Annotated in this window: 113 protein-coding genes, 1 pseudogene and 2 riboswitches (2 of these 116 cut by a window edge); of the genes and pseudogenes, 38 read left to right on the top strand and 76 right to left on the bottom strand. The window is 49.9% G+C overall.

From position 1 onward, the window contains the following. The 11 genes from ACEN86_RS15860 to ACEN86_RS15910 all read right to left on the bottom strand — a co-directional run. Window positions 1-191, bottom strand: the 5' portion of a protein-coding gene (locus ACEN86_RS15860; protein ID WP_495631539.1) for a hypothetical protein. 169 nt of this gene lie to the left of the window's left edge; only the first 191 of its 360 coding nucleotides appear in the window; the start codon lies at window positions 189-191; its stop codon lies beyond the left edge, outside the window. Beyond that, entirely contained in the window at window positions 188-538 is a 351-nt protein-coding gene (locus ACEN86_RS15865; RefSeq protein WP_495631540.1) for an alpha-helical endospore appendage domain-containing protein, read from the bottom strand. Before ACEN86_RS15865 ends, ACEN86_RS15860 begins: the two co-directional genes overlap by 4 nt. Before the next feature lie 24 nt (window positions 539-562). Beyond that, window positions 563-850 (bottom strand): nucleoside-diphosphate sugar epimerase, encoded by a 288-nt coding sequence (locus ACEN86_RS15870; RefSeq protein ID WP_495631541.1) that lies wholly within the window; start codon window positions 848-850, stop codon window positions 563-565. A gap of 100 nt (window positions 851-950) precedes the next feature. After that, window positions 951-2,339, bottom strand: a complete 1,389-nt coding sequence (locus ACEN86_RS15875) for a glycosyltransferase family 2 protein (RefSeq protein WP_495631542.1) — start codon at window positions 2,337-2,339, stop codon at window positions 951-953. 17 nt (window positions 2,340-2,356) lie between these two features. Further along, window positions 2,357-3,523: a GT-D fold domain-containing protein gene (locus ACEN86_RS15880; protein ID WP_495631543.1), complete on the bottom strand. Its 1,167-nt coding sequence runs from the start codon at window positions 3,521-3,523 to the stop codon at window positions 2,357-2,359. Next, the gene (gene rfbB / locus ACEN86_RS15885) at window positions 3,507-4,499 is read right to left on the bottom strand and encodes a dTDP-glucose 4,6-dehydratase (RefSeq protein WP_495631544.1); all 993 of its coding nucleotides are present in this window, start codon (window positions 4,497-4,499) and stop codon (window positions 3,507-3,509) included. The genes ACEN86_RS15880 and rfbB overlap by 17 nt, the downstream gene beginning before the upstream one ends. Then, window positions 4,496-5,227, bottom strand: a complete 732-nt coding sequence (locus ACEN86_RS15890; protein ID WP_495631545.1) for a sugar phosphate nucleotidyltransferase — start codon at window positions 5,225-5,227, stop codon at window positions 4,496-4,498. Before ACEN86_RS15890 ends, rfbB begins: the two co-directional genes overlap by 4 nt. Beyond that, window positions 5,224-5,997 carry a glycosyltransferase family 2 protein gene (locus tag ACEN86_RS15895; RefSeq protein ID WP_495631546.1) on the bottom strand — a complete coding sequence of 258 codons (774 nt, stop codon included), beginning with the start codon at window positions 5,995-5,997 and terminating at the stop codon, window positions 5,224-5,226. The genes ACEN86_RS15890 and ACEN86_RS15895 overlap by 4 nt, the downstream gene beginning before the upstream one ends. Beyond that, complete coding sequence (locus ACEN86_RS15900) at window positions 5,994-7,133, bottom strand: glycosyltransferase family 2 protein (RefSeq protein ID WP_495631547.1); 1,140 nt, start codon at window positions 7,131-7,133, stop codon at window positions 5,994-5,996. The genes ACEN86_RS15895 and ACEN86_RS15900 overlap by 4 nt, the downstream gene beginning before the upstream one ends. After that, on the bottom strand, window positions 7,130-7,957 hold the full coding sequence (locus ACEN86_RS15905) for a glycosyltransferase family 2 protein (RefSeq protein ID WP_495631548.1): 828 nt from the start codon (window positions 7,955-7,957) through the stop codon (window positions 7,130-7,132). The genes ACEN86_RS15900 and ACEN86_RS15905 overlap by 4 nt, the downstream gene beginning before the upstream one ends. A 273-nt stretch (window positions 7,958-8,230) precedes the next feature. Further along, window positions 8,231-9,409, bottom strand: coding sequence for a glycosyltransferase family 4 protein (locus ACEN86_RS15910; RefSeq protein WP_495631549.1), 1,179 nt, complete (start codon window positions 9,407-9,409; stop codon window positions 8,231-8,233). A 190-nt stretch (window positions 9,410-9,599) separates the two neighbouring features. Between ACEN86_RS15910 and ACEN86_RS15915 the strand changes: the two genes are divergently transcribed. Together ACEN86_RS15915 and ACEN86_RS15920 are read left to right on the top strand one after the other, a co-directional pair. Next, window positions 9,600-10,688, top strand: a complete 1,089-nt coding sequence (locus tag ACEN86_RS15915; protein ID WP_495631550.1) for a YheC/YheD family endospore coat-associated protein — start codon at window positions 9,600-9,602, stop codon at window positions 10,686-10,688. Between the two features lie 16 nt (window positions 10,689-10,704). Continuing rightward, on the top strand, window positions 10,705-11,415 hold the full coding sequence (locus tag ACEN86_RS15920; RefSeq protein WP_495631551.1) for a glycosyltransferase: 711 nt from the start codon (window positions 10,705-10,707) through the stop codon (window positions 11,413-11,415). A gap of 127 nt (window positions 11,416-11,542) precedes the next feature. Here the strand turns inward: ACEN86_RS15920 and ACEN86_RS15925 are convergent, their stop codons facing one another. From ACEN86_RS15925 to ACEN86_RS15950, 6 genes are all read right to left on the bottom strand, one after another. Beyond that, the gene (locus ACEN86_RS15925) at window positions 11,543-12,607 is read right to left on the bottom strand and encodes a glycosyltransferase family 4 protein (RefSeq protein ID WP_495631552.1); all 1,065 of its coding nucleotides are present in this window, start codon (window positions 12,605-12,607) and stop codon (window positions 11,543-11,545) included. Window positions 12,608-12,662: 55 nt separating this feature from the next. Beyond that, window positions 12,663-13,571 carry an NAD-dependent epimerase/dehydratase family protein gene (locus ACEN86_RS15930; protein ID WP_495631553.1) on the bottom strand — a complete coding sequence of 303 codons (909 nt, stop codon included), beginning with the start codon at window positions 13,569-13,571 and terminating at the stop codon, window positions 12,663-12,665. 182 nt (window positions 13,572-13,753) lie between these two features. Beyond that, window positions 13,754-14,092, bottom strand: a complete 339-nt coding sequence (locus tag ACEN86_RS15935; protein WP_495631554.1) for a hypothetical protein — start codon at window positions 14,090-14,092, stop codon at window positions 13,754-13,756. Between the two features lie 35 nt (window positions 14,093-14,127). Next, window positions 14,128-14,292, bottom strand: coding sequence for a hypothetical protein (locus ACEN86_RS15940; protein WP_495631555.1), 165 nt, complete (start codon window positions 14,290-14,292; stop codon window positions 14,128-14,130). 15 nt (window positions 14,293-14,307) lie between these two features. Then, on the bottom strand, window positions 14,308-15,525 hold the full coding sequence (locus ACEN86_RS15945; protein WP_495631556.1) for a glycosyltransferase family 4 protein: 1,218 nt from the start codon (window positions 15,523-15,525) through the stop codon (window positions 14,308-14,310). A gap of 16 nt (window positions 15,526-15,541) precedes the next feature. After that, window positions 15,542-16,261, bottom strand: coding sequence for a glycosyltransferase (locus tag ACEN86_RS15950; protein WP_495631557.1), 720 nt, complete (start codon window positions 16,259-16,261; stop codon window positions 15,542-15,544). A gap of 286 nt (window positions 16,262-16,547) precedes the next feature. Between ACEN86_RS15950 and ACEN86_RS15955 the strand changes: the two genes are divergently transcribed. The 3 genes from ACEN86_RS15955 to asd all read left to right on the top strand — a co-directional run bounded on the left by ACEN86_RS15955 (window position 16,548) and on the right by asd (window position 18,897). After that, entirely contained in the window at window positions 16,548-17,270 is a 723-nt protein-coding gene (locus ACEN86_RS15955) for a glycosyltransferase family 2 protein (protein ID WP_495631558.1), read from the top strand. Window positions 17,271-17,540: 270 nt separating this feature from the next. Then, a riboswitch (cyclic di-GMP riboswitch) is annotated at window positions 17,541-17,619 on the top strand. A 36-nt stretch (window positions 17,620-17,655) separates the two neighbouring features. Further along, window positions 17,656-17,820 carry a sporulation histidine kinase inhibitor Sda gene (gene sda / locus ACEN86_RS15960; protein WP_495631559.1) on the top strand — a complete coding sequence of 55 codons (165 nt, stop codon included), beginning with the start codon at window positions 17,656-17,658 and terminating at the stop codon, window positions 17,818-17,820. A 288-nt stretch (window positions 17,821-18,108) separates the two neighbouring features. Then, the gene (gene asd / locus ACEN86_RS15965; RefSeq protein ID WP_495631560.1) at window positions 18,109-18,897 is read left to right on the top strand and encodes an archaetidylserine decarboxylase; all 789 of its coding nucleotides are present in this window, start codon (window positions 18,109-18,111) and stop codon (window positions 18,895-18,897) included. Window positions 18,898-18,996: 99 nt separating this feature from the next. Here asd and abnB read toward each other — a convergent pair whose 3' ends face one another. From abnB to pdxR, 3 genes are all read right to left on the bottom strand, one after another. Continuing rightward, complete coding sequence (gene abnB, locus ACEN86_RS15970) at window positions 18,997-21,438, bottom strand: arabinan endo-1,5-alpha-L-arabinosidase AbnB (RefSeq protein ID WP_495634325.1); 2,442 nt, start codon at window positions 21,436-21,438, stop codon at window positions 18,997-18,999. A gap of 538 nt (window positions 21,439-21,976) precedes the next feature. Then, complete coding sequence (locus ACEN86_RS15975; RefSeq protein WP_495631561.1) at window positions 21,977-22,762, bottom strand: helix-turn-helix domain-containing protein; 786 nt, start codon at window positions 22,760-22,762, stop codon at window positions 21,977-21,979. A 139-nt stretch (window positions 22,763-22,901) separates the two neighbouring features. Then, window positions 22,902-24,437, bottom strand: a complete 1,536-nt coding sequence (gene pdxR / locus ACEN86_RS15980; RefSeq protein ID WP_495631562.1) for a MocR-like pyridoxine biosynthesis transcription factor PdxR — start codon at window positions 24,435-24,437, stop codon at window positions 22,902-22,904. 160 nt (window positions 24,438-24,597) lie between these two features. Here pdxR and ACEN86_RS15985 point away from each other — a divergent pair, with 160 nt between their 5' ends. From ACEN86_RS15985 to ACEN86_RS15995, 3 genes are all read left to right on the top strand, one after another. Beyond that, window positions 24,598-25,215, top strand: coding sequence for a pyridoxamine 5'-phosphate oxidase family protein (locus ACEN86_RS15985; RefSeq protein ID WP_495631563.1), 618 nt, complete (start codon window positions 24,598-24,600; stop codon window positions 25,213-25,215). A 103-nt stretch (window positions 25,216-25,318) separates the two neighbouring features. Continuing rightward, complete coding sequence (locus ACEN86_RS15990; protein ID WP_495634326.1) at window positions 25,319-26,611, top strand: aminotransferase class I/II-fold pyridoxal phosphate-dependent enzyme; 1,293 nt, start codon at window positions 25,319-25,321, stop codon at window positions 26,609-26,611. Window positions 26,612-26,708: 97 nt separating this feature from the next. Continuing rightward, window positions 26,709-26,831: a YjcZ family sporulation protein gene (locus tag ACEN86_RS15995; protein WP_495631564.1), complete on the top strand. Its 123-nt coding sequence runs from the start codon at window positions 26,709-26,711 to the stop codon at window positions 26,829-26,831. A gap of 71 nt (window positions 26,832-26,902) precedes the next feature. Here the strand turns inward: ACEN86_RS15995 and ACEN86_RS16000 are convergent, their stop codons facing one another. The 6 genes from ACEN86_RS16000 to ACEN86_RS16025 all read right to left on the bottom strand — a co-directional run bounded on the left by ACEN86_RS16000 (window position 26,903) and on the right by ACEN86_RS16025 (window position 34,230). Continuing rightward, complete coding sequence (locus ACEN86_RS16000; RefSeq protein WP_495631565.1) at window positions 26,903-28,120, bottom strand: ABC transporter permease; 1,218 nt, start codon at window positions 28,118-28,120, stop codon at window positions 26,903-26,905. Between the two features lie 4 nt (window positions 28,121-28,124). Then, entirely contained in the window at window positions 28,125-28,871 is a 747-nt protein-coding gene (locus tag ACEN86_RS16005; RefSeq protein ID WP_495631566.1) for an ABC transporter ATP-binding protein, read from the bottom strand. Between the two features lie 49 nt (window positions 28,872-28,920). Then, window positions 28,921-30,297 (bottom strand): DEAD/DEAH box helicase, encoded by a 1,377-nt coding sequence (locus ACEN86_RS16010; RefSeq protein ID WP_495631567.1) that lies wholly within the window; start codon window positions 30,295-30,297, stop codon window positions 28,921-28,923. A 157-nt stretch (window positions 30,298-30,454) separates the two neighbouring features. Further along, window positions 30,455-32,668 carry a methyl-accepting chemotaxis protein gene (locus ACEN86_RS16015; RefSeq protein WP_495631568.1) on the bottom strand — a complete coding sequence of 738 codons (2,214 nt, stop codon included), beginning with the start codon at window positions 32,666-32,668 and terminating at the stop codon, window positions 30,455-30,457. 247 nt (window positions 32,669-32,915) lie between these two features. After that, window positions 32,916-33,689 carry an SDR family NAD(P)-dependent oxidoreductase gene (locus tag ACEN86_RS16020; protein ID WP_495631569.1) on the bottom strand — a complete coding sequence of 258 codons (774 nt, stop codon included), beginning with the start codon at window positions 33,687-33,689 and terminating at the stop codon, window positions 32,916-32,918. Between the two features lie 82 nt (window positions 33,690-33,771). Continuing rightward, a complete protein-coding gene (locus ACEN86_RS16025) occupies window positions 33,772-34,230 on the bottom strand; it encodes a chemotaxis protein CheX (protein WP_495631570.1) in 459 nt (152 codons plus the stop codon). Window positions 34,231-34,496: 266 nt separating this feature from the next. Between ACEN86_RS16025 and ACEN86_RS16030 the strand changes: the two genes are divergently transcribed. Together ACEN86_RS16030 and ACEN86_RS16035 are read left to right on the top strand one after the other, a co-directional pair. Beyond that, entirely contained in the window at window positions 34,497-35,399 is a 903-nt protein-coding gene (locus ACEN86_RS16030; RefSeq protein ID WP_495631571.1) for a LysR family transcriptional regulator, read from the top strand. A gap of 38 nt (window positions 35,400-35,437) precedes the next feature. Beyond that, window positions 35,438-36,247: a histidinol-phosphatase gene (locus ACEN86_RS16035; RefSeq protein WP_495631572.1), complete on the top strand. Its 810-nt coding sequence runs from the start codon at window positions 35,438-35,440 to the stop codon at window positions 36,245-36,247. A gap of 221 nt (window positions 36,248-36,468) precedes the next feature. Here the strand turns inward: ACEN86_RS16035 and ACEN86_RS16040 are convergent, their stop codons facing one another. The 5 genes from ACEN86_RS16040 to ACEN86_RS16060 form a co-directional block, all read right to left on the bottom strand. Continuing rightward, on the bottom strand, window positions 36,469-37,014 hold the full coding sequence (locus ACEN86_RS16040) for a GNAT family N-acetyltransferase (protein WP_495631573.1): 546 nt from the start codon (window positions 37,012-37,014) through the stop codon (window positions 36,469-36,471). A gap of 20 nt (window positions 37,015-37,034) precedes the next feature. Next, window positions 37,035-37,730 carry a potassium channel family protein gene (locus ACEN86_RS16045; protein WP_495631574.1) on the bottom strand — a complete coding sequence of 232 codons (696 nt, stop codon included), beginning with the start codon at window positions 37,728-37,730 and terminating at the stop codon, window positions 37,035-37,037. 189 nt (window positions 37,731-37,919) lie between these two features. Further along, window positions 37,920-38,684 (bottom strand): succinate dehydrogenase iron-sulfur subunit, encoded by a 765-nt coding sequence (gene sdhB, locus ACEN86_RS16050; RefSeq protein ID WP_495631575.1) that lies wholly within the window; start codon window positions 38,682-38,684, stop codon window positions 37,920-37,922. Window positions 38,685-38,702: 18 nt separating this feature from the next. Further along, the gene (gene sdhA / locus ACEN86_RS16055; RefSeq protein WP_495631576.1) at window positions 38,703-40,445 is read right to left on the bottom strand and encodes a succinate dehydrogenase flavoprotein subunit; all 1,743 of its coding nucleotides are present in this window, start codon (window positions 40,443-40,445) and stop codon (window positions 38,703-38,705) included. Between the two features lie 20 nt (window positions 40,446-40,465). Beyond that, window positions 40,466-41,137 (bottom strand): succinate dehydrogenase cytochrome b558 subunit, encoded by a 672-nt coding sequence (locus ACEN86_RS16060; protein WP_495631577.1) that lies wholly within the window; start codon window positions 41,135-41,137, stop codon window positions 40,466-40,468. A gap of 235 nt (window positions 41,138-41,372) precedes the next feature. On the opposite strand from ACEN86_RS16060, the gene ACEN86_RS16065 reads away from it, so the two are divergent. Beyond that, complete coding sequence (locus tag ACEN86_RS16065) at window positions 41,373-42,275, top strand: LysR family transcriptional regulator (RefSeq protein ID WP_495631578.1); 903 nt, start codon at window positions 41,373-41,375, stop codon at window positions 42,273-42,275. 31 nt (window positions 42,276-42,306) lie between these two features. Here ACEN86_RS16065 and ACEN86_RS16070 read toward each other — a convergent pair whose 3' ends face one another. After that, window positions 42,307-42,975, bottom strand: coding sequence for a potassium channel family protein (locus tag ACEN86_RS16070; protein ID WP_495634327.1), 669 nt, complete (start codon window positions 42,973-42,975; stop codon window positions 42,307-42,309). 17 nt (window positions 42,976-42,992) lie between these two features. Further along, window positions 42,993-44,336, bottom strand: a complete 1,344-nt coding sequence (locus ACEN86_RS16075; protein ID WP_495631579.1) for a TrkH family potassium uptake protein — start codon at window positions 44,334-44,336, stop codon at window positions 42,993-42,995. 103 nt (window positions 44,337-44,439) lie between these two features. Between ACEN86_RS16075 and ACEN86_RS16080 the strand changes: the two genes are divergently transcribed. Next, window positions 44,440-46,131, top strand: a complete 1,692-nt coding sequence (locus ACEN86_RS16080) for a CPBP family intramembrane glutamic endopeptidase (RefSeq protein WP_495631580.1) — start codon at window positions 44,440-44,442, stop codon at window positions 46,129-46,131. A gap of 418 nt (window positions 46,132-46,549) precedes the next feature. Here ACEN86_RS16080 and uvrC read toward each other — a convergent pair whose 3' ends face one another. Together uvrC and trxA are read right to left on the bottom strand one after the other, a co-directional pair. Further along, on the bottom strand, window positions 46,550-48,655 hold the full coding sequence (gene uvrC / locus ACEN86_RS16085; RefSeq protein ID WP_495631581.1) for an excinuclease ABC subunit UvrC: 2,106 nt from the start codon (window positions 48,653-48,655) through the stop codon (window positions 46,550-46,552). A 114-nt stretch (window positions 48,656-48,769) separates the two neighbouring features. Continuing rightward, window positions 48,770-49,081, bottom strand: a complete 312-nt coding sequence (gene trxA / locus ACEN86_RS16090) for a thioredoxin (protein ID WP_495631582.1) — start codon at window positions 49,079-49,081, stop codon at window positions 48,770-48,772. 263 nt (window positions 49,082-49,344) lie between these two features. Here trxA and ACEN86_RS16095 point away from each other — a divergent pair, with 263 nt between their 5' ends. Further along, a complete protein-coding gene (locus tag ACEN86_RS16095; RefSeq protein ID WP_127200150.1) occupies window positions 49,345-49,500 on the top strand; it encodes a YqzM family protein in 156 nt (51 codons plus the stop codon). Window positions 49,501-49,627: 127 nt separating this feature from the next. Here ACEN86_RS16095 and ACEN86_RS16100 read toward each other — a convergent pair whose 3' ends face one another. The 4 genes from ACEN86_RS16100 to ACEN86_RS16115 form a co-directional block, all read right to left on the bottom strand. Next, complete coding sequence (locus ACEN86_RS16100; RefSeq protein WP_495631583.1) at window positions 49,628-51,025, bottom strand: WD40/YVTN/BNR-like repeat-containing protein; 1,398 nt, start codon at window positions 51,023-51,025, stop codon at window positions 49,628-49,630. A 204-nt stretch (window positions 51,026-51,229) separates the two neighbouring features. After that, a complete protein-coding gene (gene dnaI, locus ACEN86_RS16105) occupies window positions 51,230-52,189 on the bottom strand; it encodes a primosomal protein DnaI (RefSeq protein ID WP_495631584.1) in 960 nt (319 codons plus the stop codon). A gap of 22 nt (window positions 52,190-52,211) precedes the next feature. Beyond that, the gene (locus ACEN86_RS16110) at window positions 52,212-53,735 is read right to left on the bottom strand and encodes a replication initiation and membrane attachment family protein (protein ID WP_495631585.1); all 1,524 of its coding nucleotides are present in this window, start codon (window positions 53,733-53,735) and stop codon (window positions 52,212-52,214) included. A 145-nt stretch (window positions 53,736-53,880) separates the two neighbouring features. Continuing rightward, a complete protein-coding gene (locus tag ACEN86_RS16115; RefSeq protein ID WP_495631586.1) occupies window positions 53,881-55,083 on the bottom strand; it encodes a helix-turn-helix domain-containing protein in 1,203 nt (400 codons plus the stop codon). 174 nt (window positions 55,084-55,257) lie between these two features. Between ACEN86_RS16115 and ACEN86_RS16120 the strand changes: the two genes are divergently transcribed. Next, a complete protein-coding gene (locus tag ACEN86_RS16120) occupies window positions 55,258-56,583 on the top strand; it encodes an MFS transporter (protein WP_495631587.1) in 1,326 nt (441 codons plus the stop codon). Between the two features lie 265 nt (window positions 56,584-56,848). On the opposite strand, the gene ACEN86_RS16125 is transcribed toward ACEN86_RS16120, so the two are convergent. After that, complete coding sequence (locus tag ACEN86_RS16125; protein WP_495631588.1) at window positions 56,849-57,595, bottom strand: SDR family NAD(P)-dependent oxidoreductase; 747 nt, start codon at window positions 57,593-57,595, stop codon at window positions 56,849-56,851. Between the two features lie 181 nt (window positions 57,596-57,776). On the opposite strand from ACEN86_RS16125, the gene ACEN86_RS16130 reads away from it, so the two are divergent. After that, window positions 57,777-58,127: a winged helix-turn-helix transcriptional regulator gene (locus ACEN86_RS16130; protein ID WP_495631589.1), complete on the top strand. Its 351-nt coding sequence runs from the start codon at window positions 57,777-57,779 to the stop codon at window positions 58,125-58,127. A gap of 30 nt (window positions 58,128-58,157) precedes the next feature. On the opposite strand, the pseudogene ACEN86_RS16135 reads toward ACEN86_RS16130, so the two are convergent. The 4 genes and pseudogenes from ACEN86_RS16135 to ACEN86_RS16150 form a co-directional block, all read right to left on the bottom strand. Continuing rightward, a pseudogene (locus ACEN86_RS16135) lies at window positions 58,158-58,352 on the bottom strand (transposase); the annotation flags it as partial. Between the two features lie 266 nt (window positions 58,353-58,618). Beyond that, window positions 58,619-59,263, bottom strand: a complete 645-nt coding sequence (locus tag ACEN86_RS16140; RefSeq protein ID WP_495631590.1) for a TetR/AcrR family transcriptional regulator — start codon at window positions 59,261-59,263, stop codon at window positions 58,619-58,621. Window positions 59,264-59,360: 97 nt separating this feature from the next. Next, window positions 59,361-60,593: an FAD-dependent oxidoreductase gene (locus ACEN86_RS16145; RefSeq protein WP_495631591.1), complete on the bottom strand. Its 1,233-nt coding sequence runs from the start codon at window positions 60,591-60,593 to the stop codon at window positions 59,361-59,363. A gap of 314 nt (window positions 60,594-60,907) precedes the next feature. Further along, window positions 60,908-61,207 (bottom strand): YuiB family protein, encoded by a 300-nt coding sequence (locus ACEN86_RS16150; RefSeq protein ID WP_495631592.1) that lies wholly within the window; start codon window positions 61,205-61,207, stop codon window positions 60,908-60,910. 157 nt (window positions 61,208-61,364) lie between these two features. Here ACEN86_RS16150 and hemQ point away from each other — a divergent pair, with 157 nt between their 5' ends. Beyond that, complete coding sequence (hemQ, locus tag ACEN86_RS16155) at window positions 61,365-62,111, top strand: hydrogen peroxide-dependent heme synthase (protein WP_495631593.1); 747 nt, start codon at window positions 61,365-61,367, stop codon at window positions 62,109-62,111. A 117-nt stretch (window positions 62,112-62,228) separates the two neighbouring features. On the opposite strand, the gene ACEN86_RS16160 is transcribed toward hemQ, so the two are convergent. Beyond that, entirely contained in the window at window positions 62,229-62,486 is a 258-nt protein-coding gene (locus ACEN86_RS16160) for a hypothetical protein (RefSeq protein ID WP_495631594.1), read from the bottom strand. Between the two features lies 1 nt (window position 62,487). Continuing rightward, complete coding sequence (locus ACEN86_RS16165; RefSeq protein ID WP_495631595.1) at window positions 62,488-63,681, bottom strand: NAD(P)/FAD-dependent oxidoreductase; 1,194 nt, start codon at window positions 63,679-63,681, stop codon at window positions 62,488-62,490. 401 nt (window positions 63,682-64,082) lie between these two features. Between ACEN86_RS16165 and ACEN86_RS16170 the strand changes: the two genes are divergently transcribed. Next, window positions 64,083-65,084 (top strand): NAD(P)/FAD-dependent oxidoreductase, encoded by a 1,002-nt coding sequence (locus ACEN86_RS16170; RefSeq protein WP_495631596.1) that lies wholly within the window; start codon window positions 64,083-64,085, stop codon window positions 65,082-65,084. Between the two features lie 322 nt (window positions 65,085-65,406). Here the strand turns inward: ACEN86_RS16170 and ACEN86_RS16175 are convergent, their stop codons facing one another. Both ACEN86_RS16175 and ACEN86_RS16180 read right to left on the bottom strand, forming a co-directional pair. After that, window positions 65,407-65,550 carry a sporulation histidine kinase inhibitor Sda gene (locus ACEN86_RS16175; RefSeq protein ID WP_495631597.1) on the bottom strand — a complete coding sequence of 48 codons (144 nt, stop codon included), beginning with the start codon at window positions 65,548-65,550 and terminating at the stop codon, window positions 65,407-65,409. A gap of 301 nt (window positions 65,551-65,851) precedes the next feature. Next, on the bottom strand, window positions 65,852-66,514 hold the full coding sequence (locus ACEN86_RS16180) for a YheC/YheD family protein (RefSeq protein WP_495631598.1): 663 nt from the start codon (window positions 66,512-66,514) through the stop codon (window positions 65,852-65,854). 228 nt (window positions 66,515-66,742) lie between these two features. Here ACEN86_RS16180 and ACEN86_RS16185 point away from each other — a divergent pair, with 228 nt between their 5' ends. After that, window positions 66,743-66,943, top strand: coding sequence for a hypothetical protein (locus ACEN86_RS16185; RefSeq protein ID WP_495631599.1), 201 nt, complete (start codon window positions 66,743-66,745; stop codon window positions 66,941-66,943). Window positions 66,944-66,983: 40 nt separating this feature from the next. Further along, window positions 66,984-67,202, top strand: coding sequence for a hypothetical protein (locus tag ACEN86_RS16190; protein ID WP_495631600.1), 219 nt, complete (start codon window positions 66,984-66,986; stop codon window positions 67,200-67,202). A 277-nt stretch (window positions 67,203-67,479) separates the two neighbouring features. Here ACEN86_RS16190 and ACEN86_RS16195 read toward each other — a convergent pair whose 3' ends face one another. Continuing rightward, window positions 67,480-67,683: a hypothetical protein gene (locus ACEN86_RS16195; RefSeq protein WP_495631601.1), complete on the bottom strand. Its 204-nt coding sequence runs from the start codon at window positions 67,681-67,683 to the stop codon at window positions 67,480-67,482. 437 nt (window positions 67,684-68,120) lie between these two features. Then, on the bottom strand, window positions 68,121-68,480 hold the full coding sequence (locus ACEN86_RS16200) for a HesB/IscA family protein (RefSeq protein WP_495631602.1): 360 nt from the start codon (window positions 68,478-68,480) through the stop codon (window positions 68,121-68,123). A 321-nt stretch (window positions 68,481-68,801) separates the two neighbouring features. On the opposite strand from ACEN86_RS16200, the gene mqnE reads away from it, so the two are divergent. Both mqnE and ACEN86_RS16210 read left to right on the top strand, forming a co-directional pair. Further along, window positions 68,802-69,908: an aminofutalosine synthase MqnE gene (gene mqnE, locus ACEN86_RS16205; protein ID WP_495631603.1), complete on the top strand. Its 1,107-nt coding sequence runs from the start codon at window positions 68,802-68,804 to the stop codon at window positions 69,906-69,908. Window positions 69,909-69,957: 49 nt separating this feature from the next. Beyond that, window positions 69,958-71,019 (top strand): NAD(P)/FAD-dependent oxidoreductase, encoded by a 1,062-nt coding sequence (locus tag ACEN86_RS16210; RefSeq protein ID WP_495631604.1) that lies wholly within the window; start codon window positions 69,958-69,960, stop codon window positions 71,017-71,019. 129 nt (window positions 71,020-71,148) lie between these two features. On the opposite strand, the gene ACEN86_RS16215 is transcribed toward ACEN86_RS16210, so the two are convergent. After that, a complete protein-coding gene (locus ACEN86_RS16215; RefSeq protein WP_495631605.1) occupies window positions 71,149-72,033 on the bottom strand; it encodes a helix-turn-helix domain-containing protein in 885 nt (294 codons plus the stop codon). 245 nt (window positions 72,034-72,278) lie between these two features. Between ACEN86_RS16215 and ACEN86_RS16220 the strand changes: the two genes are divergently transcribed. Beyond that, on the top strand, window positions 72,279-74,267 hold the full coding sequence (locus ACEN86_RS16220; RefSeq protein WP_495631606.1) for a glycoside hydrolase family 127 protein: 1,989 nt from the start codon (window positions 72,279-72,281) through the stop codon (window positions 74,265-74,267). A gap of 102 nt (window positions 74,268-74,369) precedes the next feature. Here ACEN86_RS16220 and ACEN86_RS16225 read toward each other — a convergent pair whose 3' ends face one another. Next, the gene (locus tag ACEN86_RS16225; protein WP_495631607.1) at window positions 74,370-74,624 is read right to left on the bottom strand and encodes a YuzB family protein; all 255 of its coding nucleotides are present in this window, start codon (window positions 74,622-74,624) and stop codon (window positions 74,370-74,372) included. A gap of 79 nt (window positions 74,625-74,703) precedes the next feature. Here ACEN86_RS16225 and ACEN86_RS16230 point away from each other — a divergent pair, with 79 nt between their 5' ends. Then, window positions 74,704-74,949 (top strand): NifU family protein, encoded by a 246-nt coding sequence (locus tag ACEN86_RS16230; protein WP_068620113.1) that lies wholly within the window; start codon window positions 74,704-74,706, stop codon window positions 74,947-74,949. A gap of 129 nt (window positions 74,950-75,078) precedes the next feature. Here the strand turns inward: ACEN86_RS16230 and ACEN86_RS16235 are convergent, their stop codons facing one another. The 8 genes from ACEN86_RS16235 to ACEN86_RS16270 form a co-directional block, all read right to left on the bottom strand. Next, on the bottom strand, window positions 75,079-75,855 hold the full coding sequence (locus ACEN86_RS16235; RefSeq protein ID WP_495631608.1) for an SDR family oxidoreductase: 777 nt from the start codon (window positions 75,853-75,855) through the stop codon (window positions 75,079-75,081). 280 nt (window positions 75,856-76,135) lie between these two features. Then, window positions 76,136-76,996: a MetQ/NlpA family ABC transporter substrate-binding protein gene (locus ACEN86_RS16240; RefSeq protein ID WP_495631609.1), complete on the bottom strand. Its 861-nt coding sequence runs from the start codon at window positions 76,994-76,996 to the stop codon at window positions 76,136-76,138. A gap of 59 nt (window positions 76,997-77,055) precedes the next feature. Further along, window positions 77,056-77,724, bottom strand: a complete 669-nt coding sequence (locus tag ACEN86_RS16245; protein ID WP_495631610.1) for a methionine ABC transporter permease — start codon at window positions 77,722-77,724, stop codon at window positions 77,056-77,058. Next, entirely contained in the window at window positions 77,724-78,740 is a 1,017-nt protein-coding gene (locus ACEN86_RS16250) for a methionine ABC transporter ATP-binding protein (RefSeq protein ID WP_495631611.1), read from the bottom strand. The genes ACEN86_RS16245 and ACEN86_RS16250 overlap by 1 nt, the downstream gene beginning before the upstream one ends. Window positions 78,741-78,818: 78 nt before the next feature. After that, window positions 78,819-78,978: riboswitch (SAM riboswitch) on the bottom strand. Between the two features lie 90 nt (window positions 78,979-79,068). Then, window positions 79,069-79,800, bottom strand: a complete 732-nt coding sequence (locus ACEN86_RS16255; RefSeq protein ID WP_495631612.1) for a Cthe_2314 family HEPN domain-containing protein — start codon at window positions 79,798-79,800, stop codon at window positions 79,069-79,071. A 27-nt stretch (window positions 79,801-79,827) separates the two neighbouring features. Next, window positions 79,828-81,594: a UbiD family decarboxylase gene (locus tag ACEN86_RS16260; protein ID WP_495631613.1), complete on the bottom strand. Its 1,767-nt coding sequence runs from the start codon at window positions 81,592-81,594 to the stop codon at window positions 79,828-79,830. Between the two features lie 150 nt (window positions 81,595-81,744). Then, on the bottom strand, window positions 81,745-82,674 hold the full coding sequence (locus ACEN86_RS16265) for a COX15/CtaA family protein (protein WP_495631614.1): 930 nt from the start codon (window positions 82,672-82,674) through the stop codon (window positions 81,745-81,747). A gap of 167 nt (window positions 82,675-82,841) precedes the next feature. Further along, window positions 82,842-83,207 (bottom strand): thioredoxin family protein, encoded by a 366-nt coding sequence (locus tag ACEN86_RS16270; RefSeq protein WP_495631615.1) that lies wholly within the window; start codon window positions 83,205-83,207, stop codon window positions 82,842-82,844. Window positions 83,208-83,323: 116 nt separating this feature from the next. Here ACEN86_RS16270 and ACEN86_RS16275 point away from each other — a divergent pair, with 116 nt between their 5' ends. Next, a complete protein-coding gene (locus tag ACEN86_RS16275) occupies window positions 83,324-84,700 on the top strand; it encodes a DUF2515 family protein (RefSeq protein WP_495631616.1) in 1,377 nt (458 codons plus the stop codon). Here the strand turns inward: ACEN86_RS16275 and ACEN86_RS16280 are convergent. The 7 genes from ACEN86_RS16280 to ACEN86_RS16310 form a co-directional block, all read right to left on the bottom strand. Next, a complete protein-coding gene (locus ACEN86_RS16280; protein ID WP_495631617.1) occupies window positions 84,697-86,328 on the bottom strand; it encodes a putative polysaccharide biosynthesis protein in 1,632 nt (543 codons plus the stop codon). The two genes, ACEN86_RS16275 and ACEN86_RS16280, sit on opposite strands and share 4 nt — an antisense overlap. Window positions 86,329-86,375: 47 nt before the next feature. Continuing rightward, window positions 86,376-86,855 (bottom strand): DUF456 domain-containing protein, encoded by a 480-nt coding sequence (locus ACEN86_RS16285; RefSeq protein ID WP_495631618.1) that lies wholly within the window; start codon window positions 86,853-86,855, stop codon window positions 86,376-86,378. Window positions 86,856-86,862: 7 nt separating this feature from the next. Beyond that, on the bottom strand, window positions 86,863-87,606 hold the full coding sequence (locus ACEN86_RS16290; protein ID WP_495631619.1) for a Cof-type HAD-IIB family hydrolase: 744 nt from the start codon (window positions 87,604-87,606) through the stop codon (window positions 86,863-86,865). A gap of 709 nt (window positions 87,607-88,315) precedes the next feature. Continuing rightward, window positions 88,316-90,397, bottom strand: a complete 2,082-nt coding sequence (locus ACEN86_RS16295) for a peptidoglycan D,D-transpeptidase FtsI family protein (protein WP_495631620.1) — start codon at window positions 90,395-90,397, stop codon at window positions 88,316-88,318. A gap of 140 nt (window positions 90,398-90,537) precedes the next feature. Further along, entirely contained in the window at window positions 90,538-92,625 is a 2,088-nt protein-coding gene (locus ACEN86_RS16300) for a peptidoglycan D,D-transpeptidase FtsI family protein (RefSeq protein ID WP_495631621.1), read from the bottom strand. A gap of 90 nt (window positions 92,626-92,715) precedes the next feature. Beyond that, window positions 92,716-93,804 (bottom strand): transglutaminase domain-containing protein, encoded by a 1,089-nt coding sequence (locus ACEN86_RS16305; RefSeq protein ID WP_495634328.1) that lies wholly within the window; start codon window positions 93,802-93,804, stop codon window positions 92,716-92,718. A gap of 110 nt (window positions 93,805-93,914) precedes the next feature. Further along, complete coding sequence (locus ACEN86_RS16310; protein WP_495631622.1) at window positions 93,915-94,355, bottom strand: hypothetical protein; 441 nt, start codon at window positions 94,353-94,355, stop codon at window positions 93,915-93,917. Between the two features lie 410 nt (window positions 94,356-94,765). Here ACEN86_RS16310 and ACEN86_RS16315 point away from each other — a divergent pair, with 410 nt between their 5' ends. The 3 genes from ACEN86_RS16315 to ACEN86_RS16325 all read left to right on the top strand — a co-directional run bounded on the left by ACEN86_RS16315 (window position 94,766) and on the right by ACEN86_RS16325 (window position 96,630). Beyond that, entirely contained in the window at window positions 94,766-95,935 is a 1,170-nt protein-coding gene (locus ACEN86_RS16315) for an MFS transporter (RefSeq protein ID WP_495631623.1), read from the top strand. Between the two features lie 105 nt (window positions 95,936-96,040). Then, on the top strand, window positions 96,041-96,166 hold the full coding sequence (locus tag ACEN86_RS16320) for a sporulation protein YjcZ (RefSeq protein WP_495631624.1): 126 nt from the start codon (window positions 96,041-96,043) through the stop codon (window positions 96,164-96,166). Window positions 96,167-96,285: 119 nt separating this feature from the next. Beyond that, complete coding sequence (locus ACEN86_RS16325; protein WP_495634329.1) at window positions 96,286-96,630, top strand: toprim domain-containing protein; 345 nt, start codon at window positions 96,286-96,288, stop codon at window positions 96,628-96,630. 30 nt (window positions 96,631-96,660) lie between these two features. Here the strand turns inward: ACEN86_RS16325 and ACEN86_RS16330 are convergent, their stop codons facing one another. The 3 genes from ACEN86_RS16330 to trpS all read right to left on the bottom strand — a co-directional run bounded on the left by ACEN86_RS16330 (window position 96,661) and on the right by trpS (window position 99,513). Continuing rightward, window positions 96,661-97,254 carry an SCO family protein gene (locus ACEN86_RS16330; protein ID WP_495631625.1) on the bottom strand — a complete coding sequence of 198 codons (594 nt, stop codon included), beginning with the start codon at window positions 97,252-97,254 and terminating at the stop codon, window positions 96,661-96,663. An 87-nt stretch (window positions 97,255-97,341) separates the two neighbouring features. Further along, window positions 97,342-98,232 (bottom strand): heme o synthase, encoded by an 891-nt coding sequence (gene cyoE, locus ACEN86_RS16335; protein WP_495634330.1) that lies wholly within the window; start codon window positions 98,230-98,232, stop codon window positions 97,342-97,344. Window positions 98,233-98,520: 288 nt separating this feature from the next. Beyond that, window positions 98,521-99,513 carry a tryptophan--tRNA ligase gene (trpS, locus tag ACEN86_RS16340; RefSeq protein ID WP_495631626.1) on the bottom strand — a complete coding sequence of 331 codons (993 nt, stop codon included), beginning with the start codon at window positions 99,511-99,513 and terminating at the stop codon, window positions 98,521-98,523. Between the two features lie 429 nt (window positions 99,514-99,942). On the opposite strand from trpS, the gene ACEN86_RS16345 reads away from it, so the two are divergent. From ACEN86_RS16345 to ACEN86_RS16360, 4 genes are all read left to right on the top strand, one after another. Then, a complete protein-coding gene (locus tag ACEN86_RS16345; protein ID WP_495631627.1) occupies window positions 99,943-100,911 on the top strand; it encodes an aldose 1-epimerase in 969 nt (322 codons plus the stop codon). Window positions 100,912-101,086: 175 nt separating this feature from the next. Continuing rightward, window positions 101,087-101,326, top strand: coding sequence for an alpha/beta-type small acid-soluble spore protein (locus tag ACEN86_RS16350; RefSeq protein ID WP_495631628.1), 240 nt, complete (start codon window positions 101,087-101,089; stop codon window positions 101,324-101,326). A 119-nt stretch (window positions 101,327-101,445) separates the two neighbouring features. Beyond that, entirely contained in the window at window positions 101,446-101,739 is a 294-nt protein-coding gene (locus tag ACEN86_RS16355) for an ArsR/SmtB family transcription factor (protein ID WP_495631629.1), read from the top strand. Window positions 101,740-101,864: 125 nt separating this feature from the next. Next, a complete protein-coding gene (locus ACEN86_RS16360) occupies window positions 101,865-103,007 on the top strand; it encodes an MFS transporter (RefSeq protein WP_495634331.1) in 1,143 nt (380 codons plus the stop codon). Between the two features lie 108 nt (window positions 103,008-103,115). Here ACEN86_RS16360 and ACEN86_RS16365 read toward each other — a convergent pair whose 3' ends face one another. Continuing rightward, window positions 103,116-103,523, bottom strand: coding sequence for an O-methyltransferase (locus ACEN86_RS16365; protein WP_495634332.1), 408 nt, complete (start codon window positions 103,521-103,523; stop codon window positions 103,116-103,118). Between the two features lie 243 nt (window positions 103,524-103,766). Continuing rightward, the gene (locus tag ACEN86_RS16370) at window positions 103,767-105,569 is read right to left on the bottom strand and encodes a M3 family oligoendopeptidase (RefSeq protein WP_495631630.1); all 1,803 of its coding nucleotides are present in this window, start codon (window positions 105,567-105,569) and stop codon (window positions 103,767-103,769) included. A 90-nt stretch (window positions 105,570-105,659) separates the two neighbouring features. Here ACEN86_RS16370 and ACEN86_RS16375 point away from each other — a divergent pair, with 90 nt between their 5' ends. Both ACEN86_RS16375 and ACEN86_RS16380 read left to right on the top strand, forming a co-directional pair. Next, complete coding sequence (locus ACEN86_RS16375) at window positions 105,660-105,821, top strand: YycC family protein (RefSeq protein ID WP_495631631.1); 162 nt, start codon at window positions 105,660-105,662, stop codon at window positions 105,819-105,821. Beyond that, window positions 105,818-106,051: a hypothetical protein gene (locus ACEN86_RS16380; RefSeq protein ID WP_495631632.1), complete on the top strand. Its 234-nt coding sequence runs from the start codon at window positions 105,818-105,820 to the stop codon at window positions 106,049-106,051. Before ACEN86_RS16375 ends, ACEN86_RS16380 begins: the two co-directional genes overlap by 4 nt. A gap of 81 nt (window positions 106,052-106,132) precedes the next feature. Here ACEN86_RS16380 and ACEN86_RS16385 read toward each other — a convergent pair whose 3' ends face one another. After that, window positions 106,133-106,831: a DUF2225 domain-containing protein gene (locus ACEN86_RS16385; RefSeq protein WP_495631633.1), complete on the bottom strand. Its 699-nt coding sequence runs from the start codon at window positions 106,829-106,831 to the stop codon at window positions 106,133-106,135. A 29-nt stretch (window positions 106,832-106,860) separates the two neighbouring features. Then, on the bottom strand, window positions 106,861-107,247 hold the full coding sequence (locus ACEN86_RS16390; protein ID WP_495631634.1) for a globin domain-containing protein: 387 nt from the start codon (window positions 107,245-107,247) through the stop codon (window positions 106,861-106,863). Window positions 107,248-107,716: 469 nt separating this feature from the next. Between ACEN86_RS16390 and ylbJ the strand changes: the two genes are divergently transcribed. The 4 genes from ylbJ to ACEN86_RS16410 all read left to right on the top strand — a co-directional run bounded on the left by ylbJ (window position 107,717) and on the right by ACEN86_RS16410 (window position 112,770). Next, window positions 107,717-108,946: a sporulation integral membrane protein YlbJ gene (gene ylbJ, locus ACEN86_RS16395; protein ID WP_495631635.1), complete on the top strand. Its 1,230-nt coding sequence runs from the start codon at window positions 107,717-107,719 to the stop codon at window positions 108,944-108,946. Between the two features lie 66 nt (window positions 108,947-109,012). Then, window positions 109,013-109,816 carry an NAD kinase gene (locus tag ACEN86_RS16400; RefSeq protein ID WP_495631636.1) on the top strand — a complete coding sequence of 268 codons (804 nt, stop codon included), beginning with the start codon at window positions 109,013-109,015 and terminating at the stop codon, window positions 109,814-109,816. A gap of 291 nt (window positions 109,817-110,107) precedes the next feature. Beyond that, on the top strand, window positions 110,108-111,280 hold the full coding sequence (locus ACEN86_RS16405; RefSeq protein WP_495631637.1) for a stalk domain-containing protein: 1,173 nt from the start codon (window positions 110,108-110,110) through the stop codon (window positions 111,278-111,280). A gap of 23 nt (window positions 111,281-111,303) precedes the next feature. After that, window positions 111,304-112,770 carry a S41 family peptidase gene (locus ACEN86_RS16410; protein ID WP_495631638.1) on the top strand — a complete coding sequence of 489 codons (1,467 nt, stop codon included), beginning with the start codon at window positions 111,304-111,306 and terminating at the stop codon, window positions 112,768-112,770. A 25-nt stretch (window positions 112,771-112,795) separates the two neighbouring features. Here the strand turns inward: ACEN86_RS16410 and ACEN86_RS16415 are convergent, their stop codons facing one another. Further along, window positions 112,796-113,329, bottom strand: coding sequence for a YutD family protein (locus ACEN86_RS16415; RefSeq protein ID WP_495631639.1), 534 nt, complete (start codon window positions 113,327-113,329; stop codon window positions 112,796-112,798). 32 nt (window positions 113,330-113,361) lie between these two features. After that, complete coding sequence (gene lipA / locus ACEN86_RS16420) at window positions 113,362-114,255, bottom strand: lipoyl synthase (RefSeq protein ID WP_495631640.1); 894 nt, start codon at window positions 114,253-114,255, stop codon at window positions 113,362-113,364. A 173-nt stretch (window positions 114,256-114,428) separates the two neighbouring features. Between lipA and ACEN86_RS16425 the strand changes: the two genes are divergently transcribed. Continuing rightward, a protein-coding gene (locus ACEN86_RS16425; RefSeq protein ID WP_495631641.1) for a M23 family metallopeptidase crosses the window boundary here: on the top strand, window positions 114,429-115,343 show its 5' portion. It continues 135 nt past the right edge of the window; only the first 915 of its 1,050 coding nucleotides appear in the window; its start codon is at window positions 114,429-114,431; its stop codon lies off the right edge, out of view.

Below are 115,343 nucleotides of genomic sequence, written 5' to 3' on the forward strand. Positions count from 1 at the left end.
ATTTGGGCAATTGAAATTTGATAGCTGGTCAACACCTTCACATTATCCCTGAGCAGCTTGGACGCGTCCTCCGAGGTTTCTGTAATGTCTGCAATACTGTCCAGAATCCGGGCCAGAGCCTCCTGGCTCTTCGCAATGGACTGTACCAGGCTCAGCTTGACTTCCTGCTCAGACAGCGAAGAAGCAATCATTTACCCGGACCCCCGAAGCCCATACCGTCCTCGCCAAAGAACCCGCCCATTCCGCCGGAATCCTCCGAGCTGCTCTCCTCCTGGGGCAGCACTACCTTCAGATTGCTGCATAGACTCGTCTGAAGCTTGGTGATTCCCTCAATCACTTCTATAATCTGTCCATGCACTTTGAGCGGGCCTGACAGCTGCTTCTCGTGATCGTCATAACACCGCGGATGCAGGTGATTCAGTGTCCAATTCCGCACCTTCTCGGCTTCCACCGCTTTGGCTTCGAGCATCATGGCTACATTCCACTGGATTTTGGATGCCGCATTCAAAATCCCCATATAGGCCTCTTCTCTGCTCATGTTCTCCACCCCGATCCGGTCATCCTATTCATCCTCTTCGCTTCTCATTTCCTTAATTACAAGACCCAGGTTCTCGGCCATGGCCTCCTGCAGATCTGCCAAGGCATTCAAGTACGAGACCAGGTTCTGATTGATATTTCCTGCACTCTCCATAAGCCCTTCCGTTCCATCAAATTCCGGATCCTGATCCGGAAGGTCGTGAATAATTTGCGCCATCTTCACCGCAACATGCCGTTCGGCGTCGACGACCCGCGCCATCTGCTGATGGGAGTGGGACAAATGAAGAATAAACTCTGTAATTTTCTGCTCCACTCTATCCCTCCTGCCTCTCATTTACCAAAAAAACTTAGTCAATGCCTCTATCCCAGCATATGCGGATGCTGACAGGTCCGTTCCTAAGCCCACCTGTGACTTATAACTCTGCTGAGAGAAGAAGCGGGGGCGGGATAATCGGCAATCCCTCGGGCAGGCGGTTCAGTTCCTCGGGGAGAGGCTTCACCGTTAATCCGGCCAGCCCCCAGCACTCTGCTGCATAAGGGGTGAGGATCTCCCTCCGCATTCCATGCTCTATCCGGAATCGGCGGGCATCCCCCCCTTCGAACAAGGCTCCCGTGAACTCTTCAGCGTCAGCCCCCTGATTCACCAGCAGTCCTTGAAGCTCCTCCTTGTCTATCGATCTGCCCGTTCTATACTTCCTAAGCTCCAGCATGGACAATCTGATCCTATGAGGCAGCTGCTCCAAGGTCATGCCCGGTTCAGGAATGGGGTGCTTGACGCCTTGCTCGAGCCAGTATATCCGGTTCTTCAAATCATGCACAAGCACCCGGGAAGGATAGAGATCGACTGACTTGAGTAAATGAGGCTCCGGATTGGGACCCTCAGAGTGACGCAGTTCCCTACGGTCTCCCCATTTGGTTAGGAAGAACTGCTCATTGCGGCCATTCACTTGAAGGTAGCCTTCTCTGCCAAGCGTTCGCATGGTCGCACTGCCGGTATGATGCACAAAGGTATTCTCGGCAATGACAAGCGGAATCCCGAGCATCCGCAGGCGGATCATGAAATCATCATCCTCAAAATTCCCAATCTGATAGCCTTCATCGAAGAATCCGGTTCGTTCCAGAACCTCCCTTGCGAACATAAGACAGAAGCCGGCCAGCCGGTCGGTAGATCTCCATCTGCCCCCATGGCTCCTGTTGTACGCTGAGGCAAAGTCCCACATCTCCGTTACATCCTGATAGGGAACGTCGATCTGCTGCTCCCCCCCGATATAATTCGTGACCGGACCTATTACGGCATGCCCCTGCTGGCTGCTGAGACAGGCCTGCAAATTGCCCAGCCATCCCTCCGGCATAAGGGTATCATTATTAAGGATCACAATCGTGGTCCCTTTGCACATCATTAACCCGATGTTCACCGCCTGGGCAAATCCCTTGTTCTCGCCGAGCTCCCTGAGCCGGATTCCCGGTCCGCGCCTGCGCAGCGCCTCAACGGTCCCATCTGTAGAGCCGTTATCTACCACAATAATCTCGTAAGGAAGAGACGTATGCGTCTGGATGCTGTCCAGACAAGGAAGCAGCAGTCCCAAACCATTATAGGTAGGTATAATAATGCTGGTCCCTTCGAAAGGTCTTGCGTAATCCTGCCGGCCGTACTGAACGCCTTGAGCATATCCAGTCTTATAACCTCTGTCATACTTCAAGGTATTACTGGCTGAGGAGCTGGACTTTGACTTATGAAATCCTGCCCTTGTTCCTTGTCTTCGTCTGGCTCTCCTGCGTTGCCAGCTGCTTGCACCCCTCATAATTCACCTCCCTAGAGTCAGATTAACTCAGCTTCTCCTCGTCCTAACCGATCTGCCAAATGGCCGATATCCAGGGCGGTGACCTGATACTCGGAGGCAATCCGCGGACACAGGATGACGGCAGCTATGCCTGCGGCGACCAGCACGATATCAAAGGGGGCGGTCATCGTGCGGATCTGCTCAAGTACGCGCGGGATATCCCCGGTCCCGTTCACTTCCGTAACCATGGCAGACACTTGAAGCCCGCTCTTCTCCAGCGCCCTCCCCAGTTCAGCAGACCTGTTGCCAACCAGCAGAATCCGCCGTTCCCTAAGCAGGCCGGATAGTAACCCTTGTTCATTCAGAGCATAATTGATGGTGGATGAGGTCAGCCAAAGCTTGCGGTAATCGAGATGATAGTACTTGAACACCGGAAGCAGCAGTCCCTGGAAATTGTCATGCCGAGATTCCGGAATTCCAATTATATCTGCAAGTTCAATAGAAGCGGCCAGTTGATCCCGAACTTCCGGGCAGGGAAGCTGAACCCCCGAATAGGGCAGGAACGCTCCGCGGCTTTGCACCTCAAGTGTCGTCAGCACCGTATCATGTGCCAGGGTCAGCAGCTCCCCATCCCCGAGACGAACGAGGGAGCATGCGGCCCCTTGTTGTGATTTGGCCATAATCTGCTCACGAACTTCCCATGGGGTCCTCAGTGGCAGCAGCAAGGAGTCCGAATGCCTGAGGCCTTCCTGGATCAGATCCTCCACGTTCCGTTCAGGCAGAATGCAGTAAGGCGGGAGCATCCGGCTGACCCTGGCTTCTCCACCTTCGAAATATCCATCCCTGAACCCCTGTTGATAAGCGGCTTCGGCCGCGAGCCTGGTGTCCGGTCTATGAACTGATGCTGGTTCTATAGCGGATGGTTCTGCTTCAAGTTCTACTGCTTCAGTTACAGAACTCGATGCTGGTACAGCATCGGATCCAAGTTCAGCTACAGAATGCTCCCTCTGCTCAGCCCCCGCAGTCGCCTTCTTCCCTTTGGAAGGCTGCCTGCTCTTATGCTTCCGGCTGGGGAGGCGGGATCTACGGGTACGCCCGGCCCATCCATGCCTGTGCCTGCGTCTGCGCGAATGCGCTTTGCTCTTCTTTGACGCGGAACGCCTCATCCTGGCTCGGGTCTTGATCCCTTTACGACGGAAGGACACGATATTCACCGCTTGCAATCCGGCGGAGCCATTCCCCCGCCTGAATATACCAGGCTGCGGTACTTGCTAGGCCGCTCTCCAGATCGATCAGGGGCTTCCACTGAAGCTCGGCAGCTATTTTGGCAGGATCAATTGCGTAGCGCTGGTCATGCCCCGGGCGGTCCGGAACGAATTCCAGAAGAGAATGCGGCTTATTCAAAATGTCCAAGAGAAGCTTCGCCAGATCGAGATTGCTCATCTCGTGATGACCGCCAATGTTATAGACCTCCCCTGTTCTTCCCTGATGAAGAACAAGATCGATCGCCCGGCAGTGATCCGTCACGTGAAGCCAGTCGCGAACATTCAGTCCTGTTCCATAGATAGGAATCCTCTGATTCATCAGAGCTCTTGATATAATAGTCGGGATCAGCTTCTCCGGGAACTGCCGGGGACCGTAATTATTGGAGCACCGGGTGATTATTGCCGGGAAGCCGTAAGTATGATAATAAGAACGAACAAGCAGATCCGAGCCTGCCTTGCTGGCGGAATAAGGACTATTGGGCGCTAGAGGGCTATTTTCCGTAAAATATCCTCTCTCACCCAGGCTTCCATATACCTCGTCCGTAGACACGTGGATGAACCTCTTCACTTTGGCTTCGCGCGCCTTCTCCAGAAGAATATGGGTTCCGAGCACATTGGTCCTTACGAACTGCTCCGGGGAGATAATACTCCGGTCCACATGGGATTCGGCTGCGAAATGAACGACAGCTTCAACCTCATCTGTGAAGGCGGCGCTGACATGCTCCTGATTCATAATGTCTCCATGAAGCCAGCTGTAGCGCGGATTATCCTTGAAGGACTGCGTATTGTCCATATTTCCGGCATAGGTTGCTGCATCGAGATTGGTGATCCTAAGGTCCGGATACTGGTTCAGCATATATTCAATGAAATGGCTTCCTATAAAACCAAGCCCTCCAGTAACAAGCAGTCGTGTCACGGCAGTACCCCTTTCATTCTTAGTCCAGCCTCCGCCAGGGAATCGAACGTTCCCGCGTCACCCCACCACTCTCGAAGCACGTCATATTCCAGCTTGCGCTGCCCCGCGTAGTGATTGTTCACATCTGTGATTTCAAGCTCACCCCGGGCTGACGGGACAATACTGCGGATGATCTCAAATACTGCCTCATCATACATGTAGATGCCTGTGACACAATAATCGGATTTGGGTTCTTCCGGCTTCTCTTCAATGTAGGAGATCAGCCCCGGATCTTGGCTCTCAAACACAGGAACGCCGTATCTCCGGGGATCCTTAACCTGCTTGAGCAGAACCCTGGCACTTCCCGCGGGTTGACTGCGGAATTTCTCTACGAAAGGCTGCAGGCTGTCGAGGAACAGATTGTCCCCCAGCAGGACTACAAATTTCTCACTGGTTCCGATGAAGCCACGGGCGAGGTTCAGGGCATCTGCAATGCCGCCCGCCTCTTCCTGAATCCGGTAAGTGAGGTGAACGCCATACTGCTGACCGCTGCCAAAAAAATCAGTATATAAGCCTGCGGACTGTCTTCCCATTATGATAAGCACTTCTGTAATACCCGCCTGCCGCAGACGCTCTATGCCGTAGCTGACCATCGGGTGTCTGCCTACAGGCAGCAAATGTTTGTTAATGAGCCTGGTAAGCGGAGCAAGCCGGGTTCCCGTGCCTCCCGCCAAAATTACTCCCTTCATGGATGACCCTCCCCCTCTGTGAATGCCCCACCTGATATGAACTGGTGCGGATCGATTCCCCACTTCTCATGGAAGAGCCTTCTCCCCCGTTCGACGAGATGGAGCCAGCCGTCAGGGTACGCCGTCTTAAAGCTTGAGCTCCCTTCATGATGAATGAAGGCATCCGCACACATGAGCAGCCTAAGCCCGTGCGCCCTGATTCTATAGCAATAATCATCGTCCTCGAAATGTCCCGGACTAAAGCGTTCATCCAAATACCCAACTGCTTTAAAGGTACTTCTTTTGAACAGCAGACAGAGTCCGACCAGCCGCTTAACTTCAGTCCAGCGGCCCGGATCGGAGAGATTGTTCGCCGCCGCATAAAGATAATATTCCTCGCGTCCCTTATAATCGGCGTGGACCTGCTGCGCTCCGCTCGCATAATTCGTTACGGGCCCGACCATACCGATATCCTGCGCACTGTATAACGCGGCGAGCAGATTAGACAGCCATCCAGGTCCAGCGAGACAGTCATTATTCAGCAGCATCAGCTGCTCACCGCCAGCAACCGCCAGACCTTTATTGCAGGCAGCCGGGAATCCCTCGTTCCGCGGCAGAGAGACAAGAATAATTTTCTCATCTATACAATACTCTGCTGTACCATCGGTTGAACCATTATCAACCACGATAATCTCGTAGGGCTCATGCGTATGAAGCCGGATCGATTCAATACAGGGCTTCAGCAAATGCAGTCCGTTATAAGAGGGAATGATTATACTTGTTCCATTCATAAGGAATTCCTCACTTTGGCTATGTCCGCCCTGCTCCGGGTCGTCATCCTGAGTCTTGTACCGCTGCGGCCCATCGCTTCCCCCAAAGCCTCCAGATGATCGCCTATAATCATCCGGGCTACGGAGTTCCCCCTCCCGTTATTATCCGGTCTGCTGCGGTTCTTCTGGATGACATTCACGGATACGGGAGCAGTTACAGACAGTCCGAGCAGGAGCGCGAGTGCCTGGGCTTGGGGCGGAACCGCCAAGGCTGCTGCTCCGATCATTTGAACGGCACTTCGGGATAAAGCGTGCGGAACCGCGGTCATCGAGTTTGCTTTCAGATCCGGCCTGCCCAGAACCAAATTCAGAAATGTTTTGCAGCGGGTGACATCATCTTGATGGGCAAAGGCAGGGATCCAGGGAGAAAGGTCATTCAGGGCCACATTGGATCCCCGGTCGACCGCATACAGGAACCTTGCAAGCTCCTCGGCGGGAACAACCATGTCTCCGTCGACAAACAGCAGAATATCAGCACCTGCCGCCGATGCGCCCAGTGCACGTCCCACATCATGGCCCAGCCGCTCGGGATAATGGACCAGTGTAATATGGGAATGCCTCCGTACGGCTTCGAAGCTTCTATCCGTACAGCCATTAAGAACAACAATGATTTCGGAAAGTGGAAGCCGCTCAAGCTCCGCAAGCACGGCCGACACCGTATCCTCTTCATTGCTCACCGTTACGATGGCTGAAGCCGAGCCGGTTAGCGGCAGAAGGACCTCATTCCTCTGTCCGCCGCCAGCCCCCGCAGCGTACCCCTTCCGGAATTCCTTACCGGTGGACAGAAGCAGACGGAAGGAGGCGTCCACTGCCCCGGCCTGCCGGGTCCAATTCCTGAACGCCTCACGCATATGGTCCGCCGTTCGCTCATTGGGCTCAAGTCCTGCTGCTGAGGCGAGACCGGCCTGGTAAGCGGAGGTATGGAACCTTGCGTAGGCGGAAGTTGTCTTTGTTGGGGCCTTGGGTTTCCGTGGATTTCGGCCCCTGTACGCAGATTGGCGCAGTCCCCTGCCGCTTCTTCTATTCGTTGGTTTTCTATGACGATTGCGGCGATAGCGATACCGATCATGTTGGCGATGAGATTTCCTATATCTCATATATGCTGCACCCTCTCACGCTGACGGCCCAGATCCGTGAAGCCTGCCCGCGGCCCTTTTTCATCAAGAAGCCACTGTACTGCCTCCAAGTGGTCCCCTGTCACCAGGGATCCCAGCGGATCGAGGCCCTTGAACTTCGGCCGCCGCGTATTCATTCTTCCTACCGGAACATGATGCACGGCACGCACCTCAAGTCCAGAGGTCACTGCCTTGGCCAAGGCAAGCGGCGGCACCTCCAATACATCGCAGCCCATCTGCTCTATGGCTCTGCGGCTCAGAGCATGGGGAACCGCAGTAAGAGACGCGCCCCCAAGATCCGGGCGGGACAGCATCGCATTAAGCGTATGTTTGGCCACCACGACAGGATGTGCCTCCCTGCCTGCGACTGGGCCCGCATACTGATTCAGTGCCACATCCGTCCCTTGAAGAATAGACTTCACAAAAGGAATCAGATCTGCCGCTTTAATCGGGATGTCAGCATCTATGAACAGGAGTACCCCTCCCTTGGCTGCTTCTGCCCCTATCCGCCGTCCTACGTCATGCCCTAGCGGCTCCTCGAAAAGGATCACTTTTCCGCCGTATCGGGACGCTACCTTGGCGGTATTATCGGTTGAACCGTTAACCACAACTATAATCTCGCTTCGGGGGTGCACCTTGGCTGCTTCTCTAAGCACCCGGGCGATCCTCCTGCCCTCGTTCATGGCAGGGATAATAATAGACACAAGCGGATCAGCATGATTAATCCATCCCGCTGTCTTCAATCCGGAGCTTCTCTTTCTCCTCCGCCGCCGCATCCTGATGCCTGCTCTGCTCCTGGTTATCAAGAGATTTACCTCCCTCTGCTGCTATTTATCCCAGGTGGTATATCATAGTCTATGCCTGCGTACGAACAGCGTAACGGCAAACGTACAGTCCTTGATAATCAGAGCAGGGCTGCATAAGGCGGGACCCTGCCTGAGGAAATCATGCGCTCTCCCGTCATCAGCATGTGACCGGCGGACGAGCGTAGGCTTCCGCAGCAGCCAAAAAAAGACTGCCCCGCAGCTAAAGCTGCCTGAACAGTCTTCCCTGAGTTTGCCTCTGCAAGGGCCCCTCGCCTAACCGCTGAAGCTTCGGGCCAATTCGGGCACATCCGCTTTCATGATCTCGGCCCACCTTGCCGCCGTATGCTCCCATCGGAATTGAGTGCGGGCCCGTTCCCTGCCCGCCATGCCCAGCTTCTTACGGAGCTTTCTGTCCGCCAGCAGCCTTACGATGCTCTGCTCCCAATCCTGGCCCGAGCTTCCCTTCGGAAGCAGAATGCCCGATGTGCCGTGCTGCACAATCTCCGGTATCCCGCCTACTTCAGAGGCAGCTACCGGCACGGCTGAGGCCATCGCCTCAAGATTAACCAAGCCAAAGGCCTCCTCTTCCATGGAAGGGACCACAACCAGATCAGCCAGATTATACAGATCTGCAACCTGAGGGTAGGGAATATAAGGCAGGAAGGCTGTATGGTTACTGTAAGGCTCAGCCAATTTACGCAGATATTTAACATACTGGGTCTCCGTGTTGACTCCATAGAAGGCACTGCCGACAATCACCAGCAATGCTTCTTTCTCCTGTTCAATAATGCCCGGGAGCGCCTCAAGAATCCGGTGGATGCCCTTCCCCGGAATCAGACGTCCAATATACAGGATGATCTTCCGCGTCTTCCACCCGTAATCCTCAAGTCTTCCTCTTCGAAGCGCTTCTGCCGCAGGGCTCCAGCGCGGGTTGAAGTCCTCAAGACTTACCCCCAGCGGATTCACCATCATCTTCCCGCCCAGCCCGGGGAACCGCCGCTCCACTTCGCGGTGCAGATGGCTGCTGTTCACAATAATTCCGTCCATGTACTCCAGCATGCGCTGAGCCTTTGTCCCAGGCAGACATGATTCGCTGATGAAAGTGGTAGAGTGAAGCGTCAGATACACCTTCGTGCCCGGAAGATGCCGCTTCAGCCGGTAAGCCAGAGCCGGGCGGTTATGCACATCCACTTTGTCCGGCATCCACTTTTTGAAGTGGCGCATAAGATTGGACAAATACATGGAGCCGCCCTGAAGCCGGAAGCAGGGCACGGATCCCAGCATGCCTACTGCCGGCAGGCTTCCCCCTGATCTTCCGAACACCCGTATCTCCAAATCGCTGGAGACCAAAGGCATGGTTTTCTCGACTACCCGCTCCACGGAGCTGCTCCTGCCTGAAGGAATTACAAATACTCCGGGGGTAATGACCGCCACTTTACTATGGACCGACAATGAAAGTCCCTCCCTACTTGCGCTATTCTTCAAATATACGAAATGACCATGAAGAATGTGACTGTACGCCGCAATGAATCAAACAGGCTGCTGTCCCAAGAACAGTCGTCCACGCCTTTTGCCGGAGGGTACATAGCATAAAGGTAAGGCATTCTTACCCTGCTGGCCGAACAAGAAAGGAGGGACAGACATGGGAAATCATCACGTCGGCATTCTGCTGAATGCGGGCATGCACCGGGGAATACCAAGAGGAAAGACCGCACAGGAGTCGATATCCAATTATGAAGAAGCTGCGGCCATGTTCGGGCTTGTTCCTGTATTTATAAAGCTTGGAGATATAGATTTGGCTTCAGGGCGAACAGCAGCCTACATCTATCGCAAACATCAATATGAACGAGTCATAATTCCTATCCCCCCCATTATCCATAACCGCGCCATCTATAGCGAGGCCGCTGCGAACCGGAGGATCAAGGCCCTAATCTCCAGAGACATCACCTTGTTCAATACGAACAACCGTTATGGAAAAGATGTCATTCATCGGCTGCTGGAAGCTCATCCCTTCATTAAAAGCTATCTCCCCGACACGGCACCCGCTTCTCCCGCGGCAATCCGGATGTTCATGGAGAAATATCAAGATCTGATCCTGAAGCCCTGCCGGGGCAGTGTCGGAAGGGGCATCATGCGCCTTCAGCTGAAGCCCCGCGGCTGGTCTATAACCTTTAACTTACCGTCCCGCCAAAGGACCTCGGTAACCCAGGAGCTGCCCGGGACAGAGCTGCCTGCCTATATAAAGAGACGCCTTGAGCGCACACCCTACTTAATTCAGGAGCGTATCCCCCTGGCCGAACACGAAGGATGTGCGTTTGATCTCAGAGTGACAGTTCAGCGTGGGATTTCAGGAGAATGGGGCGTTACAGGCTTATTTACCAAAAGCTCGCAAAGGGGACAGTTCGTCTCCAACATCGCCGCAGGCGGCCGTGCGGGTCCTGCTTACGATCTGTTATCCAAGGCTGTCTCGCCACTCGAAGCCTCACGTATCATGGCCCGAATCGAACAGCTGGTTCTGTCCATTGCGGAGTATCTATCTGCCCGGCTGCCTCTTCTGGCGGACCTCGGGATGGATATCGGGGTAACCCATGAGGGAGAAATCTACTTTATTGAATGCAACGGGCGCGACCAGCGTTACGGATTCAAGAAGGCAGGGATGCTGGGGACCTGGAAAGCCAGCTACCGGGAACCGATGGCCTTTGCCCGCTATTTATATAATCAACGATCCTAGAAAGGAGGGGATTCCTTTGCTGCCGAGAGTCTCTATAATTATCCCCTTTTACAATTGTCCTTATATCGCCCAATCGATCGAAAGCCTGCTCGCCCAGTCCTATCCGAATCTGGAGATTATCGTGGTGGATGACGGCTCCACCCAATTTGCAAGTTTGGTCCAGCCCTATCTGCACCGGATTGTCTATCTTGGAAAAGAAAACGGCGGAACCGCAGATGCGCTGAATTACGGGATTCAAATGGCCAGCGGTGAATATGTCGGGTGGCTGGGCTCAGATGATCGCTCCTATCCGGATAAGGTGCTGAAGCAGATGACGTATATGCTGACCCACAAGCTTGAGATCAGCTTCACCAATGGGGACTTGATCGATGCTGACGGTGCACTGCTTCGGTCATCTGCGTGGCCCCGAATACACGCTCAGTCAGAATTGTGCAGTCTTCTTCTGTCCATGAATCCGGTTAACGGCTGCACGGTCATGATGAAGAAGGAGGTTCTCAGCCGAATCGGGCTGCTGAATCCGAATTTCCGTTATGCCCATGATATGGACTTGTGGATTCGCGCGCTGCTCACAGGTTATGAAATGGGGTATCTGGATGAGCCATTCATCCAGTACCGTTACCATATCGGATCGCTTGCCGTGCAAAAGCACGATGCCATTCAGGCAGAGGTCCAGCTTCTGCTTCAGCAGTCTAATCAGGCCTTGACCCACTTTATCCAGACCATGTAACTCCCATCAGCAAGCATAAACGGCAAGCCTCCCGCATTCGGAGGCTTGCCGTTTCATTGTATCTTCTGCTGTCATCATCCGGGACCGGTACTGCGGAGGAAGTCCTCCATGAGAACGTCCCCTTCTTCTACGGTAAGCTGTGTATCATATTCATAAAATTGCCGGCGTAAGCCTGCAGTGAGAAGTTCTGAGCCACATGCCGCTGGGCATTCGCAAGGATATACTGCCTCATGGCGGAATTCCGGATAAGATCAAGGGCTTCATTCACCGCCGCGGTGACCTGTCCAAGCGGGTACATTTTGCCGGTTTGTCCATAAATAATAGACTGATATATTCCGTCCTTCTCCGAGGAGAGCACCGGGCACCGGCAGTTCATGGCTTCAATGAAGGAGTAAGGCGCCCCTTCTTCCTTCGAAGTGGAGATCATCAGGCCTCCCGAGTCGCCGATCATGGAATAATGTGCCCTCATTTCGCTGTGCGGTACATTCTGATAGAAGGTGATATGCTCGAACAGTCCCAGCTGGTAGATCGTCTCATGGAAATCCGCCCGCTCCGCCGGTGATGTGAACGTAGGATCTTCGTAGATCCATATTTGCAAATTCGGAATCTGCCGCAGCAAGTAATAACAGATGACCAGGAACTCACGCCAATTCTTGTTATCTTCCACCCGGCCAACCCACGCGACTATCGGCGTCATGGGAGCCGGAATCTGGATATAGGCGAAGCTGCCTGTGTCAAATGGATTATTGAAGTAGAATTTCGGAATATGGGGGAAAAGCTCTTCATACAGCTCCGAAATATGGCGGGTATGCGGATTGAGCAGACCAGAGGCATAGGCGTTCACGTAGGGAACAGCCTCGGTGAGTCCTTTTCTGGCCTGACTTTTCGGACCATAACCTTGTATTTCAAGCACCATCTTGCCGGTATATCCCAGCTGCCTGAATCTCTCAAAAGCTCGATGCTCGGTTGTAACCACAATGGCATCATACTGATGCGCAAGCAGGATCTGCCTGATCTCCTCATCACTGTCGGTGACAAATCGAACTTCATCCTTATAATTCTGCATGCCGGGACCCGGTCTGAAATACAGACAGTGGCCTTCATGACCGATCTGCTTCAAGGCTTGGCACCGGTAACGGTTCAAGGCATCCACGCCGCCGCCTGAAATATAGAACACAAACAGGAATCTCATTGCGCAGCCCTCCTTTCTGTACCTGCTCCCTGTTAGAGAACCGAAGTGAGCCTCCTTACAGGGAAGCAATCGTAGCCTGAAGTCCGTCCATAATATCGGTCCGAGAGGTCCAGCGCAGCTGCTGATCCGCCCGCTGAACGTCCAGACAGCTGTGACGAATATCTCCGCTCCGTGAAGGCGTATGCGTGATGTTCAGCTCCGTGCCATGCAGCTTGGAGACATAGGCGACTAATTGATTAACCGAAGTCCTTCTGGAGGTTCCGATATTACAGGTCAACTCCTGGCCCTTGTACTGCGCAGCAGCCAGATTGGCCCGTACGACATCCTTGACGTAAATGAAATCACGGGTCTGCTCCCCGTCGCCGTGAATGTGGAAGGTCTCCCCTGATCGTGCCTTGCGGGCAAGCAGGGCAACTACACTGCCTTCCCCCTTGATCATCTGTCGTGGACCATATACATTGGCGTATCTCAGAATAGTGTAAGGCAGGCCATGAAGCTCATGGAACAGCCGGATATAAGCTTCGCCTGCGGCCTTAGAGAGGCCGTAATAAGAAGCAGGCAGGACCTCATCCTCTTCCTTGATCCGGTCTTTCTGCAGATTGCCATAGACGGCGGAGGTCGAGGAGAAGATTATTTTGTTCACCGAAGCCAACTTGCAGGCATCCAGCAAATTCACCGTTCCCGAGACATTGATATCCGCATCCTTCTTGGGATGCTGTATGGAATACTGGACATCGGCTTGAGCTGCAAGATGGAATACCACATCCGGCTTGACCCGCACAATAACCTGCCGGGCTTCCTCCGAATGAATGTCGACTTCATGCAGGGCAGCGCCTGCCGGGATATTGCTGCGAAGGCCGGTGGATAAATTGTCTAGGATATGAACCTCGGCATGCCCGATAAGCAGTTCCTCTACCAAATGGGAGCCAATAAATCCGGCTCCGCCCGTTACTACCGCTTTCATCCATCAGTCCTCCTTTTTAAGCTAGTGTACGCAAGCGGAAAGGGGCCTGACTGGCCGTTTGCAGGAGGGTTACCCGCCCCTTTACCAAGAAGCGGATGGACTAAAGAGGTGCCCGCATGGAGGGTAACGTTACCGGCCAGCGGGCAAGGATATCATCTTTCAATCCACCCATAGCAGCAGCTTCAGTTCGCCCTTATGGCATCTTCCTGTGTATATACAGCGGCAAGAGCCCCATTATTCCACGCCCTCATCGTGATGCCTGTTCCGGAGAAGCTGTTAATATTGGTAATGACATGAACTTCGAACGATCGGTAGTTCGTCACAATGGGAGGTATCCCTACAGCCGTTCCCGGATCGGCATGATACAGCCCGCGGTATACCAGCCCTTCGGGTGCATACCCAAGAATCAGCATGTCGAACATGGGGGAAGACAGATTCACGATTTCCAGGTCTATTTGCTGAATATACCGGGAATCCATCGGACCATGCTCAGCGGACACAAATTGAAATATCGACATCATCCACCTCCTCCTGGCAGGGTTAACCGGTTAGGATTCTATCTTAAATTTAGAACCGGGTAGTCTGGAAGCTGATAGCCTGGCGGGAGGCTCTCAAAGATCTTGTTCCAGATGACATAATCCACAAGCAGTTCCGGATGCGAGGTCTGAACCGTAAAGATCCGGTTATACAGATCCGAGATAACCATGTAGCGATCACTCAATGCAGTCTCACTCCTTTACTTGGTTAAAGCAGAATGATAAATACCGAGCACCCGCTCGATCATTAAATCGAGGGACCAGTGAGCAGCAGCGAAGGCCTTGGCATGGTGCCCTATTTCAAGCCTTAGGCTCTCGTTGTCCAGCAGCAGCTTCAGCTGTTCGGACAGCGCGAAGGAATCCCGTACCGGCGAGACCAGGCCGGTCACCCCGTGCTCTACCATCTCCGGCAGCCCTCCCGCTTCCGATACACATACAGGAAGTCCTGCCATCTGGGCCTCCATCACGGAGAAAGGCTGATTATCCTGGATACAGGAATGGACGAAGATATCCGACAGGGTAAGCAGGGCCGGAACATCGTGGCGCTCGCCCAGGAACATAACGTCATTCTGCAGCCCAAGATTTGCAGCCTGCTGCTCCAGTTCCCCCCGCTTCTCCCCTTCTCCAACAATCCAGCAGACCCAGTCCTGACGGGACTGCTTCAGGAGGCCGAGTGCCTCGATCAAGACATCAATTCCTTTTACAAAAGTAAGACGGGCCGGGCAAATAATCACCTTCTTGCCACCCGGCTTCTGAAGGTCCGTACCGGAGTTGGCATTCTGCCGGAATGCCTCCGTATCAAGGCCGTACTGAAATACGCTGACCTGAGGTTCAGGCACACCCAGCCCGTGAACAAGCAGACTCTTTTGCCATTGATTGGCGGTGATCGTCAGGGTGCTGGAGACTGCCCCGTAGTATTCAATAGACTCGAAATATCTCCAGGCCGGCGAATAAGGATAGATCCCAAGCTCCGGATGCAGCAGGAAGTGGTTCTTCATTTCTTCCGATACGGAGCCGTGAAGATGGGCAATCAGAGGCACATGCGGAGGCTTAACTCTGCTGAGTGCTCTGGCCGAGAACACATCCTGGGTATGGATAATATCATAACGGTCCAATCCGAAATAAAGAGCTGACAGCTCCATGGTATAGCGGTCAAGCTCATAGCTGTGAATCAGAGGATCTGCATGCATGGATGGGGTATGAGCCGCATCAAGCTTAGACAGAAGCATCGGGCGAACCGCTTCCTTGGACAGCTCCCAACCACGATTGGGCATATGGAACTTGGCATAATCCGGACTGTTCCCCATCACATCCACTTCATGACCCATCGCTTCCAGCCGCTCCTTAAGCTGGCTCATGAATTTCCATACTCCCCCCACATGCGGAACCAGCCAAAAGGTGGCCAATAAAATTCTCATTCTCTCTCCCTCCAGACTATCCTCGTTCCAATCGGGATATCATCTCCATAAGCGGCACGCGTACCCGCTCCTGGGTATGGGCGTACTCCTGCTGGATGACCTCATTCAGAAGAATTGTGCCCATGGCCATATGGCGCCGGTAGGCGGTTAGACATTCATTCAGAAACGGAAAACGGAAGCCGCACAGAATGACCCGGTGCCAGAATTCAAGGTCATGCGTATAAGGAAAGGCTTCATTAAAAAGACCAACCGCATAGAATAAATCTCTGCGGATCATGACTGTGCAGCCATTTACCGGATTCCCGTTAAGAAAGCCCCGCCGGAATTCGAGGTCACTTCCGTATACATGGGCTCCGCCAATCCCAGTGATCTGTCCCGAGCTATCGATATAATTGAAATTGGTATAGGAGATGGGGGCATTCTGATCGAGCATGAAGTGAAGCTGGGTATCAATTTTGTCCCTGTAGAACATATCGTCCGAGCTTAACCATGCAATGTACTGGCCGGAAGCATGACGTATCCCGTGGTTAAGCGCCGACGCGGTTCCGCCGTTCGACTTGCCCAGATAGTGAATATAGGGAAGATAAGGGGTAAGAAGATCAGCATGTACGGTAGAGCCATCGTCTACGACAATAATCTCAGTAGGCTCATAAGACTGCTCCAGTACACTCTGAATGGCCTGGCTGATATAGGGATCGTTATAGAAAGGTATCACTACAGTAACTGTAGGTTTCATGCCTGTGCTCCTTTTCTCTTGACATCAGGAGGCCTGCTGTCTCATTCGCCCCCACTCTACATATATATGCATGGGTACGGCAGGGTCATAGACATACTCCTATCAGAGCAAAAATAGGCAGTATCTTATATGATTCTCACGTTCATTTAAGAGGGAACCTTCCTGTCTGCCGTGTCTCTCTGATTACAGATTCATATATTTATATATATGGAATGAACTAGTCTTTAGTTCGATCCATATGGATAACAAATATATAGAAGATTCACGAGAGGAGGAGGCTGAACCCATGCACATGGATAACAGCCCAGGGCAACCCTTAATATCTGTTGTCATTCCCTGTTATAATTACGGGCAATTTATTGAGGAGACCGTAGATACGGTGCTTCAATCCACTCTGCAGGATTTCGAGATCATCATCGTCAACGATGGGTCGGATGATCCGGCCACCCTTCAGGTGCTTCAGCATTTGGGCGGAAAGGGAATCCGGATTATTCACCAGCCTAATCAAGGCATTCCGCGGGCGCTTAATCACGGAATTAGCGAAGCGAGAGGAAAGTACATTTATCGGCTGGATGCCGACGACCGAATCCATCCCACACTGCTTGAGAAGGAAGCTGCCGTGCTCGAGGCTGAGCCCGGGATTGGCTTCGTAACCTGTTATCTGCAGTGCTTCGGGACCGAGGATTGGTCATGGACCCCGCCGCCATTCTCGAAGAAGCTGCTCCTGGAGAATAACATTGTGATTGGTAACTCGATGTTCCGGAAGGCCGCCTTTGAACAAGCGAATGGATTTGATGAGGAGCTGAGCGGCTATGAGGATTGGGAGTTCTGGATTCATCTGGCTTCGCTCGGATGGGAGGGCTTCTTGATCCCCGAGTTTCTGTTCTTCTACCGCAGACACGGCGCTAACACGTCGCTTGAATTCGGCATGTGGGATGAGCAGCTGCGCCGCGATATTCGCGCTAAGCATCAGGCGCTCTATAAAGCCTTCGATGAAGGACTTCTCTAAGATATGAGAACACTCTACAATATACTGGTCCCTACCTTCCATTCTCATATGCTGTTATTTCTCTATCAAAAAATGCAAAAATAAAATTGCGAACAAATAAACCAGCCTCTCCTTTAGGGATCAGGCTGGTTTTGTAATTTTTTACTCAAAGGAATATTGCTTTAGGCCCTATAGTCATACTTGATCCTGATCTTCAGGGCATAGTTCCAGGTTCTCAATATTTTGCTGCGAACATCCGATAAAATAAATAAGTACCAACTATACGACGACTGTTCGAAAACGCAAACTTACCGAGAGGTAAGGACGCAAAGCCACAGGCCAGATCTAACATGGCGGCTGGGTTACCGAAAACAGCAATTATCTTAATGATAGGAGAATTTGCTGTATGATCAATGAACTGGGTCTATCAGAAATGAGTTATGCAACCTTGGTAAAGGCCTATGAAAATGCGCTTAAGCTGGGACTTAATCAAGAGTTCCTTCAACTGCTTGAAGAGGAGCTGGAACGCAGAAAATCGGGCGAAAACAGCGATCCATCTCCATCACTGTAATTGTAAGTGCGGACACCGGTCCCTGAGTTCTTTCAGAAAAGCTTCTTGATGAAGGGGAGAAATCTGGGTAGTGAACATAGTACGTTGATATCCACATCCCCCCTTCTTATCCTCCTTATCTTCCTAATCCCACCAGCTTGCAGCCGCAATACAGCTGTCTCCAACATACACTATTTTCCATATGCCAATCAACGCTCCCTGAATCAAAATACGGGCTAAAGGTTGATTTCAAGCAGGTTCTATGTCAATATAAGCTTTGTCTTATCTGTTTGTAAGGAGGATGCCCCAATGGCAAAAAAAGTGATGAGGCTGATGACCGAGCTTTCCTCCCGGAAATGGATCTCTCAAATTATGGGCCACTTTTCCCATTCCGGATTCAGCCGTCACATCATTCCCACATTTGCGAGAACCTATAATATTCCGCTGCACGAAGCGGAGAAAGATATTAGTGAATACCGTTCCCTGAACGAATTCTTCTCCCGCCGCCTGAAAGCGGGGATGCGTCCGATACCTGACGCACCTGATGCCCTGATCAGCCCCGTCGACGGACTGATTACCGGTATGGGACCCGTGAGCGCAGGCTTAATCCCGGGTGTTAAAGGCCAGGACTATTCCCTGGCAGAGCTTCTGGGCCATTCTCCACATATGGAGACCTATAAGAATGGATACTTCTTCGTACTCTATCTGAGTCCGACTAACTATCATCGTATTCATGCCCCGGTAACGGGTCAGAAGGTAGAAAGCGAGCACCTGAAAGGCCGGGTGTATCCGGTCAATGATTTTGGACTAACTCATATGAAGGGTGTTCTAAGCCGGAACGAACGGCTGATTACCTACATCTCCCATGAACTGGGTGAGGTGGCCGTCGTGAAGGTGGGAGCCATGAATGTTAGCAGTATCAAATATACGGATGATCACGCAACTTCGTGGAATCGCGGAGATGACATGGCTTATTTTGAATTCGGCTCTACGGTTGTCCTGTTGACGGAGAACGGGACCTTTGAACCTTTGCCGGATCTGGCCATCGGCACACCGGTGAAGCTTGGCACATTGCTGGGAAGATTCTACCGGAACTAGCTGGAACACAGCTAGGGCGAGCAGTGAGCAGCTAACCGAAAATCAAGTGAAACCTATACAAAGCAAGGAGCAGCCTCTATAGAGACTGCTCCTTGCTGTTTAGTATCCGGACAATTTACCGATCTCCTGCTCGTTCAGGGCTTTGTTGTAGAACTGAATATCGTCCATGCGTCCCCCGAAATAAGCATCTGCTGCAAATCGGCTTTTGCCGAGATAGGCTTCCACTGCCTTTAGCTCCTTCGGATTAAAGCTCATATTCGTATTCGTGGCCGCAAGCTTGCCATTAACATACAGCTTGCCTGTACTGCCCTCCAAGGTTACCGCAACATGGCTCCATTCATTCTTTGGCAGCGGGGCGGATGACAGTAGACTTTGATCCGTGCCCTGCTCATGGATGGTGAATTGGAGAGCGCCGCTGTATTGCGACGGAGTAAGGAACATGAAGGCGTTCATCCCATTTCCGATATCGAAAATACGCTGCCAGTCTCCTCCCCCCGCCCAATTCACCCACGCGGCAAAGGTAAAGTCCTCCGCATCGGCAAGCGCACCTGTCAGCTGTACATAACCATCCTTACCGTTAAAGTTAAGGGAACCGCTCTTCGCATCATTCAAGTTACTCGCATCGTTCGCTTCCCAGCTTACTCCTCCCGTCAGCTTACCGTGATAACCATTTGCGGAGCTGTCCTGAATGAGACTTCCCTTATCTTCGTCCATCGAATAGCTCGCAACCAGCGGACCTTCACTCTGCTGAAGCACAACTACCTGCAGATCCTTTACGGCTTTGGCTTTGCCTTTGGTAATAACAGCCGTCAAGTTGACTGCGGCATTTCCAGCTCCGGCCGCCGGACGATTCACAGTGCCGCTGGCCGATACAATACCTGGTGCCGAGGAGGTCCAGGATATCACCGAACCTTCTGAACCTGAAGCTGGTAGAGCAAGATCATGATAGACTCCGCTGGTATCACCCAGGCTGAGGTCCTTTTGTACATCTTCAACAATTTGTTTGTCGCTCCGGTTCACGATCCGGCTGCCCCAGATCGCTTCTCCCTTGCTTGATAAGGCACTCAAGGTGAGCACACTCTTCTGGTCATCCGGACTCCATTGATAGGTAAATACACCGCTGTATCGGACTCCATCTATCGTAATCTCGGCTTTATTGCCCCCGGTAATCTTCCATTCGCCGCGCACATCACCGGTTATTGCGCCTTTCTTATCCAGGGTAATAGAGACCGATTCCTTAATCGCCGAGGTGATCTCCTTTCCGTGGTTGATAAACTTGTATTCCCCTGCAATATCATTCTTGTTGATTGGCCTCACGGTGAGCTTATCGCTCGCCTCTCCAGCGTAACGGTATGGAGCGACTACCGGCCAGCCTTGGGTATTCATATACATTTCATGGACACGGATCTCGTGCTCTTCTCCTCGCTGCGGGAACCGGGAGTGGAAGATCAGAAAGTATTTCCCTGTCTTGCTGTCAAAGTAGGCTGAATTGTGCCCTGGTGAGACATAACCGGTGCCCGCTCCCTGTCCCGGATCACCGATGTCCCGCTTGAACAGGTAATTCCCCATCAGCTTGACCCCATATGGCTCAACTGACTTGTCATCAAAGAGCGGTAGATTCGGATTCGCCTTCGCCAGAAGCATGTCATTACCGTCTGCATCCAGGAATGGACCATCCGGTGTCTTCGAGCGGGCTACGCGCATATTGTACCCGCCATTTGCATCCAAGCCGCCAAACGACAGGAATAAGTAGTAATAATCCGTCTTGGGACTATAGAGCATATAAGGTCCTTCAATCCGGCTGTGATTGCCGCCGGTCAGCTTCTTGCCATAACCCTGATCCGGCAATGGCTTGCCGGTCTTGGGATCCATTTTAAGAATGAAGATACCGCCTGAGTAGGAACCGTATACCATCCACAGCTTCCCGTCTTTGTCGAAGAATACGTCGGGATCAACGACGTTCGGATGCTTGGTTGCATCATAGATCGTTCCATCCGCCCCTGCCTCTCCCCACATGCCAGATTTCAGAATAATCCCGAGGTCCTTATAGGGTCCCTCCACGTTATCCGCCACCGCCACACCCAGGGCTGAGCGGGGAGAGTCTCCCTTGCAGGCGTTGTAGTACATATAGAATTTCCCATCCGCAAGCTGAATTACATCTGGAGCCCACAGCGTATCCGATTGAGCCCAGGAAAGAGTCTCCTTAAGCTCCTGCGTCACGTTCGGGATGAGCTTATTGCCATCCTTCACTCCGGAAGCGATCATGTCCCACTTCATAAAGTCCTTGGTTTTGGCTGCGGCCAAGTGAGATCCGAATACGTAAAAGGTGTCTCCCACCTTGATTACGGAAGGATCATGTACAGAGGCCTCTTGAAAAAATGGGGCTTGTGCCTGCTTCTTCACTGTGACCGGTTCTGCCGCCTCGGCTGCTACAGCCTGTGTCGTGCTCTTCATGCCCGGATCCGGTACAAGGACCGCCGCAACTAATAGGGCGGCCATCCCCGCGGTTATGGTGACCTTACGCACTTTCAGATTCTTCATCATGTTCTCCTTTCGAATGGACAGTGTTTTTTGTAAACCCTTACATTTGTTGATACAAAAAAACCTGGATCTCTTGCCCTTTTCAAGGTACGTCATCAAACAAAGTGCTCACTTATTTAGTTTAGATAGAACTAAATAAGTTTATATTTAAACACAGATAGTATCTATCCTCGTCAAAATATTGTCAATACATCAAATTTATTTTAAATTTATATAAAATTAAAACAGAGATAAGAAGGGTTAACAGCAAAAAAAGACCGCCGGGTCTCCCCAGGCAGTCTCTTGACAGCACCATAGTGCCGAATATGTGATTGACTTACTCATACTTAAGTATTAGAACCAGAATTCTTCACGTTCAGCAGCAGGCCGAACCCGGCGCATACGATTCCGAAAAATGCTGCAGCCTTGAGAGAAGCTTCCTCTACTGCGCATCCGCCGTCTTCTGCTCATAAGTGACACCTCCTCCCTCTACTTAAAAGTAACATAAATACCCATTACCCAGCCACTTTCCTTTTGAAACAGGTATTTCAAAAAAAATTTACCGGATCTCCGAGGGGCTCTTGCCCGTATACTGCTTGAACTGACGGCTGAAGAAGAAGATATCCCGGTAACCCAGCGCATCCGCCACTTCCGTCACATTCATCCCTGCATGCAGCAGCAGGTGCTGGGCACGGTCAATCCTGCACTTGATAATGTAAGATTGAACGGAGGCTCCCGTCAGTTCCTTGAATTTGATCGAGAAGTATCGGGCTGAGAGGCCGGCTCTGGCAGCCAGGTCTTCAACGCGATGAGGAAGCCCAGGGTGCTGAAGCACATAATTAGCCACCTCATGGATGACTTCGGTCAGCTGATTGCTGACTTTTCTCTCCACTGGCTTCTCTCGTTCCTCCCGGAGCAGATAGATCATCAGCTGCTTGAGAATCAGGCGCGCTTCCTCCTCGGCCGCGTAGGCCTTGATCAGGAAGAGACGCACATAACGGGACAGCATATATTCGAAATCGAGCGTATCCTCAAGCACCCGGTAAGCTCCAGGCACCTCGGATACAGGCTCGTCAACATCAAAATGAATGTAAGTCAGCACCAATGGCTTCTGCGGATTATGCGTTGCACTCGTATGGTCCCCCGGACGGAACAAGAAGCAGCTTCCCCGGCTGACCTGAATCGGGCGATCATTCAGAACCACAGTTCCCTCGCCGCTCCATACGTAGAACAAATCGTAATTCTCCAGCGGTTTCTCCCGCTTCTGCCATTTCCAGCCGGGTTCACAGACGATTTTGGCAAAGGCAGGCTTCAGCACAAATGAAGATGTAGAAGCGTGAAGCATGACATTCCCCCTCTGAATAATGACATTCTCTTGCTTACAGCTTTGCTGTATTAGATTCAGTTAAAAATTCCGGCGTGTCGGTACGGTCGTAACTACGGGAAAAACTTGGACTTTCGGCCGCTGTTCTCTCCAGATTTCCTCATGTTATAGATTGATTATACCTTGTATTGAGCTTTTCTTGTACAAGCCTCCAGGATTTCATCAGCCGCCGTATCCCTTCAGACAGTTCATCTATCTGTAAATGGCCAAAGGAGAAGCAGGCAGCAGGCAGAGACGGAGTTAGCCCATAAGTCCGGGCATCCCTGAATTCTATACCATTCTGTACCGAAAGCTCGCACAGCAGCTGAAATTCCTCCTCAGAACGGAGCCACCGTGCGTAAATGTGCAGCCCAGCATCCGCGGGCAGCACCTGGAACAGCCCCCGCATCTCATCCTCGGACAGGAGCCTGCACAGCGCATCATACCGGGTATGGTAGATTCTCCGCATCCGGCGAAGATGCCGGTCATACTCGCCCCGGGCCATGAACCGGGCGAGCGCCCGCTGCTCCATCGCGGCCGGTGGAGTCGGCTCATACAGCGCCTTGGCACAGCGCATCGGCAGGGTCAAGCCTCGCGGCAGCACGGCATAGCCGATTCGCAGCGAAGCGAACATCGTGTTCGTGAACGAGCCGACGTACACGACACGCTCGTCCCGGTCGAGCGCCTTGAGCGGCTCAAGCGGCCGCCCGCCCCAGCGGAACTCGCTGTCATAATCATCTTCGATGATGACAGCCTCCTTCCGGCGGGCCCAGGCCAGCAGCTCCTGCCGCCGGGCCGAAGACAGCACAGCGCCGGTCGGGAACTGCCGGCCCGGCGTAACGAAGAGCAGCCGCGCCTGCCAGTCCTGCGGCACAATCCCGCTGCCGTCTAGGGCAGCCGGCAGCGGACTGCCGCCGCAGGCGCGAACGGCCTTGACGATCCCGTGATACCCGGGATCTTCCACCACGGCCGGCTCACCTTCCCCCAGCAGCAGCTGGGTCAGGAGAGCAATGGCCTGCATGGAGCCGCTGAAGAGGCAGATTTGCGCCGGCTCCGCGGTGATGCCGCGGCTCCGGCGCAAATGGGCAGCAATCGCGGCCCGCAGGCTTTCATCCCCGAACGGATCCTCGGGGATGTGAGCCGCCCCGCCAGCCGCAGCCTCCCTGCCGGCAAAGGCAAGCGCCCTTCTCCACTCGGCATGCGGGAAATGCCGTATATCTCCCCCGCCTCCCGAGAAGGAGAGATGGCTGTTCGGGCTCGGCGTCTTCCCGCGTCTGCCCGGTTCCTGGGTGGCTGCATCCCGCTTACTCCAGCCCCCCGAACTGCCCTCCGCCATTCGCTGACCCCAAGCGGATAACGGCAGTTCAGCCTCAGCGGCAGATCTCTCCGTCACTTCTGTCATCAAAGACGCCACGTAAGTACCCCGGCCTACCTCTGACAGCACATATCCTTCGGCAAGCAGCATATCGTAGGCCTGGGCTACACTGCCTCTGGATATCCCATACAGCTGCGCGAGCTCCCGGCTCGAAGGCAGTCTCGTACCGCCAGCCAGAGTTCCCTCATGAATAGCGGATCGCAGGGCATGGTAGAGCGCCAAATATTTATAGCGATACTGCTGCAGGCAGGCTTCCCAGGGAAGAACCAATTCCAAGCTCATCAGCCTCTCTCTACATTAGAGTGAAATTAACTTCTAAAAGTGGACCAATAATTTTAATGTAAATTGGTTCTTTTTATATGTCAATTCGAGTCTTATGCTGAGTATCAATATGGAACTGCGCCAGCAATGTATATTCATTTATCTTAAGGGGGACTTCAAAATGAGACGCAAAGAATTTACCGTAACCAAAGAGCAGGAAATTGAACAATTCCTGTTCTCGCAGAGCTTTGGTTTTCTGGGGACCACGGACGACGACGGATGGAGCCGGGTTACCCCACTTAATTTTGCTTACGGACAAGGGGTGTTCTATTTCCACGGCAGCCTGGCTGGCGAGAAGATGAAGCATCTCAAAGCCGATAACCGGGTTAGCTTCACTGTGGCAGAGGAATATGCACGGATTCCCTCCTATTACACCGATCCGGTCAAGGCCTGTCCGGCAACCGCATTTTTCAAAAGTGTCATGGTTAAGGGCAGAGCCGAGAAGATCAAAGACCTGGCCGAGAAGGCTGAGGCCCTGACGTTATTTATGAAGAAGCTGCAGCCTGAAGGAGGATATACACCAATTGATGCGGCAGACCCGGCGTATGCCGGAGAGCTTAAGGCAGTGTCTGTTGTACGGATCATTCCTGAGCAGATGTCCGCTAAATTCAAATTCGGGCAAAATATGACTGAAGACAAGCGCAATCAGATTGCACAAGGACTCACGGAACGCAATCAGGGCAAAGATATGGAGACGGTACGCATGATGACACAATTTTGTCCTTTTCATACGGAATAAGCGCCTTTTTAGTCCGTGACGGTTCCGTAGATAGGATGTTATAATGTTAGGCAGTAAAAACCGGAACTATGGAATCCAAACAGACTGGAAGGATGAACACGCGATGAATCCACTTGCCGAACAGCTAAACGAGAATATTAAAGCTGGTAATGCCAATGTGTACGAGGTGCTCTCGACACTTGGAAGAGAAATCTACTTCCCTAAGGAAGGAATTCTGAGCCAATCAGCTGAAGCCACAGCGAATGCCAAGAAGTATAATGCGACCATCGGAATCGCAACCGAGAACGGCGGTCCGATGCACCTCGAGGTATTTCAGAAGTCGCTCTCTGAATTCAATCCGAAGGACCTGTATCCTTATGCTCCTCCGGCTGGTAAGCCCGAGCTTCGCACGGTATGGCGCAGTAAGATGCTTCAGGAGAACCCTTCACTAGAAGGTAAGTCCTTCGGCAATCCTGTTGTAACGAACGCACTTACGCACGGACTCAGCATAGTCGCGGACCTGTTCGTGGGAGAAGGAGACGCTGTAATTTACCCCGACAAGAACTGGGAGAACTACGAGTTGACTTTCGGGATCCGCCGCCACGGCCGTATTGTGAACTACCCGCTCTTTACCGAGCAAATGACCTTTAACAGTGCCGGTCTCCGTGAAGCCCTGCTGGCACAGAAGGACAAAGGCAAGGCTGTTGTTATTCTGAACTTCCCTAACAACCCGACCGGTTATACTCCAGGGGAAGCCGAGGGCAAGGAAATTGTAGATGCTTTGTATGAAGCGGCAGAAGCGGGCATCAATGTGGTTGTCGTGACCGACGATGCTTACTTTGGACTGTTCTTTGAAGACTCCATGCATGAATCCTTGTTCGGCAAGCTGGCAGGTCTTCATCCGCGCATCCTTCCTGTCAAAATTGACGGAGCGACCAAAGAAGAATACGTATGGGGCTTCCGCGTTGGCTTCATTACCTTTGCCAGTGACAATCAAGAGGTACTCTCCGCACTGGAGCAGAAGACTCTGGGTATCATCCGGGCAACCATTTCAAGCGGGGCTCATCCTTCCCAGACTTTTGTTCTTGAAGCGCTCAAGTCTCCAGGGTTCGGATCGCAGAAGGAAGAGAAATTCGCTGTAATGAAGGGACGTGCCAACAAAGTCAAATCCCTGCTGGACAGCGGCAAATATGGGGACGTCTGGGACTACTATCCGTTCAACTCCGGTTACTTCATGTGTCTCAAGCTGAAGGATGTCTCCGCCGAGAGCGTTCGTCAGCATTTGATTCACAAGTATGGTGTCGGCACCATTGCTCTGGGTGACCATGATCTGCGTGTCGCTTTCTCCTGTATCGCTGAAGAGAATTTGGAGGAACTATTCGACCTTATCTATCAGGCTGTTCAAGACCTGAAGTAATCATAAGCCTACCAGGCACCGGCCCAAGCACAGAACCCATTCCCCTCATACTATACCGTGTACCTATACACTAGCGCAGGGAAAGGGGATTACTTTCATGGGTGAAGTTAAAGAGACAAGAGGCGGTTACGGCGGAGTTGGCGGTGGATTCACAAGCACAGGAGCCATCTTGGTTCTGTTCATTCTGCTTGTTATTATCAGCCGTACCATTCTGCTCTAAATAGGCTTGAGGCATCAATAAAGGCTGCTCCCCCAGTATAATACTGGGGGAGCAGCCTTTTAGTTAGTTGTTCATTCATCTTCTTCTTCCTTCTTCCAGCTGGTCGCGAATCGGCTTCTTAACAGAATCACCAAGATCATTCCTGCAGCCAGGCTGAACAGGAGCATCATCGGCTCTGTGTAACCCAGCCCAAGCATGGGCAGCCACATGATTACAGCAAGACCCAACAGGATCCGGAACATCAGCCGAAGGGCTGCCTCAATATGCGCGCCCTCCGGTACAGGATAGAACGAGACTGCCGGTGAGTCCCGGTGATACTGCCGCAATGTGCTTAACTGCATTCCGGCCGCGAACAGGAAGAACAGATAGATGATGGGTCCCCAGATGGAGTTCCCGGTCCACCATACCAGCAGCATGGACAGCAGGGTCAGCCTGGTGATAATGCCCAGCAGTTCGCTGCGCACAAAGGTCTTGATGAGCAGATAACGGAAGGCCGCTGCCTGGCCCCAAGGTACCTTATTCCCCGCTCCGGACAACCAGCGGCGTGGATATACCTTCTGTCCTTCTGCCGGTACATCCACGAACCAGCCTAGCAAGAGCATCACCCGTGAAGCCTGTGACTTCTCCGTGGCAATAAGGGTCTCCCAAGGAACGAGATGCTTGACAGCCAATCGAAGGGATAGAACATAATTGATCCCTACCAGAATAGTGAAGAATGCACTTCTCAGAGGTGACTGCCATATCCAGGCCGCCAGCATGAGAATGACAAGACACCAGCGCAGAAGACGGTAACCGCTCCGGGCTCTTGCTGAGCTCATTCGCAGTTCCTGCCATCCGCCGTAAGCACTGATGATCTTAAGTACAACAAGCACAAGAAACATCAGCCAGAGCGGCTTAGGATCCGGGCTGCTGCGGACATACAGCGGCCACACGGCGATAAGTAGAATGAAGAGCCCGATCAGCTTATAAATAACCCCGCTGCGATAAGCCGGGATGAAATAAGGCTTCATCCGATATTCCTGAGGCAGCAGGAAAGTAAGATCCGCCGGCTGCAAATACGTCCTAAAGCTTGCATATACCGTAAGCGGAGCAAGCAGGATTAACATAATCCAGCGAATTGGAAGCTCAGGAGGTATATGCTTCAGGAAGGAAGTGTACCAGGCAGCAAAAGCAATGAACAGGATAAAGGTGAGCATAGCCACACCGCTCTGTACGACATAAGGGAAGTACGGGACGATCTTCCCCCAGAAGGCCGCTTTCCGGCGGCTGCGGAGTGTTCTTACATCCATGGCTCTACTCGCCGCCCTTCACAAGCGCATAGAAGATATTCTCGAGCGACGCCCCTGGTGCGTTCGCCTGCTCTGCAATCTCGTCCAGCGTCCCCTGTGCAATTACAGCTCCCCGGTGAAGAACTATGAATCTGTCGCAGTAATTCTCAATCGTTGACAGAATATGCGAGCTGAGCAGAATCGACGCCCCGCTCTGCTTCATTTCCAGCATGAAATCCAGCAGGGAACGAATCCCCAGCGGATCAAGTCCGAGAAAAGGCTCATCAATGATATAAAGCGGCGGACGTGCCACGAACGCACTCATGATCATCACCTTCTGCTTCATCCCCTTGGATAAATGCATGGACAGGCTGTCCGCTTTCTCCCTCATATGGAACAGGTCCAGCAGCCTCTCCGAACGCTCACGGTATGCCTCCGGCTCCACCCCGTAAGCTCTGGCCGTGAACTCCAAGTGCTCGCGCACCGTTAATTCTTCGTACAGAAGCGGTGATTCAGGTACGAAAGCGAGCGAAGACTGATAACTTTGCGGCGCTTCATCCCTTGTCTTGCCCTGCACCAGCACAACACCTTTATGAGGTGTCATCAGGCCCAGAATATGCTTCATGGTCGTGCTCTTCCCCGCTCCGTTCAGACCAATCAGACCGACCATTTCACCCGGCTTTACATCCAGGTTGATATTATGCAGTACGGGCTTGCCAAGACTGTAACCTCCGCTGAGCTCTTCAATCTGCAGTACAGGCGTTTGTTCCAAAATGAGTTCCCCCTTTACCAGTCAATTCAATTACAAAACAAGCCGGCCCCTAAGAGCGAGGGGGCTGTTTATCTTTAAGCCACTTTGGCGCACCTTTATTCTTGCGGTCCCGGTGCCGGTCCAGCTTCCGTTCGCTGACCTTCGATTCACTGCGGCTGGTTCTTGCAGCTTCATGGGTATCGCGGCTGATTGCGCTGTTCTTATTCTTGCTGTCAGGGCTCCCCACAGGTCTGCCGCCGCGTTCTGTCCGGGGTCTACCGGCAGAGCTAGTTCTTGCTGTTCCCGCTTCGCGAGGCTCAACAATGCGTCCACCAAAAAGAGCGCGCTGCATGAATTCTATGCCAAGCTCCTTCGCGAACTTGCGAATGATGAATTCCTCACGCGCTGTCACGAGTGAGACCGCTAATCCCTTGCGTCCCATTCTGCCTGTCCGTCCGGACCGGTGCACATAGTGCTCCGAGTCGATCGGCGGATCGTAGTTGATGATGAGGCCCAAATCCTCAATATCCAGTCCTCTGGCAGCGACATCACTGGCAATGAGCAGCTGGATGCTGCCTTCACGGAACCGACGGAGCACCAGGCTCCTGGTCGTCTTGTCCGCATCGCCGTACAAGGCTTGTGCATGAAGACCTACGAAGTTCATCTTCGCCTCTACTTCGCCGATATCCTGTGTGTTGTTAACAAACACGATAGCTTTAGGGGCATTGTAGGTGCGGACAATACGCCGCAGGGTATCGATCTTCTCCCGTTCCTCAGTGACAAAATACACATGTTCCAGGGTCTTGGACGTCCGCTGCTCGGGCTCGATTCCAATCTCTGCGGGATTCTTCATCTCCCTGTATGCCAAGCTTCTGATCTCTGAACTTACCGTTGCCGACAGGAAAAGAAGCTGCCGATCCCGCAGGGCTGCGCGGATAATATGTTCTACATCTCCGGAGCCGCCCAGCTGGAACACCTGGTCTACCTCATCCACAACCAGAGTTTTGACCTCATGCATCTTCAGCTTCTTCACGGCCAGCAATTCCTTGATCCGTCCCGGTGTTCCTACAACAAGCTGGGGATGGAGCTTCAGCTTCTCGATCTGCCGTCCAATTGCCGCTCCGCCAATCAGAGCTTGAGTCTGAATACCCAGCGTTTCGCCATAGCGCTGGCTTTCCCGTAGGATCTGCATAGCCAGCTCCTGAGTTGGTGCGAGAATCAAGACCTGCGGCGACTTGATGGCAGGATCAATTCGCTGAAGAATAGGCAGCAGGTAGGCCAAAGTCTTCCCGGTCCCTGTCTGCGATTGGGCGAGTACGTCCCTGCCCTCCAGAATGGCCGGAATCGTCTCGGCTTGTACCGGAGACGGCTCTGTAATCCCGTATTCAGCCAAGCTCGAGGTTAACATCTCATTTACGCCGATCGAAGGAAATGTATTTATTGTCATGTAAGTATCATCCTTTATGATTAAAGTCATCTAAGCATATGCAGCTACCGAAATGCGCGATATTTCCATTATATGCGAAACCCTCAATACCAACAAATCAAGATACAAAAAAAAAACCGACTTCGCAAAGGAAATCGGTCTTCTATGAAGCAATTTATTAACCCGCCTTGTTCTCTCTGAGCTGGAATTGATTCACCAGCTGCAGCAGCGAGCTTGTAATGGATTCCACATGTCCAGTTGTGCTTCTTACCTGCTGCATGTCCCTGCTTAAGAGCTGGACGGTATCCTCCACTTCCGTAGAGATCTTACGGTTCTCCATGCTGACTGCGGCAATCTGCTCCATCAAGCTGACCATTTCATCGACCACCTGAGTCTTCAAGGAGTCGGACGCTCCTGCTTGCTGAAGGATCTGGGCTGCTGTAGCGACAAGCTGTGTCCCTTCTTCAACAACCTTGGAGCCCTCCTCCATCGTCTGGAAAGACTCTTCCGCTTTCTCATCAATCCGCTTCAGTGTGTCGCTTATGCTTGCCGTGGAACGGCTTGTCAGCTCAGCAAGCTTGCGGATCTCCCCAGCCACTACAGCAAAGCCTCGTCCGTGTTCCCCGACTCTCGCCGCCTCAATCGACGCATTGAGCGAGAGCAGATTGGTCTGGGCTGAAATTTCCTCAATCACCTTCAGCATGCTTGCAATTTCCTGGGTCGTCTCGGCAAAATCCCGCAAAGTGCGGTTCGTCTCTTCCACCTTGTGATGAATGTGCTGCATCTTGTCTCCAATGCGGACCACTTCGTTCTGGGCGACAGCGATTTGTTCCGAAGCCTGCTGCTCCAGTTCCTTCAGAGTTCCGCTCATATGCAGGGATACATCCTTGGCCATATCGATGTCAGCGAGCTGACGACGGATTCCTCTGAGCATATCGTCAACCTTATTCCCGGCTACATCTGTCGACTCTTCTGTAGAGGCTGCAGAAGCATGCAGCAGGCTCTGACTCAGCCGTACATCATCTGCAGCACGTCTGATATGAAGCATAATGCCCTCCAGGCTATCGATCATGTTATTGATCCATTTAGCCATTTCTCCCGTCTCGTCCTGTGGAAAGCTATCGATATCCAGGCGTTTCGTCAGATCCCCCTTGCCTTCTGCATTAATTCGGATGAACCGATTTAATCTTCTAAGATGCTTAGCTGCCTGTAAGGTTTGTCTACGCTCGATCAGGTATACTCCTGCCGCGCCATACAGCACATTCATGACGAAGAAGGCAGCTGCCGAGATCAAAGGCTTAGTCCCATTACCAAGCAGGAAAGCCATTAGAACATTCATAAGTACAAAGCCAGCGACCAGCCATAGATGCATCACTTTAACCTTCCAATGCAGACTGCGGACCCTATACACCTCCTCAAGATCACCTTCGCACATCATTCCCCACAAATCTAGACAATGGGGAAGCTTGAAGGTAATCCCCTTTCCGATAACAGGAATATGCCTGTAATCCGAGTAGCCTGGAAACTCCACGAATAAATTACTGCCATTGGTGATCGTTCCCGCAACCCCCGGGTGAAGCTGCCCCGTCGCCGGATCTACAAAGACGAGTTCCAACTCGGTATGATTCTGTACCTGGACCACCCCGAACTCGGTCTTAACGCCCTCCTTTAAATTATCCCCGTGAGTAAAGGTCAAGTCTTCAAATCTACTGCGGGAAAGAGCGGTACCTGGTTTGATATCTCTGCGAAGCTCAGGCTTCGCCATAAATAAATAATTATCCCCTGAATCGGGATAGACATGTCCGGATTCACGCTGGATCAAATCCCCTAATACATCATTCGGCACACGTCCGCACAATACACCAAGCAGGACTTTTCCTTCCATCACCGGATGCAGGAACATCAGCGTCATCTCATCATGGAACCTGGAGGTACTTGGACCTATTTCCTCAGTAAGCGGGTCAGCATAGGGGCCGACCAGGCATTTCTCACCATGACGAACCCGTTCCATAGCTTCTGACAATACGCCGTGGGCCAACAGGTTCTTACCCAAGTTACTACGGTATGTAGAGACATTTACTGCTCCGCTTGGATCAATGAGAGCAATCTCCGAGAAATCTTCAGCGCGATCGCGGCATGATGTGAACAACTCTTCATAGCAAGATGCCCCATCTGCTCCTTCTGACGCTTTCTCCGGGTAACCTTTCGATCTAATCTCACCTTCCAGCCGTTCCAAATGCCCCCAGTAATCATGAGCCCAAGCTTCAAGAAGATCTCTTCGTGTAGAGGCTATTCCCTCAAAAATTTCTTCGACGTCTTCCTTCATCCCCCGATTAATTTGATACGATAACCAAAGCGGCAATCCTTTTCTGAATCCGAGCCAATCAAACATGTTAGCTTCCCTCCCGTAACATAACACATTATGTAATATAATATGACAAGGTTATTTTTGATTCATTTTACCCTAAGAGTTGGAAATGCACAATGGATTTATAGGTATTTTCACCTAAAAAAATACACAGAATAAAATCTCCACGAGTCTGTTGTGATTAGAGAGATTCTGCGTATTACATTTTCCATAGACAAAAAAAGCCTTCCTCTCCCTGCTTGGGAGTAAGAAGACCTTGAATCCTTATTTATTATTTCTTATTTAGCAGCTGATAGCTGAGCTTGTCTGCCAAGCGGGGGAACAATTGATACAGCTTAGTTCCAGAGCCGGCGAACCATGGCAGATCGATTTCCGCTTTCCTCTTCTCAATGACCGAGACGATAGCTGAGGCCACCTTCTCCGGCTTCAACATGAACCACTTCACATTCTTCACGTAGCCGCCGCTTGGATCTGCAATATCAAAGAATGGCGTATCGATCGGTCCCGGATTAACCGTAGACACCGTTATTCCATACTCCTTCACTTCTTGTCTCAGCGCATTGCTGAAGCCAAGGACCGCATGCTTAGTCGCTGTATAGGCTGTAGACTTCGAAGTACCTATCTTGCCTGCCATAGAGGCAATGTTCACAATTTGGCCAGCCCCTGCTGACTTCATAATAGGCAGCACGGCTTTGGTGCAGCGAACAATCCCCATATAATTCACATTCATCATATCCGCAAATTCCTGAACAGGCATGTCATCACAGTACTCAAATTTGCCGTAACCAGCGTTATTCAAGAGTACATCTATCCGTCCATAGGAATCGATAATCTGCTTAAATACTCTTGCCACCTCATCATCACTGCCGACATCCAGGGGAATGATCTCATGTCGCCCCTGAAGTGAAGCGCTAACAGCCTGAAGCTTGTCTAATGAACGAGCAGTAAGAATCACAGTGGCCCCGTGTTCCGACAACATTCTTGATGTCAAGGCTCCGATTCCACTAGAAGCCCCTGTTACAACAATCACTTTATCTCTAAGCATGATCTTCCGCATCCTTTCCCCGTCGGCGGTCTCTGCCCGTAACTGGAACCCCCGTTCCATTGCCGCCGTAACTGGTTCTATTCTACGAGATCATGACTTGAATATCCACTTCGCCTACACCACTTATGGTAAGTGGAATATACAGCGCTTTGGAAGTTGCACTGTCAACAACACTTTGTGATTTGATGACTTTCGGCGGAGTAATATCTACAGTGAAACCTTGATTTGACAGTATGGTACTCGCGTTACCACTGATCATGTTGCCTAGTTCTGAAATGGCGCTGGTTCCCATTTCGTCCATCTCTGTGATCACAAATCCACCCATCATGAGAGAAACGATTCTTAAAGCGACATCCTCCTGCAATCCGAAGACCACATTGCCGCTAAGTTGTCCCGTCATGCCTACCTGAATCCATATGTGGTTATCAATATGAACAACATCCTTAATTCCAAGACTTCCAGCGGAAGGTGAAATTTGGATCACTTGTTCAATTACAAGCTTCGCGGATTCTAAAAAAGGATTGATCACTTCTGCCTTCACATAAATGCGCCCCTTTGCTCTGGGAAGTCCTGCTTTCGCAACAATAGTCCCATCTTTTGGTTGATTCTTATTATACTTTATTCCTAGAAATAAATCATTAAAAATTCATAAATACAAACGCAGGGATTGGAGGAGATTAAATCATGAGCTCCCTGGCCTTGTGATACATTGCCCTGATGAAGTGAATAGCCTATAATTATAGGAAAAGATTGCATTTTTCTGATACGGATCAAGCAATTGTGCTGAAGCAACAAGGAGGAGTCAGGGTGAACATAAGTCAATTGGAGACGCTCATCACGATCTCCAAAACGAAGAGTTTTCGCAAGGCGGGGGAGCTTCTGAATCTAACCCAGCCAGCCGTATCTGCTCAGATCAAGAGTCTTGAGGACGAATTCAAAACGGTTCTCGTCGATAGGAACCAGCCTGTCACTTTAACTGACCGGGGCCAGGTTTTTCTGCAGCATTCTGAACGGATTGTAGATATTGTCGAAGAATTGAAGCAAAAGCTATCCGACATGGAGCAAATTCCGCAGGGCCATATTGTTCTCGGTACCACCACATCGATTGCGATTCAGATCCTGCCCCGTATCCTTTCTTATTTTCAGGATCAATTCCCGTTAATCAAGACAAGCATACAATCCATGCCCTCTTCCCAAATTTATCAGAACGTGGAGAACGGGCTTGTCGATGTAGGTATTGGTTATTTAATCGAACGCAATCCGCAGATTCATGCTTCAGCCCTGTATTATGATACTTTTGAGCTTGTGGTCTCCCCGCTTCATCCTTTGGCTAAGGCAAGGAACCCCGTCTTAAAAGACCTGCAAGGTGTGCCACTCATTCTTCTCTCACCGGATACAGTGGGTCGCAGATTTGTGGAGGATGTATTTAAGCAGCACAACATTGAGCCTAATGTCGTTATGGAGCTTTCCAGCAGTGAGGAAGTCAAGCGGATGGTGGAGATCAACCTGGGTGCCGCGATTATCTCCAAGCAGTCCATTTCCCGCGAGCTCCGGCTTGGCACACTGCGCATAGTTCCTATTATTGAACTTGAAGTAACCCACCCGGTTGGCGTCATCTACAAATCCAGCCGCTACATCAATTCCGCCATGCAGCAATTTCTGAACGATCTAAAGGGAATGCCTGAGACTCATTTCATCAGTTCTGAGTAGATTACCACTTTTCGGCCCATTGAAAGGAGTATACCCCTATGAAATTCGATCTGCACACTCATCATTTTCGGTGCGGCCATGCCGACGGGAATATCCGGGACTACATCGAGGCCGGGATTGCCGCAGGCCTTCAGGTCATTGGCATTAGCGATCACACGCCTTATTTCGGGAGTCCGGAGGAGCAGCCTTTTCCCCGCATTGCCATGGCCAAACAGGAATTTGTTAACTATGTGAATGAAGTGCTTGCGCTAAAGACGGAGTATGAGGGGAAGATCGACGTTCTGCTGGGGATCGAATCTGACTTTTTCCCTGAACATGCGGAAGCTTATCGCTCTATGCTTAATTCCTATCCGTTTGATTATATTATCGGTTCAGTTCACAGCACATTTAATAGCAGCATCTTCAACAAGACCCGCTGGAAGGGTCTTAGCGACCAAGAGAAGGTGGAGCATAAGGAAGAATATTATAATCTGATCCGGCAGTCCGCACGCAGCGGAATGTTCCAGATTCTCGGTCATATTGATGCCATGAAAGGCAACTACCCTGCTTTCTCCGATATTCCGGCGGAGGCTGCAATTGAGGATACCCTGAAGACGATTGCGGAATGCAAGGTCGCCATCGAGATTAACACCTCCGGCAAGACCAAGCTCAGCGGCGGCTGGTATCCTTCCGATGCGATTCTGGAGCGTGCCTTGTTCCATGGTGTTCAGGTCACCTTCGGCTCGGATGCGCATAAGCCTTTCCGGGTAGGGGATGAGTGGGACGAGGTCGCCAAGCGGCTTAAGGAGATCGGGTTCAAGGAATGGGTCTATTTCAAAAACAAACAGCAAATTTCTGTGCCTCTCTAAACTCTACAGCACGCTCATGTAATTCATGTCAGCCCCCTCCATGCCGGAGAGGGGCTTAATTGTTATGACCGCAAAAAAAAGAGAACCCGAGAGGTTCGCCTCATCAGGTTCCAAAACCATTCAATATATTCAAAAGGGGGTCATGTTCTTATCTTACCCGCTTTCTGTTAGGGTTTAATAACAGCAATATTTCATTTGTGTAACAAAGCGTAAGAGGAGTGTTAAACCTCCAGTACAAAAGAAATCAGGCCAGGATATCCCGGGATTTCCATACCGCCCTCAGGGTCATCCTCCCTAATCATCCCGCAGTTCTGCATAACCTGCCGAGATGCCTTGTTCTCCTCCTCGCATCTTCCCCTGATCTTCTTAAGTCCCAGCTCGTGAATCCCAAAATCGATTACCGCCCGGACCGCCTCGGTCGCTATTCCCCTGTTCCAATAGGCTGGAGAAATGCAATAACCAAGAATAGCCGTCCCCTGCTTGTCATCCCATTTCTGAAGAGATACCAGGCCAATCAGATTCAAATCCTCGGGCAAGCAGACAGCAAAATGCAGCGTGGCCAGCGTCTGGTTGGACTCCTCAAAGTAGCGGTATAGCCGTGTGGGGAACAAGGCCGAAAAGGAGTGAAGGCCCAGGTTCGGATATACGGAAGGGTCTGCGATGCAGTTATACAGATTCATTTCGTCTTCCTGTGTGATTTTCCTAAGTACAAGCCGGTCTGTTCGAATTAAAGGGTAGCTATTCCGGATTGCAGCTCTATTCAGCATACATAATACCTTGATCGCTATTAAATCTCTTCGATTCCCTCATCGGACTCCTCGCCTTCATCACTTTTCACTGGATCATTACGCGGGCCCCCAAGAGGTCCGCCTAGAGGTTCTTCCTTAAAGATCTGACGGAACACCCCGATCATGGATAAAGCATAAGCCACCGTTACAAAGCTGAACAGCACCTCCATAATGACCACCAGTCGGCTGGTATCATCCACCGGTCTGATATCCCCATACCCTACGGTAGCGAAGGTAGCCACACTGAAGTACAGAAATGAAATCAGCTGGGAAAGTAGGTTCTTACCGATATTATCTCCCATAAATGCACTTTCGCCAAATGTTTTGTAGATTGACGTATACACCACCATGAAGAACAAAATGCACACGACGGTGGCGCTGAATATACGGATCACCGTTGACTTAAGCTGGACTTCTTTGTTCACGGAGAGCGCAATTCTGTGAAAGATGAAGATAATATAGAAGATCACCGAGAAAAGGACAAAGAGCAGGATAAAGGCTCTCATCAGGGCGGGCGAGATAAGTACGGCTGCGAAGTCAATGACCCCGAGCAAATCTTCCAGGCAGAGAGCAATATAAATGATTAGAGGAGCGAGCAGAACAACTCTTCCCGTAATCCGTTTATCCACCCGGTAAAAGAAAACAGCCAACACAATCAGACCAACTACATCAAGCCCAAGTACCGCCGTCTGCATAGAACAACCTACCTCCCCATTCAGAATCCTGATACGTGAATCATTACCCTCAAACCTGCTTCTCTATACCACTTATTTAATTGCCGAGCTGTTTAAGCAGAGTACAAAGGGATTTTCCAGAGGTGAAAAAATAAAGAAACAGAACAAAAAAGCTGCTCCTTACCATCAGGAGCAGCTCTTAAGTAACTTCTATACGCTAAGCCAGCGTTTGAACATATGCTTGGTTGTCTGCTTATTCATCTCGGCAATCGATGTGGTAAGCGGAATACCTTTCGGGCAGGAACGCACACAGTTCTGCGAGTTACCGCAGCCCTCGATGCCCCCGTCCTCCATTAACGCTTCCAGACGTTCTTCCTTGTTCATTTCACCCGTTGGGTGTGAATTGAACAGTCGCACCTGCGAAATGGCAGCCGGACCGATGAAGTTCGTCTTCTCGTTGACGTTCGGACAAGCCTCCAGGCAGACCCCGCAGGTCATACACTTGGACAGCTCATACGCCCATTGACGCTTCTTCTCGGGCATCCGAGGCCCCGGACCGAGGTCATAGGTTCCGTCAATGGGAATCCACGCTTTTACCCGCTTGAGTGCGTTGAACATCCGGCTGCGGTCAATGACCAGGTCGCGAACGACCGGGAAGGTCTTCATCGGTTCAACCCGGATCGGCTGTTCCAGCTTATCAATCAGGGCTGCGCAAGCCTGGCGTGGCTTGCCGTTGATAACCATTGAGCACGCTCCGCATACCTCTTCCAGACAGTTGGATTCCCAACATACCGGAGTCGTCTGCTTGCCGTCATGGTTGACCGGGTTACGCTGTATTTCCATCAGCGCACTAATCACGTTCATGCCTGGACGGTATGATAACTCGAACTCCTCTGTATAGGGTGCCGAATCCGGCTGATCTTGGCGTGTGATCAAGAATTTCACTTTTTTAGCAGCTGTTGTTGTCTGCGCCATAGCCTGTTCCCCCTTCTATTAATCCTTCGAATAGTCACGAACGCGCGGCGGGATCAAGGAGACATCCACGTCCTCGTAAGAGATCTGAGGACCTTCCGGCGTCCATGTAGCTTTGGTAGTCTTCAAGAATTCCTCATCATTACGATTCGGGAAGTCCGGTTTGTAGTGGGCACCGCGGCTTTCATTACGCAGTAGGGCTCCTAGCGTCATCGCTTCGGACAGCTCAAGCATGTTCCACAGCTGACGGGTAAATGCCGCACCGCTGTTATTCCAGTTCGAGACATCATTGATGTTGATGTTCTTGTAACGGGCCTTCAGTTCCTTAATCTTGTTGATCGTGGCTTCCAGCTTGCTGTTGTAGCGAACAACCGTCATATTGTCTGTCATCCACTCGCCAAGCTCCCTATGAATGACATAGGCATTCTCGGTACCATTCATGGCGAGAATATTCGTGTACTTCTCTTCCTGCTGCTTCTTCGCACTGCTGTATACGCCAGGCTGAACATCTTCGGCCGATTTCTTAAGCCCGCGGATGTATTCAACCGCCTTCGGTCCTGCCTGCATGCCGCCAAAGATCGCGGATACAAGCGAATTCGCGCCAAGCCGGTTGGCTCCGTGATATTGATATTCACATTCCCCGGCTGCGAACAAGCCCGGAATGTTCGTCATTTGGTTGTAGTCCACCCACATGCCGCCCATGGAATAATGGACTGCCGGGAAGATCTTCATTGGAATCTTGCGAGGGTCGTCGCCCATGAACTTCTCGTAGATCTCGATAATACCGCCAAGCTTGACATCAAGCTCTTTAGGATCCTTATGGGACAGATCGAGATATACCATGTTCTCGCCGTTGATGCCGAGCTTCTCATCGACACATACATGGAAAATCTCTCGCGTCGCGATATCACGCGGCACAAGATTACCGTAAGCCGGGTATTTCTCTTCAAGGAAGTACCATGGCTTACCGTCTTTATAAGTCCAGATACGTCCGCCCTCACCGCGTGCGGATTCAGACATCAGACGCAGCTTGTCATCCCCTGGGATGGCAGTCGGGTGAATCTGAATGAATTCTCCATTCGCATAATTAACACCTTGCTGATACACAGCGCTTGCCGCTGTACCTGTGTTGATGACGGAGTTCGTGGTTTTACCGAAAATAATACCAGGGCCCCCGGTCGCCAGAATTACGGCATCCGACATAAATGTCTTAATCTCCATCGAACGCAGATCCTGTGCACAAATTCCGCGGCATACGCCTTCATCGTCCAGAACGGCTGAGAGGAACTCCCAATGCTCATGCTTGGTGACAAGACCTGCTGCTTCATAACGTCGAACCTGCTCATCAAGAGCGTACAAGAGCTGCTGCCCCGTAGTGGCCCCTGCGAATGCGGTACGGTGGCGCTTCGTGCCTCCGAACCGGCGGAAGTCCAGCAGACCCTCCGGAGTCCGGTTGAACATAACGCCCATCCGGTCCATCAGATGGATAATTCCCGGCGCTGCTTCACACATCGCCTTAACCGGCGGCTGGTTCGCCAGGAAGTCCCCGCCGTATACCGTGTCATCGAAATGCTCCCAAGGAGAGTCGCCCTCACCCTTCGTGTTAACTGCTCCGTTAATTCCACCCTGTGCGCAGACGGAGTGTGACCGTTTGACCGGCACGAGGGAGAACAGCGTTACATGCACTCCCGCTTCCGCAGCTTTGATGGTGGCCATCAAGCCGGCTAGACCGCCGCCGACAATGACAATACTTTGTTTAGCCATGATCTATCGTCACTCCCTTTTTATCCGATGAATGTTCTAAGGGTCTGAAGCAGCGCTTCGCCGCCCGCCTGGAATTCCGCATTACGGAATGCAAACAGCGACCATACGAACATGATTGATACGATTACAAACAGACCCATGCAGATGTTAGAAGATACGCGCTGGGCACGAGGACCCACGGTTACCCCCCAGCTGACCAGGAACGACCAGAGACCGTTCGCAAAGTGGAACGAAGCTGACAATACCCCAATCACGTAGAAAATAAAGTACACCGGATTGGTTACAATGTCATGCATAACGCGGCCAAGATCCGCATGCAATACATGCCCAAGTGCTACCTGAACCCGAGTCTCATACAAGTGCCAGATTACAAAGACAAGAACAATAACCCCCGTTACCCGCTGGAGCAGATAACGCAGGTTCCGCTCGTTGTTGAACCTGCCGTTGTTCGGCTTAGCCTGAAACGCAATGTAGAGTCCGTAGATCGCGTGATACATCAAAGGCAGGAAAATACCAAAAATTTCAAGAATCAGTACCAACGGCAGTCCGTTCAGGAAAGCAACACTATCCTTGAACCCCTGCGGCCCGCCCTCTACGGCAGAAAAATTTGTAATCATGTGTTCCAGAATGAAGAAACCTAGCGGTATAACACCCAAGAGCGAGTGCAGTTTTCTGGAATAAAACCCTTTCATAATTGCGCGTACCCCTTTCCGGTATCCATCGTTGTCCGTTCATGGCGCATGAATTGTCATGCCCTCTGGCCGGTTGTAAATGATACATTCCACACTCGTAAGCGGCAGTACCTGAGACTGACCGATACCATGTGAACAACTTGTGTCAGTTTTTATGTTACTCCTTTTGAACTTATAATGGAATTGCAATATAATTATTAAATGTTATGTCATTTATGCATAAGGGGGCTAGGCCATGTTTGAGGATCTACTTGTCTATATTACTGTGGTAGAACAATCCAGTCTCAACAAAGCTTCAAAGCTGCTTAATCTGTCCCAGCCAGCACTTTCCCGCAAGATTGCCAAGCTTGAGGATGAACTCGGAGTCATGCTCTTCAACCGTAACGGCAAGCGCCTGGAGCTCACGCGTACAGGCCAGCTTGTCTATACTTATGCGGTCGAGCAGAGACAGCGGCATGTCCAGTTCCTAGAGTCGATCTCCAGATATAAGCAGGCCGAGCGGAGCGTGCTCACCGTCGGTGCCAGTCTGACCACTATTCAGACTACTCTTCCCCCTCTGGTCAAGGCCCTGATGAATAGGTACCCCAATACAGAGCTGAAGCTCGTCACCGGCAAGACCCACGAAATTGTATCCCACGTGCGGGATAAAAAAGTCGACTTTGGCGTGGTAGCCTCCTCAATTGAAGAGCCGGGACTGCTGTGCATCCCTCTATTTGAGGACCATCTGGAGCTCGTTGTTCCCAGCCAGCATGAACTGCTCCAGGAAGACCGCATTGTGATGGAGGATCTCAGCGGTCAGCCCATGATCATTTTCTCCAAAGGCACATGGTACCGCAGGGTGATTGATGATCTGTTCGCCAGGCACAATGTGATTCCCGACATTCGAATGGAGATTGACTCCTTTGAGGCCATTGTCCGGCTGCTGCCCACCTGCAAAGCCGCCGCTCTTTTGCCAAAATCATACCTTCGTACTCCGCTGCTCGATAAAAATGAAGTGGTCACCATTCCCATGAAAGAGCTGGAACAGACCCGCAGAAGAACCTGTCTGATCTTCGGACAGAAGACGGATCTTAATGCCGAGACACGCCAGTGGATCTCTGAAATGAAGAAAACCCTCTCCAGTGCCCTGTCCGTATAAACCTTAGCGGACCCTCACAGAGAGAGGGGATTTAAGATTTGGCATTCACCGCTTCTTCGAATTCCTCGATATTCTCATTGGAACCAATGATCACCATAATATCCCCCGTCTGGACCTGATCCATCGCTGTAGGAGCAACGATGCAGCCGTTCGGCTTTTGAATGGCCACGACGCTGCACCCGAAGCGTGCTCTCGGGTTAAGATCGCTCAGCATGTGTCCATCCAGGGATGACGGCACCTTGAGCTCAACAATGCTATAATCCTTCGACAGCTCGATGTAATCGACGAGATTCGGATTCACCAGCTGATGGGCTACCCGTATGCCCATATCCCTCTCAGGATAGACCACCTTGTCCACACCCAGCTTCTCAAGAGCTCGTCCATGGAGCGTAGAGATCGCTTTGGATACGACGGTCCGGATCCCCATCTCTTTCAGCAGTATAGTCGCCATAATGCTCATCTGGATATCATCTCCGATGGCGACAATCCCGCAGTCGAAATTACGAATGCCAAGCGATCTAAGCATCTCTTCATCTGTTGCATCAGCCACAACCGTGTGGGTTAAGTAGCTGCTCATATTCGAGACGACCTCTTCATTCCGGTCTACCCCGAGCACCTCATAACCTTGTTCAATAAGCTCCAAGGCAAGACTTGAACCGAACCGTCCAAGCCCGATAACCACGAACTGTTGTGTCTTCATCATACGAAGTATCTCCTTTAACCAATAATCATTTTGCCTTCCGGATGTCGGTAGAGCTCTTTCTCTTTCTTAGGCCCCAGTGCGTAAGCAAACGTTAAAAGCCCCAGCCTGCCTGCGAACATGGTCAGCGAGATCAGCACCTTTCCGAATACGGACAATTTCGCAGTGAGTCCCATAGACAAACCAACCGTACCGAACGCGGAAGTCGTCTCGAACAGGATACTCAGGAAGCTTGCATCCTCCGTGGCCGAGAGAATCATCGTTACCGCGATAATCAGGAACAGGGCAAACATCGTAATGGTGATTGCCTTGTGGATACGCTCCTGCGCAAGGCGGTAGCGGAACAGCACAAGCTCCTCTCTCCCCCGAATCATGGCTAGGACTGCCCCCACCAGAATCGTAAAGGTAGTCGTCTTGATTCCTCCACCTGTTGATCCAGGCGAAGCCCCGATGAACATCAAGATGATCATAAAGAATTGGGTAGCCTGCCTTAACGCTCCGATATCCAGCGTGTTGGCTCCCGCTGTTCTCGGAGTAACGGACTGGAACAGGGAACCCCATATTTTTCCTCCCCAGCCTAGGGGCGCGAGGGTCTTCGGATTCGTAAATTCAAAGACAAAGATCACCAAAGTGCCTATCACAATTAGGGCGGCTGTCATGGATAGCACAACCTTGGAATGGAGTGACAGCTTCCACTTCTTGCGATTGCTGCGAAGGCCGGTCAGATCCGAGATGACTACAAACCCGATACCTCCTGAGACGATCAGGAACAGGGTGACCAAGTTAACGACGGGATCATCCACAAACAGGGTAAAGCTTCGATATTCACCAAATAGATCAAAACCCGCATTGTTAAACATCGATACAGCATGAAAGATCCCGTAGTATAAAGCCTGTCCAACAGGCATATCAAAAGCCCACCTAATCGTGTAGACCAACGCAGCACACATTTCGATCAAAAGAGAGTACGTCAGCACTTTTCGGATCAGCCGGACGATTCCCTCCATGGTACTCTGATTCATGGCCTCCTGCAGGAGAAGACGGTCCTTCAATGAAATCTTGCGTTTGAATACCATAGCGAACAAGGTAGCCATGGTCATAAACCCTAGTCCGCCTACCTGAATCAGCAGCATAATGACGACCTGTCCAAACCTTGTGAACTCCAGTCCCGTATCCCTGACGACCAGTCCGGTTACACAGGTTGCTGACGTAGAAGTAAATAGCGCATTAATGAATTCAAGAGGCTTTCCGTCCGCATTTGAAATAGGGAGCATAAGCAGCAGTGTGCCAAGCATAATAATAGCAGCAAAGCCAAGCACCAGGATTTGGGGCGGAGAAAGCCGGGGACTTCTGAACTTCAAGACTTGTTCACCTCTTCATTAAGATTAGCAATTGTGTTATCTTTACTGTGGTTTATATTCATTTCATTAATTACATATTAATACAAAACAAAGGAGTTTGCTCATGAAAGCTGTAGGGCCGAAGCACAGGCTGCCGCTAAGCAACAAACCATTATGGATCATGGCCGTCATTGGACTGTTCATTTTCCTGTACATTCAGGTACTCCCTCTCACCTCCACCGAAGGACTCCAGCAGGAGACCCCAGGCCAGATCATCAGCAAAGATCGGGCAGTTGAGGCAGCACAACAATTCGCAGAGAACACCATCGGCCTTGACCGGCTGGATCCAAAGGTGAAACCTCTGGTCACCTACCAGTCTAACTCAGACTTTTACGGCTACTTAAGTAAGCAAAACCTGCTTACTACGTATAACCATAAATATGAGAAGCGGTTTCCCTATGATATTTACCGTGTAAGCTTCTCGAATCCTGCTTCTTTTGTCAAGCAGCTTGATGTAGACATACATATGAACACAGGTGCGGTGGTTGGCTTCGAGGCTGTCCAGCTGTATTCCCGCAAAGATCGTGAGGTCATGCTGGATCAGAATAGGCCGGTTGCTATGCAGAACCTGAAGCAGCTGGAAGGGAACCTTTCACTTACAGACAAGCAAAATAAAGCCATCCCGTATCTGGAAGCGGCTGGCTATAGAGCTCAGGAGCTGGAGCTGGTCAGCGGTACGGATGACCTGGGTCTGACCTACAAGGTCAAGCAGTCCACGATCGGTGACTCCCATGCTGAATTGCGGTTCCAATATGAGTATGGACAAGTCTCTTCCATGGAGGCCGCATTCAGCGTACCTGAGTCTCATCTGGATTATGTGAAGGCACAGACCCGCCTTGCGAACTGGCTTTATTTTGGCGGATATGCCTTGCTGTCCTTTGTGCTCGGTATTTTGGCCATTGTATACAGCGCTAGAACCCGGCCTTATGCCTCCTTCGGAAGAGGCATCTTTCTTACTGCGTTCTACTTCGCCGTTAATATCTTCACGGTTCTGAATCTGATGCCTGTTCTGCAATCGCAGAATTTGTCCAAAGGAGCACTTACCGTGCTTCTTGTTGTTCAATTCCTCTTCACCCTGATGGTTACCGCTTCGGTCTATTTCTCCCTTATAGGCGGAGACGGGTTATGGCGCAAGCAGGGGAACATCATGTGGATGCGTGCGAATGAGCCAGGGTATGGCGGACATGTTCTAAGTTCTATGATCCGAGGTTATGCCTGGGCCTTAATTCTGCTGGGTGCCCAGTCTGTCATCTTCGTTCTGCTTGAAGGAACGATTCATTCCTGGTCCACGACCGATGCGACCCAGTCGACTTATAATATGTTATACCCTTGGCTATTTCCTCTGGTGGCCTGGACCGCAGGCATTGGAGAAGAGGCCGTATACCGTTTATTCGGAATTCCGATGCTGAAAAAGATTTTTCGCAGCACCTGGATTGCCAGCCTGATCTCCTCTCTGATCTGGGCATTCGGCCATACCTTGTATCCGATCTACCCTGTCATCTCGAGACCGATTGAGCTGGCCTTCATCGGCCTGCTGTTCAGCTTCATTTTCCTTCGGTCGGGCTTTATCACGGCTTTATTCGCCCATGTTATCTTCGACAGTGTTCTTATGGGACTAAGCTTAATGGTTATGGGCGATCTTGGCAGCATCATGACTGGTATTATCTACATCCTGCTTCCGGCTGTAGTCGGCTTCTTGATCTATGTATTTAAACGGCGGGACACGGGAGCGTCTGCGGTCGTTACTCTGGATTAGCCATTTATTAAAAAGAGGCCTCATTTCGCTGCAAGCGCTCCTTATTTCCTTCTGGAGACGCTACGCGAACGAACCATTCCCCTAATCGCTGTCGTCCCCAAATTTACTGAATAATTCCTTAGCGGAATAAATTCGGGGACAAAGGCGACCGCTGACGCTTCTCTGGAATCGCTTCGTTCTCTCCGCTGCTTCAGTCTTGGGCAAGACAATGAGACGGAGTTAGATCCGTTTCAAATCTAAACAACTATAAATTCCAAGATTAAACAAAGCAGGCCGCCCAGGGTGTGATCCCCAGGCGGCCTGCTGTATTTATATCCCAGTGTGAAAGCCTCTCGAAAAGCGAAGCATTTGCCTTGGTGACTGGAATTCCACCTAATAAATTAATAAATGCAAATCAATCAAGGAACTCATAGCCGTACTAATTTGGAGTTACACTCTCTTCTTCATCACGAAGAGCAGCTATAATCTGTCTGGCAAGCTTATCGCCTATGGATAATGGCCGGAAGTCTTCAATCGAAGCTTCTTTGATCTTCTTAAGAGAGCCGAAGTGCCTAAGCAGGGCCTTTCTTCGCTTCTCGCCAATCCCCGAAATGGAATCCAGCCGTGAAGTCACCATCGACTTGCCCCGCTGCTCCCGGTGGAAGCTGATCGCAAAGCGGTGGACCTCATCCTGAATGCGCTGAAGTAGATAGAACTCCTGGCTGTCTCTGGGGAGATTGACCGGCTCAGCCGGGTCTCCAATCATTAGCTGGGCTGTTTTGTGCTTCGTATCCTTCACAAGACCCCCTACTGGAACGAAGAGCCCAAGCTCATTCTCCAATACATCGATGGCCGCTGAGATCTGTCCCTTACCTCCATCGACCACAATCAGATCCGGAAGCGGCAGGTTCTCCTTGAGCACCCGCTCGTACCGTCTGCGGATAACCTCACGCATGGTCTCATAGTCATCCGGTCCTTGTACGGTTCGTACCTTGTATTTCCGGTACTCCTTCTTATCCGGCTTCCCATCGGCGAAGACCACCATGGCCGAGACCGGATTAGCTCCCTGAATGTTGGAGTTATCGAACGCCTCGATCCGCCGAAGAGAGGATAGTCCGATCCAGTTCCCGAGACTTTCCGAAGCCTTGGAGGTTCGCTCTTCATTGCGTTCAATTAATCGGAACTTCTCGTTCAAGGCTACGCGGGCGTTCTCGACTCCCATCAAGACCATCTGGCGCTTCAATCCTCGCTGCGGCACGTAGACCTTAACTCCGAGCCACTGCTGCAGCGAAGCAGCCACGCTGGCGGCATCCGTAAGCCCCGAAGCCGCCCGTTCGGCAGCTCCAGAGTCTGTAACAGCGGCGGAATCTGCTTCCGCTACAGCTGAGTCTGCCTCATCCGCAGCGGATTCCCCGCCAGCTGCATCCTCTTCCGAGATTCTTGCAGCAAGCGCTTCTGCAGAGAGAAATGGTACTGCTGCGGCACTCCCTGCCGTCGTTCCGCTATCCGCTCCAGTCTCGGAACCTGTCGTCTCAGCTGCATCGGCAGCCGCCGGCTTCCGCTCTTCGCTCTCTTCCATACCCGGGAGCAGAATCTCCTGAGGGAGAGCCGGATTATCGCTGTAGTACTGGGTTACAAAAGAAAGGAAATCAGAATAGGCGTCCCCGTAGAACGGGAAAATAGAAGCATGGCGCTCGATCATTTTACCTTGGCGCATATAAAGGATCTGTACACACATCCAGCCTTTGTCCACAGCGAAACCGAAGACGTCGCGGTCCCGGGAATCAGCCATAGATATTTTCTGCTTCTCCATCAGGGCATCGATATTTACAATCTGATCACGCAATTCTTTGGCCCGCTCGAAATACAAGTCCTCTGCCGCCTCTTCCATCTTGCGGCGCAGCTCTTTCTTGATCTCCTCATGTCCACCGCTCAGGAACCGTGTAATTTCCTGGGAAATCTCGTCATATGATGTCCGGGGAACCTCCTGCACACAAGGGGCCATACATTGGCCCATATGATAGTACAGGCATACCTCCTTCGGCATCACATTACACTTCCGGAGCGGATACATCCGGTCCAGCAGCTTCTTGGTCTGATGAGCCGCATACCCGTTCGGATAGGGGCCGAAGTACTTCGCTTTATCTTTCAAAATCCGCCGGGTTACTTCCAGCCGCGGATGTTCTTCATTCGTTATTTTTATATATGGAAAAGTCTTGTCATCTTTCAGCAGCACGTTGTAACGCGGCATATGCTTCTTGATCAGGTTGCACTCCAGAATGAGTGCTTCCATATTGCTAGCCGTTACGATATATTCGAAATCACGTATCTCGGTTACCAGGCGCTGGGTCTTCCCGTCATGGCTGCCCCTGAAATAGGAGCGGACCCGGTTCTTCAGCACTTTGGCTTTACCAACATAGATGATGGTACCTTCTTTGTTCTTCATTAAATAACAGCCCGGAAGGTCTGGAAGCAAAGCCAGCTTATGGTTAATCGCTTCGAGCGCTTTCTCCTGCTCGTTCCATTCCTGGATGAATTCGTCCACGCAATTCTCTCCTCTCCGCGTGAATTCCCGCCTGGCGGGCTTCAATCTGCTGCCGGCCAAACGAAAGAAAACGCCCCCGGGGCATACCGGAGGCGTCTGGCTTACAAGAACAGATTACTGGTGTTTTGCAAGCAGGTTCTTAAGTGATTCTTTGGAGTTCAGACCCACAACTTTATCGACAGGCTGGCCGTCTTTGAAGAAGATAAGGGTCGGAATGCTCATTACGCCGAAACGGGAAGCCGATTCAGGATTCTCGTCCACATTCACTTTTGCAATTTTAACATCTACTTCACTTGCCAGTTCATCCAGAATTGGAGCCAGCATTTTGCAAGGTCCGCACCAAGGTGCCCAGAAGTCAACGAGAACAGTTCCCTGTCCTTCTACTTCATTACTGAAGGATTGATCCGAAACGTTTACGATAGCCATGTATATCTCCTCCTTATGTTTTAGAACATCATTTGTCGTGAATAACACAGTCCCATGAATGGAATTAAAAGTACAATAAGTGCTTCAGTTCCTTCCATACAGCGACAAATCAAGTATACCACATTTTTTTAGTAAATGGGAAACAGTAAGAGCCTGTTGTTCTTTACAAATGATTTGGCGTTTGGTTATACTAATAATAACCCAAAACGGTTTTGTCTATGACTATTTTAATGGATTATTTTTGACGAGGAGGCCCCGGCGCCATGGAGACCCCAATTCGCGTGAACGACCCGCGGCAGCATATTAACGAAGAACCCCGTAATGATTTTGGCGACTTAATGTTCGGCTTCACGGGCATGTTCGCGTTGATGTTTGTGATTTTCTTTGGCATGGTCATTTGGAAGTTCATTGCCAGCTAAGGCCCATCCACTGAAATCGATTTTATCTATGAAGAATAAGCGAACACCTTCCACGTATCTACGTTGGAAGGTGTTTGTTATTTTACAGAGAATGTGATTCACTCTCCTCATCCAGCACCTGCATTCCTCAGATAATCTCCCACGTTCGGCCGCCATCTTCTGTCTTGAGCAGTCTTGAATGCTTCATGTCTTCCGAGGTGAGGAGCACCCATCCATGATGAGCATCTGTGAACTGAAGATCCTTCATATTCGGGAAGGAGGCCAGCGACGAAGTAAATTCCGAGTTCACCTTCAGCACCTGCCAGCTTCTCGCCCCGTTCACCGTAGCTTTAAGCTCCGTTCCATTCCAGAACCAACCTATATCTGCTGTAACGAAGACGGGCCCGCCCTCGATAACATAGCTGTCTTCAGGAATATTCTCTTCGAACGGTACATAGACCCAGCTTTCTCCGCCATCCTTCGTACGGAAGCCGCCAATATCAAAAGCTTTATCCTTGTGAATGGAGAGCGGCATCCAGCCTTGCAGGTGATTCTTGCCGAAGAATACAGGTGCCGCAGTAATTTGGGGGTTATTATTGTTCCAGTTCGCAGCCTTGGACAGATCCACCAGCTTCCAGGTCACTCCGCCATCAGTCGTACGAACGAGACGGGGAACTCCATCACGGGATTGCATAGGCACCCATCCATGCTTGAGGTCCCGGAAAGATACCCCATATCCGGTAAATCCGTATTGAGGCATCAGCCCTTTCTTCGTCTCCTCTGTACTGGACAGGCTTGCCTCTGAGTTATCCATTATCTTTGTCCATGTCACTCCACCATTAGCTGTCTTATAGAATGTTTTGCCTGAATGCCCCATGGCCGCATCGCCCTCGGTCAGCAGGTAACCCTGATCTGATGAAACAAATGCTGTCGCTGCGCTCATCGCATGAGGCAGCACAGAGCCGCTTGACCATGTCTTCCCCCCATCCTTGGAATGCATGACTTTGCGTGTTCCGCTATTCTGGGAGGGAAACAGAAGCAGATGACGCTCATCCCAGGCTGCAAAGGTGCTGCTATCTGCATCTACAGCCGATACAGCTGGCGACGGACTGATATCTGTCCACGTCCTCCCCCCATCGCCCGAACGATATATACGAAGCGACCCCTTCGAAGCTTTGCCCCATGCGAATAGGGTCCGCTCCCCAACTACCTTGAAGCCGGTAAGGAGCGCCTGGATCTGTGCAGATTTGTCTCCTTTGGCGCCTGAAGAGTTAACCGCTCCGGCCTTCGCACCCCCGGACTCTGTGCTGCTCTGCCCAGTGCTTTGATCTGTGTTATGCCCAGATCCTTGCTCTGTGCCCTGCTTCACGTCCCCCGTACTCTGACTTGTACTCTGGCCAGCGGCGCCAGCTCCTTGGTTACTTTGGACATTCTGGGCTGTACCGTTCGCGCTATGATTAGAATCAGCCGAACCGGAACACCCTGAAGCTGTAACAGCTATCGTTAGCGACAGCAGCGTATACACCCATTTTGATTTCAACCTCATATCAGGTACCTCCTTAATTTTATAATCCAAAACGCTTTATATCCTTGAAATGTTCCCATTATAGCGGCATTGCATTTAGGTTTCGTGTCATTATTGTAAGATTACACCAAAAAAGGCCTGCCTACTCCCAACTGGGAATACGACAGACCTTAACAGCCATCTCCATTTAGTACGGTTAAAATAACATTACAATACTTACATATTTCATTTATTCCGGCTTCCACGCTTGTTCGTTCCATTTACGGATACGACATCCACAAATGGGGCAATCCGGTCCATCAGCCGCTGGCCTTTATGGGACTCTTCTCCATCCTTGCTCGTAAAGCTAAGGTGCTTCTCCAGAGCCTTCAGATCATAATTCGAGGTGTAAAAGGTGGGCCTCCGGTTCATACGGTAATTCAGGATTGCACCCATCACATGATCGCGGACCCAAGGATTCAGATTCTCGGCTCCAATATCATCAAAGATAAGTAGATCCGCCTCTTTCATAATCTCTACCGTTTCCTTCAGCTTCTGGCTGTCCTGAAGCATCGACTTCAAGTCCTCCACAAATTCCGGCATATAAACGATAACCCCTGAATGTCCCGCTTTGGCCAGCTCATGCAGCAGATAAGCCATCAGGAAGGTCTTGCCTGTTCCGAAATGGCCTACCAGATACAATCCGTGTGGGGACAGTCCATTCTCTCTGGTCTCATTAATATACCGGAACACCTGGGCAACCGCCGGCGAACGAACGCTGTCCTTGGCCATGATCTCAACCATGTCATAACCTTCCTGCATGGCTCGCTCATCAACGTAGAAGCTGTGTATCCGCTTCTTGACTTCAAGCTCCCGTGCCCGCGCAAGATGCTTCGCACAAGGAACCTGCTTGTCATACAGCTGAGTTCTGCCTGTCACGGTCTCCACCGTAAGCCGGGTGAAATGACCCTGAAAATCATTGGGGCAGAGGTCCAGGCCAGGGCAAGCGCTGCAGTGCCGGCTGTCATTTACATATTGATACAGCTTGCTGAGGTTCAGCGTCAGCTGATTCTCACTAATTTCGGGATGACGGGTACGCAGCTCCTGAATGAGCGGATCATGAAGCAAATTGTTCAGAATTTGCTCCGAACGCTGCCGAAACTGCGGACTCTTCATCTGCTGAAGCATTTCCCCCAAAGATTCCATTTACCCACCTTCAATCTATATCTTAAATGCCGTTATTCTTGCTTGCCTGCATCATTTCCGCCATCTTGATCAGTTCTGCAAATTCTTCTTCCGATACGCCGCCGTCCTGGTCCGCGGCTGCACTTTGTACAATAGGAATGTCCGGTTTGAGCTTGGCATTTCTCGAATAAGCCCGGGCCCGGCCTCCAGGAGCTCCTGCAGCAGCCGTCTCATTCTTGACCTTCACTTTGGATTGTTCCCTGATATAATGTACCGCCTTCTCATATGTATTGACCTGTTTCATCAACATATTAGAGGCAATCGCGTTCACGAAATTACGGTTGATTCGCTGTTCGCCGCCTGAAGTCAGAAGAGCCATCAAGTAGTGAATCAGCACATTGATAACCTCGCTTGGCAGCTTGTAGTTGTGATCAATATTCTCGAAGATATCAAGCAAATTGTCCGGTATAGCCCCCGGGAAAAAGGTCTTCAGCAGCCGGGTATAAGGCTCATTCCGAAGCATCATATTATATTGATGAATATCGCATTTCTCCAGGAACTGAGGCGGTACTTCAACGTAAAATTCCATTTGTACGGCATGCTCAAGCGGAGGCTCATTCGTACCTGCATGCTCCTGCTGCCTGAGCGAGATCACCTTGCCGCCCTGAACCTGACGCTCTTCCTTGCGTTTCTTCCCCTGCCTAAAGAAGAGGTTAGCCTTGTGCTGTAGTTCATCCTGCAGAATAAGGCCATCCGGGCCAAATACCCCATCTTCATCCAGCAGGCGGCATAGATCCTGAACGGACAGCTCATATTTGCGGGCTACGTAATTCACGGTTCCTAGCTGTTCTGTATTATAGCGGAGCCCTTCCACATAAGAACGGTTAGCGGAATCGCGCGGAAAGCGCAGAATAATGTCCGCATAATTGAACCCGTCCTCTTCAGCAATCCTAAGACCGGGTTGTCTGGAAATCGAAACCTCGGCAATAGCCTGCTCAAGCTCATAATCAATCGAATGGGCATTTAGTTCAAATATTTCATAGAAGGGAACAGATATGTTCTCCTTGTTCATGGAACGTCCCGGGAAATCTCCATTTTCCTTGTTCCACAGCTGCTCCTGAAGGGACAGCACAGCAAATTTGCCAATCTTGTCCCTGAGCAGAAGCGTCAGATGCTGGGTCTTGAAGAAGTCCGCCGGGGATAAAGGGGCCTGCAGCTCGTATTCATATAAATAATCATCATTCTCCGGCTGATAAATCCGGCTGGTCTGCATCAGTCCCACAGCCTCAAGCTTCGAGGTCAGCTCCACCAGGAACTTTCTGCCTTTCTCGCTAGGCTCAAGCCCAAGTGTGAGAAATAAGCGGCGCTGCTGCTCTACAGACGAGTAACCAACCTTCTCAAGCGGAACCTGCTGAAACAGAAGATGATATAGTGAAATCGCAAAAGCGCCTACCATCGGCTGGTAGACTTGACTCAGCATAGTTCCGTCTACGGTGCCAAGACCGAAATCGCGATATACGCAGAATGAATGATGTTCGGAGAAATGATGTAAATTAGTGATGCGCATAACCTATCGCTCCTTCCATGGCGAAATGTAGACTTTATCTATTCTAGCACAAATCCTTGTGACCGGAATCGTTAAAAGATTACAAAATTCGCCGATATTGGCTGATTACAAGCGAGCGTACAACGGCTTGTGTCCCTTTTGCCAATTATTCAGACTTGTGCAATTCCAGATAGGTTTCTTCTATGAATTTCCGGGATCTATTATATGGAAAATCCTTGACCCTCTCATGCGCCCGAGCAGCCAACTCCCTGGCTTCCCCAATCTGTCCTTTGGCTGCATACAGCCTTGCCATATAGGCATCGGCAGCATACAGATTCGAACGATCCGAGGGATGATAGGCAGTTCCTGGTATGACTACCCGGCTGAATGCATCAAGCGCTGCTTCCGCCTGGCCGGTATGATAGTAATAGATTCCAAGCTCCATCCAGTATACGGCAGTCTTCTTCTGCTGAATTCGGGCTACATTCTCAATATGGCCCAGCGCTTCTTCATAACGCCCTTCCCGATTGTGAACTCTGGCCTCAGCCATTTCAATATAGGCCAGGTTATCCTGATTGCCGGTGAATTCCGCGAATACTCGCGCCTTCTTTCGATACTCGGCCGCCTTCTCCCTTTCGCCGCTTTCATAGAATTCATTGCCCAGGATACGCAAAAAATGGTCTGTCATATAGTAGACTTCCTGCTCTTTGGACAGTGCAAGTGCAGCCAGCATGGCGTCCTTGCTCTCCCGGTTCATCCCAAGGGCAGACAAGGATACCGCCTCCGCGTAGTAGAGATCCAGCTCGAAGATCACATCTCTGCCAATCTTTTTTTGCTCATATTCACGTCTAACCTCCCGGATCAGATCCAGTGAGGAACCGTACTTCCCTTGAGAGAAGAGGTGAGCATAATTCAGATACTTGGCCTTGGAGCTCTCCACATATAGCCCGAAGCGTTCATAAATCTCAACAGCCTTCTGCACGGCCTCTTCCCCGCCAGGGTGAACTGTATGAAAGCAAGCCTCAGCGTAAAATTCCATGATCCGTGCCATATCGATGGTCATGGGTAGCTTGGTGCTCAGCAGGGGTTCTACCTTCCGCACTACATCCACATAAGCCTTCTTCTTACTATCCGCTTCAATCTCCCGGACCAATTCGGTGATTCCCCGTTCATCTTCCTCACCGAGAAAATACCCCGCTTCCTCACCCAGCTTCTCGGCCAAATATTGAAGCGTCCTCATGGACGGCATCGCCTTGCCATTCTCAATTTGACTGAGCATGCTCTTGGTCATATGCTCACCGGCAAGATCCGTCTGTGTCATACCGCGCTGTTTGCGAAGATGCTTAATTCGTTCTCCGATTATTGTCATATCCGTTCATCCCTATCTTGATTAATAAGCCAAGTATAGCGCAACAAGCTCTCCGGAGGAAAGATGTTATTACAGGTTAATAAGTTAAATTTAAATTAACTATTTGGTTGAAATAAGGAAAATTATTGCATATAATAAGTTTAATTATATTTAACTTTATTTAAAGGAGTGGTTATGATGGCACTCGGAATAGCCTGGTCAATGAAGGATTCCCGTAACATGCTTCTGATGTTCTCGGGCAAGCTTGTCTCCCTGCTGGGAGCAAGCATGTACACCTTCATATGCGGGTTATACATTCTTCGGCTGACCGGCTCAGGCAGCCAATTCGCCGTCACTTTGATCTGCGGGATGCTGCCGCGAATTATCCTTGGCCCGATTGCCGGGGTGCTCGCGGACCGGGTGAACCGCCGCAGGCTTATGATCGGAGCGGATCTGGCCAGCGTAGCGGTGATGCTGCTCGGATTCATGGCAGCAGCTCTGTATGGACCCACTGTCACAGGAATCTATATCACGCTTATTATGCTGTCGGTATGCTCCACCTTTTACAGCATCAGCCTCACTTCATCGCTCCTTCTGCTGGTAGAAGAGAGCAGCATCCAGAAGGCCGGCTCACTCAATCAGATGGCGACTTCGATCGGCAGCATCTTGGGCCCGGTGCTCGGCGGGCTTCTTTATACCTTCGTATCCCTGGACACCTTTATGCTGCTAAATGGTGCGGGCTTTCTGGTATCTTCCCTTATGGGCTTCGCGTTAAGGTTTCGTAGTACAACTGCTCCTGATTCCGTCTCGGCTGAAGCCACTTATGACATGAAGTCATCTGGCGGTACTATCCTTAGGCAGCTCTTCGGGAGCTTATCCGAAGGCTTCATCTATGTCAGACAGCGTCGGTTCCTGTGGTCCCTTCTGCTTATCTGCTTCTGGATCAACTTCTTCGCCAGCGCACTCGGAGTTACTCTCCCGTACATTATGGTTCATTCGCTTGGGATGGAATCCAGGCAGTACGGGGTCGTTGAAGCCTCACTTGCGGTCGGCATGCTGGCTATGGCAAGCGTCCTCTCCATCCGCAAAAGCAGCCATCACCCGCTTAAGCCTCTGCTCAGCGGTCTGATGATCTTGGCCTGCCTGATTGCTGCCATGTCACTTCCGTACATTCCGATCTTTAGCAAGGTATCCGCCTACTTCTTCTATATCGCTCTCATGGCCGCCATAGGAATGGTTATTATTTCGATTAATATCCCTCTGCAGATCCTGTTCCAGACTACGATTGATCCTGATTACCGAGGACGGGTATTCGGGATCATTGAGACTATGGCCGGAGCGATTGCCCCGCTGGGCACGGTTCTGTTCGGAGTGCTGCTCGACATCCTCCCTACCTACTACCTGCCTGTCTTCTCGGGAATCTCCCTGCTCATCGTTACACTGATTGGCGGCCGCACCCTGCGGCGCGAGCAGAGCTCCGAGGTGGGAACGGACCGTTCCTTACTCTCGGTATCTACTTAACTGGTCGTGTGCAGCGTACTCCGAATCGTCAGCTTTAATAAAAAGTTTTAGACTGATCCATTAAAGAAACAGCGGCGGACCAAGACTTAAAGAATAAAGTCTTAGACCGCCGCTGTTGTCATTCAACTAACATACCCGTTAGTTCACTCATACTCCTGCATTGGATTGTCTCGCAACACCTGATAAGCGCAGGCAGGCCAGTCAGTCCAACTCAAAAATTGGGAGTCGTGCTTACCATATTTATCATAGTGGTATATCTTCCGAACTAAATTTGTGCAGCTCCGCCATCCACAAACAATTCGGTCCCTGTGATATAACTACTTTCGTTGGAAGCTAGGAACATAACTGCTTTTGCAATTTCTTCAGATGTCCCCAATCTACCTAACGGCGTTGTAGACTTGGCATACTCCATAGCATTATCGAGCTCAGATCCAAATAATTCATCATAAGCTGGTGTAATAATCGTTCCAGGGCTAACCACATTAACACGAATTTGAGTTCCCTTTAAATCAAGAATCCAGTTGCGAATTAGTTGTCTGATTGCCGCTTTTGTAGCGCTGTAGATACTGAATGCCGGCATCCCCATTGAACCTGCCATAGACCCAGTCAGGATAATCGAACCTACATTGTTCGGAAACAAGGGTAATGCCTTTTGAACTGTGAATATCGTTCCTTTTACATTAACATCGAAGGTTTTGTAATAATGCTCCTCCGTAATTTCACCCAACGGAAGAAATGACCCCATTCCAGCATTAGCAAAAAGAATGTCCAAATGACCTTTCTCTTGCTTCACTGCTTTATACAGCCGGTCCAAATCCGCCAGATTGGAAACGTCGCCTTGAATACCAGTTACATTATCTCCAATCAGCTTCACTGCCGCATCAAGCTCACTTTGTCTGCGCCCCGTGATATAAACATGCGCCCCTTCTTTAGCAAACTGCTGTGCCGTTACAAGCCCGATACCGCTAGTGCCTCCTGTAACAACTGCCACTTTCCCATTAAACTTTCCCATGTTATGACTCTCCTTTTAAATGTGCTTTAAGTATGTCTGTCCGTCGCTTTGTCATCAAACAACTGTTCAGTACATCTCATAAATGATATTATGTAATGAAAGTAACCATAAAAATAGTACCCACTTTTTTGTTATATAGTAACTAAAAAGTAATAATTGTAATTGAAGGGAGATATACAACATGAGAGTTTATTATTGTAACCTTGAAGTTACCATGGAGGTAATTGGGGGAAAATGGAAAGGGCTAGTTCTATACTATTTGATAAGAGGTCCGAAACGAACGAGCGAATTAAAGCAACTTGTGCATGGTATCACTCAAAAAATGCTTATCCAAACTCTCAGAGAATTGGAAGCTGATGGACTTGTTAGCAGGAAAATGTTCAATCAGGTCCCTCCGAGGGTCGAATATTCGACCACAGAGCTTGGGCAATCGCTTGAGCCGATTCTAAAAGCGCTTTGTCAATGGGGTGACGGTTATGCAGATAAAACATTCGCTGAAGGAGAGTTTCAAATTCTTAATAATGAATTTTGATTATCCAACTAAGTCAGGATAGGTTATTAATTCATCCAGATACGCTTGCAAATGTTTCGAGTCAAGACCGTGAAACGTGCCACCAATAAAGGCTTTAGCGTTGGAGATGACCGTATGAAGCCACTTGAGATGATCTGCATTTTCTACAGGGTTAAACAGCTTGGCTTCATTCTGATATCCTTGTTTAGCCAGAGCCTGGTAAGACCGGTACTTGTCGCTATTTATTAAGTAATCTGCCCTTTAGCTGAGAAGGCCACCGTTTCGTGACGGCAGCCTTCTCATGGTGTATTCATTGAACTTTCGTTCTTCGATAGCATAATAGCAAAGTCTCATCTGACCTTATATAAACAGGTCCTAGTCAATTCGATATTATTATCAATTTCTCTGGTAACCTTGATATCTAGTTGTCCCATACAGACAGGCTAGGTGGAATAATTCCCCTTAAAACATCCATCCACTTTTCGAAACCATAATGGACAAGATCGGTTTCGTCAAACCTTTTTAATCCTCTGCTCTATTCCATCAAGTAATAATAAAACTCCAGAATTAAACAGTTCATCAGAACCCATCAATTTAAACATACCTTCTTCGTGCATCCGTTGAAGTAATTTGAATTGCGATAGATCTGCGTGAGCTTTTTCCTTTTTACTCTCCTCTAACGATATCTGTAACATACGTTGTTCATATTCTTCAACGGCGAAATTGATGACGTAGTTAAACAAATGGGTCGTATATGAAAATTTTTGTTTATCCGTCAATGAGGTAGGTTCGATCATCTGCAATAGGAATTCCAACAGCTCCATAAAATCAGCCTCTGGCCTTGACTTCATCAGAAGTTGACTGGAGCAAGGAAACTGCTGGAGCTTCCTCCGAATAACAGTTGCGCTTATCTGAAGCCTTTCTCGCCAGTCTCCTTGCTTGGGAAGATCGCTTATGATCTCTCTTGAAACCAGGTTGGCCAACGTTTTATAAAGGAACTGCTTACTCTCGAAGTACCAGTAGATAGTGGGGGCTTGAACATTCAATTCCTTGCAGAGGTTTCTTATTGTAAAATTTTCGATTCCTTGGTCGGAGAGAAGTCTCCACGAGGCTGCTATTATTTTCTCCTCGCTGATATGTGGCCTGCGTTTAGGCATAAAAAACAATCCAACTCCATTCCAAAAATTCTTGTATAACTTATTATACTCTATATAGAACAACACGGATTTAAATCGGATGAATAAAGAAACCACATTATTCATCCAATTCTACATCTTCAGCGGGCATCGGCTTTTGGTTGAACATGCTTTCCCCTGCTTTCGAGGAGAGCCGAACATCCCTCATCCCACGTTCAATGGCACTCACTTCATAATCGCGTAACGCGGTTAAAAGTTCCTTTTCCCCGTTTATAACGTTAATTAATTCTTTCGAGAGCTCGCAGGCATCAAAGAGTGCAGCGTTCCCGCCGATACCTGCCGGTGTCATGGGGTGAAGGGCGTCTCCCAGCAAAACCAGAGAGGTCGTTTCTTTCCAAGGCTTATACGGCAGAACATTACGGAGGTGATAAACAGCCGTTTTCTCTGGCTCCGCTAATTCCAGCATCCGTTTTACTTGAGGATGCCAATGTTTGGTTTTCTCTTGAGTAAAGGACAACAATTCAAAACCGTTCAATTGGAAGAGCTGCTCGTCAGGAATCCCAAGCCACTCGGGCGAGCACGCAAAAACAGCGTACAGGTAATCCTGTTGAGGAGAAATCTTCACATTAAGAGACATGGATTCCGGTAAATGTTCAATATTCGGCTTGAAGGCCATGTCTTCAAGAAGAAGGGAAACCGGAGCATCTCCTTCTGGATTTAGAATGCCTCTCATGCTGCCATCCCCAAGGAGCCTATTCAGTTCCTTTCTCCGCGCTTCATTCAGAAATACTTTGGTATAAAGAGCCCTGCCTCCAGTATCGAAAATTTTCACACCGGGTTTGTACTGATGGCGAACATTGGACCCTCCCCCATCAGCGCCAACCAGGACATCTGCATCAATATACTCCCCATTATCGAACCACGCTCTTAAGCGTCCGTTTTCTAACCTTTCATAATGGGTAAACCGGTATCCGTAACGGATCTTGTCATTAAGTTCGCCGAGCAACACTTCACGAAAGGTAAACCGATTTACAGATGGTGTGACATCCACTTTGTTGTACATCGGGTGCTGTTCTTCTGTGGGTTCCAGTGAGATCGAATCTAAGAAGACAGGGTGTGCCGGTCCAATAACGGATGTCTCAATATAGAGATCGTAAAATTTTTCAGGAAGACAAAACTGTAGCGCATTGGATCCATTCTCATTTATTTTGATTCGATAGCCAGTTTGAACAAAATTGTCTTCATGTTCGCGTTCGCAAACATGAAAGTCAATGTGATTTTTTTTCAAACTTTGTGCCAATGCAAGTCCTCCGAGACCGCCACCGATAATAAGTACAGATAGTGATTTCATATAATCCCTCACTTTAACTAAGTTAAATTTATATAACTAAGTTATATTGCAATTAACCTCTATTTGTCAATTTATGTTACAGGGTAAGCAATTGAAGCTTCTCAGGCAGTCCCAACTTTCTTTTATTCTTTATTTCACGCCGTAATTCCCACTTTGGGACAGTTATTCATTTAAACTCCAAATATAAAAGATTACAGGTGTATTCTGGTTCGCTCTGAACTAACGTTCGCCGTCGAACGATTTTACAGGTGAGGCCCGTGCAAAAAAAAGACTGCATCTATATTAGATGCAGTCTTTACTTTACCTGGACCAACTTAGAACATCTTATATCCGCCAAGCCGAAGCTTCTGAATCGTCCAGCCACTAAGGATGGCTCCCGCAAGCCCTGCAACCGCTGTCAAGTAATCCACCAGTCGGAAGGATTGAAGATAGGTTCCCATAGGCTGTGTATGATCCCATAATGAGTAGACGACAACAGGCAGAATAACGATGATGAAGATGTAGCTGGGAAACCAAGTCGTCTTCATCAACATATTTAAAATAAATCCGATGCCGAACATCATGACAAAAAACAGTACCATTAGTATAAAAACGATGATAAATCCAAGTCCCATGACTCTTTCGTACTCCCCTCATTCAACACTACTGTCAGTGTACTAAAAAATTGCAGGGCCTGCAATGAAGTTTATGAAGACCTGATGAAGCCATTTGCCCGCCCAGCCTCAATTAGCTACAATGGAGGAAGAGCATGAAATAATTAGGAGTGATAAGATGAACGAGGCAGCTTTAACACTAGAAGGATGGTATGCACTTCATGATTTCCGTTCCATTGATTGGACCGCATGGAAGGCCGCGGACGATGAGGAACGAGCTGTAGCCCTGGATGAACTGCATGTATTATTGCAGGAATGGGGAGCTATTGAAGAAGCTGGTACAGGCAGTACGGCTGTCTATTCCATTATTGGACAAAAGGCTGACTTCGTGTTCATGTATCTCCGTGAAACACTCGAGGAGATTAATCAGATCGAAACAGCTTTCAATAAAACTACCTTTGCTCAGTACACGACCAAAGCTTATTCCTACGTCAGTGTGGTTGAGCTGAGTAACTATCTCGCTTCTGGCGAAGGAGACCCGAGACAGAAACCGGAAGTGATTGCCCGGCTTCAGCCTGTGCTTCCGAAGTCCAAGCATATCTGCTTCTATCCGATGAACAAAAAGCGCGATCTCGCCGACAACTGGTACATGCTGTCCATGGAGGAACGCCGCAGCCTGATGCGCAGTCACGGCCTGATCGGCCGGGGTTATGCTGGCAAAGTGAAACAGATCATCACCGGATCTGTCGGCTTCGATGATTGGGAGTGGGGCGTAACGTTGTTCGCAGATGATCCGCTTCAATTCAAGAAGCTGGTGTATGAGATGCGCTTTGACGAAGTGAGCGCCAGATACGGCGAGTTCGGCAGCTTCTATGTCGGCAATCTGCTGACAGATGAACTGTTCGCCGAAATGCTCAAGCTCTAAATCTTACAGCGGATACTGAAATTTCGCTGCGTATACACAAAGAAGGGTGCCTTGGGAAACGTTACTGTTCCCAGGCACCCTTTTTGAATTGCATACTCATTCGACTGAAGCCGCAGTTCAATCCTCATCCTCTTCCTGCTCAAGACGCTTCAGAGATTCAAGGAACTCCGCCGTGGCCCGGTCCCGATCCCTACTCTTCTCCTTAAGCCGTTCTATTGCAGGAAGAATCAGCGTATCGATCTCCTTCTGCACATGGTAAGAGAGGTCATATCGCTGCTGGCTTTCCAGGAAAGACCCGGCTTCGATGAGCCCGTTATAACGATCCAGCTCATCGCGGGTCAGCAGCCCGCGTACCTGAACGCTGCAATGACGCATCTTAGAAGAACCGCCCTTTTCTGAGAACTAGCGGGATTCCGCCAATAATGAACAGATAACGCATATCGACCAGCTTTTTCAGCTGAGCCGCCGTCCATCCCTTGAACTTCTTGGTTCCTACTGTGGCAATAGCTTCTCCTTTACCCAGTGAAGCCACCGTGCCTTTGTTGCTGAATACGAACTTCTTAGGCTGCTGATTACGGATCGAAGCCACAACGTTGTGGGCACAGGTCACACCCTGCTGCATAGCAATCTGGGCGGTTGGAGGATAAGGCCGGCCTTCCTCATTGAACATGAGCGAGTTGTCTCCAATAATGAACACATTCTCATGTCCGGGTGCCCGCAAATATTCGTCGATCTTCACACGGCCGCGCATGGTCTCGAAGCCAGCAGCATCCACCAGGCGGTTGCCCCTGATTCCACCCGTCCAAATGACGGTCGCTGCCTTGATCTCTTCATCCGTTGCCAGGATAACGCCTTTAGGCGTGCACTCCTTGATCGCCGTCCCTATCTTGAAGGTAACCCCCTTCTTCTTAAGAACATCCATGGCATATTCCACGAGTTCCGGATCAAAGCCTGGAAGAGCGGTTGGAGCGGCTTCCACATTATAAATATGTACCAGGGCAGGATCAACATCATACTCCTTGCATAGGCCCGGGATCCGGTCAGCCAGCTCGGCAACAAATTCAATTCCGCTAAATCCAGCCCCGCCTATAACGAAATTAAGCCGGTCCTTGCGATTCTCATCGATCTTATACTGGGCGAACTGGTATTCAATATGCTGACGAATCAGGCGCACGGAATTAATACTGCGGATCGTCATGGCATGCTCGGCAAGACCTGGAATCCCGAATGATTCCGGTTCGCCGCCGAGTGCAATAATCAAATAATCATAGGAAAGCGTTCCATCTTCCAAGATGACCTTTTTATCATACAGACGAATTTCCTGTACATTCGATTTGACCAGATCGATCTTAAATTCATCAATAAGCTTGGAAATCTGAACTCGTGTATGATCTATAGAGTCTGTTCCTGCAGCAGGCATGTGAAGATGTGTAGTAAAATAATGATAATCATGGCGATTCACCAGGGTGACGTCGGCTTCGTTATAATTTAACTCCTTCTGAAGTTTCTGAGCGGTGAGTATCCCACCGTATCCAGCACCCAGAACAACGATTTTAGGTATGGAACTCATGTCTTTGTTCTCCTTCCAGCTGCATCAATCTATATTTGTTCAAATCGCCGAAATTATTTGTGAAATTATACACATAAAATCTTAGGGTATTGTAGCTTGATAATGAACATCTTAATAGTGTTCCTGTGATCTTATGCCGTTCTCTGCAAATAATAGGTCAAAATTAACTTGATTTCACTTGACTTTCCTTGAATTTTGCCTATTTTGGGCTTTTGACTCTTTTGAATAATAAAGGCTTTAAAGTAAAAGATCAAGTCTTAATTTCAGTGACTTTACGCCATGTTTCCCGGTAAAATCCAATGTATTTTCTGAGTTATTTCAGAAAAATTTGCAAGAAAAGAAAGCAGGATTATAATTAAAGGATATTGAATTATGCTTTATATTTCGGAGGTGCTTAATTAATGTCAGACCTTAATCCAAGCAGTGATTTCACGGATCTGCTTATTATCGGCGGGGGTCCAGCAGGAATGTTTGCTGCTTTTTACGGCGGAATGCGTCAAGCATCCGTGAAATTGATCGAAAGTATGCCTCAGCTTGGTGGGCAGCTTGCCGCGCTCTACCCTGAGAAATATATCTATGATGTTGCCGGCTTTCCAAAAGTTACGGCCCAGGAGCTCGTGAATAACCTGAATGAACAGATCAAACATTTCAATCCGGATATTCGCCTTGAAGAAAAGGTTATTAATGTAGAAAAAAAAGATGAGCGGCATTTCGTCGTGACGACCGATCAAGGCGAGCATCATGCCCGCGCAGTCATTATCACTGCAGGCGTAGGCGCATTTGAGCCCCGCCGTCTGGAACTCGAGGAAGCTGCCCGTTACGAAGGCAAGAACCTTCATTATTTTGTTAGTGATCTAAGCAAATTTGCTGGCCGCAAGGTCCTCATTAGCGGCGGCGGCGATTCAGCCGTTGACTGGGCTCTGATGCTCGAGCCGATTGCCGAGCAGGTAACACTGATTCACCGGCGGGATAAATTCCGGGCCCATGAACACAGTGTTGAGAACCTTATGTCCTCGGGTGTTCAGGTGATTACACCAACCGAAATTACAGCTCTGCACGGAGATGACTCCATTGAACGAGTGATTCTGACACACACCAAGTCAAATGAGACACAGGAAATTGAAGTGGATGATGTAATTATCAATTTCGGCTTCATCTCTTCTCTCGGACCCATCACAGAATGGGGCATTGATATCGAGAGCAATTCCATTGTCGTGGATTCCCGAATGGAGACTTCCGTGCCGGGTATCTTCGCAGCGGGAGACGTCACAACCTATCCGGGCAAATTAAAGCTGATCGCCGTAGGGTTCGGCGAAGCCCCTACCGCGGTGAACAATGCCAAAGTCTATATCGATCCATCCGCCAAGTTGTCCCCTGGACACAGCAGTAATCTCAAGCTCTAGATTGGAATGAATCCAGTACACATGTTTTAACACAATGAAGGGTATCTTAACTTCCGGACACATTTGTCAAGAAGGAGAGATACCCTTTGTCTTATATATGCTCACTATGTAATGGTCTCTTCGGCCTGTCGTTAGCTTGTCCAGCCTGTGGGCAACCTCTTGAGGACAGCGGAAGGGCTGAAGATTATATTGGCCCCTACAGTCCCTATAATTCAGCTGATCAATACGATGGAGCCGCTTCACATCCGTCAGGCTGTGAACATATCGTGAGCTGTCTGCACTGCGGAGAACAGTATATTTATCAAGTTGATCTTAGTCTAGCTTAATGTAGGACAAGCCCTAATTGTGAGTTAAGATTCCTCTTGTGAATTTCGGCTAACAGGAGTGCGATGAATTCCCTGTCTAATTGGAGCTCCTTGGCCATATGGTAAGAATCCAGCAGCATTTCATCTGTTAATGTCGCCATTAGAATCACTCCTTCCTAAAATTTTCCTGTTATTATCATACCAACATCAGAGCGACAGAACAAGCGTTCCTGTTATCCACATCTTGTTGTGGAAATCCTGTGAATAAGTTGTTAGCAAATGACGAAATTATTGTCAGACAGTTGAGGATATTGTGGATAAAAGTTATTCACAGGATATAAACACATGGTGAATCTCCAAAAATATTTTTTCGTATGGAAAAGATAGGTTTACACAGCTTTTTCAAATACATTAACCTTTCCCTGGCTTTCATAAACCTGTTTCGCAAAGGTGATAATAAAGTTATTGGGGACGAGTATTCACCTCAAATATCCAGATACGCCCCCGCGTATCTATGCCGTAATCGAAACCCAGCATACCAATACCCGGAAAGCTCCGCTCAAGGATGCTTATACATCGGTTCGTCAGTTCGCGCATCCTGCGCTTTTGCTGCTGTCCCTGGGATCCAGGCAGTGACTTTGTGAGAGCCTCCTTGGCCGTGAGCTGGGTGCCTCCCTTGCATAGATTGGTGACGAATAGTCCTGGTCTGGCCAGTCGTCCAACCATTGCACGGTATTCCCATCCATTGTCGCTCTTGGCTACCTTCACTCTATAATCTATGGGCCTTCCTGCGATAGTCGCCAGCTGAATTCCCTGCTGAATGAGGTAGGGACGCCTAACTTTAACCCGGTTCAGTGACCCCAGCATAGCCCCAAAACTCCTGAAAGATCGCGTCTCCTTCATGTGTGTATAAGAATATACGCCGCCGGAGTAGGTCACTTTGATCAATCCGTAACCTCCACCACCCCGGATGGGCTTCATCACCACCATGTTGTACCTTTTGAGCATATGCTTCAGATTAGATGGACTGTACAGACTGGTGTATGGAATGTGTCGATGTATCCGCTTATCTTTGAGAAGCGCTTCCGTCTTAAGCCACTTATTGGCCAGCTGTCTTCCCCCCATGGATCTGTCCCCTCTCTTGTGGACTCTTATAACCCAGCTTTTGGCGTATGTTTATTACTATTCAAGACAGGACCTTTGTTCTTGTATCTTTGTCCACCTGGCCCGGCTAACTTCACGGAAATCCGGCCCACACCCGCTTTTAGCGGATTTGTCGTTTCTACCCTTTTCAAACAATTCGTTCTGGTATATAGTAGACCCGTACCTACAGTTAATAGGAGGATTCTTTCTTTGGAGCAATTTTTCGGAATTCTTTACTGGATTGCTATGATTGCGATGTCCATTGTGCTGGTTGCAGTAACTATCGCGGTATTTGCCATAGGCGTACGATTTTTCAAGGATTCCCGAAGAGGCCTTGGCACCTCTTGCATGGCTTTCTCCATCGTTGCCGCCGGAATGATCTACCTCATGCTGAACAAACAATTCTTCTAGTCGCAGAGTCCTGTTAAACTTACTGTAAAGGAGTCAGGAAATGAACCATACATTAACCGCAGATATCGATTTCTTCGCTGCGGCGCTGTCCCAGAAAATCATCTCCGCCTGGCAGGAAGATGAAGCTGGTGTATATTGTGAAGTGGGTAGTGGAATAGTCGAGAAGTACTCAACGGATTCTGTTCGTATCCGTAGTATAGACACGGGCAAGCAGTCGCATTATGCCCGCGATATGACGATGTTTAGTACGGCTGAATAAACGGAAAGGTCCTCCAAAATTTGGAGGACCTTTCTTAATGGGGATCAAGATCATCAATATTTGAAGGAAATAATCAACGCTGGCGGAAAGCATGGGCCGATGAACCAGGAAACGGTTGATCAGGCGGAGGAAGTGACAGTGTTACGAAATTTCCAGCTTTTAAGCAAAAAACGGAATTAGGCAAAATGCTCGATTTAAAACAGATCACAGTCTGCCGCTTAGTTTTAATTTGTGAAATAGTTTACACCTTAGCTACAAATGAAAAAACAATAATATATTATTTTCTCTTTAACTTCAAAATAAAGTTCATGATAGATATAACAGCTATAACTCCCAGTAGTATGTTAGTGAATTGTAAGGTACCTGTAAGGTGTTGGATACTGTCAGTTGTGTCAGGCAAGTTTAAGTTTATGCTATCTGCTATTCTACTGATATTTTGAGACATACCAGTTATATATTGAACCCACTCTTCATTTTGCATCCCCGTACACCTCCCTTATTTTTAAACTATTAAATAGAATTATATCAATATTTTTACATTAAAAAGGCATAGAATGTACTATTTATCGAAATTAAATCAAAATTATAACTACTCCTAAAAATAAGTCACAAGCGCCTCGCTGAACCTTAGCCTTAGATACCCGCGCGCTACTCTAGTCTCTCCATTAGAAACGCGCCGTTCCCGCTTCTTCAGTGCCATACAAAAAACCTCCATTAGCGTATAGTTCGTGACTAATACGTGTGGAGGTCGTAATTAACTATCCATAAACGGATATTTCAGGGTTGTTTTTGTGCATCAAACGGGATTGTGAATGCCCAAATTACCGATGTTATTTCGTTGCCACAAACGTCCGTTGGGTATAAGCTTCCCTGTTGGATTGCGGCAGGCAAACGAAGTTCAAAACATTGATAAAGCTATCAGCACTGCTCCGGTGCAGGCTGTCCCGCATCGTCACGGGTACGGAAGCTTGAACCGCATCCGCAAGTGGCAACGGCGTTCGGGTTGTGGATGGAGAATCCGCCTGACATGCCTGAGGCTTCATAATCGATCTCAAGTCCATTCAGATACTTCAGACTGTCCTTCTCGACAACTACCTTAAGTCCTCCCACTTCCATGAAGACATCAGCCTCAGACTCTTCATCATCGAATCCCATTCCATAAGAGAAGCCGCTGCATCCCCCTGGCTGTACACCCAGACGAAGGAACATATTAGGTGTTTCTTGTTGTGAAAGCATTTCTTTTATTTGAGCAACTGCTGCATCAGTGATATTAATCATTGTGTAATTACCTCCTTATCCTTACCTTCCCTCATTATACTCCACATTGTACCTCCCCTCAAGGGACGTTCTCCAGCAGCTGTTCTTCACTATACTTATTGCCCGAATAGAGAGGGAGGTTTATAATGGTATGGGTGCATTCAACTGTCACAATTTTGACACCGGCATTTACGCCTTATTATCTAATAACCTGTTCTAATTTTCACAATGGTCCTTCCCCGCTGTAACTCAGCAAAGCGTCTTAATCCAGACGTTATTTTATAGCCATCAGGCATCAGGTACACACAATGAGTCACCGACCCTAGATTGGAGGATATCCCTATGTTAGTAACTGCAACTCCTCACACAGACCAGAGAATGGCTGAGATTATTGAAAAGGTACACCGCGGTGAGCGGCTGACCCTTGAAGACGGGGTATATTTATATGAAAGCGACGATCTGCTTACGATTGGTCAGCTTGCCAATGAAGTTAACCTCAAGAAGAACGGCAAGAAGGTCTATTTTATCGAAAATATGAGCCTGTACTTCACCAATGTGTGTGAGTCCTACTGTGCCTTCTGCAACTTCCGTAAAGACCAGGGAGAGGAAGGCTCTTACACCTTATCCGGCCCTGAAATGGTCGATTATGTGGAGCAGCATATTCACCCGGGTATCCGCGAGTTCCATATCGTAGGCGGACATAATAACCATGTTCCGTTTCAGTACTATGTGGATTCACTCAAAGCCTTGAATGAACGCTTCCCGGAAGTGACGCTGAAAGCCTATACCGCTGCGGAGATCGACTTCTTCACCCGGATCAGCGGCCTAAGTATCACAGAAGTGCTTCAGGAACTGCAAAAAGCCGGGCTACAATCCTTAACCGGTGGAGGCGCTGAAATTCTATCCGATCAATACCGGGAGAAGATGAAGGTCGATAAAGCGAATGTAGACCGCTATCTTGAGGTACACCGTACCGCTCACAAGCTCGGTATCAGAACGGGCACAACCATGCTGTACGGATCGATTGAAAGCCATGAGGACCGGATCCGACACATGATTCAGATTCGTGATCTTCAGGATGAAACCAATGGATTCATGGTCTTCATCCCCCTCTCCATGCAGCCGAAGAGCAAGAATGCCAGCATTATGCGCCGCAACTCGGCTTATGAGGATCTTAAGACCATTGCCATCAGCCGTCTGATGCTCGACAACATTCAGCATATCAAAGCTTACTTCATCAATATTGGTACCCAGCTGACTCAGGTCTCTCTGAGCTTCGGGGCTTCCGATGTTCATGGCACCATTCTCAAAGAAAAGATCAGCCATGCTGCAGGAGCGAATACGCCTGAAGGCTTGACCCGCAAAGAGCTGATCTGGCTTGTAAAGGGCGCAGGACGCGTTCCGGTGGAAAGAGATACCTTTTATAACGAGATTGAAGTATTTGAATAGTAAATAGCCAAGAGTATAACGAGCTGGACAAGAAAGGAACAGATAAAACATGAAACATTTTGTTATCCTGGGTGGAGGATACGGCGGAGTCACAGTAGCCAATACGCTGCTCAAGGGAAATATGCCAAGCGATATTCGCCTCACTATGATCGACCGGATGCCTTATCAAACGATGAAGACGGAATACTATGCACTTGCGGCCGGTACAGCCTCGGATGTAGAATTGCGCGTCCCCTTCCCCGTTCACCAGAATTTGAATATGAAGTACGGCGAAGTCTCATCTATTGACCTAGAGAACAAAAAAGTGATCATGGAGAACGATGACCCTGTGTACTATGATCAACTCGTTATCGCTCTTGGGTGTACTGACCGGTTCCACGGAATTCCGGGAGCTGAGGAATATGCCTGCACGATCCAATCCATGAGCGCTGTTCGTCAGACGTACCGTGAACTCAATGACATCAAGCCTTATGGCCGTGTAAATATCGTTGGTGGAGGCCTCAGCGGGGTAGAAATTGCAGCAGAACTCAGAGAGAGCCGGCCTGACCTGAACATCGCTCTAATTGACCGGGGCTCTCGTGTTCTCTCGGCCTTCCCGCCAAAGATGTCGGCCTATGTGGAAAAGTGGTTCCACGAGCATGATGTAGAGACCTTGTCCCACATCTCAATCTCCTCGCTGGAGCCCGGTGTGATCCACACGACAGGTGATGATATTATTTCAGATGCGACGGTCTGGACGGCGGGCATTCAGCCTGTTGAAATTGTACAGAAGCTGGAGGTTCCCAAAGACCACCAGGGCCGAGTGCTGCTTAATGAATATTATCAGATTCCTGAGCATCCTGAGGTGTATGTATGCGGGGATTGTGCAAGCCTTCCTTTTGCCCCTAGCGGTCAAGCTGCTGAGGGTCAAGGTGAGCAGATTGCCAACATCGCCCTAGCGCTATGGCGCGGCGAGACTCCTCGTCTGTCTCCGATCAAGCTGAAGGGCACGCTCGGATCTCTTGGCAAAAAGGCCGGCTTCGGTCTTATGGGCAAACGCCAGGTAATGGGCCGGGTACCGCGGATCTTGAAGAGCGGGGTGCTCTGGATGTCCAAGCACCATTTCGGATAATTCCTGAGGTATAACGAGGAATGGTGTTGTAAGATTTGCAGCTGTAAGATGACTTCTAATTTATTAGGGGTCATCTTTTTTTGATATCCATGGATTGAAGAAACGCCAAGCTGGCTGTACAAAAAAATTCTACCGTGAATGCCGCTGCCTATATCGAATTGGGGATACGCCATAGCGTTCAGCGAAACGGCGCGAGAAATACGGAGCAGTCTCAAAACCTACCTGTTCCGCCACAACCGCAACGGGCTGCTCCGTGCGAAGCAGCAGTAACCGGGCTTGTTCCAGCCTATATTCCGTTAAGTATTCCATCGGTGTCAATCCGTACACCCGCTTCATACAGCGGGTCAAATAGTTATAGTGAAAGTGAAGCTCTTCCGACAAAAGGGGGCCTGTCAGCAGTTCCTTATAATGGGCCCGAATATAGCTCTCCGTCCGCTCGGCAACCAGCGCCGCCGGGCTGCCTGACGGGTCTCGCTTCTGCAAATCCAGTGTGCGCAGCAGTTCTTCAAAGAGTCGTTGTCTCTCCCATACGGCGCTTAAACGAGGCTGCTTCTCCAACTGAAGCAATCGCTCCCCCTCCCCTCCTCCCCGTGGCGAAAGAGGGAATGTGCCGAATTGAGGCAGCCGGATTGTTACTGGCAGCGTACCGAACTGAGCCATATGCCGGTCACGATCCGCGAAGACGGGCTCGCCGCCTTTTACAATGATCCATTCGCCCACCGCCCGGAAATGAATCCATAGAAACTGAGTCTCTTCTTCACAGGGCTTAACCGAATAATGAAACCGGTCTGGAAGCAGCAGTATAGACTCTCCAGCACTCACTTCCCACCGCTTCTCCTCTTCACCTATGAACAGTGTCCCCTTCTCCACCAATATCAAATCAAATACTGTGATATCCCTGCGGTTAGGATGGCTATCACCTGGTGCATATATAGTTCTACCGCATTCCATGAAATAAGGAAACGGCGGCGCGGCCAAATAGATATAGGTCTGCTCTGTGTGTTCTGTCTCCATGCGTAACCTCTCCTTCTCTTAACGCTGGTGTCCAAGATCCACTACTCACTATCGAAACCCTTGAATTCTAATGTACCACGACTCCAGCACGAGTGTGAAATCGGACAAGAAATCGGGAGATTCTGTAGCTAACACCCTTAGATACTACAGCCTATAATGAGATTGTACCAGGATGAAATTATGCAACTCCGCCGAATTCTTCGGCTGTGAATGACCATCCATCATCTCGAAGGGAAGCGAACTTAATGAATCTATCCTCCACCAACAATCCAGCCATTGATCTAGCCTCCATACCGTCTACTGTAAAACTTCATGACGAATTCTGGTCGCGCTATATAGACCTCGCCAATGATGTGATCATTCCTTATCAGTATGACGCACTACATGACCGGGCCGCGGGTGCTGAACCAAGCGGGGCTGTCCGCAACTTTGAAATCGCCGCTGGCAGGACGAAAGGCGAATTCCACGGTTGGGTGTTCCAGGACAGCGACCTGGCGAAGTGGCTTGAAGCCGTAGGTTACTCACTCCAAATTCAGCGCAATCCCGATCTGGAGCGCCGGGCTGACGAGCTCATCGATCTAATTGCAGAGGCACAGCAACCTGATGGCTACCTCAACACCTATTTTACGATAAAAGAACCAGGGAAACGTTGGACCAATCTGATGGATTGCCACGAGCTGTATTGTGCTGGCCATATGATTGAGGCAGCTGTGTCTTATTATGAAGCGACAAGCAAGGATAAGCTGCTTGGGGTCGTACGCCGGATGGCTGACCATATCGATTCGGTGTTCGGCCCGGGCGATAACCAGCTGCGCGGCTACGACGGCCATCAGGAAATCGAATTGGCGCTGGTCAAGCTGTACAATCTGACCGGTGCAGAGAAATATTTAAAGCTTGCTGCCTTCTTTATCAATGAGCGTGGCACCGAACCGAACTTTTTACGTGCTGAATGGGAAGCGCGCGGTCGCCGGGGGCATTTCAATCCGCTGCCTGTAGACCGGATCGATCTTTCGTACAATCAGGCTCATAAGCCGGTGCGTGAACAGACCGAAGCATCCGGACACGCGGTTCGTGCCGTGTATATGTATACTGCAATGGCAGACATTGCCGGACTGACCGGAGACGAAGAATTGCTCCGAGCTTGCCGCACGCTGTGGCGCAATGTTGTTCAGAAGCAGATGTATGTAACCGGAGGAATCGGCTCCACTCATCACGGAGAAGCTTTTACCTTCGATTATGATCTTCCGAACGATACGGTGTACGCAGAGACCTGTGCATCGATCGGCCTTATCTTCTTTGCCCAGCGTATGCTTAGGCTTGAACCTGACGCTGAATACGCCGAGGTAATGGAACGCGCGCTATACAACAATGTCATCGGGTCCATGGCCCAGGATGGACGCCATTATTTTTATGTCAATCCGCTTGAGGTCTGGCCGCAGGCCTGCTCCCATAATCCGGGACGGGCACATATCGCAGCGGAGCGTCAGGCCTGGTTCGGCTGCGCCTGCTGCCCACCGAACGTAGTTCGCCTGCTCATGTCGCTCAATCGCTACATCTATACACAGCGTACGGATACGCTGTTCGTTAATCTGTACATTGGCAGTGAGCTAACAGCTGAACTGGGCGGTACACCCGTTCATATTAATCAACAATCAGACTTGCCGTATGGAGGAACAATCCGATTCGAAGTGAACCCCGAGGCTAGGGCAAAATTCGCCTTGGCGCTGCGGCATCCAGGCTGGTGCTCCGAGCTGAAGCTCTCGATCAATGGCACCCAGGTAGAGTTACCCGAGCTGCGGAATGGTTATGTTCTGATCGATCAGGTGTGGAACCCTGGCGACTTTGTAGAAGTTGAGCTGTGTGTAGAGACGCGGCTGGTCTATGCGGACCCGCGGGTCCGCGCCGATGCGCACAAAGCTGTCATCCAGCGCGGACCGCTTGTCTACTGCGCCGAGAGCATAGACAACGGCGATCTGATTGCCTCGCTTCGACTAAACCGTGAAGCCCGCTTCGCAGAACGGCCGCTAGAGGGTCTAACCAGCGGGGCCATTGCTGTGGAGACGGACGGCTCCCGAATTACGGTCGAAGATTGGGATGGTTCTTCGCTATATCGTACTGAACCCCCGCGCAGTGAATCCGCTCGAATTACAGCAATCCCCTATTATCTTTGGGGTAATCGCGGGCGCGGCGAGATGAGTGTATGGCTTCCGGTATCGGATGGAGCACCCTCGTAAGCGAATCACATCTGGATAAGAACAGAACAACCCGCAAGCAGGCACTTTATTAAGCGGCCTGCTTGCGGGTTGTTCGTTCAATACTTCTCAGTTACTTCCTGTTCAACCCAGATCAAGTTCGTTCCAGGCATCTATTTCTTTGATTTTGTTCATAATACGTTCGTACAGCTGCTCAGCGCTCTCAGCTTCTACGAATTCCCCGTTCACCAGAGCAAAGGGTGCCAGAAAGCATTCTCCGCAGTGAGTCAGGCACCCGTACTCCAGAACGTCATAATCCGGATTCTGCTCAAGCTTCTCCATGACTTCGTCTGTGCCAAAATGCATATTGTTAACACAAAATTCTATAATCGGTCTCATTCGGTCTGCCTCGCTTTACTAATGCCATTTAAATTTTATCTCATTTGTAATATAATATATAAGAAAGGAGTTGAGAAATATGAGCCAAAATGCACAAGATACTTTGTATGATGAAGTTCTGGAAGTGCTTGATAAACTTCGCCCTTTCCTGCAGCGCGACGGCGGTGACGTCGAACTCGTTGACGTGGAGGATGGCATCGTCAAACTTAAACTAGTGGGTGCTTGCGGCAGCTGCCCAAGTTCTACCATCACCCTTAAAGCAGGGATTGAACGCGCTTTGTTTGAGGAAGTCGAAGGCGTTCAAGAAGTTGTACAAGTATTTTAATTATACAGCGCAGCTATATGTTCAAAGCAGCTAGCCTCCGGGCTGGCACTTTCAGCAAGAGTCTTGACCAACCGGCATGCCGGGCGGTTCAAGACTCTTTTTCTCTGCTGGGAGCTGTATAGGATATGATTAAGTAGATGGTTTGATCCAAGGGCGGATGGGATCAAGTCCTCCTGAAATGTCCATAATATTCCCTGTGATAAAATCCGACTCGGGCTGGCACAGGAACGAAATCACGCGGGAGATATCTTCCCCGCTTCCAGGTCTCCCCCGTGGGGTCTCCCCATCTGCCTCTCCGCTGACCTCGGCAATCGATTTCTCCTTGTTCACACCCCGAATATCACCTGGACAGATCATATTGACGGTAATCCCGTAAGGCGCTTCCTCTACGGCCAAAGTTTTGGTAAAAGACACAAGCCCCGTCTTCGCAGCCGCATAAGCTGCCCGGTGCGGCCACGCCCTGGATTCAGCAGCATGACCAAATCCGAAGTGAATAATCCGTCCCCAATTCTTGCTCCGCATTCCCTCAAGCACCATATGATCTAGCAGCATCGGTCCCACCAGATTGCCTTCAATTAATGACAAAATTTCTTCTCTGCTGTATTCTGCAAACAATCGTCGTTCCCGGATAAAGGGCCCGGCATTATTAACCAGAATATCTATTCCACCAAGCTCTCTCTCTACTTCCGATACCAGCCTAACGATGTCCTCTGCACTTGATACATCCGCCTGAACGGCGATACACCCGACGCCTTTATCGCGGATAACCGCCTGAAGCTCGAGAGCTTCAGCTTCGCTGTGAACGTAATTCAGAGCGATGTGACAGCCTTGATCCGCCAAGGTGAGCGCCGTCTTCTTCCCCAAACCTTTGGCACTACCTGTAATCAGAGCAATTTTACCTTTCAAAGCGGATTCCCCTCCCAACAAGGCGTCAATCTTATCTCATACTGTATTTCACTTCAAGTATAAAAGATTTACTCATTCCCCACAACTTGATGAGCGAATCTGAAGGCTTGGTACTACGCTTCTACAGAATCATTCATAATCCTGCCTATGGGCAATTCTGAAGTTCATAATATATCGCAGCACAAAAAGAGCAGTTCCTCCATAGAAGGAACTGCTCTTGGATAACAATTTCACTGCTTAAAAACGCAGGGACAGTTGCTCCCTGGTGCATTTGTTCAGCTTAGAATGCTGGGACAATTGCACCTTGATACTTGTCTTCAATAAACTTCTTCACATCAGGGGATGTGAGGGCTTTAGCCAGCTTCTGGATAGCTTCTGAATCCTTGTTGTCAGGACGGGCAACCAGAATGTTGGTGTATGGTGATTCTTTATCTTCGATGAAGAGAGCGTCCTTGGTTGGAACGAGCTTCGCTTCAAGCGCATAGTTTGTGTTGATCAGGGCCAGATCCACCTCGTCAAGAACACGCGGTAGCATAGCAGCTTCAAGTTCTTTGATCTCCAGGTTCTTCGGATTGGTAGCAATGTCTTTCACTGTCGCATTGATTCCCACGCCGTCTTTCAGTGTGATCAGGCCATTCTTGGCAAGAAGCAGAAGTGCGCGGCCGCCGTTAGTAGCATCGTTAGGGATAGCTACTTTTGCACCGTTAGGAATTTCATCTTTAGTCTTGTACTTTTTGGAGTAAGCACCGAATGGCTCAACGTGAACGCCAACAACACCTACAAGGTTAAAGTTATTCTTTTTGTTCTGATCGTCAAGGTACGGCTGGTGCTGGAAGAAGTTCGCATCCAATTGCTTCTCGAACAACTGAGTATTTGGAAGAACATAATCCGTGAATTCTTTAACTTCCAGATCCACGCCTTCTTCTTTCAGCTTTGGCTTGATGTAGTTAAGAATCTCGGCATGAGGAACCGCCGTTGCCCCTACAACCAGCTTAACTGGTTCTTTTGCAGTGTCAGTTGTCGCAGACCCATTGCTGCTTGTATCCGAAGATCCCTGGCTAGTCTCTTGTGGTTTGCTGCCGCAAGCTGCAAGAACCAGTACGAGTGTGAGTAGTAGAAAAGCTGTTGACCATTTTTTCATTTCCAGACCTCCAATATGTTTTTTGAATAAGGATGATAATTTATATATTTAGACTTTCCTTATTTCCTTGTATAATGTGCAACCAGACGGTCACCAATCATTTGAAGCAGCTGAACGAGTACGATCATGAGAATAACCGCCACGATCATAACTTCCTTCTCGTACCGCTGATATCCATAACGGATAGCCAAGTCCCCTAGACCGCCACCGCCGACCATACCCGCCATCGCGGTATATGAGACCAGCGTGACAACCGTGATGGTCATTCCGGCGATCAGACCCGGCATAGACTCAGGCAGCAGGACCTTGCGAATAATCTGAAACGTAGATGCTCCCATGGAGGTCGCTGCCTCAATTACACCGCGGTCCACTTCACGAAGCGCTGTCTCCACGAGCCTCGCGAAGAAAGGAGCTGCCCCGATCACCAGTGGTGGAATAGTTCCCTCAACTCCAATGGATACACCAAAGATAGAACGGGTAATCGGAATCAACGCCACGATAAGAATCACGAAAGGCACGGAGCGCAGAATATTAACCACGAATGATAGAATCCGGTATATGAATCTGAGCAGAGCCGAGTTGGACCGGGCTGTGATGAACAATAGTACACCCAGAGGAAGGCCTATAATGAAAGTTAGTAGTGCTGATGCGCCGAGCATCTTGAGTGTATCTATAGCAGCTTGACTCATCTCTTCCCAGTCAACCATTGAGAAATCAAGTCCCCACATCAGTTCATCACCTCCACATCTAGATTCCGTTCTTGCAGCAGGGTGATTGTCCGGTTAATATTTGAAGCTTCCCCTTCAAAAGAGACTAAAAGTTGGCCATATGGCATGTCCTTGATCGTAGATATAGTTCCCTGCAGGATGGCAAAATCCACGCCTGTCTCACGCACAATTTGCGAGAGCAGAGAATCATAGGTCTGAGCCCCAAGGAAAGTAATCTTCACCTGCTTGGAAGATTCGGAATTTGTCGTGGACAGCGCCAGCTTAAGCGCATCCGCTCCAGTCGATTCCCGGTTGATGAACTCCCGGGTTACCTGATGCTTCGGCTTCAGGAACACCTCAGTGACCGGCCCCTCTTCCACAATCCCGCCCGCATGAATGACCGCGACCCGGTCACACACACTCTGAATGACATGCATTTCATGGGTAATCAGCATGATGGTTAGATTGAACTTACGGTTAATATCCAGCAGCAGTCTTAGAATAGAATCCGTCGTCTGCGGATCGAGCGCCGAAGTGGCTTCGTCACAGAGCAGCACATCCGGGTCACTGGCCAAAGCTCTTGCAATGCCTACCCGCTGCTTCTGTCCGCCTGACAGCTGAGCTGGATACTTGTTCTTATGATCCTCTAATCCAACCAGCGCGAGAAGCTCGCTGACCTTCTTCTTAATGTCCGCCTTGGGCGTGTTCGTTAACGTCAATGGAAAAGCGATATTGTCATATACGGTGGCAGAAGATAGAAGATTAAAGTGCTGAAAGATCATGCCGATTTTACGGCGATGCTTCTGAAGATCCCCTTTACCGAGTGCGGTCAGGTTAACTCCATTCACCCATACTTCGCCTGAAGTAGGGCGTTCCAGCAGGTTAATACAGCGGATCAGCGTACTCTTCCCTGCCCCTGAATGACCGATTACGCCGAAGATTTCACCCTTCCCAACCTGGAGATTCAGCCCGGATAGCGCGGTCGTGGACTTCTTCTTCGTTCCGTACTTCTTCGTCAATTGTTTTAGCTCAATCAAAGCTTCGATCCTCCTCTATATCACAAACGAAAAGAGCCCTCAGCAGAATTGTAGGGCTCTCGTAATTGAGACTTTGCCTTCTCATCTGCCAGAATCGTAGCAAGCTACGCTCCTGAAGGATTTAGCACCATGTCATTTTAGCTCAACTCACTCAGGTTCTACAGAACTTGACTGAATTGTGCACAAAATCGGTTGCCGGGCTTCATCGGGCCTGTCCCTCCGCCACTCTTGATAAGAATTATGAAATTTTTCAATCGTAAATTGAAATCTTTTCTGAAACTGATTCTCAGTATAGTGGCTTTTATACCGTTTGTCAAAGACAAATTATTCATTTTTGCATATTATTCCGATTTGATTGGTTGCTTATATAAAACTTGGTATATTCAAAGGCCGCGTGAAGGGATTCCAGCACCACCTGATAGCTTTGAGTAAGGTCTGCCAGATACTCATCCAGGTTCTCCAGTTCAAGCCTGCCCTGCATCGCCTGATGCTTGTGCCACAGATCATCCTGCAGCTCCGCATTCATGTAATGGATCTCCATGTTCCGTCTCCGGCGCAGGCGGGAGATATAGTCCTTGCGATGCTCATGAATCGACAACAGCTTGTTCCCAAGGTCACTATGTACTTTCAGATCATGCAGCTGACGGAGCACCGTGAAATAGGAGTAGTGCGGCTTCACTTTGGCGGTATTCAGTTCATACAGCTCGTTAAGGAGGGTCCCCAGCTTGTCCAGCAGGGAGAAGACCCGAATGAACGCGTCTTTGTAGAAATACACATAGCGGGCATAGTCCCCCTTCTCATCAGGACCCATGTCGTTCATGAACCGGGTATGGACTCTTTTGCGGAAAAAAGTCGCCGCATAGGTACACTGTTCCAGTTCATCGATCGATGAGATCAACCCATACGTCCAGACCTGCAGCTTGAAGAAATCCTGCTTCTGCTCATGATGCTTGTCCATGATCTGCTGGAACAGTCCAGCCGTACGTGTCATCGCTTCCAGCGTGTCCGCGAACAGTCCTTCATTCTTCCGCGGCGGTTCTCCCAGGAGACTGCGCAGCATAGGATCCCTCCTTTGTTGTTCTAATTTTTATGCAAAATAACTCTTCCAACGCTGATCCACCAGCTTCACAATATCTTCTCTAGGGAACAGTTCATCCGGATAGCCAGGTTTCATCCGGGCATCAATTACGATAGGCAGACTGTAGGCCAGGTGATGCTGACGTACTTCCGCATCCGCATAGATATCCGAAGCCGGATTGAACCGAGTGAACACGGTCCACGTGAAGGCGTTGGAGTTCTTCGCCACTTCCCGGGCGTGATCCACCAGAACCACTAACGGCCAGGCGGTTCCCTTCTCCCTGAGCCGGGCGAGCAGCCGGACCGGAAGCTCCGGTTCCTGTTCATATGAAGCACCGGAGACCACGAGGCAACCATCGTGGAACACCGCTATTTCATCGATTTCGGCTATTTCGCCTTCGTTATATTCGCGCGGGAGCTCACGAACCGGATCACCCACGCCGATAAGAATCGCTTTGCTGCCGTGATTCAGCTTAAGGCCCGTATAATCAAGCGTATCATTGGAGGTTTTATTAAATATAAATAAATCCGTCTGCGGATTGAAGCGTTCCAAGATCGTCTTCAGCGTAATCTTGATATCCGCCAAATCCACAGAGACATTCGTAAGCATCAAGAATTTAGTCAAGGACAGCTGGCCCTCACCGAGAATCCGGAAGCCGGCAACCAGAGCTTCCCGGGAGTAGCTCTCCCGGACCACCGCGGAAGCCAGGGCGTGGAAGCCGCTCTCGGAATACGTCCAGAGCGACCGGACACTTGGCATAACGACAGGGAAGGCCGGCGACAACAGCTTTTGCAGGAAGTCTCCGATATAGTAATCTTCCTGCCGCGGCTTACCCACGATCGTTGCCGGATAGATCGCATCCTTGCGATGCCACATATGGCTGACCTTAAGCACAGGGAACTCGTGCTGAAGGGAATAGTAGCCGAAGTGGTCACCGAACGGACCTTCAAGGCGCCGCTCATGCGGAGGGACGAACCCTTGAATCGCGAACTCGGCTTCAGCCGGAATCCGGTGGCCGCCCATCGGATTCACCGCCATAGGCAGCTTTTCTCCGAGAATAAAGGACGTAACCAGCAGCTCCGACACGTGCTCAGGCACAGGTGCGATGGCGCCGGCAATCAGGGCCGGAGGACCGCCGAGGAACACCGATACCGGCAGTGCCTCGCCGCGCTTCTCCGCTTCATGGTAGTGGAATCCGCCGCCTTTCTGAATCTGCCAGTGAACCCCTGTAGTCTGGTCATCATAGACCTGAATCCGGTACATCCCCAGATTATTGTCCTTGGTCTGTTCCGGATTCTCGGTATATACCAGCGGAAGGGTCACGAACGGCCCTCCGTCCTCCTGCCAGCTTGTCACCTTGGGCAGATCCGCAAGTGGACGATCCGTGCGGCATACCTGCAGAATGGGCGATTCTCCCTTGGGTACTGTTTTCATACCTACCTTTAACACTTCCCGAATTAATCCGCGCTCATTCCACAGCGCTTTGGGAGTTGGTGGCAGCAAGGTGTTCATGGCTCCAACCAGACGGTTGGCCAGCTGCTCCGGTCTCGGCCCGAAGGCCATTTCTACACGGCGCGGAGTGCCAAACAGATTGGTCACGACCGGAAAAGGCGTCCCTTTCACATTGGTGAACAGCAGGGCTGGTCCTCCCTCTTCAATTACCCGCCGGTGAATCTCGGCAAGCTCCAGATAAGGATCAACCGGCACATCCACTACGGCCAGCTGCTTGTCCTTGCGAAGAGCCTCAATCCACTGCCTTAAGTTCCTGAACCCCATAAGACGATACCTCCTCTAATAATTAAAGCGATTCTCCAACTCCTAAACTTATGTAAAGCCCCGCAGCAATGCGGAGCTTTGGGTCAAGACCATATTACTTTACTTACTCTACTGAAGATTACTTCCAATCACTATGTCTTCCTATGTCCGTTAAGCCTTGGTTCTGCTGAGCAGCCAGGTTCTGACACTCAGGTAACTCAGAACGCCGAACAGACATGCCAGGACGAAGATATGGGACAGGGAAGCGAAGATATACATACGCGGATTGGTCAGGTTCAGTACGAGAAAAGCACCTGTGAAAATTTGAACGATAACGAGCACAGTTGCGGCTACGCCAAGCGATCTGATCTCCTTGTTACCCGGATGCTTCCGGTAAGCAAAGTGGCCGAGAATCCCGATGACGATGAACAGCGTCATAGCGCCCAGTCGGTGAATGAAGGCGATAGCCACACCGCCCGTAAGCTCGGGAATCACTTGCCCGTTACACAGCGGCCAGCCGCTGCAGCCTCCGGCTGAATTCGTATGACTGACATAAGCGCCCAAATACACAACGATATAAGTATAACATGCCGCGAACCACACCAGGTTGCGAAATGCCTTGGTTACCCGGCCGGATGGAAGCTTCGGCATATTGGCTTCTTCCCGTTCCTGTTCCCGCATGCCGAGGGCAAGCATCAATGAGCTGGCAAAAGCGATCAGCGAGAACCCGAAATGAAGAGCCATAACGGCAGAAGATTGAGAGAACACTACTGCAAAAGCGCCCATGATGGCCTGGATGACAACGAAGATCAGGGCGAACAGGGCGTACAGCTTCAAGTCACGCCGTTCCTTGCGGTAGATCATAAAAGCAACAAATGCCGCCAGGGCAAAAAGTCCCGCGGCCCCGCTTACCGCTCTATGCGACCATTCAATCAGCGAAGACAGCGTATGAGCGGGCACGAACTTGCCGTTACAGAGCGGCCATTCGCGGCCGCAGCCAAGGCCCGCATCCAGCTTCGTTACTGCGGTCCCGCCCAGAGTAGCCATCAGCATCACAAAGCTTGAGGCATAACTGAGCCATTTTAGACGTTTGGTATTCAAGATTTCCTCACCTGCTATATATTAATTTAATTTGAGCCATTCGGATCGGCTCTTTCATTATAACCGATGGGTATGTACATAACATAAGTCACTTGTGACAAAATGTTCAAATCATAACGACGGCGCCACCCATTTAAGGATGACGCCTGTGATCTTCATTATTGCTTTTAATTCTCTTTGCGTTCCGCCGTATCGTGAAGCGTGCGGTATACATCCAGGGCTTTGTTCAGGAAGTCTTCAATCTCTTCGCGGGATTTACGCGCTTTGTTGACGAAGCGGACCAGCTCGCGTCCATCAGTATAGGCAACGAAGCTCGGAATACCCAGAATGTTCTGCTCCTGGCTTACGTCTCCAACCTTGTCCACATCCACTTGGAGGAACGTGATGCGATCCCCGTATTTCTCCTCAACTTCAGGCATGAACGGATCGATGAATTTGCAATCTCCGCACCAATCGGCTTTGAAGACAGCGACAACCAAATTACTGGACTGTGTTTCAACCGTGAACGCTCCTGCAGATGTTACTTCTTTCATGAGCTTCATTCCTTTCCTCTAGTTATCTCTCTTAGTCAATCAAAATGAAGAGTGGAAGTCAAACTTTTAGGCCATAATTGAACTAAAATCTTCTTTTCTTACGAAAGAGAGGAATCATGATGAACGAGCCTCTTAAGCAGGATGGGGCCAAGCCCCCCGGTCTTGCCGCCGTACTCAAAGAAATGCTGTTCTCATTCCCCTCCATGGTGAGTGAGGTCGTGAAGAGCAAGACGGCGGGAATTGCTGCTTCCTCACGCCTTCGCGAGGAGCGGGTGAGCCTGGACTGGAACGAGGCCTCGGCCCGGACTGTCTATACAGAAATTGAAGACCTGCTGCGCCGCAGCAGCCAAGGCAGAAATATAGACGAGCACCTGGCCGTGTCCCATTTCCCGGATGGACTAACCCCAGCTGATCAGGACATCATCCAGGAGATTGAGGATGCGGTCAGCCGCAGCAATGTCAGCAATCTGACCCGGACTGAAGCCTACCTCAAAATTTATCAGGCATACCCTGAGCTTCATTGGTCCTTCCTGGCTCATATGGTATCCCGAAATGCGGGCTGGAATATGAGTGATCTGCGCGGCGGCCAAATGTACCCTCTGCTCAGCGAAGCCAGCAAGGAAGCCACGTACCGGTTCCTGGAAAGATGCAATGCGCTCATATTTCAGGACGCATATCCGCAGCTTCTCCTGTATAGGAAGAGCCGGGAAGTCGGCTCAAGCCTTTTTCACCTGCTTCCTTATTTCCACGTCTCCCGCTTCATGCAGCCTTTCTGGGAACGCTTCTGGCTGGAACGCGGCAGTGCCCTGCTTGCTGTTGGGCTGATCATCAATGAACAGAATTATATTGAGACCAGGGTGGTTAGACATCCGTACTTCCAGAGCCGGGTGACGGACAAAGCCAATTTCCACCTTCATAGCTGGGCTGGACTCAATCAGATTATTTTCCCTTTGCTTGAAGAGGAGGATGTGCAGATTAAATCTGGCGTGGAAGGATCTAGCTCTGAATCGCTGTGCCTCGAGGGCCGAATCCCCCGGCTTGCGGGCCGGATTCTTGGGGATTTCTCAAGCCTGAGTGCACGCATCACATTCGGCAAAAGCCTCTATGCCCTGCTCTTCGGCCTGACCTCCCTGCGCAAAGGAGCGGAAGCCTTCGCTTCGCGTATTCCGCATACCGGCTCAAGGGCCGATTATTGGCCGGGGCTCTTCACGCCGGACAAAGAAGAAGCCCTGTCCACTGGATTAGAGGGGACAGAGCTTCTTGAGGAAGGGAGTCTTCCTCTGGACAAGCGCTTATATGCGCCCAAGCTGCTTGATGCCTGGGGTGACACGAGCTATGAGCCGATCTCCCGTGAGGACTGGATGCAGGATCACAGCGCTCTGGACGGGCTGAGCAAGCCACAGCAGCCTTATTTGTGCGATATCAGCTTTGAGCATCGGCTCGGCATTATCAAGACGGCTTTCGCCCATGATGCCGCGGGCACCGTGCATTAGTTAGCCGAGGTACTGGAGCCTCGCTGGAGTCTCATCAGCGGGCGGAGTACTTTTTGCAGCACTCGTGGGTAACTACCCAGCTCATCTCTGCGCACAACACGCAGGATTACCAGCATCACAGGGTATAGGACCAGAACAGCCACACCGACCAGGCAGCAGGCCAGGAAGAAGCCGATTCTCGGGTGCATGAAGGATGTGGTAAGATCGCCCACATAATTCAGTCCGTAACCGACACCGAACAGGATAACCACGGTCAGTAGGAAGCCTATCCAGCGTCCGCGCATAATTTCGAATGAGACCATTTGTTTCATGGAACGCAGATTAAGAAGGGTAATGACCAGGAAGCAGATCCCGGTAGCCCCGATAATTCCATAAATCCCGAATACCGTGGCCAGCGCGAAGCTGGCGACCAGCTTGACGATAATGCCTACAATGACATGACCCATCGATAAGTTCACCTTGCCAAGCCCGATCAGGATGGAGCTTGTGATGGACATCGTAATCTGGAAGATGGTTCCCAAAGTCAGCAGGCCAATAATCCCGCTGCCCTCCAGGCTGCTGAACAGCAGACCGTTCACGGAGTATGCCGCTGAACACAGAATGATGACAAGGGGCATGCCGGTCAGAATCGACACGCGCATAGCCAGCGTAATCTGACGCTCCAGATGTGGACGGTCTCCCCGGGCAAAAGCAGCCGCGATGACCGGCAGGAGCGATGCGCTGAGCGCAATGGACAAAATCGGCGGGATCCCTGCGATACTCTGAGCCCGGCTACCGAGGATACCCAACGTATTTGTAGCGGCCAGGTTGCCCATCTGATCGATCAGAAGCGGCTTGACCAGGGTTGAGTCAATAAAGTTAATAGCTGGAACAGCCAGAGATGAGAGCACAATTGGAATCGAGAGCTTGAAGATATCTCGGTAAATACGCATCAGCGGGATCTGCTCATCCCCTGCGGACAGATCCTCCAGCTGCAGCTTCCGGTCATCCCTGCGCATCTTGATGGAATACCAGATCATAATGCCGAAGGCAGATATGCTTCCGAGCACTCCCCCGAAGGATGCCCCTGCGGCCACCCATTCATCTGTATAGTTAGCATGAAGAAGGAAGAAGGCAAGTCCAATCCCGGTGATGACTCGCAGCACCTGCTCCATAATCTGGGATATCCCGTTAGCAGCCATATTGCCTCTTCCCTGGAAGTAGCCTCTCATCATGGCTATTGCCGGGAAGAGCAGCAGAGCTGGAGCTATTGCCCGAATCGCAGGAGTAGCCTCGGGCTGCTTTGTGTAGTTCGCATAAATGGGTGCCAGTACGTAAAGTAGTACCGTCATAACTACACCAATAAATACGGCGAAGATCAATGCAGCCTTATAGACTCTGTTCGCTTCTCCCGGGCGCTTTAAAGCATAGCGTTCCGAGACCATCTTACTTAGAGTGCTTGGAATTCCTGCCGTCGCGACGGTCAGTAGCATTAGATATACAGTATTCGCCACCGTGTAAGAGGCGTTGCCGACCGCTCCAAAAATATGCTCAAGCGGAACCCGCTGCACCAGGCCGAGGACCCTTGCCACCAACGCGGCGGCCGCTAGGATCAACGTACCTTTTATAAATGATTCTTTCTTAGCCAAACCCATTTCCCTTCTTTCTCATGATCCAAGTCACAGCATTAACTTTCTTAGGCAATCCAGATAAAGAACAGGATAATCATTACAATCTCAAGGATGGTCTTGACGACCATACTGCTGAATAGCCCCACAACCGAGCCGACCCCGACCTTAAGTGATTTTTGAAAAGAGGAGCCTGCCAGCAATTCTCCTGCCACTGCACCGACAAACGGTCCAATAATCAGCCCGAACGCGGGGATCACAAAAGGTCCTATGATCGCACCGATGGTACTTAACCATACGGACGCTTTGCTTCCGCCAAACCGCTTAACGCCCCATGCGCCAACCGCATAGTCGGCAGCCAGCAGCACGACGACGATCAGCGTCTGTATCGTCCAGAATCCCCACCCGAAATGCTCAAAGGTGAAGAACCACCCATACACGAGAAAGGCTGCGTAGACTGCAATAACACCAGGCAGGATGGGAACTACTGCGCCCGCCAGCCCGACGATGAACAGACCGATAACCAGTATCCAGCCAAGGATGTCCATTCAGGTATCACTCCTCTGTCAAAATAAACTTCCGGATCACTTCTGCAATTCCATCGTCATTGTTGGATGAGGTTACGTAATCCGCGTTCTCCTGAACGGCAATCTGCGCGTTCCCCATGGCTACGCCGAGCCCAGCGGCCTGGATAGCCGCCAGATCATTCAGGCTGTCGCCTACAGCGATCACCTGTGACATGTCAAGTCCTAGCAGTTCGCACACGGTCTTGATCCCCGTGGCTTTGTTCACACCCTGCGGATTAATCTCGTAATTGTACGGTGACGAGTTCGTGATCTCCAGGCCGCCCATCTCCTGAAGCCTCATTAGAATCTTGTGGCGCAATTCCGCATCTTCGGTATGGTAACCGAACTTAATCCACTGGTTCGTATCCAACAGTGCTGGGTCCCAGTTCTTCTCATTATATGTACCCTCAACGGCATACGCCCAGAACCAGACACCATATTCTGCAGCAATCGTATGCATCCTGGCAATGAGTTCTTTATCAAACAGCTCTCTGCGATATAATTCGTGGGGTGTCTTCCAGACCTCACTTCCATTTACAGTCACCATCGGCGTCTGCAGCCCAAGCTGATCCCCGAAAGGCACAGCCTCATCAAAAGAACGTCCTGTAGACAAACAGACATGAACGCCTGCAGCCGTCGCCTTGCCAATCCACTCCGCTGTTAGCGGTGAAATCTCATGGTTGTCCGTCAGTAAAGTTCCATCCATATCGAGTGCAAGCAGTTGGTATCTCATCCGTTCACCCTCCATCTTTAATCTATATAAGCTGCACCTTGAAATTTTAACATTTGAACGGTTGTAACTACAGGGAATGCTTGGACTTTCGGCCGCTGTTATCCCCAGATTTCTTGATGTATACCCTCTTAGCGGTGAAAATCCGGAGACAAAGGCGGTCGCTGGCGCTCCTGCAGTTCCAGGTTTCCTCTCCGTCACGCCCTTCAATATGTTAATTTTAAAGTGCACTATATAATTCTCTGTATTTACTCTTACACATATCTTAGTCATTCTACCACAGGTCCAACTGACCAACAAAGAACTCCAGCCACAACCAAATAACCGCGCTTCGGCCTTGATGGCTGAAACCCGGTTACTTGGGATTTAGATCTATTCTAATCTTGCTACTGCTCATCCTGCCAGCACTATGAACGCCAGAACACTAAGTGTAATTTTGGCCCGCTGCAGCGGACTCTTCTTCACTTTAATTTCCATGGGGTTACCCTCCTTCATATTCAACAGCTATAGTTGCTGAGCACAAAATTTGCATCAAGATAATAAAGTTTCCTTAATGCAAATTTTATGCTAAATAAGGCCGATAAGCAAGGGGAATCTTCCCCCTACTTTGAACATAACCAGCCTAATTTTGAAGAATCGCATGCTGATTATAATAAAGAGACGATCCCGACAGGCTGTAAAAGTCTGGTCAGGATCGTCTTCACGTTAAACCTTATCGGGTTGTTCCTGCTGCTTGGCCCGTTGTGTCAGCCGCTGTGCCAGCTGCTCCATCCTCAGCTTTCTTCAGCGTTTTCTTCGGAACCCCGTCCAGGCCATACTCCATGTCGTAAGCGTCAAAGATCTTCCGGGCGACCGGAGCGGCGCTTTGGGCTCCGAATCCGCCCTCTGGAATAACAACCGCTACCGCCAGCTTCGGATTATTCCGGGGAGCGAAGGCGATGAACACCCCGTTATCGACAGGTTTTCCGCCAACACTTTGGGTCGAGGTCCCTGTCTTACGGGCAAAGTCATACGGGAAGTTTTTAAAGACGTCGACATCGGTTGCCATCCCTCTTATAATTTCATTCCAGTAAGAGTCCTTGAATTTCGCTTCACCCAGAACCTTTGGCTCGAGTTTCTTCACAATGTTCCCTTTGGCATCCTTGATCATGTTGACCAGATGCGGCTCCATTCTTTTCCCGCGGGAAGCCAGCATGGCTGTATACTGCGCAAGCTGCATCGTTGTATACTTCCCCTGCTGTCCGAAGGAAGCATAGGCAAGCCGGGATAATACGGTTTCCTTCTCATTCGTATACTCTCGGAACCCGAGATATTCATTAGGCAGATCGACCCCTGTGGATATACCGAGACCGAACTGCTTCATATATCCGTCCCACTTATTGATCCCTTGCTCCCCAAATTTCTTATAAAGTCTCTCTCCGACCATATCGACCATGAATGCATTGGAGGAGTGATGGATCGCATCTGCGGGACTGTTAAAATAACCATATGCGCGACCTTGGGAGTTCTGGACTCTTGATGAGTCATTCTTACCGAAGGTCGCGTAGCCCTTGTCGTAGTATGACGTGCTGGTCGTGAACAATCCCTCATTCAGGCCGACTAGGACGGACAGCGGTTTGATCGTAGAACCAAGCAGAACTACTGATTCGGGATGTTGACCCTTCTGGCCGGAGCCAAAAGAGCGGATCGTCCCGTTCTGGTACACATTCTTGATCTTGTCATAGTTATCACCGGAAATCCCCCCGGTACGCCATACATTCGGATCATAGTCTGGCATACTTGCCATGGCGACCACATTTCCTGTATTTACTTCCATGGCTACCGCGAATCCGGTTCTGGCATTCGCGTGATATTTCCCGCTGACCGGATGCGTGTGCAGCCAGCTCAACTGATCCATAATTGCATTCTGCGCAGCCAGCTGCACATCGCTGTCGATGTTCAGGTAGAGGTCATGCCCTTTCTCCGGCGGGGTCACGTCAGCCACGCCGCTAGCCATGTTCCTCGGATCAACCGAGACGCTCTTGAATCCGTTTCTCCCGCGCAGCTCGTCTTGATACCGATACTCCAGCCCGTCAAAGCCGACATCCTCCGTATCCGTGTACTGAAGAGCCGGATCTTCCGCTCTGCCGGTCTTCTGTTTATAGAAATCCAGGCTGGTCGATGCTCCTTTGAATTTCTTGATATAACCCACGGTCTGAACTGCAAGTCCATTCACGCCATCCTTCGGATCGGTGTAGTAATTGCGAATACTCTCCTCTACCACATCGATCCCAGGATATTCAGACTTATGTTCCATAAAATAAGCGATTTCTTTATTGGACAAGCCCACCTTCAGGCGGCGAGGTGTAAAGCCCCCGCTAAGGCGAGACTTGAGATCCATTGCTTCTACAACCTGATCACTCGTCAGTTTCTCGCCGCCCTGGTCCCCCAGTTCGTTGAACTTGGCGACCAGCTTCTTCGCCAGCACCTTCGCATTTGCTTCATTATTCCCTGTGTACTCATTCGTCAGGGTCATATACAGCGATTGAACAGGGGTGGAGTAAGCTAATTTGATACTCTTCCGGTCGTAGATCGTTCCCCGGATTGGAGGCAGCGGAACATCAATAATATTGGGATCTCCTCCCTGCTGCTTAACGAGCTTGGGACCTTCTACAAATTCCAGAACAGCCAGACGGATAATAATAATCGTAAAAATAACAAAAGAACCAAAGAAAAACAGGTTCAGCCGCTTAATCAGATCTCTCTTCTTAAATGCTTCTTGTTCCTGCTCATTGGGATTAGCATGTACACGCATAGGACTCGGGGACACCTGCCTTGTCATTAAAGGAATTATTTACCTTATTATCATATACATCATCTTCCCGGTAAAGCAAATAAAAAGACGATCCCGACAGACTGCAAAAGTCTTGTCAGAATCGTCTTCACGTTCCACCCTTACCGAGTTGTCCCAGCTGCTTGGCCCGCTCGGCCTGTTGTATCAGCCGCCTTGCCGGCAGCTGCATCCTCAGCTTTCTTCAGCGTTTTCTTCGGAATCCCGTCCAGGCCATATTCCATATCATACGCATCGAAGATTTTCCGGGCAATTGGCGCAGCACTTTGCGCACCGAATCCCCCTTCAGGAATAACGACCGCCACCGCCAGCTTCGGATTGTTCCGTGGAGCGAAAGCAATAAACACCCCGTTATCGACAAGCCTTCCTCCTACGCTTTGGGTCGAGGTCCCTGTCTTACGGGCAAAATCATACGGGAAGTTGTCAAAGGCGCTGACATCCGTTGCCATACCTTTCAGAACTTCATTCCAATAAGAGTTCTTGAATTTCGCTTCGCCAAGAACCTTGGGTTCGAATTTCTTCACAATGTTCCCTTTGGCATCCTTGATCATACTGACCAGATGCGGCTCCATTCTTTTCCCGCGGGTAGCCAGCATGGTTGCATACTGGGCAAGCTGCATCGTTGTATATTTCCCCTGCTGTCCGAATGAGGCATAGGCAAGCCGGGACAGTGCAGTCTCCTTCTCATTCGTATACTCCCGGAATCCGAGATATTCATTAGGCAGATCGACCCCTGTGGATACACCGAGACCGAACTGCCTCATGTATTTATCCCACTTATTGATTCCTTCCTCCCCAAATCTCTTATAGAGTCTCTCTCCGACCATATCCACCATGAACGTATTGGAAGAGTGCCGGATCGCATCGGCCGGGCTGTTCAAATACCCATACACGTGACCTTGGGAGTTCTGAACCCTTGATGAGTCATTCTTACCGAAAGTCGCGTAGCCCTTGTCGTAGTAAGGCGTGCTGGTCGTAAACAATCCCTCATTCAGGCCGACTAGAACGGACAGCGGTTTGATGGTGGAACCAAGCAAGACTACTGATTCAGGATGCTGACCCTTCTGGCCGGAGCCGAAGGAGCGGATGGTCCCATTCTGGTATACATTCTTGATCTTGTCATAGTTATCACCGGAAATACCGCCGGTGCGCCAGACGTTCGGATCATAATCCGGCATACTCGCCATGGCGACTACATTTCCTGTGTTCACTTCCATGGCCACCGCGAATCCGGTTCTGGCATTCGGGTGGTACTTGCCGCTGACCGGATGCGTGTGCAGCCAGGACAGCTGATCCATAATCGCATTCTGCGCAGCTAGCTGCACATCGCTGTCGATATTCAGGTAGAGGTCATGTCCCTTCTCCGGCGGTGTTACTTCCGCAACGCCGCTGGCCATGTTGCGCGGGTCAACCGAGACACTCTTGAACCCGTTTCTCCCGCGAAGCTCATCTTGATACTGATACTCAAGCCCGTCAAAGCCGACATCCTCCGTATCCGTGTACTGGAGAGCCGGATCGTCCGCTCTTCCGGTCTTCTGCTTATAGAAATCCAAGCTGGTGGATGCCCCTTTGAATTTCTTGATATAACCAACGGCCTGAACAGCAAGCCCATGAATCCCATCTTTGGGATCGGTATAGTAATTTCGAATACTCTCTTCGACCACATCAATGCCGGGATACTCCGACTTGTGTTCCATGAAATAGGCGATTTCATTGTTGGACAGGCCGACCTTCAGACGACGAGGTGTAAAGCCGCCGCTTAGACGCGACTTAAGATCCATCGCTTCTACAACCTGATCCACGGTCAGCTTCTCACCGCCCTGGTCCCCCAGCTCGTTGAACTTGGCGACCAATTTCTTGGCCAGCTCCTTCGCATTCGCTTCATTTTTCCCCGTGTATTCATTCGTCAGTGTCATATAAAGCGATTGAACCGGTGTCGAGTAGGCTAATTTAATATTCTTACGGTCATAAATTGTTCCCCGGGTTGGGGGAAGCGGGATATCCTTAACGGCCAGATTGCCTCCCTGCTTAATCAGAGCCGGTCCTTCTACAAATTGAAGAATAGCAAGACGCACAATAATAACTGTAAAAATAGCAAATGCGCTGAAAAAAAACAGATTAAGCCGGATATTAAAATGACGCTGCTGAGCCGCTTCCTTCTCTCTCGGGTCATCTTGGTAATTCTTTTTCATCTTCTCCTCCTGCTTAATTTGGAAATTTATCTTTTATCTAAATGATAACATAGGCCTGTCTCATTCTACGAATTTCTACAGAACGGTGGCTTAAATGGCCTTATCCGCGATATGTGTCTCGTTAAAAGCCTTCGGATTGAACCAGTCTCCACTTTGTGCCCAGGTTGGATCAAGAGGTACCCACTTCTTGGACTCACCAAGATATACCTCGTTCCAGGCATGGGGACCGTAACCGCCCTGACCGTTATAACCGAGTCCCGTGATCACCTTTACCTTAAGCCCTTGCGAACGGGCCATGACCGCATACAGGCGGGCATAATCGATGCACACTCCAAGCTTCGTATCGAACGTCATCTGCGGAGTCTGTTCGTGCCAGATCTGCTTTTCTTCGTAATCTTTCACTTTATTATAGTCATAGCTAACCCGTGTCCCCACCCAATCGTAGAGCAGGCGGGCCTTCTCTTCATCCGTTGTGGCACCCTTGACCACCGCTGCGGCAGCTTGGGTAATATTATCCGGCACCTGAGCGTCCAGAACCTCATATCTGCGCTGCATAATACCATTGAGTTCTTGTTCCACACTGCGTGTAAATACGGGAAGCTTGTCTTTGATCAGACTTCCTGATATGGGCTCAATAATAGTCTGGGCGCCTTCACGATATACCGGTGACGATTCCACATAGTGACTGAATTGGCTGTTCGGATATAAGGTCACAATGATAAATAAAGCCGCAATAACCACGATGCAGCGCGCCCCGCCAATAACCGCTCCAATCCCGGCACCCGCAAGTCTGCTTACTACGGAAGAGGGTCTGTCCCTATCCCTACCGCCCCACCTGCTGAACAGCGCTGTTCCCCCGAACACCAGCGCAGCCAGAATTCCAAGAATAGAGCGGATTACCCAGTATCCAACGATGAAGACTACGGCGAACCGCATAAGCGGGAACTCGCGGATGGCTGTAATAAGCGTATAGTAGATTTGTTCCCATTTGCTTAGATCCCGTGCCGGCAGAGCAACCGCTGACAACCATTTTTGGACAAGGGGGGACAGCCACATTGCAAAAGGAACGGACAAGGCGATTCCCACCAAGGACAATATCCCTCCACTAATCAGAGAAAACAGACGTCCTGCGGATCTGGAACCGCCCCGAAAGAGTCCCTGCAGAACAGAGACAGCCATAATCAGAATTAACAGTAGATTAACAAAATTATAGTTTTGCACATTTTGAACCCAGCCTTGCACGTTCAGCAAACCCCTCTCTTGATCGCTAGGACTCAAAATGGTTGTTGTTATTTCGAGTTCCCTTTAGCTTGTTGAATGAAAGCATTCAGCGCATCACTTCGGCTCCATTCGCCGAGAGATACATCCCGGAATGTGACTTTGACTTTATCGCTGTCGGCTTTCCCGGTGACTTCCAGGTTGGGCGACTTGACTGCAAAAGTTCCATCCGGATTCTGCGTGAACTTGGCTTCCTTAGCCTCGCTTGTCATCATCTTGATCGCTTCATTCTTAACCACATCCGTCGTTTGTGTGGTAATGGTGGATGCCACCTGTCCCAAATCCTTGAGCGAAATTCCGCTGTATATAACCAGGAAGGCCACAATGACAAGAATGAGCCCCCATTTGACCACAGTCTTGACTAAATTCACAATCAGCAGCAGCGCAACCAATGCAATTACGAACACAAGCCAATTTTGCTTAAAAAAATCAATCCACACTTGCACGTCCATCCTATTTATACACTCCTAATATCGTCATTTTGTTGGAGCCTTGCTGTCAAACCGCCAAGTTGCTCTATTTATTATACATGATGGCCATATGGGATGTCAGCCTAACCCCCTAGGGGGTTCTATCCAGTGATTTTATGGAATTCCAGGAAAAATAGCATAAGTTCGTCCCACCGAACGTACAAGTAGATCATGACGATCGGACGCGCATGCTTTCGAAGTGAGTTTTGTTTCACAAAACTTAAGCTAATAAGTTGAACTAATGATTTACTTGCTAGTCAGCCGTATGAAATGTTCTTACGATGGCTCCGCTTCTCCAGAATCATTTCGCACTCTTGCCTAGAAGTAATTCTAAAATTCAACTTATGCTTACGATGTAAGTTTTACTTCGTAAAACTTTAAGGAGGGACGGTATGAAGATCGCATTTTGGCTGTATTTTTTTATGTTCATCGCCTTTTTTGACCTGCACGCCCAGTATCCGATTCTCACGCCGTTCGCTCTGTCATTAGGAGCTGCTCCCACTTTCATCGGGTGGATGATGGGGATCTATTCCATCACGCATCTGCCGGGCAATCTGCTGGCGGGCAGAGGTGTCGACAAACATGGCAGCCGCCGCTATCTCATCTTCAGCTTGATTTCTGCCGGGATCATCCTGCTTGTTCAGGCACACGTCACTGCTCCCTGGCAGCTGCTCCTTCTTCGTTCACTCAGCGGCTTCGTGCTTGCCTTTCTGGCTCCCGCCTGTCTGGCTCTGCTTGCTTCCCTATCCGAGGATCGGATAAAGCAGGGCAAGCTCATGGCCGGACATGGCGTGATGCACACGCTAGCCTCGGTCGTATCCCCGGCAGCCGGCGCTTTCCTGGTAGCAAAAGCGGGCTTTGGCTTAACCTTCCAGTCCCTGGGCTGGCTCCTGATCGGAACCGGGATCATTGCAGTATTCATCATCCATGACCGCCAGGGAAGCAGTCCGGAACTTGCACATTCTGGATTAACGGAGGCGGGCAGGGAATATACCGGCTTCAGGGTCATTCCCATGAGATTTTATTTACTGCCGCTCTTTGTTGCCTGTGCGCAGGGCATCCTGTTCTTCGAACTCCCCCTTCAGGCTGGCGGACTATCCGGCATTCTCGATACCGGAATCTACTTCTCCCTGCTCAGTTTAGGCGCTCTGGTTACGCTAAGCATGCTCTTTCTGCACCGCTACTCTCCATATGTTAGAGCCACCGCGGGTGTGCTGGGCATGGCGCTGGCATTCTACTCCATGGCTTCAGCATGGAATGTGCCTCTGGCCGCATCCCTGTTCTTTCTTGGCATGTCCAAAGGTGTGCTCTTTCCAGCCATGGCATCTCTCTTCATCGAGCTAAGCGGCGGCAAGAGACTGGGCACTGTCTTTTCCCTGCAATCCATCTCCATGTCACTAGGCGCTTTTCTTGGCCCGGTGGTGGCGGGTCAAATTCGTCACGTGTTCTCTCCATACTTCCTGGCCTTTCTCCTGCTTATGATTCTGCTCGTCACCGTCCCCCCGCTCCGCACCAAATCCGAGTCAACCGGAACCGGCAAGACGCCGACCACAGTCGTATGACGACAGCAAAATTCATTCTCTGTAGGCTGCTGCACAAGACCCCATAGGGCAAGGATCATACTCTGTTAATGTACTAACAACCACTTGAAGGCAGGTGAATGAATCATGAGTTATGCGGGTCACTGTGGTCCTGGACCAGTCGGACCTGGAGTGGGATTCTGGACTTCTACAGGTACTATCCTTGTACTGTACATCTTGTTAGTCATCATCCTTCGCACTCCGTTCTTCTAAAATAAGTATTACAGTTCAGAAAGAGGCTTGCCGGATAGGGCAGGTCTCTTTGAATTTTGCATGGAAAACGCAGTTAGGTTTACACTATAAAGGAAGCCAAGCTTGTGAGGTGATCCATCATTCCTGTATACATCATTGTTGAAGGCAAGAACGACCGCAGCAAGCTGCGACGGGTGCTGAATGAAGAAGTCGAAATCCTCTGTACCTTCGGAACCCTGAATACCCAGAAGTTGGAGACACTCCGCAAGAAGATCAAGGACGAAGAAACCTATCTGTTCATGGATAATGACGCTTCCGGCAAAAGAATCCGCGGCATCCTCAGAGATACCTTTCCGGATGCCGGACATATCTACACCCGCCGGGGCTACGCCGGCGTCGAAGGTACACCTGATGAATATGTCATTCAGCAATTAGAAAAAGCCGGGCTGGAGGAATATATTCTGTATCCTCCACCCGGCTTCTAGCGGACAAGTCTAGAGACTTGTCTCTTTGCCCTATTCTTTAGCCAAACGTTCCGCCTCATCTGCTATTTCCTCAGCGGACACGTCGCTTTTATAAAATTTGCGGTAATTCCCTTCCCGGTCTACAAGTGCAATCAGATCGGAGTGCGCGAAATTGCCGTCCCTGTCTTTATTAATGATGAACTGGAACGTATTCATCGCGAATTCGGCCGTCTTCTTCTCGTCTCCCCGCAGGAAGTACCAGCCGCTGTAATCGGCACCGAACTTATCCCCGAATTTCTTGATCTCCTCACGGGTATCCCTTGTGGGATCGAAGGAAATCGATACGAAGCTGACGTCCTTGCCGAACACGCCGTCTTTCTTGAGCTGATTCTGAATCTGCGACATCTTGAAGGTGGTCAGCGGACATACATCCGTGCACTGCGCGAAGAAGAAATAAAATAGCCGTACCTTTCCATTCGTGCTTTGCAGCGTAACCGTCTTGCCATCCACATTCTCCATGGAGAAATCCTGAACGGGACGGATCAACGGGATTTTGGGCTTACTGTATGTATCAATCAGAAGATATCCTGCCAGAATCACGCATATAGCAAGCAGAATCCATGTCCATTTGTACTTTCTAAGCATTGTTAAAACCTCGCCTCCTTGGATCATCATCTTAAAAAAAGAATCCCATGCTGCCATGGGATTCTCTTGGTACTTCGGATATCCGGCTTAATGATGAACTGTATCCAGAATCATAACAAGCAGGGTAATCATTAAATAACTGATGGAGAAAAGAAATACTTTCTTCGCCCAAGTGTCGGTATCTGCCTTCTTGCTGAAGCCCATCAAGGCCATGTACAGCCACATGACAGCTACGGCCTCACCGATGATCAAGAACCACATGCCTGTATATCCATAGGCATACATCAGCGGCGGAATCGGCAGCAGCAGAGCAAGATAAGGAATCATTTGAACTTTAGTTCTGGCAATACCTTTAACAACAGGAAGCAGCGGGAACCCGGCTGCCCGGTATTCTTCAACCCGGCGAATGCCTAGTGCCCAGAAGTGGGGCGGCTGCCATAGGAAGAGTAGAGCGAATAACAGGATCGCTCCGAGGTCAATCTTTCCGGTCACGGCTACATAACCGATAACAGGAACAGCAGCACCCGAGACAGCGCCAACGGAAGTACTCCATGTCGAAGTACGCTTCAGCCACATGGTGTAAATTCCTGCATATACGACAAACCCAACAATTCCACTCAATCCGGCCAATAGTCCGGAGAATGTGAACAGGACGCCAAATCCGGCAATCCCCAAAATAATTGAATACCAAAGCACAACGGCTGGCGCAAGCTTGCCCGTAGGAAGTGCACGTCCCTTAGTCCGTTCCATCTTGCTGTCCAGCTCACGGTCATAGTAATTGTTGAAGACGCAAGCAGAAGCCATAATAAGAACCGTACCAAGAAGTGTCAATAGAAGCTTTCCATATTGTAAATCCCAACCGGATGCGAGCCAAAATCCTGCAAAAGCGGCAATCAGGTTGGAGCGAAGGATTCCGGGCTTGGTCAGCGCTACAAAATCTCTCCATGTGGCAGTGTCGCCGGTCGGTGATGGTCTCATAGCTATAGCTGGGGAATCCGAAGGAGCGGTGTAGCTATATTGTTTACCCACGCGGATTGTTCCTCCTTATTTGATCATAGCGGGACAACTTTTCATCCTCTGCTATAAACTTTATCATATCAAAATGCTTAAGTGTTTGACAATTAGCGAACAATCCAAGTCATTGTATGACAATTCAGTGACACCGATGCAGGGACAAAGACGAAGCCGGACACATGGTCCGGCTTTCACAGTTAAAATGTTCACATGGATCTCCAGATATTCTCGCTCTGTCTCCATTACAAAGACTTAGGCTTTGGGCAAGAAGCCCATTCTCTTCTGCACTTCGGCCAGGGTGGCCGCTGCCATCTCTTCCGCCCGCTCTGCGCCCTGACGGAGAATGTTGGTAATTTCACCGGATTCCCGAATCTGACGGTACCGTTCTTGAATGGGCTCAAGCTTAGCGACGACCACCTCGGCAAGATCCTTCTTGAACGGACCGTACATTTGCCCTTCATAGCGCTTCTCCACCTCTGCCAGCGATAAGCCCGAGCACTGGCTGTAGATGCTGATCAGATTGCTGACCTCCGGCTTATTGGCCGGGTCATATTTCACTTCTCGGCCGGAGTCTGTTGTAGCCCGGCTGATTTTCTTACGAATCTCGGCAGGAGAATCCAGCAGCGCGATATAGCTGCCCGCATTCGGGTTGCTTTTACTCATCTTATTAGAAGCATCATCAAGTGACATGACCCGAGCGCCCACTTTAGGAATATAAGGCTCCGGGATGGTAAAGAAATCACCATACCTGTGATTGAACCGGCCCGCCAGATCACGCGTGAGCTCCAGGTGCTGCTTCTGATCTTCGCCAACCGGTACCAGATCGGCGTTATACAGCAGAATATCCGCAGCCATCAGGGATGGGTAGACGAACAATCCGGCGCCTACGGAGTCTTTTCCAGAGGACTTATCCTTGAACTGGGTCATACGCTCAAGCTCACCCATGGAAGTCAGCGTGGTCAGAATCCAGCCCAGCTGGGCATGCTGCGGAACATGGGACTGCATATATACATTCGCTTTATTCGGATCAATGCCGGCCGCGATGAACAAAGCTGCTACAGCCTCGGACTGTTCACGGAGAGCTTCAGGCTCCTGAGTCACCGTAATGGCATGAAGATCGACAACCATGAAATTACAATCATATTCGTGCTGAAGCTGAACGAAATTCTGCATCGCACCAATATAGTTACCGAGCGTAAGCTTGCCGCTTGGCTGAATGCCGGAGAGAACGATTTTTTTCTTCATCTGTAAATCCCCTTTATCACGTATTTGAACACAAAAAAACCCACATCCGAAAGGGACGTGAGACCGTGGTGCCACCCTAATTCGCTGCTAGTCCTGATTGAACTGACTTCAGCCTTAGATTCCTGTAACGGGGAATGCCGTCCGGACATACTGGGATTTCACCGAACACGGCGCACTCCGTTCCTTCCGTCACTCCGGGGTCCATTCCTCATGAAGCCGCCTTACCGGTTCGCATCATCCACCGGCTTTCTGCTGAAGACATCTCCTGGCTACTTATCCCCATCAACGCGTTGCATATCTTTTGAGTTTATGTTTCCATATTAAATGTGCAAAACCAAACTTGTCAAATCAGATTTTCCGTCCCCAGACAAAAGTGTTATGATAGGTCTAGCTTTGAATTTTGATTATAGTGGGAAAAGGAGCAACGATATGAAAAAAGTGACCAAAGGGCAATGGAACGGCTACGACACCTACATTTTACATAGCCGCGAACTTGAAGTCACACTGTTGCCACGACTCGGGAATAATGTAATCGCTCTAACCGATAAAGTGCAGCAGCGTGAAGTGCTGCGGCGGCCCGAGGAGAACGAACTCGATTTTTATCTGCAGAAACCTTACCACTTCGGCATTCCTCTTCTGATTCCACCAGGAAGAATCCGCAGAGGGCAATTCGAATATGCCGGACAACATTATCAATTCGATCGCAATACTGCTAATGACAATCATATTCACGGACTTCATCGCACACAGTGCTGGAGGGTCAGTGATATTGAAGAAGATGAAGAAGGCTGTGCCATTACAACTGAATTCCTGACTTCCGATGATCCGGAATGGATCCGGCAGTATCCCGTTCCACTCAAGCTCGAAATGACCCTGAGATTGCAAGGGGCTTCATTATCCCAAACTTTCAGAATTACACATCTGGGCGACAAGCCCGCTCCCTTCGGTCTGGGACTCCATACCTGGTTCCTGCTTGATGGACATCCTGAAGCTTGGACCTTACGTCTTCCTGTAACAGAGACCTACCTGCTTGATGAGGAGAATGTCTCTACCGGTGAGACCGCTCCCCTAGGCGAATTGGATCTTCTAAATACAGGACTGAATCTGAAAGGTACGAACTTTGATACCATGTTCAGTATCGGCGGTAAGCCTGCCGAAGCGCTGCTGCAGCGTGAAGACGGGTATGCCATTCGTTACACGGCTGACCCTCAATATTTCAAGCACTGGGTCCTCTATACCAAAGGTGAGGCCGATCAATTCTTCTGTATTGAGCCGTATACCTGGCTTCCCAATGCACCGAATCTGAATCTTTCTAACGAAGCTACTGGGCTTATTGATCTTCAACCCGACCAGCAGCTCACGCTTCAGGTGAATTTGGACATCGTATACCCTTCATAAGAGCTCTTTGATAAGACGGTACCGCTCTACTAGCGGTTACCGTTTTTTTATTATCCCCCTAATCGATCTCTCCGGCCACTCTAATATTTACCACCTCTTACACTCTGATTTCCTGTGCATATTTTATGAGTCTGAAACCATACTAACATCACTAAGGTCGAAGGAGGTGACAAACATGGCAGGTTCAAACAACCGTGGCGGAAGTCGTCGCAGTAACAACCTTATCGTTCCTCAAGCGAACCAAGCATTGCAACAATTGAAATATGAAGCAGCTCAAGAGCTTGGTGTAACTATTCCTCAAGATGGTTACCTTGGGGATAACACTTCCCGTGAGAATGGTTCCCTTGGGGGCTACATCACAAAACGTCTGGTGCAATTGGCAGAACAGCAATTATCGGGTCGTTCTAACCTATAATTTGCGTTCTATCCTACTTTGATATAAAAACAGGCGGTCTGCTGAGCAGGCCGCTTGTTTTTATGTGGGCCTCTTCTCGGCCCTATTGACAAAGGTTGGAATTTGAATATTATAGTTGTATGACTATTGAACAACGTAAGATAACCGATGATACCCGAGTACATATTTTAAAAGCACTAGCTGATCCTACACGTATTCAAATTATTCGCACTCTGCGTAACAGCAGCACCGAGCTGAGTTGTGGTGAAGTTGGAGAATTGTGCGAGGCCTCCAAATCCAATGCTTCTTACCACTTCCGCACCCTGCGAGAGGCAGGATTAATCTTGGTTCGGAAGGAAGCTCAGACGAAGTACATACAGATTAATCACGATACCTTCTCCGCATTTATTCCCGGATTCCTGGACTCATTGTAATCCGGGTTTTTTTATCTTACTTAGTTCAATAGTTGTTTAATTAATGAATTACGTTGTGATTTATTATCTTTTTTAAGGAGGAGTTAAATTTGAAGAGGTCTGTTATCATCTTATTTTTCTCGGTCATGTTCGTCATTGGTACAGATACGTTCTTGATCAGCCCGCTTCTCCCCTTGCTTCAGACGAACTTTCATATTCAAGCTGGTCAGGCAGGGTGGATGGTGAGCAGCTATGCTATGGGTTATGCATTGTTCGCCTTAATTGCAGGGCCTTTGTCCGATCGTCTTAATCGCAAAAAAGTAATGCTCATCGGACTTACTGCCTTTGCTGTTTCGACAGCGCTTTGCGCCTTTGCGTACAGCTTCTGGAGCATGATTATCTTTCGCTTCGCTGCGGGAGTTAGTGCGTCCTTCGTAACCCCACAGGTCTGGGCTTCCATACCGATTCTTGTTCCAAGAGACAAAATCCTCAGGGCTATGGGCATGGCTACGGCCGGCCTATCCATTTCACAGCTGATTGGCCTGCCCTTAGGTAGCTATCTGGCTTCCTTTGATTGGCGTATTCCTTTCCTTGTGATTGGATTTCTGGCACTCTTGCTTGCTGCTGCCGTATGGACTGTACTTCCCGATCTTGTTCCGGATCTTGGAGAAGACAACTCACGCCCACATTTCATGTTTCAACCTTATTATCAATTACTTGGTTCTGCTAAGGCAGTTCTCGCTTTCACCGCTTATTTCTTATTTCAATTTGGCAATTTCGCTGCATTCTCGTTCCTGGGTTCATGGCTTTCGGTATCCTACCGCCTCAGTGTCTCAGAAATCGGGGGAGTTATGCTGTTTCTAGGACTCGGGAATACGATTGGAAGTGTGTGGGGAACCTTGTTAATCGGGCGTATTGGGGCCAAGAATGCCTTAATAATCGGAGTTATTAGCAACGGGCTGCTCTATTTGGTTCTAGCCTCTGTTAGTAATTTGACTTTAGTTAAGGCAGGCCTGTTCCTGATATTCAGCATAGGGGGAACTCTGTTTCCAGTCATGATCAGCTCTCTGCAGACCTTGTCTTCCGCTGCCAGAGGCACTATTGCTGCACTTACCAACGCCTTGATGTATCTGGGGACTACGCTTGGGGCTGTGGCAGCGGGCATGCTATTTGAATCTACCGGAAGTTTCCTCTCCATTGCAGCCCTAACATTCGTCAGCTTCATGCTGTTTCTAGTCCTGTTCTCCATCAGTGGAGTTCTGCCTCAACGGAGAAGACCGCACTCCTGACAGGGAACTCATATTAAAGTAAAAGCAGGGCTTTCCCTGATCCGCCTCATACGAATCGGTTAAGTCCTGCTGGTTCTCTGCTGCTATTCACAAGCAGATGTTCATGAATTAGGAATGCTCTTGATATGTATGGGTAGTATCTTTCCTTGGATAACGTATCATTAGGTTAGCCATATTATAATTAGATTCAAGTGTGGCATCGACAATAACGGCATCTTTGCGGAGTGCAAATTCATAGCTGATTTCACCATGAGTCCACTGACGTTTGAAATTAAGCGATTCAATTGCCATTTTTCTAAATGAAGCTTGCTGTACGGCTGTCAGTCCCAGTTCATCCCCAGATAAAAGTCCGTTTCTCCCACTAATCGGATTCTGGCGGATACCGAACTTACCGATAACATTGTTGCGGATCTGTACAAATACAGTCCCCGACGTAAGTCCTGTTAACTCTCCCTCTAGCTCTCTAAATACTAAATCCAGTTGTCTTGCTAATGAAAATTGTTCTGTCTTCACAATACCCACCCTCCCTTCCCCTTTAAAATTCCCTTATATAGGGCTTATGTCTCATTATATTCCATTCTAATATACCCATCAACAATAACCTACAAAATTGGGTAATTATGCCTATATAAATAGATTTTACAATTTCCTTTTCTCTTAATATTCGTCATTGCTCCTTATATAACGACAAAAAAGCCGCCTGGCAGTCAGACCATATCTCACTGCCTAAAGCGGCTGAGGTTGCATTTTTACTGATAATTATTCGGTCATTTCCAGGAACAGCTCCACATCGGCCACGGCCAGGGATACAGCTTCCTGCCAGAAATCCGGCTGGGTCAGGTCCACATTCAAGTGCTTCTTGGCTAGGTCTTCCACCGTCATCCGGCCGGTATCCTGCAGCAGGGCATCATACTTCTCGGCAAAAGTATTCCCTTCACGCTGCGCCCGGGCAAATATGCCCGTACTGAACAGGTAACCGAACGTATACGGGAAGTTGTAGAACGGTACATCCGTGATGTAGAAATGAAGCTTGGAAGCCCAGAAGTGCGGGTGATAGGAAGCCAGGGCGCCATCAAAGGCTTCTTGCTCCGCTTCTACCATGAGCTCAGAGATCTCCTCCGCATTCAGCAGGCCTTCCTTGCGCTTCTCGTAGAAGCGGGTCTCGAACAGGAAGCGGGCATGAATATTCATGAAGAAAGCGACACTGCGCTGGATTTTATCTTCCAGCAGGGTAATCTTCTCTTCCTTGCTTGCCGCATTCTTCACCTGGGCATCCGACAGAATCATCTCGGCAAAGGTAGAGGCCGTCTCAGCCACGTTCATGGCATAATTCTGGTTGAAGGGCGGTAGATTCTCCATGACATGCTGATGGTACGCATGGCCCAGCTCATGGGCTAATGTTGATACATTTGATGCCGTACCGCTGTAGGTCATGAAGATCCGTGTCTGTTTGCTCTCAACCAGAGAAGTACAGAAGCCGCCCGGACGCTTGCCCTTACGGTCCTCGGCTTCAATCCAGTTCTTATTAAAGGCATCTATGGTGAAGTCCGCAAGCTTCGGACTGAAGGTCCTGAATTCTTTGACAATTTCTTCAGCAGCCTCATTATAATCAACCTTGGTATCTATATTCCCTAATGGAGCCTCCACATCAGCCCAGCTAAGGCGCTCTACACCCAGCAGCTTGGCTTTGCGCTCCAGATATTTCACAAATACTGGTTTGTTCTTCGTAATCACGGTCCACATCGTATCCAGCGTTTGCCGGGACATCCGGTTAATACTCAGCGGCTCCTTAAGAACGTCTTCCCAACCTCGTCTCTCATACAGCTTCAACCTGAAGCCTGCAAGACGATTGAGAGTGTCCGCGCAATAATCGCTGACTTCCTCCCAGGCCTTCTCCCATTTCACGAAAGTCTCTTCACGGATCTCCCGGCTTGGGTTGTGGAGCTTATTGTGAGCCTGACCGGCGGACAGTGCAACCTCTTCCCCATTACTCTCTTGGAATGGAATGCTTACCTTGCTTACGATCGTATCATAATGCTCTCCCCAGCCGTGATACCCGTCTACAGCCAGATCAAGTACAAGACTTTCCTGCTCGGGAGGCAGCTTCTCCCGGGTTCTCTCGCGGCTCTCGTTCAGCGAGAAGGCAATGTCAGCAACCTCCGGGCGCTTGATCCACTGCGTGAACACGTCATCCTCTGTAGCACGAAGAATGCTTTCGAATACGGTGTTAAGACCCTGCAGCGCAGCCTTGAGCGAGGTGACCTTGCCGGAGAGCTGAACGGCCTTCTTGTCTGTTGTATCCTGGGCTGTCAGACAGCCCACAAAGCTCCCCGCCTCACTAATGCGGGAATACGCACTCTGAAGGGACGCGATGAAGCTGTCCAGCAGGGCCGTCTCCTGAACGGTCTTGGGAGCTTCAAACTCGCGTACTTGCTGCCCGAGGCCCGAAATGTCCTGCTCCAGCTTGCTGAGAAAGGCTTGGAATTCTAATGAAGAAGAGCCCCCAGGGAACAAGGAATCCAAATCCCAGGTCAAGGAGACTGGCTGTTTAAATTGTGTCATACTATTCATCCTTTCTATGGTGTTGATTGATTCGAGGCCAAAAGTGTATAACTATTATATTAGCCCCTAGGGCACACAAGGAGGAGCCAAATGAAACCACTACAAATCTCAGCCGAAACCGCTGTTAAATTAGCCGAGAAGCTCGGAGTCCCTTTGGAGAACCTTATGCATATGCCGCAGCATATTTTACTGCAAAAAATTGGTGAGCTTGCAAAAGAAGATGCAGGTTCAACCGATCAACCGAAATCATGATTCCCTTTGAAAAGGCACTTCCCTATGATCTTCTGATGGGTGACATTTATGTACAGGAGTGTCCTTTCTGCGGCAGTGAGCAAGTTCTGTTACCCATGAAACCGCACGAAATCCAAAGCGTCCGCGAAGGCAAGAAGAAGCTTCTTGTCTTCCCCTGCTGCCACACCCGGCTCACCATCCTCGATAGTGACTCGGACTATCTTCTGACGAACAAGGTCGTTCGTAAATAGTTCATATTATCACTCATTAACGGGCAGGGGAGCCCGCTGCGCGGGGCGCAGCGGTTCCTCTGCCCGTTATAAGCGGTAAGGCTATCCTTGCATTTCCTCGGGAATTTCCATTTTGGCTGCCAGCATATCCTCTCTAAGCACCTGCCACTGTTCACGGGAAGCCCGGATCATCGCCGCATCCATAATTTTCTTGTCATTAATTACACGTGAGAACCAGCGCACCGCCTCTGAATACTGTCCGAGGCGCCTGTTCAGCTCCCCGATCAGGTACATCAGCCTGGCATCGTTAGTGCCGGCCCCTTCCAGCTCATACACCCGAACATAAGATTCCAGACTGAAGCGTAGGAAACGATTCTCCTGCTCCTTAAGGTCCTTATAACGATAGAGCCAGGCAATATGATGAAGCAGACTCGAAATAATCCGTTCCTTCTCTTGAATGGATTGAGCGCAGAGAAGCGCAAGCTTATACGTCTCGAGCGCCGTATCCCAGTCCCTTGGACCGCCGAAATCACGGAGTACCATCCGATTGCCAATCTGCTTCTTAAATTCAGCCCGCTGGGTATCCTTGAGACGCTCGTCAAAATTCTCGGAAAAGGCAAAACCGCAGGATGGACACACTCGAACTACGTAGAAATCAGGGTTCTCCTTGGCATAGTATCGGCAGAAATCAGTGTCCGTCTTTACAGCTCTCTTGAAGCTTGGTCTAACCCTTGAAGTGGTAAATTCATGTTCGCATTGTATACAGGTTACCTTGATTGTATAGAGCGGCTCTAATTCCAATGTGCCATTCTCCTTTTCATTTATTCCATTTAGCTAGGAGTATTTATAAAATGGTGGGCAGGTCCCGACAGACGCTGTAAAATGACAGCCTGAAGCGGATCCTCTACCCCGATCTCATGCAGTGCAGAAGCCATACAGGAGAGCCAAGCTTCCGCCCGTTCTTCAGTAACTGGAAAAGGCAGGTGCCTCGCCCGCATCATCGGATGTCCATATTGATCCGAATACAAGGACGGTCCACCGAAAAATTGAGACAGAAACATAAACTGCTTGTCCATAACAGGGGTAATATCCTCCGGAAATAAAGGTCCCAACAGAGGATTTGCCTGTACTTTCGGATAGAAAGCCTCCACCAGCTTGCGCAGGGTGCTTTCACCTCCAAGATTCTCGTATATAGACAGACTTGGATTGAAATTCATCGGACTCTCGCCAACTTCCCTCTAAGATCTGTGGAACAAGAACAAAGAACCTAAACCTCACGTTCATTTCCCTAATCACACAGTACCATTATACCAAAAAACGGGCTTAGGTGTGCGCTCATCCTGATATGCAAAAAAAGACGCTAATGAGAATTAGCGTCCTGATGTCGATCAAATTATTAATAGCTTCGCCAATCCTCTTCACCGGAATGGACTAGAGAGGCGCGTATAACATACACAAAGGCGCATACGAGAACACCGGCAACAAAACTCATATCCATCACTCCATCCATATGAATTAAATTCAGGCCGAAAGGTCGGGCGCTTCTTGTATTTGTATTTTATCATAACCCTGCAAAAAAAACAGCCCATTCTGAAATCGCTTTCTTGTGTTTTTTGTACTGTTCGTCCACAGATACTCATATGTCTAATTATAAGCTTAGGCAATTATTGAGGGGGCCCTATGCGCATGTTGTTAAAAAAATGGAGCGTTCTGCTCCTGTTAATAGGCTTAACCCTGTTATTCGGGCTTATGCTCACCTTCCCGGATTCATCCTGGCAGGCGGCGGTCCGGGGTCTCGCCATTTGGTGGGACGTGCTGTTCCCGTCCCTATTTCCTTTTTTTGTAATATCGGAGATGATGCTCGGTTTCGGTATCGTGCACTTCATAGGCATGCTTCTGGATCCCTTAATGAAGCCATTATTCCGTATCCCTGGTAGCGGCGGATTTGTGGCGGCCATGAGCCTCGCCTCCGGTTATCCGGTCAGTGCCAAGCTAACCTCCAAACTTCGGGAACAGCAGCTGATTACCCGGGAGGAAGGGGAGCGGCTGGTCGCCTTTACGACCACGTCCGATCCCATCTTCCTCATTGGAGCTGTGTCTGTCGGATTTTTTCATAATCCGCAGCTCGCCGGAATACTCGCCGTGGCTCACTATGGAAGCTCCTTTATAGTAGGACTTCTCATGCGTTTCCATGCCCCTAAAGCCGCTCCTACCCCTGCGGCAGCGGGCCCCCGAGCCGGGTTCAGTCTCCGCCTGGCTGTGAAAGCGATGCATGAAGCACGGCTGCGAGATGACCGTACCTTTGGCGAGCAGCTTAGGCAGGCCGTGACCTCGGCGCTGCAGCTCATGACGGTCGTAGGAGGACTTGTTGTTGTCTTCTCCGTACTGCTGGAGGTGCTCAGTGCATCCGGCCTGATGACGCAGCTGTATGAGCTGATCCGTCAGGTCCTCTCTATTCTCCACCTGCCACCCGCTCTTGCTGAACCTCTGGTAGGAGGAGGATTTGAGGTTACGCTTGGCGCCAAAGCCTCCGCTGCGGTTCCCACCTCAGTTCCTCTGGCCTTCAAGACAGCGGCTGCCGCATTCATTCTGTCCTGGGCAGGTCTGTCCGTACATGCCCAAATTGCGAGCATACTTAATGGAACCGGCCTGCGCTACGTCCCCTTCTTGCTGGCAAGATTGATTCATGCGGTGCTTGCCTCGCTAATGGTTCTGATCTTGTGGCCGCTAATGGGTCCCGATACCGAGGTATTCCAAAGCTTCGGGCATTCGCCCCTCTACCAGCCGGGCTGGAGCGGGCTGCCTTCCGCTGTTCTTGTTACCTTGCAAGCCTTATCTCTACTCCTTATTTTGTCCTGTATCATCCAGATCATTCAGCATCAGTTGAACCAACGAAAGGCCTGGAAATGGAAATGAAACATTGTTTTCTGTCTTGTAATTGATTATGATCGGTACAAGACATAAGGCAAAGGAGCTTTCATCTTGAGATATTACGTTCTTGACCGCGGAGATCAATTATCTGTCGAGTTAAGTGAGCAATTTCATAAGCTGGCGGCCGAAAATGGATTTGAAATGGATGCCGAATCCCCGGAGATTGTCATTTCTATCGGTGGAGACGGTACGATGCTGCACGCCTTCCATACTTTTATTGACCGGATTCCCTCCATCGCATTTGTCGGGATACACACGGGCCATCTGGGCTTTTATGCCGACTGGAAGGCTAATGAAATCCCCGAGCTGATTCAGCTCATGGTAGGTCATAAGACGCCTGAACAGCCGAGACCCCGAATTGTCAATTATCCGCTGATCGATATACAGGTACAGAAGAAATCGGGGACTTCGTCCTATATTTGCGTAAATGAGTTCACTCTCAAGGGAGTCGATGGCACAGTCGTCGCCCAGGTGGATATTAATGACCAGCAGTTCGAGATGTTCCGGGGTGACGGAATATGTATATCTACCCCGGCAGGAAGTACAGCCTACAACAAGAGTCTCGGCGGAGCTATCATTCATCCTTCTATCGAAGCTCTGCAGATTACCGAAATTGCTTCCATCAACAACAGGGTATTCCGAACTGCCGGATCGCCTTTGGTGCTGCCCAAGCATCATCACTGCGACATTTACTCCCGGAAGGATCAGCGACTGCTGCTGACCATTGACCATATCAATCACCCTGTGGATGATCTGATCTCGGTTCGCTGCCAGGTGGCCAAGCAGAAAGTAAGCTTTATCCGATACCGGCCTTTTCCGTTCTGGAACCGGGTGCGCAATGCGTTTCTCGGCTAAAGAGGTTTAGAGCATTGTTTGTACATGCTATGCCAATGATCGATCCCACGATCATTGGCTTTTTTGTTGTCCACAAACTTCATAAGTTGGACTATTGAATTACACGTAAGAGAGCGTCCGTGAAACGTCCTAAGAGGGAAAGTTTTTATCGCAAATGACTATGCTTAGCCTACTTAAAACTCTACTTACCGGGCATGGAAATATATACAAAAATAATCGTAGACTTTAGCACGCAGCAGTGGTATAACCGATCTATCTGCTCAAAATTGACCTCAAGGAGTGCATAATTTCGTGAAACGTATTACTTCCGCACTAACTGTACTTGCTCTATCTCTGGCTCTATCTGTACCAGCCCATGCTGCATCCAAGACCATCCAGGTCTATATTGATGGCAGCCCAATCAGCTTCTCCGCTGGCGCTCCTTACACCCAGCAAAGTACAACTCTTGTTCCTTTCCGCGCCCTGTTCGAGAAGCTTGGACTTAAAGTGGACTGGAATGCCAAGACCCAGACAGTTACGGGAAAGAAGAATGGACTTTCGATCGGTCTGACAATCGGCAGCAACCGGGCTACAGTGAATGGAGTCGTCAAGAAGCTGTCCATTTCCCCAGTCACGGTTAAAGGTACCACCTACATTCCACTCCGGTTCGTCGGGGAAGCGTCGGGTGCCGATGTGGAGTGGGACAGTGACTCCAATTCCATCTACATTCATACGGCCGCATCCATTGCACTCGATGAGCAGCAGATCCAAACTGTGCTTAACCAAAGCATTGCGTACTTTAACAATAAAGACATTGCCAAAGTAGCTGATCTTGCCTCTTCGGATTCCCCAATCAAGGATAGTGTAGAGAACCTTCAGAAGGAGGCAGAGGATTATCCTCAATTCAGCAAAATAGTGGACCTCAAGATCGTTAATCTGGATCAAAGAATGGGAGAGGCCGTTGTCCAGACCACCGAAGAAGCTACTCGCACCGGAGGTATCTATACCCCAGACACCCGGGTTAATTATGTGTACACTTTAGTGAAGGAAGAGGGTTCGTGGAAGATTTATGATTTCCAGTCCCAGGGTGTGAACTACTTTGTCCCCGTGGACGCCTTGACCAAATCAATTAGTGTCCCATCCAGTGATGAGACCAGCCTCAAGCAGCTTATTGATACCTATATCAAGAGCTTTAATGACAAGAATCTGGACGGTATGCTCTCTACACTCGATCCAAGTCTTGCGACCGATGATTTCAAGAGCGAAATCACCTCTTACTTCAAAGAGTATGAATTCAAATCTACCACGCCTACCGTCAAAATCATCTACTACACGGCAGAAGAAGCCGCGGTATATGTAGAGGAGAATGAGACCATTAAGGCAGATAACGAAACTTATCAGCAGACTTATAAGTACGTCTATGTAATGGGCAAATCCAAATCAGGCAGCTGGCTGATTACAGATACTTATACTTTGGATCAATAATTAGTAAAGGAAGACATTAACCCATGATTAAATTTTCTATTCGGAATGCACTTATCAGTACCACACTTACTCTCTCTCTTCTTCTGCTTCCAGGAGCTGCATTTGCCGCAGACAGCCAGCAGACAACTGCTGCCGGGACTTCGGAGAGCACCCAGGCTTCCGATACCCAGCTCATTCAGGAAGTGCTCGACTATATTAGTGATCACAACGTTTCAGGCGTTAAGCGAGAAGAGCTCATCCGGGCAGCCATTGAAGGCATGATCTACCAGCTGGATGATCCCTACACCTCCTACTTCACGGCAGATGAACTCAAGCAGTTCCAGGATTCCATCAACCAGGATTATGTAGGCATCGGTGTCACTTTGTACTTCGATAATAACAAGCTGTATATAGACAGCGTAATGTCCGGATCACCTGCTGAGAAGAGCGGCCTCAAGGCTGGGGATATCATCACCCGGATCGACGGGCAGCCCGTGACTGGACCGGATACGGCAGCTGGCCTGGCCGGCGAGGAGAACACCCAGGTAACGATCACCGTGCAGCGCAGTGGCATTATCAAGCTTTTCACAGTGACTCGTGCGGAAATCTACCTGCCTACCGTGAATTCGGCTATCACGGACAGCAAAATCGGCTACATTCAGCTGACCAGCTTCGCCGAGAATGCGGATGAAGACTTTGCGGTTGCGCTAAGCAAGCTTCAGGCCTCTGGCATGAAGTCACTGGTCCTGGATCTTCGTGACAATGGGGGCGGTTATATTGATACCGCTAATAATATTGCGAAGCATTTTATAGATAAAGGTATCTTAATGTACACTCAGGATCAGAGCGGTCTACTGGTTCCCCAGACCATTACAGATGGTGTTAAGATCGGTGTGCCCGTAGTGGTGATTACGAATGAGAACAGTGCCAGTGCCTCCGAGATTCTAACAGGTGCGCTGCGGGACAATCACGTTGCCACCACGGTAGGTACTACCACTTACGGTAAAGCCCGTATTCAGAATGTAATCTCCCTATCTAACGGAGATGCACTCAAGCTGACTACAGAGAAATACTTGACCCCAAGCAAGGAAGATTTCAACAAAATCGGTCTCAAGCCTGACTTTGAAGTGAAGAACTGGACGGCTCAGCTGATTACTGCCTTCTCTCTCGCAGGCATGAAGACGATGAAAATCAGCGGTGACAGCCATTCTCTCAGCGTGAACGGAAAGTCCTTTGACGGGGCGCTCTACACGATTAAGAAAGGCAGCTCCATCTATGTTCCGGCACGTGTGCTGACTTCACTGGTCCAGGGAGAAGTTGCCTGGAGTTCGAAGGAGAAGAAAATCATTGTGACTGATGGTGCCGGACGGCGTAATGGCTTCACCGTAGCATCAAGTCAAGTGGTGTTCCAGAATGAGGAGAGCTATATTGAGCTGCATGCCTTTGTGAAGAAATACCCATCGCTGAAATGGAGCTATAACCAGAACAAGCTGACGCTCAGCACTCCATAACTAAACCACAAAAAAAGGTTCCCGATTATTCGGGAACCTTTTTGTTATCCTGCGTCATAACTTGGGACGAATCCGAGGTCTGCAGCGGGCTTTCCTGTGCAGCTTGGCTCTTAGCCGATGGCTCAGCTGACTGAGCCGGCTGTTCAGCCTGCTCTTTAGCACGCCCTTGACCTTGTGCAGGCTTCGCTGCTGATTTCGGCTCTTGAGGGTTGTCGGCGGGCTTGTCTGCCGGCTGTTCTCTCGGTTCGGATGGCTCCTTGACTACCGCTTGCGGATCACGGGGAACCTCCTTCACTCGTTGAAGCACAAAATAAGGACAACCAAAATTGCAATACTCGTTAATATAATCCATGATCCCGGAAATCGAAGAGTCTTTGTTCACTTTGGGATGATTATCCCGGTAGAATCCCTTCAGACGAAGCTGATTATAGCCCCAATCCCCGATAATATAGTCATATCGTTCAAGCACATCGCTGTATCTTTGTTTAAACGCCTCAGGATCCCAGCCATTTCTGTTCTCCTGAATTACTTCGTAGCTTTTGCCATTAACCTGGATCAAAAGAACGTTCCCCCTCTATTCCCACTTAAGGTTTACGTGTGAATGCCTTCCTTCTTGCTCTTGGCTGATTTGACCTGCTCATGGGCATGATAAGAACTGCGGACAAGTGGTCCGGATTCCACATGGCTGAAGCCTCTCTTCAATCCTTCTTCCTTAAGCATGGCGAATTCTTCGGGACGATAATATTTCTCCACGTCCAAATGCTTCGGAGATGGCTGCAGGTATTGACCGAGGGTAAGGATATCGACATCCACCTCGCGCAGATCGTCCATAGCTTGAAGAATTTCATCCCACTCTTCTCCTACACCCAGCATGATGCTGGACTTGGTTGGAATTTGCGGCTGCATTACCTTAGCCTTCTTGAGGAGCTCAAGTGAGCGGCGGTATTTCGCCTTCGCCCGAACTCGGTCAGACATCCGTTCAACCGTCTCGATATTGTGGTTCAGAATGTCCGGCTTCGCGTCCATAACAATCTTCAGGGACTCCGTATCCCCCAAGAAATCCGGAATCAGAACTTCCACACTGCACAGGGGCAGACGGCGGCGGATCGCATGAATGGATCCGGCAAAAATTTGCGCTCCCCCATCTTTGAGATCATCACGGGCCACGCTGGTAATTACGCAGTGCTGCAGGTTCATATTCTCAGCGGCTTCTGCCACGCGCTCAGGTTCTTGGAGATCAAGCTCTGTCGGCATTCCTGTATTCACAGCACAGAAACGGCAGGCACGTGTACAAATATCTCCCAGAATCATAAAGGTAGCGGTACGATTAGCCCAACATTCATATATATTTGGACAGCGCGCTTCCTCGCACACCGTATGTAGTGTTTTGGAACGCATCATGTTCTTGATGTCCTGGTAGTTCTCTCCGGTAGTCAGCTTAATCCGAATCCAATCCGGTTTTGGCTCTTTCACTTGTTTAGACAAAGGTCTGACCTTCCTTCTTCTATAGTTCAATCCATATTACTGCCCATTATTATACCATGAAAGTAATTGAAATACTTCTCAGAATAAAATAACCCCGCTTGCTCCACATTAAAGAAATCAGACATACGGCCTGAATACATTACTCCGCAGGCAGCAGGAGGAGGACATACAGCGTGTATAACAGAAGTTCACTAATAGGTTCAATCCGCTTCATTCTTCTAGGTTGGCTGGTTCTTACCCTGGTCGCTACTGATTCGGTTCCCCTTGCCTTAGCAGCAGAAGCCAAGCCGAATACCAAAGCTACTCCCAAGGAGGATACCCTTCTCGCCCGGCGTCAGCTTTATGAGGAGATGGGCAGCCTCCTGCACATCCCTTGGTATAGGCTAGCAGCAGTAGATCAGTATGAACGTACTCTTACCCCCAGCTCCAAAGAGCCTCAGCTCAAGGAGAAGTTGACCCGGATTTCTTTTCTGCCCCCTGTCTGGTCAGGATGGGTGAATCCACAGCCGGAGGATACGAATCCCGTATCGATTGCTTTGTTCGGCGGGATGGGAAAAGACGCTGATGGAGATGGAATTGCAGATCCGAAGAACGACAGGGACGCTATTTTTACCATGGGCCGTTATATTACCAGCTTCGGTTATGCCGAGGATGACTTCAGGATTGCCCTATGGAAATACTATCAGAATGACCGGGCTGTTCAGCGGATCAGCCAATTTGCCCGAATCTACCAAGCCTTCGATCGCCTGGATCTGTTCGAAAATGCGTTCCCGCTCCCGATCTCCAGCATGTACAGCTATAACGATACCTGGGGGAACTCAAGGCATTGGGGAGGCTTCCGGATTCACGAGGGCAACGACCTATTCGCTCCTTATGGCGTGCCTGTGCGAAGCGTCTGCTACGGAATCGTGGAGATCAAGGGCTGGAATCCGTTCGGAGGATGGCGGATTGGAATTCGGGACCTGAGCAACCGCTATCACTACTATGCTCATTTGAGCGGATATGCGAAGAATATAAATGTAGGCGATATGATGACACCAGGCCAAGTCGTGGGATGGGTAGGCAGCAGCGGCTACGGTCCTCCGGGG

It is taken from the genome of Paenibacillus sp. Paensp111, assembly GCF_059492195.1.

What these genes read in the sequence shown, in the direction of transcription:
- ACEN86_RS15865 (WP_495631540.1), bottom strand. Translation starts at nt 538, where the DNA reads ATGAGCAGAGAAGAGGCCTATATGGGGATTTTGAATGCGGCATCCAAA.
- ACEN86_RS15875 (WP_495631542.1), bottom strand. Translation starts at nt 2,339, where the DNA reads ATGAGGGGTGCAAGCAGCTGGCAACGCAGGAGAGCCAGACGAAGACAA.
- ACEN86_RS15890 (WP_495631545.1), bottom strand. Translation starts at nt 5,227, where the DNA reads ATGAAGGGAGTAATTTTGGCGGGAGGCACGGGAACCCGGCTTGCTCCG.
- ACEN86_RS15895 (WP_495631546.1), bottom strand. Translation starts at nt 5,997, where the DNA reads ATGAATGGAACAAGTATAATCATTCCCTCTTATAACGGACTGCATTTG.
- ACEN86_RS15900 (WP_495631547.1), bottom strand. Translation starts at nt 7,133, where the DNA reads ATGAGATATAGGAAATCTCATCGCCAACATGATCGGTATCGCTATCGC.
- ACEN86_RS15915 (WP_495631550.1), top strand. Translation starts at nt 9,600, where the DNA reads ATGGGAAATCATCACGTCGGCATTCTGCTGAATGCGGGCATGCACCGG.
- ACEN86_RS15925 (WP_495631552.1), bottom strand. Translation starts at nt 12,607, where the DNA reads ATGAGATTCCTGTTTGTGTTCTATATTTCAGGCGGCGGCGTGGATGCC.
- ACEN86_RS15930 (WP_495631553.1), bottom strand. Translation starts at nt 13,571, where the DNA reads ATGAAAGCGGTAGTAACGGGCGGAGCCGGATTTATTGGCTCCCATTTG.
- ACEN86_RS15935 (WP_495631554.1), bottom strand. Translation starts at nt 14,092, where the DNA reads ATGATGTCGATATTTCAATTTGTGTCCGCTGAGCATGGTCCGATGGAT.
- ACEN86_RS15945 (WP_495631556.1), bottom strand. Translation starts at nt 15,525, where the DNA reads ATGAGAATTTTATTGGCCACCTTTTGGCTGGTTCCGCATGTGGGGGGA.
- ACEN86_RS15950 (WP_495631557.1), bottom strand. Translation starts at nt 16,261, where the DNA reads ATGAAACCTACAGTTACTGTAGTGATACCTTTCTATAACGATCCCTAT.
- ACEN86_RS15955 (WP_495631558.1), top strand. Translation starts at nt 16,548, where the DNA reads ATGCACATGGATAACAGCCCAGGGCAACCCTTAATATCTGTTGTCATT.
- sda (WP_495631559.1), top strand. Translation starts at nt 17,656, where the DNA reads ATGATCAATGAACTGGGTCTATCAGAAATGAGTTATGCAACCTTGGTA.
- asd (WP_495631560.1), top strand. Translation starts at nt 18,109, where the DNA reads ATGGCAAAAAAAGTGATGAGGCTGATGACCGAGCTTTCCTCCCGGAAA.
- abnB (WP_495634325.1), bottom strand. Translation starts at nt 21,438, where the DNA reads ATGAAGAATCTGAAAGTGCGTAAGGTCACCATAACCGCGGGGATGGCC.
- ACEN86_RS15975 (WP_495631561.1), bottom strand. Translation starts at nt 22,762, where the DNA reads ATGCTTCACGCTTCTACATCTTCATTTGTGCTGAAGCCTGCCTTTGCC.
- pdxR (WP_495631562.1), bottom strand. Translation starts at nt 24,437, where the DNA reads ATGAGCTTGGAATTGGTTCTTCCCTGGGAAGCCTGCCTGCAGCAGTAT.
- ACEN86_RS15985 (WP_495631563.1), top strand. Translation starts at nt 24,598, where the DNA reads ATGAGACGCAAAGAATTTACCGTAACCAAAGAGCAGGAAATTGAACAA.
- ACEN86_RS15990 (WP_495634326.1), top strand. Translation starts at nt 25,319, where the DNA reads ATGAATCCACTTGCCGAACAGCTAAACGAGAATATTAAAGCTGGTAAT.
- ACEN86_RS15995 (WP_495631564.1), top strand. Translation starts at nt 26,709, where the DNA reads ATGGGTGAAGTTAAAGAGACAAGAGGCGGTTACGGCGGAGTTGGCGGT.
- ACEN86_RS16000 (WP_495631565.1), bottom strand. Translation starts at nt 28,120, where the DNA reads ATGGATGTAAGAACACTCCGCAGCCGCCGGAAAGCGGCCTTCTGGGGG.
- ACEN86_RS16010 (WP_495631567.1), bottom strand. Translation starts at nt 30,297, where the DNA reads ATGACAATAAATACATTTCCTTCGATCGGCGTAAATGAGATGTTAACC.
- ACEN86_RS16015 (WP_495631568.1), bottom strand. Translation starts at nt 32,668, where the DNA reads ATGTTTGATTGGCTCGGATTCAGAAAAGGATTGCCGCTTTGGTTATCG.
- ACEN86_RS16020 (WP_495631569.1), bottom strand. Translation starts at nt 33,689, where the DNA reads ATGCTTAGAGATAAAGTGATTGTTGTAACAGGGGCTTCTAGTGGAATC.
- ACEN86_RS16035 (WP_495631572.1), top strand. Translation starts at nt 35,438, where the DNA reads ATGAAATTCGATCTGCACACTCATCATTTTCGGTGCGGCCATGCCGAC.
- ACEN86_RS16040 (WP_495631573.1), bottom strand. Translation starts at nt 37,014, where the DNA reads ATGCTGAATAGAGCTGCAATCCGGAATAGCTACCCTTTAATTCGAACA.
- ACEN86_RS16045 (WP_495631574.1), bottom strand. Translation starts at nt 37,730, where the DNA reads ATGCAGACGGCGGTACTTGGGCTTGATGTAGTTGGTCTGATTGTGTTG.
- sdhB (WP_495631575.1), bottom strand. Translation starts at nt 38,684, where the DNA reads ATGGCGCAGACAACAACAGCTGCTAAAAAAGTGAAATTCTTGATCACA.
- sdhA (WP_495631576.1), bottom strand. Translation starts at nt 40,445, where the DNA reads ATGGCTAAACAAAGTATTGTCATTGTCGGCGGCGGTCTAGCCGGCTTG.
- ACEN86_RS16060 (WP_495631577.1), bottom strand. Translation starts at nt 41,137, where the DNA reads ATGAAAGGGTTTTATTCCAGAAAACTGCACTCGCTCTTGGGTGTTATA.
- ACEN86_RS16065 (WP_495631578.1), top strand. Translation starts at nt 41,373, where the DNA reads ATGTTTGAGGATCTACTTGTCTATATTACTGTGGTAGAACAATCCAGT.
- ACEN86_RS16070 (WP_495634327.1), bottom strand. Translation starts at nt 42,975, where the DNA reads ATGAAGACACAACAGTTCGTGGTTATCGGGCTTGGACGGTTCGGTTCA.
- ACEN86_RS16080 (WP_495631580.1), top strand. Translation starts at nt 44,440, where the DNA reads ATGAAAGCTGTAGGGCCGAAGCACAGGCTGCCGCTAAGCAACAAACCA.
- trxA (WP_495631582.1), bottom strand. Translation starts at nt 49,081, where the DNA reads ATGGCTATCGTAAACGTTTCGGATCAATCCTTCAGTAATGAAGTAGAA.
- ACEN86_RS16095 (WP_127200150.1), top strand. Translation starts at nt 49,345, where the DNA reads ATGGAGACCCCAATTCGCGTGAACGACCCGCGGCAGCATATTAACGAA.
- ACEN86_RS16100 (WP_495631583.1), bottom strand. Translation starts at nt 51,025, where the DNA reads ATGAGGTTGAAATCAAAATGGGTGTATACGCTGCTGTCGCTAACGATA.
- dnaI (WP_495631584.1), bottom strand. Translation starts at nt 52,189, where the DNA reads ATGGAATCTTTGGGGGAAATGCTTCAGCAGATGAAGAGTCCGCAGTTT.
- ACEN86_RS16110 (WP_495631585.1), bottom strand. Translation starts at nt 53,735, where the DNA reads ATGCGCATCACTAATTTACATCATTTCTCCGAACATCATTCATTCTGC.
- ACEN86_RS16115 (WP_495631586.1), bottom strand. Translation starts at nt 55,083, where the DNA reads ATGACAATAATCGGAGAACGAATTAAGCATCTTCGCAAACAGCGCGGT.
- ACEN86_RS16120 (WP_495631587.1), top strand. Translation starts at nt 55,258, where the DNA reads ATGATGGCACTCGGAATAGCCTGGTCAATGAAGGATTCCCGTAACATG.
- ACEN86_RS16125 (WP_495631588.1), bottom strand. Translation starts at nt 57,595, where the DNA reads ATGGGAAAGTTTAATGGGAAAGTGGCAGTTGTTACAGGAGGCACTAGC.
- ACEN86_RS16130 (WP_495631589.1), top strand. Translation starts at nt 57,777, where the DNA reads ATGAGAGTTTATTATTGTAACCTTGAAGTTACCATGGAGGTAATTGGG.
- ACEN86_RS16140 (WP_495631590.1), bottom strand. Translation starts at nt 59,263, where the DNA reads ATGCCTAAACGCAGGCCACATATCAGCGAGGAGAAAATAATAGCAGCC.
- ACEN86_RS16145 (WP_495631591.1), bottom strand. Translation starts at nt 60,593, where the DNA reads ATGAAATCACTATCTGTACTTATTATCGGTGGCGGTCTCGGAGGACTT.
- ACEN86_RS16150 (WP_495631592.1), bottom strand. Translation starts at nt 61,207, where the DNA reads ATGGGACTTGGATTTATCATCGTTTTTATACTAATGGTACTGTTTTTT.
- hemQ (WP_495631593.1), top strand. Translation starts at nt 61,365, where the DNA reads ATGAACGAGGCAGCTTTAACACTAGAAGGATGGTATGCACTTCATGAT.
- ACEN86_RS16160 (WP_495631594.1), bottom strand. Translation starts at nt 62,486, where the DNA reads ATGCGTCATTGCAGCGTTCAGGTACGCGGGCTGCTGACCCGCGATGAG.
- ACEN86_RS16165 (WP_495631595.1), bottom strand. Translation starts at nt 63,681, where the DNA reads ATGAGTTCCATACCTAAAATCGTTGTTCTGGGTGCTGGATACGGTGGG.
- ACEN86_RS16170 (WP_495631596.1), top strand. Translation starts at nt 64,083, where the DNA reads ATGTCAGACCTTAATCCAAGCAGTGATTTCACGGATCTGCTTATTATC.
- ACEN86_RS16175 (WP_495631597.1), bottom strand. Translation starts at nt 65,550, where the DNA reads ATGGCGACATTAACAGATGAAATGCTGCTGGATTCTTACCATATGGCC.
- ACEN86_RS16180 (WP_495631598.1), bottom strand. Translation starts at nt 66,514, where the DNA reads ATGGGGGGAAGACAGCTGGCCAATAAGTGGCTTAAGACGGAAGCGCTT.
- ACEN86_RS16190 (WP_495631600.1), top strand. Translation starts at nt 66,984, where the DNA reads ATGAACCATACATTAACCGCAGATATCGATTTCTTCGCTGCGGCGCTG.
- ACEN86_RS16195 (WP_495631601.1), bottom strand. Translation starts at nt 67,683, where the DNA reads ATGCAAAATGAAGAGTGGGTTCAATATATAACTGGTATGTCTCAAAAT.
- ACEN86_RS16200 (WP_495631602.1), bottom strand. Translation starts at nt 68,480, where the DNA reads ATGATTAATATCACTGATGCAGCAGTTGCTCAAATAAAAGAAATGCTT.
- mqnE (WP_495631603.1), top strand. Translation starts at nt 68,802, where the DNA reads ATGTTAGTAACTGCAACTCCTCACACAGACCAGAGAATGGCTGAGATT.
- ACEN86_RS16210 (WP_495631604.1), top strand. Translation starts at nt 69,958, where the DNA reads ATGAAACATTTTGTTATCCTGGGTGGAGGATACGGCGGAGTCACAGTA.
- ACEN86_RS16215 (WP_495631605.1), bottom strand. Translation starts at nt 72,033, where the DNA reads ATGGAGACAGAACACACAGAGCAGACCTATATCTATTTGGCCGCGCCG.
- ACEN86_RS16220 (WP_495631606.1), top strand. Translation starts at nt 72,279, where the DNA reads ATGAATCTATCCTCCACCAACAATCCAGCCATTGATCTAGCCTCCATA.
- ACEN86_RS16225 (WP_495631607.1), bottom strand. Translation starts at nt 74,624, where the DNA reads ATGAGACCGATTATAGAATTTTGTGTTAACAATATGCATTTTGGCACA.
- ACEN86_RS16230 (WP_068620113.1), top strand. Translation starts at nt 74,704, where the DNA reads ATGAGCCAAAATGCACAAGATACTTTGTATGATGAAGTTCTGGAAGTG.
- ACEN86_RS16240 (WP_495631609.1), bottom strand. Translation starts at nt 76,996, where the DNA reads ATGAAAAAATGGTCAACAGCTTTTCTACTACTCACACTCGTACTGGTT.
- ACEN86_RS16245 (WP_495631610.1), bottom strand. Translation starts at nt 77,724, where the DNA reads ATGTGGGGACTTGATTTCTCAATGGTTGACTGGGAAGAGATGAGTCAA.
- ACEN86_RS16255 (WP_495631612.1), bottom strand. Translation starts at nt 79,800, where the DNA reads ATGCTGCGCAGTCTCCTGGGAGAACCGCCGCGGAAGAATGAAGGACTG.
- ACEN86_RS16260 (WP_495631613.1), bottom strand. Translation starts at nt 81,594, where the DNA reads ATGGGGTTCAGGAACTTAAGGCAGTGGATTGAGGCTCTTCGCAAGGAC.
- ACEN86_RS16270 (WP_495631615.1), bottom strand. Translation starts at nt 83,207, where the DNA reads ATGAAAGAAGTAACATCTGCAGGAGCGTTCACGGTTGAAACACAGTCC.
- ACEN86_RS16275 (WP_495631616.1), top strand. Translation starts at nt 83,324, where the DNA reads ATGATGAACGAGCCTCTTAAGCAGGATGGGGCCAAGCCCCCCGGTCTT.
- ACEN86_RS16285 (WP_495631618.1), bottom strand. Translation starts at nt 86,855, where the DNA reads ATGGACATCCTTGGCTGGATACTGGTTATCGGTCTGTTCATCGTCGGG.
- ACEN86_RS16290 (WP_495631619.1), bottom strand. Translation starts at nt 87,606, where the DNA reads ATGAGATACCAACTGCTTGCACTCGATATGGATGGAACTTTACTGACG.
- ACEN86_RS16295 (WP_495631620.1), bottom strand. Translation starts at nt 90,397, where the DNA reads ATGCGTGTACATGCTAATCCCAATGAGCAGGAACAAGAAGCATTTAAG.
- ACEN86_RS16300 (WP_495631621.1), bottom strand. Translation starts at nt 92,625, where the DNA reads ATGAAAAAGAATTACCAAGATGACCCGAGAGAGAAGGAAGCGGCTCAG.
- ACEN86_RS16305 (WP_495634328.1), bottom strand. Translation starts at nt 93,804, where the DNA reads ATGGCTGTCTCTGTTCTGCAGGGACTCTTTCGGGGCGGTTCCAGATCC.
- ACEN86_RS16310 (WP_495631622.1), bottom strand. Translation starts at nt 94,355, where the DNA reads ATGGACGTGCAAGTGTGGATTGATTTTTTTAAGCAAAATTGGCTTGTG.
- ACEN86_RS16315 (WP_495631623.1), top strand. Translation starts at nt 94,766, where the DNA reads ATGAAGATCGCATTTTGGCTGTATTTTTTTATGTTCATCGCCTTTTTT.
- ACEN86_RS16320 (WP_495631624.1), top strand. Translation starts at nt 96,041, where the DNA reads ATGAGTTATGCGGGTCACTGTGGTCCTGGACCAGTCGGACCTGGAGTG.
- ACEN86_RS16330 (WP_495631625.1), bottom strand. Translation starts at nt 97,254, where the DNA reads ATGCTTAGAAAGTACAAATGGACATGGATTCTGCTTGCTATATGCGTG.
- cyoE (WP_495634330.1), bottom strand. Translation starts at nt 98,232, where the DNA reads ATGAGACCATCACCGACCGGCGACACTGCCACATGGAGAGATTTTGTA.
- trpS (WP_495631626.1), bottom strand. Translation starts at nt 99,513, where the DNA reads ATGAAGAAAAAAATCGTTCTCTCCGGCATTCAGCCAAGCGGCAAGCTT.
- ACEN86_RS16345 (WP_495631627.1), top strand. Translation starts at nt 99,943, where the DNA reads ATGAAAAAAGTGACCAAAGGGCAATGGAACGGCTACGACACCTACATT.
- ACEN86_RS16350 (WP_495631628.1), top strand. Translation starts at nt 101,087, where the DNA reads ATGGCAGGTTCAAACAACCGTGGCGGAAGTCGTCGCAGTAACAACCTT.
- ACEN86_RS16355 (WP_495631629.1), top strand. Translation starts at nt 101,446, where the DNA reads ATGACTATTGAACAACGTAAGATAACCGATGATACCCGAGTACATATT.
- ACEN86_RS16360 (WP_495634331.1), top strand. Translation starts at nt 101,865, where the DNA reads ATGTTCGTCATTGGTACAGATACGTTCTTGATCAGCCCGCTTCTCCCC.
- ACEN86_RS16370 (WP_495631630.1), bottom strand. Translation starts at nt 105,569, where the DNA reads ATGACACAATTTAAACAGCCAGTCTCCTTGACCTGGGATTTGGATTCC.
- ACEN86_RS16375 (WP_495631631.1), top strand. Translation starts at nt 105,660, where the DNA reads ATGAAACCACTACAAATCTCAGCCGAAACCGCTGTTAAATTAGCCGAG.
- ACEN86_RS16380 (WP_495631632.1), top strand. Translation starts at nt 105,818, where the DNA reads ATGATTCCCTTTGAAAAGGCACTTCCCTATGATCTTCTGATGGGTGAC.
- ACEN86_RS16390 (WP_495631634.1), bottom strand. Translation starts at nt 107,247, where the DNA reads ATGAATTTCAATCCAAGTCTGTCTATATACGAGAATCTTGGAGGTGAA.
- ylbJ (WP_495631635.1), top strand. Translation starts at nt 107,717, where the DNA reads ATGTTGTTAAAAAAATGGAGCGTTCTGCTCCTGTTAATAGGCTTAACC.
- ACEN86_RS16410 (WP_495631638.1), top strand. Translation starts at nt 111,304, where the DNA reads ATGATTAAATTTTCTATTCGGAATGCACTTATCAGTACCACACTTACT.